Origin of the sequence: Streptomyces sp. NPDC093085 (genome assembly GCF_040683935.1) — a bacterium.
Classification (GTDB): Bacteria; Actinomycetota; Actinomycetes; order Streptomycetales; family Streptomycetaceae; genus Streptomyces.
This window is the reverse complement of record NZ_JBFBFB010000019.1, coordinates 1-115343: the sequence shown is the minus strand read 5'-3', so window position 1 is coordinate 115343 and position 115343 is coordinate 1. Positions and strand designations below refer to the sequence as shown.

Sequence of the window (115343 nt, the reverse complement as noted above, 5' to 3'; positions counted from 1 at the left end):
GAGGCCGCGGCGAAGGCCGCGGGGAGGGTGACCACCGGGAGGCAGGCCAGGGTGGTCACCACCGCCACCAGCAGCATGTCCGCGAAGAGCGAGAAGCCGGGGCCGAAGATCTCCCCCGGTTCGCGCCGGTCGCGGCGTGGTGCGCCGGTGCGGGGAGACGGTACGGGAGGGGGTGTGGGCGACGGCTGGGGAGGGGGCATGGCGGTCAGCCCTTCAGCCCGGAGGTGGCCATGCCCTGCACCAGATAGCGCTGGAACACGAGGAAGAACAGCACGATCGGCAGCACCGAGATCACCGACATCGCGAACATGGGGCCGAACGCCGAGGTGCTGGTCTGGTCGACGAAGCCGCTGAGCGCGAGGGTGATGGTGAACTTCTCCGGTGCGAACAGGTAGATCATCTGGGTGAAGAAGTCGTTCCAGGTCCAGATGAAGGTGAAGATCGCCGTGGTGATCAGCGCGGGCCGGCTCAGCGGCAGCGAGATCGACAGGTAGGTGCGGAAGGCTCCGGCTCCGTCGATCCGCGCGGACTCCTCCAGCTCGCGCGGGAGTCCGCGCATGAACTGCACGATGAGGAAGACGAAGAACGCCTCGGTGGCGAGGAACTTCGGCAGGATCAGCGGCCAGTAGGTGTCCACCATGCCGAGCCGGTTGAAGATGATGTACTGCGGGATCAGCACCGCGTGGTGCGGGAGCATCAGCGTCGCCACCATGAACCCGAACATCACCTTGCGCATCCGGAACCGCAGCCGCGCGAACGCGTACGCGGCGAGGGAGCAGGAGAGGACGTTGCCGAGGACCGCGCCACCCGCGATCAGCAGCGAGTTGCTCAGCAACTGGACGACGGAGACGCCGTTCACGCCCTCCAGCGCGGTCGTGTAGTTCGACCACTCGATATGGCCGGGCCAGAGCCGGAGGCTGGTCACCACCTCGTCGGCCGGCTTCAGCGAGGTGGCCAGCAGCCAGAGGAGCGGGTAGAGCAGGACGAGCAGACAGAGCAGGGCGGCGGTGTGCGGCAGCCACCGCTTCGTGGCGATGTTCATCGTCCCTCCTCGTCCGCGTAGAAGACCCAGGACCGCGCGGAGCGGAAGAGGACCAGGGTGATCGCGCCGATCGCCAGCAGCAGCATCCAGGCCATCGCCGTCGCGTAGCCCATGTGGGAGGCGGAGAAGCCTCGTTCGTAGAGGTAGAGCGTGTAGAACATGACGGAGTCGGCAGGGCGGCCGTCGCCGCCGCTGATCGCGTAGGCCGGGGTGAAGACCTGGAAGGAGTTGATGATCTCCAGAACCAGGTTGAAGAAGACCACCGGGGAGAGCATGGGGACGGTGATGGAGACGAACTGCCGCCAGCGGCCGGCGCCGTCGAGGGCGGCGGCCTCGTAGAGTTCGGGCGAGATCTGCTGGAGCCCCGCCAGGAAGATGACCATGGGGGCTCCGAACTGCCATACGGTGAGCAGGGCGACCGCGTAGAGCGCCAGGTCCGGGTTGCCGACCCAGCCGCCGACGTGGATGCCGACCGCGTCGAGGACGGCGGGGACCGAGCCGCCGTCGTTGAAGAGGGCGCGCCACACCAGGGCGATCGACATGGACGCCCCGAGCAGGGAGGGCGCGTAGAACGCGGAGCGGTAGAAGGCCCGGCCCCGTACCAGGCCCCTGAGCAGCATCGCGACGGCGAGCGCGAGGGCCAGTTTCAGGGGTACGGCCACCGTGACGTAGAGCAGGGTCCGGCCGACCGACCGCCAGTACCGGGGGTCCTCGAAGAGCATGTCGGTGTAGTTGCGGAGTCCGATCCAGCGCGGCGGGTCGAACAGGTTGTAGTCGGTGAAGGAGAGCCAGAGGGAGACGGCCATCGGCACCAGGGTCAGCAGGACCGCGCCGAGGATCCACGGGGAGAGGAACACGTAGGCGGGCCACTGCCGTTCGCGTACCCCCCGGTTCTTCCCGGCCGGGGGTGTGCGGCGGTCCGCGCGGGGGCCGCCGCGCGCGGGGGCCCGGGTCGACAGTGTGCTCATGACCTCAGCTCCCGGTTGGCGGCGGCGATGAGTTCACGGGCCGCCTGCCGGGGGCCGGTCAGCTCGTACATCACCCGTTGGTAGGTGCGGCTGAAGGCCGTCTGGACGGCGACGTCGCCGCGCGGGGGCGCGGTCGGCGGGGCGTCCAGGCCGTATCGCTCCATCACCTGGGCGTACTGGTAGGTCTCCAGCTCCGGTCCTTCGAGGTCCTTGGCGAGCCGGCCGGCGATGGCGTGGTTGGGCGGGGTGGAGCGGGTGAAGCCGAGGGCGTCGCCCGCCCGCTCGTCGTTGAGGAGGAAGTCGATCAGTGCCGCCGCCTCCTCGGGGTGGGCGGTGTGCGCTCCGATGCCCAGCAGCATCGAGGGCTTGAAGTAGGTGCCGGGGTGGCCGTCGGTGGTGGGGACGGGGGCGAAGCGGATGGCGTCGCCGAGCAGCGTCCTGAACGCGGGATAGGTGGCGTTCCAGTTGAAGTCGGCGCCCGAGATCCCGCGGCCCAGCGGGCTGTTCTCGGTGCTGTTGCTCTGCACGGTGTCCTTGGCCGCCGAGATGGCGCCGTCCCTGCGGAGCTGGTCGCAGAAGGTCCAGAACTCGGTGAGGTCGTCCTCGGAGAAGGCGATCGCGCCCTCCTCGGAGTAGAGGCGTCCGCCCCGGCTGCGCAGCCAGGTCTCGAAGACGTCCTCGTTGCCTCCGCCGTCGCCGGCGCCGGTGACGAGGCGGCCGTTCGGGCCTCTGAGCCGGAGGGCGGCAATCTCCCGGTTGGCGTCGGCCCACTCCCGCCAGGTCCAACTGGGCCGGGGGGTGCTGATGCCGGCCTTCCGGTAGAGCGCGGAGTCGTACGCGTATCCGGTGATGCCGCTCCCCATGGGGAGCGCGTACTGCTTGCCGTCGGACATCCCGGTGCGGAGGAAGTCCTGGTCCATCTCGTCGGTACGGATCGCCCCGCCCTCGATGGAGTCGCCGAGCGGGATGAGCGCGCCGCCCCGCGCGTACTGGGAGATCTGCCGGTAGTCGAGCTGCGCCACGTCCGGGATGCCGCCGCCCGCGGCCTGGGTGGCGAGCTTCTGGATGTACGGGGCGAACCCGGTGGTCGTGGTGGCGACGGTGACCCCGGGATGCTCCTGCTCGAAGAGGCGGACGGCCTTCACGGTGCGCTCGGCGCGGTCGTCGTTGCCCCACCAGGAGAAGGTGAGACGGATGCCCCGGGACGATGCGCCGCCGCCCGCCGTGGTGCCGGAGCACCCGGTCAGGGTGCCGGTCAGGGCGGTGGTGAGACCGGCGGCGGCCGTGGCCAGGACGGTCCGGCGGCGAGGTGGTCCGCCCCGGTCGCTACGGGACTCGGACATGGAGCCTCCCAGAGCTGGAGGAGAGGTGGGGACATCGGGTATCCGAACTGCCCGTAGTGCGGCGGCCTTTGCCCGGTTCCAACGTTGTAACCGTGGTGCGCGCCCGAGGTCAACCCTCTGTCAGCGAGGGATCGGGGCCATCTGACGCGCTGGTGCTCGCCGCCGGATCACCCTTAATCTGGTCGGAGGTGACGAGGGGGGAAGATCCGTGGCAGCAGTGACGCTCAAGGACGTGGCGGATCACGCGGGGGTTTCCATCAAGACGGTTTCCAACGTTGTACGCGGGGCGCCGCGGGTCTCCGAGGCGACCCGGGAGCGGGTTCTGCGCTCCGTGAGCGAACTGGGATACCGGCCGAATCCGTCGGCGCGGCGGCTCCGTACCGGGCGGAGCGGGCTGATCGCGCTCGCCATCCCGCAGCTCACCACGGCGTACTTCGCGGAGATCGCCCACCATGTGCGGACCGAGGCCTCGGCGCTGGGGCTGACCGTGCTGATCGAGGAGACGCTGGGCGAGGCGCGGGAGGAGCTGCGGATGGCCGGCGGGGTGGGGACCTCGCTGATCGACGGGGTGATCCTGTCGCCGCTCAGCGTTCCGCTGGACGAACTCGCGCGGGTGGCGGTCGAGTTCCCGCTGGTGCTGCTCGGCGAGCGGGGGTACGGGATCGAGCGGGCGGTGGCGGACCATGTCCTGATCGACAATGTCGCTGCGGCGCGCGAGGTGACGGCGCATCTCGCGGGGCTGGGGCGGAGCCGGATCGCGGCGATCGGCCAGCATGCCTCCGCGACCAGCCGGCAGCGTCTTGAGGGTTTCCAACTGGCTCTGCACGACGCCGGGTTGCGTTTCGATCCGCGGCTCGCGCCGTCCGTGACGGACTTCGACAGGACGAACGGGCTGGCGGCGATGCGGACGCTGATCGGCCTGCCGGAGGAGCTCCGGCCCGACGCGGTCTTCTGCTTCAGCGACATGCTGGCGATCGGGGCCCAGCGGGCGTTGTACGAGGCGGGATGGCGGATCCCCGGGGACATCGCGGTCGCGAGCATCGACGGCTCGGACGAGGGTCTCTACAGCACGCCGTCGCTGACGACGGTGGTCCCGGACAAGGCCGCGATCGCCTCCCTGGCGGTGACCTGTCTGGCGAACCGGATCAACGCGCGGACCCCGCTGCCGTTCGAGGTGCGGATCGCCCCGCACCGGCTGGAGGTGCGGGAGTCCACCGACGGGGTACGGCGGCGGCTCGCCCTCTGAGGGACGGGCGTACGGCCGCCCCCTCCGGAGGGAGGGGGCAGCCGTCAGGGGCGGGAGGTCAGCGGATTTCGGTGACCCGGTGCTCCTTGAGGGAGGCGCAGTTGGTGTTGTCGACCGACACGGAGATGTTGTCGATGTGGCCGCCCCAGCTCACGCAGAAGTTCTTGGCGTAGACGTAGCTCGGGCCCGCGTACGACGTGAACCTGCCGTAGTCGTCGGCCCACTCGCCGGTGTCGGCGACGTAGATGTACGTGGACATGTCCTTGGCCGTGCCCGGGTTGCTCCGGATGGTCGTGACGCAGTTCTTGCCGTTCGCCGAGTTGTACGTCAGGTAGATCGTGCCCAGCGAGCCCACGGCGGCCGAGTTCACGGTCTTGTAGGCGCTGCCGCAGACGCTCTGCGGAGTGACGTTGGGCGCGGCGGAGGCCACCGGGCTGAACACGGTGGCGGCTCCCACCGCGAGCACGGTCAACGCTCCGGCGGATGCGGCATGACGGATGTAACGCATATTTCCCCCTTGCGGCTCTGAGAGTGGATTGCTCACACTTCATGTGACCCGCGACGCACGCCGATGGTTGTACCGGGTTTCCCGCCCTTCGGCTCCGTCCGCCCGGCCCTCGACGCCCGTCCCTCAATGCCCCCTCGACGCCCCCTCAGCGGCCGGTCGACGGCGGCGGTGCCGTGCTCCCCCGTACCACCAGTTCGGGGGTGGGCGCCTGGGTGGCCCGGGGGGTCTCGCCGCCCGTCATGACGCGGAGGAGTTCGGTGGCGGTGAGGGTGCCCAGCGCGAAGGTGTCGCGGGTCAGGGCGGTGACCGGGGGGTGGGCCATGGTGGTGAGGACGGAGTCGTCGAAGGAGACGAGGGAGAGGTCGTCGGGGACCCGCAGGCCGAGTTCGCCCGCGACGCCGAGGCCGGCGATCGCCATGACGTCGCTGTCGTAGACGACCGCCGTGCACCGGGGGTCCGCCCGCAGCAGCCGGCGGGTGGCATCGGCGCCCTGGGCGTCGGAGAAGTCGGTGGGGACGGACTCCACTTCGACGCCGAGGGCGCCGCGGACCTCGCGCACCGCCTCGTATCTGCGCCGGGTGTGCGCGAAGGAGACGATGCCGCTGACATGTCCGATGCGCCGGTGCCCGAGGGAGGCGAGGTACCGCAGGATGCCGGCCATGGCGGCATGGTCGTCCACCCAGACGCTGGTCAGCTCCATCCGGTCACCCCGGCTGCCGAGGGTGACGGCGGGGATGCCGAGGTCGGCGACGAGTTGCGGCCGGGGGTCGTCCACCTCCAGATCGAGCAGGACCAGTCCGTCGACCCGGTTCTCCGCCGCCCAGCTCCGGTAGACGGCGGTCTGCGCGGCGGTGTCCTCGACGATGAGGATCTGGGTGGCGATGCCCTGTCCGGAGAGGCAGGACTGGAGTCCGGAGAGGAAGTGCGCGAAGAACGGTTCCACGCCGAGGGTGCGGGCGGGACGGGCGACGACGATGCCGACGACGTCGCTGGAGGCGCCCTTGAGCGCGCTGGCCGCCCGGTGCGGACGCCAGTTCAACTCGTCGACGACATCGAGGATCCGACGGCGCGTCGCGTCGCTGAGCCCGGGACGTCCGTTGACGGCGAGCGAGACCGCCGTGACGGAGACCCCGGCCAGCCGGGCGATATCGGTGCTGCGCAGCCGCGCGGGCGGCTGCCCCGCCCCTGGTCCGGGTCGCTTCTTCGGTGCCATCGGCCCTCCCCCACGCCGGCCGGTCCGCCGGCCGTCACCCAACTGTGATGATTCGGCGCGGTGACCGCACCACTGAAACGTATTAGTCTGCCGCCACTCGCACCAGGGCTAAAACGTATTAGTTCCGCGGGTGTTCCCGTACGGAGAGGATCCACCGTGCACAATCACTTAGCCGCGACGCTCGACCGGCTGGACCGGGTACGCCGCGACCGCATCCTCCCCCATGTCCGCACCCGCCTCGCGGAGGTACGGGTCGAGGCGTGGAGCGCCGGCGAGGGCGGCGAACCGGTGACTCCCCTTCATGCGCTCGGCCTGGCCACCGACGCGGGCCGTTCCCGCCCCGACTACCGGCCGTTCGCGGTCGGTTCGGCGTGGGGGCCCGCCTGGTCCACGACCTGGTTCCGGGTCCGGGGGCGGGTGGCCCCCGGGCAGCCGGGTCCGGTCGAACTCGTCCTGGACCTGGGGTGGTTCGACCACTCGGTGGGCGGGCACTGCGAGGGGCTGGTCTTCGCTCCGGACGGCCGGGTGGTCAAGGGGCTCCATCCCCGGCAGAGCAGCGTCCGGCTCCGGGAGGCCGGCCCGGACGACGGTGCGGACGGCGCGTCCGACGGCGGGTCCGAACTCCTCGACGCGGAGGGGAACTTCGAGCTGTATGTCGAGGCCGCCGCCAACCCGCTGCTGCTCGGGCTGCCGCCGTTCGTGGTCACCGGGCACGGCGAGAAGGGCGCGCGGGAGCCGTTCGAGGAGTTCCGGCTGCGGCGCGCCGAGACCGTCGTCTTCTCCCCCGAGGTGCACGGGCTCCTCTGCGATCTGGAGGTGCTGGGCGGGCTCGCCGCCGAACTCGGTACGGACGACCCCCGCCACTGGCGGCTGCTGCGCGCGGTCGAGGAGTCCCTGGACGTCTACGACGCGGCGGACCCGGTGGCCACCGCACGGCGGGCGCGCGCCGTGCTGGCGCCCGCGCTCGCCGCGCCCGCGCACCACAGCGCGCACCGGATGACCGCGGTGGGCCATGCCCATATGGACTCGGCGTGGCTCTGGCCGCTCCGCGAGACGGTGCGCAAGGTGGGCCGTACCGTCGCCAACGTCCTCGCGCTGCTGGACACCCGTCCGGAGCTGGTCTACACGATGTCGGCCGCGCAGCACTTCGCGTGGCTGGAGGAGCATCAGCCCGAACTCTTCGCCCGGGTACGGCGGTATGTCGCCGAGGGGCGGTTCGTGCCGGTGGGCGGGATGTGGGTGGAGCCGGACGGGGTGATCCCCACCGGTGAGTCGATGGTGCGCCAACTGGTCTACGGGAAGCGGTACTTCCTGGACCGGTTCGGGATCGAGACGCGCGAGGTGTGGCTGCCGGACTCCTTCGGCTACTCGGGGGCGCTGCCCCAGCTGGCGCGCCGGGCCGGGGCGCGCTGGTTCCTGACGCAGAAGATCTCGTGGAACGACACCACGGTCTTCCCGCACCACTCGTTCTGGTGGGAGGGCATCGACGGGACCCGGGTCTTCACCCATTTCCCGCCGGTGGAGACGTACGCGGCGGAGGTCACCGCGCGCGAACTGCGCCACGCGGTGGCCACGTTCAAGGACAAGGCGATCGCCTCGCACTCGCTGCTGCCGTACGGCTACGGGGACGGCGGCGGGGGGCCGACGGCGGAGATGGCGGAGCGGGTGCGCCGGTTCGCCGATCTGGAGGGGGCGCCCCGGGTGGTCTCCCGTCCTCCGGCGGAGTTCTTCCGGGACGCGGAGGGGGAGTTGGCGGAGGTCACGGCGGCGGCTCCGGCGCTGGCGCCGGTCCACCGGGGCGAGCTGTATCTGGAGCTGCACCGGGGCACGCTCACCTCGCAGGCGGAGATGAAGCGGTCCAACCGGCGGTGCGAATCGCTGCTGCGGGCCGCCGAGTATCTGGGCGCGGCGGCGGCGCTGCTGCGCGGGGCGCCGTATCCGCGGGAGGAGCTGGACGAGATCTGGCGCGGGGTGCTGCTCCACCAGTTCCACGACATCCTGCCCGGCACGTCGATCAGCTGGGTGCACCGGGAGGCCCGGGAGTTCTACCGGACGGCCGAGGCGCGGCTGGGCGAGGTGATCGAGCGGGCGGTGAAGGTGCTGGGCGGGCCGGCGGACGGCGCGGCCGCCTCGGTGCTGCCGCCGTTCCTGCCGTCGCCCGCCGGGGGCGGGGCCGGGGGCGTGCCCGTGGGGGTGCGGGTCTCGGACGGGGAGGCGGGGGCCACCGTACTGGACGACGGGGTGCTGCGGGCCGTGGTGGACGCGGACGGCCATGTCGTCTCGCTGGTCGATCTGGACGCGGGGCGGGAGACCGTGCCGCCCGGGGCGCTCCTCGGTGAGCTGCGGCTCTTCCGGGACGAGCCGGTGCGGTGGGACGCCTGGGACGTGGACCGGCATACGCTGCGCCACTCCCGGCCGGCCGGTGAGGTCACCGGGCGCCGGGTGGTCCGGGAGGGCGCCGACGCGGGGGTCGAGGTGGTCCGCCGGTTCGGTGCGTCGGAGGCCGTGGTGACGGTGTGGCTGCGCGCGGGCACCGGGCGGCTGGAGACGGAGTGCGTGGTCGACTGGCGGGAGCGCGAGCGGCTGCTCAAGGTGGCGCTGCCGGTCCAGGTGATGGCGCGGACCGCGCGGTTCGAGACGCAGTACGGCTTCGTGGAGCGGCCGCTGCTGGTGAACACGGCGGCCGAGGACGCGATGTTCGAGGCCGGCATGCACCGGTATGTACAGGTCTCCGACGGGGGTTACGGTCTCGCGATCGTCAACGACACGATGTACGGCGCGGACGCGCGGGCGGACGGCGGCTCCACCGTGGTGCGGCTGTCGCTGCTGCGGGGCAGCCGGTTCCCCGATCCGGACGCCGATGTGGGCCGTCATCTCTTCCGGTGGGCGGTGCTGCCGGGTGCGGATGTGCCGGGGGCGGTGGCGGCGGCGTACCGGTTCAACGCTCCTGACATCGTTGTCCCGGCGGGGCTGCGGCCCCTGGTGGAGCTGGAGGCGCTGAGCGGTCACGCGGTCGTCGACTGGGTGAAGCTCGCGGACGACGGTTCGGGGGATCTGGTCGTACGGGTCTACGAGACCCGGGGCGGCCGGGCGCGGGCCCTGCTCCGCCCGTCGGCGGCGCTCGGCGGGGACCCTGTCGTCCACGAGACGGATCTGCTGGAGCGCCCGTTCGTCCCGGAGGCCGGTCTGCCGCCGGGCCTCTCCCCCGGTGCCGGGGGTCCGGTGCGTGCCGACGGCGCGCTCGTGGACCTCGGCCCCTTCCAGGTGGCGACCCTGCGGATCGCCGTCTGATCTGCCACCTGCCACCTGCCACTGCCACCTGCCACCTGCCGACTTTCCGGACCTCTTTCCCGCTTCCCGCATCCCTGTGAGGAGACTTCCCATGGCATCGAAGGGCCGACTGACATCGAAGGGCCGGCGGCGCACGCTTGTCGCGGGCACCGTCCTCGGATCACTGCTGCTGTCCTCGTGCGTCATCGGCGGCGGTGGTGACACGCCGGAGTCGAAGGACTCGGACGGGAAGGTGGCCGGCACGATCACCTTCCAGACCTGGAATCTGAAGAACGACAAGTTCACCGCGTACTTCGACGACCTGATCGCCTCGTTCGAGAAGGAGCACCCGGGCACCGAGATCACCTGGGTGGACCAGCCGGCCGAGGGGTATCAGGACAAGCTCTCCGCCGACGCCGCGGCCGGCTCGCTCCCCGATGTGGTCGACATGGGGCCGGAGGCGGCGTACACGCTCGCGCAGGCCGGGGTGCTGCTGGACCTCGGCAAGGAGGATCCGAAGGCGAAGAGCGGCTATCTGGACAAGGCGTGGCAGGCGATGACCTTCGACGGCCTGGGCGGCGGCACGTACGGCTACCCGTGGTATCTCAACACCGGGCCCTCCTTCTTCAACAAGGCGCTGCTGAAGAAGTGCGCGCTCGATCCCGCCAAGCTGCCGGCCACGTACGACGAGTTGTTCGACCAGGCCGGGACGATGGCGGAGCACTGTCCCGAGGTGGCGATGATCGCCCGGATGCCCGCCATCGAGACCTTCGGCGAGTACGGGGTGGAGCTGATGGACGCGGGGGGCACGAAGTTCACGTACAACGACGCCAAGGGCGTGGAGCTGGTCGAGCGGTTCCGGAAGCTGTACGCGAAGAAGGGGCTCACGGAAGAGGCGCTGAACAACCTCCAGACGAAGGAGGTCGAGGAGTTCAAGGCGGGCCGGCTGGCGTATCTGCCGGGCAGTTCCTACACGTTGACGGATCTGAAGGACACCGCGCCGGATGTCTACAAGGACTTGGCGATCGGGCCGCGTATCAACAACGGCTCGCCGAACATGTACATCGAGTCGCTGGTGGTGAACGCGACGTCCAAGCATCCGGCGCTGGCGAAGGCGTTCGCGACGTATGTGACCAACTCCGCGAACCAGTTGGCGTTCGCGAAGAAGGCGTCGGTCTTCCCGTCGTCGGCCGGGACGCTGGACGACCCGTACTTCACGAAGGACGACGGCGATCCGGCGACGAAGGTACGGATCGAATCGACCGAGCAGGTGCGGAAGGCGGTCGTGTGGTGGCCGCCGGCGTTCTCCGGCTCCGCCGACAGTGAGACGCTGCGGGAGCAGATAGCGCAGGCCATGCTCGGCAAGAAGTCGGTGAAGTCGGCCCTGGACGCCTCCGTGAGGTACTCGAACGAGCGGCTGGAAGCCAACGGATGACACGGCCGGCGATCTCCGCGCCGGGCGGGGCGGTCCGGCGGCGGGGCGCGGGGGCGCTCCGCCGCCGGGACCCGCTGGCGACCCACGGCTGGGTCCTGACGCCCTGGCTCTTCCTGTTGCCGGCGCTCACCGTGATCGTGCTGATGGTGCTGGTGCCGTTCGTCAACACGCTCCAACTGGCCTTCACGGACTCGACGTTGCTGAGAACCGGCGAGTTCGTGGGGCTGGCGAACTTCCACCGGATGTTCGCCGACGAGCGGTTCACCACGGCGCTGCTCAACTCGACGCTCTACACGGTGTGTGTGGTGCCGGTCATGGTGGTGCTGCCGCTGCTGCTCGCCGTGCTGGTGGGTTCGGCGGAGCGGCTGGCGGGGTTCTTCCGGACCACCATGTATCTGCCGGTCATCATGTCGCCGGTGGTGGTCGGGCTGATCTGGACGAACCTGCTCGACAAGCGGGGGCTGGTGAACGAGCTCGCCGGGACCCTGCGGGTCGCGGCGGCGCCCTTTCCCTTCCTCAGCGACCGGTGGCTGCTCCTGTTCAGCGCCATGTTCGTCACCGTGTGGATGGGCATGGGCTACTACATGGTGATCTATCTGGCCGCGCTGGTGAACATCGACCGCACGCTGTACGACGCGGCGGCGGTGGACGGGGCCGGGGCGGTGCGCTCCTTCCTCAGTGTCACCGTGCCGGGGGTGCGGTCGACGATGGCGCTGATCACGGTCCTCTCGTCGGTGGCGGCGTTCCGGGTGTTCGGCGAGATCTATGTGCTCACCAACGGCACCGGCGGGGTGGGCGGCGGCGATCTCACCATGACGATGCTGATCCAGCGGGAGGGCACCGGGCTCCAGGCGCGTACCGGGTACGCCGGGGCGATCAGCCTGGTGATGTTCGTCGTCCTCGGCGGGCTCCTGCTGGCGCAGCTCGCCCTCCAGCGCAAGGAGAGGAACGGCTGATGTCCCGTCTCGTGTCCCCCGGGGCCGGCGGTGCGGCGCGCGGGAGGCGGCGGGTGGTGCCCGGTGCGGTGCTCCGGTACGGGCTGCTCGCACTGATGGCGCTGGTGCTGGCGGGCCCGCTGGTGTGGCAGCTCTCGCTCTCCCTGAAGGGCGCCGGTGAGCCGCTGTACGAGCGGCCGCCCGTCCTGATCCCCGCGCATCCGACGTTCGAACACTTCGGTACGGTGCTGGACCGGATCCCCGTGCCGCACTATCTGCTCAACTCGCTGCTGGTGGCGGCGATGGCGGTGACCGGCAATGTGATCGGCGCGACCTGTGCGGGATACGCGCTGGGCAAGCTGCGCTTCCGGGGCCGGGGGGTGGTGACGGCGCTGGTGGTGGCCGCGCTGCTGGTGCCGTCGGAGACCGTCCTGATCTCGCAGTTCCTCACCGTACGGGCGGCCGGTCTGGCGGACACGCTCGTCGGGGTGGCGCTGCCGACGCTGGTGGCGGCGCTCAACGTGCTGCTGATGCGGAACGCGTTCGCCAACCTGCCGAGGGAGTTCGAGGAGGCGGCCGTGGTGGACGGCGCCAACGCCTGGCAGCGGTTCATCCGGGTGTCGGTCCCGCAGGTCAAGGGGGTGATCACGGTGGTCGCGGTGTTCGCGTTCGTCGGTTCGTGGAACGACTTCCTGTGGCCGCTGATCGTCCTGTCGGACGAGCAGAACTACACCCTCACCCTCGGTCTCAACCGGCTGCGCGGCACCTTCTACGACGATCCGCGGCTCATCGCCGCGGGCACCATCATCGCCCTGGTCCCCATCATCGCGTTCTTCGCCGTGCTCCAGCGGTACTTCTTCCGCGGGCTGGAGTCCGGCGGGCTGAAAGGCTGACCATGCTGAGGTTCGGAGTCAATTACACGCCCGCCCAGGAGTGGTTCTACTCCTGGTTCGATCCGGAGTGGGCGGCCGTGCGCCGTGATCTGGAGGATGTGGCCGCGTTGGGTCTCGATCACATCCGGGTGCTGCCGCTCTGGCCGGTGGTGCAGCCGAACCGGACGCTGATCAGGCGGCGGGCGCTGCGGGATGTGCGCCGGGTGGTGGAGATCGCGGGTGAGGTGGGTCTCGACGCGAGCGTCGATGTGCTCCAGGGGCATCTGTCCGGGTTCGACTTCGTGCCGAGCTGGCTGACGGACTGGCACCGGCGCAGCATGTTCACCGACCCGGAGGCGGTGGCCGCGCAGGTCCGGCTGGTGGAGGCGTTCGAGGAGCACCTGTCCGACCTGCCGAACTTTCTCGGGCTGACGCTGGGGAACGAGGTCAACCAGTTCACCTCGGCGGTGCACCCGGCGCGGATGGCCGCCACACCGGAGCAGGTGACGTCCTGGCTCCGGGCGCTGCACGGGGCCGGGGGGCGTGGGGCGGGAGCGGATGGGGCCGGGGCGGGCGGGCGGCGGGGGTTCCGGCTCAACGCCGAGTACGACGCGGTGTGGTACGCCGACGGGCACCCGTTCGTGCCGGCCCACTCCAGCCGCTTCGGCGACCTGGGCGTGGTGCACTCGTGGATCTTCAACGGTACGGCGCAGGGGTACGGGCCGCTGTCGTACGAGAGCCTGCACCATGCCGCGTATCTCGTGGAACTGTCGCGGGCGTTCGCCCTGGACCCCGCCCGTCCGGTCTGGCTCCAGGAGGTCGGGGCGCCGCTCAACCACCTCACCGCGGAGCAGGCGCCCGGCTTCTGCGAGGGGACGGTGCGCGCGGCGGCCGACAGCGCGGCGCTGTGGGGGATCACCTGGTGGTGTTCGCACGATGTGGACCGGAGGCTGGGTGATTTTCCCGAACTGGAGCACAGTCTCGGCCTGTTCGGCACCGACCGGTCGGTGAAGCCGATCGGTCGGAGATTCGCCGAGCTCGCCGCCGAGTTGCGCGGGCGGCCGTCTCCGGCGCCCCTGCGGGAGGCCGTCGTGATCCCGGTGGACGGCGCGGACGTACCGCTGTCGCGTGCCGAACTCGGGCCCGGGGGCGGGGTGTTCGAGGCGTGGATGGAGCGGTCGCGGGCCGGGGCCAGGCCCGCTCTGGTGATGTCGAGCACCGCCGGGGACCGGGCCGCGCTCGCCGCGCGCTCCCTCGAACACACCGTTGCCGCCGCCCCGACCGGGCGCACCTTCTACACGTCCGTCAGCGATGCCGAGGTGCTGGAGCGGGCCACCGCCCCCGCCCTCGACTGACGGTGGCACCACCCTGCCCGGCCGGCCCCGCTTCGGGGCCGGCCCCGAAGAGAAGGCGAGGAATGGTCATGTCACGTCGTCGGAGAACCGGAAGGCGGTCCGTGCAACGGGCCGGTGCGGTCGCGCTGTCCGTGGCGCTCTCCCTGGCCCTCGGCGCCGGCGGGGCAGCGGCGAGCGACACCCTGCCCTGGACCGGTGAGAGCGCGGTGGGCGCCAACCAGCCGTACCAGCACGGCTACTCCCCCACCGACCTGCTGCGCTGGAACCCGGCGGAGGACACCGACGCCGGGTATCTGCGCGCCAGGGTGCCGCTCCAGTCCCGTACCGCACCGAACGCCGCCACCCAGCGGGACCGTTCACTGCCCGCCGAGACCCAACTGCTCACCCTCGCGGGCGACTACGGCAACGCGTTCTTCGAAAGCCACCCGTACACCAACGAGTTCAGCCAGTATCTCTTCAACTTCTGGCAGTACACGGATGCCTACGCCTCCTGGCACGGGATGCCCACCGAGGGCGTGCCGGTGGACTACTACGACCCGGAGAAGGACTGGCGGGAGAAGTGGTTCGAGTTCGGGATGCTCAACCTGCCCAACCCCGGCTACACCAACGCCGCCCACGCCAACGGGGTGAAGTCGCTGGGGTGTATCTTCTTCTCCCCCAACGACCGGGGTGACCAGGACTACGCGGAGCTGCTGGTCCGGGACGCGGACGGGTCCTTCCCCGCGGCTGCCAAGCTGATCGAGATCGCCGGGTACTACGGTTTCGACGGCTACTTCGTCAACCAGGAGTCCGCGGTCGCCCGGGCCGACATCCCCGCGTACAAGGAGTTCCTCAAGCAACTGCGCGACGGCGGCATGTATGTGCAGTGGTACGACTCGGTGAGCGACTCCACCGGCGGGATCTCGTACCAGAACGAGTTCAACGCGGTCAACGGCCCGTGGGTGCGGGACGCGCGGCTCGGTGATGTCTCCGACTCGATCTTCCTGAACTACTGGTGGAACAAGTCCAAGCTCACCAGCTCGAAGAATTACGCGGCGGGGCTCGGCCTCAATGCCCGTACGAGTGTCTTCGCCGGGGTCGAGGCCGGCATGTACCAGTTCAACCAGCCCTACAACCTGGACGACAACATCGGCGCCGACGGGGCCCCGATGAACGCCGTGGCGACGCTCGGGGCGGACTTCGTCTCCTCCGACTACGCCGCCAAGACCGACGACGCCGCGCAGGCGCAGGTCTTCGACCGGGAGCGCCGCTGGTGGACCGGCTCGTCCCAGGGGTCCACCACGCCCGAGGGCGGGTGGAAGGGCATAGCGAAGTACATCGCCGAGCGCTCGGTCATCCGGGGCACCACCTTCGCCACCTCGTTCAACACCGGCCACGGGCTGGCCACCTGGTCCCGGGGCAGGGTGTCGAACGACGCCGAGTGGGGGAACATCAACCTCCAGGACATCCCGGTCTCCTGGCAGTGGTGGATCGACGCGGAGCGCTCGCCGCTCGCCGCCGACTTCGACTACGGGCCGGAGTACACCCCGGCGAGCAGGTTCTCGTACCGGAAGGTCGGCGCGTACGACGGCGGCAGCTCGCTGGTGCTGAGCGGCACGCTGGCCGCCGACAACACGGTGCGCCTCTACAAGACCGACCTGTCGGTCACCCCTCGCTCGACGCTCGACCTCACCTACACCAAGACGTCCGCCGACGACGATTCGGAGCTGCGGCTGGCCCTGGTGCTCGCCTCCGACCCGGAGAAGGTGGTCCAGATACCGCTGGCCGGCACCGGCCGGCGGACGGACGGCTGGCGGACCGTCACGGCGGACCTCTCGCGGTACGCGGGCGAGCGGGTCGCCTCGCTGGGGCTGGTCGTCGGGGCCGGTGCGGGCACCGTCCAGAACTATCAGGTCAATGTGGGCGCCCTGGCGCTGCACGACGGTGTCGACCGGACGCCGGCCGCCCCGCAGGGTCTGGCCGTCAAGCAACTGCTGCCCGGCACGGACGAGTTGGTGCTCGGCTGGAAGCTGAGCGACTACGACTCGGTCCGCCGCTACGAGGTCTATCTGGACGACACCTACCTCGGCGGCGTCTATGACGAGGTCTTCTACGCCAAGCGGTTCACGGCGGTCTCGGGGACGCTGAAGGTGGTGGCGGTCGGCCCGGACGGCAGCCGGAGCGCGCCCGCGACCGTACCCTTCGACCTGTCGTCGGCGCCCGGCGGGGTGACCGCCGTGCCCGGCCGGGACGGCACCCTGGCGGTGGGGTGGACGCCGCCGGCCTCCGGGCAGCCGGTCACCGTGAAGGTGACGGGCCTCGACACGTCCGCGCCCTACACCCGCCGGGTCACCGTCCCGGGCAGCAGCGGCGGCACCACCCTGACCGGGGTGCCGGCCGACGGCTCGGCCTATCTGCTGACCGTGCGTTCCGGGTCCGGCACGACGACGGCGGTACGCGGCACCTTCGCCGACACCGAGATCACCCCGTACCCCGTCTCCGCCGTGCGGGTCAGCGGCAACACCTTCACCTTCTCCCGGCCCGCCCTGGCGGACTGGCACACGCTGACGATCCTGGAGAACGGCGTACCGAAGCAGTTCGCGACGACCTACGGTTCCGGGAACAAGCCGTACATCATCCGCGGCCGCACCACCCGGGCCGCGATGACGGTCACCATGTCCTCCGCTACCAGCAGGGTGGTCGCCGTGCTGGAGGACTACGCGGGCAACAGGGCCGAAACGGTCCTGAGGGGCTGAGCCTTCCCGGGGGTCAGGGGCGCCGTCGCGTCTTCACCGCGACGGCCGTCCCGATCCCCGCGAAGAGCAGCCCCATCCCGCCGAATATCAGCGGCAGCAGCCAGAGCGAGAGGAACCCGTCGATCCGCGCGTCGTCGGGGGAATCCGCGCGGTACACCACCTCGACCTCCTCGCCCACCTCGTACGAGGGCGGGTTGGAGCCCGAGTCGCTCCGGAAGTTCCGCCACGTGCCGTCCGCCGCCGTGAACTGGACCCGCGGGTAGGCCACATCCGAGCTGCTCCCGCGCGACCTGCGCGACGAGCTCCCGTAGTCGCGGTAGTCCGTGTGCCCCCACTCCAGGGCGACCACCGTGCCGCCGGCACGCTCGGCGTCCGCCAGGAAGGAGGCCGACACCCAGGCGAGGACCGCCCCGGCGACCAGGAACACCGATCCGAAGGCGATCGCCCCGTAGCTGACCCACCGGAGGGCCGCCGGCTTGTGCAACTGAACCTTCACGTCGTCCTCATCCTCGTTCCTGAGCTCTTTCCCGCGGCCGGGTTCTCGTCGTCCGCGGTCGCACCGTGGATCACGCGGGAGAGCGCTCGCCGGTTCCGCTCCGGGGCCGGGGATGCGCGGGTGTCAGTGGTGCGGGGTACGGTCGTGACCAGGTGGCGGGTCGGGTCACCGATGGGGAACGGAGAGAGCGGATGGCCTCGCAGGAGCCGGAGAAGCCGGGGATGCCGATGACGTTGAGCGGCGATGCCTCGTTGGCGCTGCCCGAGTTCGACGACCCGCCGCCGGATCCGTCCGGGCTCCTCTCGGCGTGGCTGGAGAGCGCGGTGCGCCGGGAGGTGCGGGAGCCGTTCGCGGCGGTGCTGGCCACCGTGGACGGGGCGGGGCGGGCGTCGACGCGCGTGGTGATGGCGAAGGAGTTCGACGGTGCGGGGCTGCTCTTCGGGTCGTCGCGGGAGAGCCGTAAGGGGCGTGAGCTGGCCGGGCGGCCTTGGGCGTCGATGACGTTCTTCTGGCGGGAGACCTTGCAGCAGCTCACCGCCGCCGGGCCGGTGGAGACCGTCTCGCCCGAGGTCTCGGACCGGCTCTTCGGCGACCGTATGCCCGTTGCCAGGGCGGCGACCGCCGCGTCGCGGCAGAGCCGGCCGCTGTCCGACGAGGCGGCGCTGCGGGAGCGGGCCGCCGCGCTGCTGGCGGAGGAGGAGACGGGCGGGATCGGGCGGCCGGCGGAGTGGACGGGGTACCGGCTGGTCCCGGAGAGCATGGAGTTCTGGTACGGGAGCCCGGACCGGCTGCACCGGCGGCTGCGGTACGACCGGGCGGGGATCGCCGGGGCGTGGTCCTGGCAGCGGCTCCAGCCATGAGGGCAGGTGGACGCCGGGGACAGGGAAGAAGAGGGGAAGGGGACGGTGTGATCAGCGAGCAGGTGCGGGCCGAGCGGTTGCTCGACGCCCAGTCCAAGGCGGCCGCGCTCTTCGCGGAGATCGAGGCCCGGGGGCTGGTCGCGGCGGGGGAGAGCGAGCGGGCCGTCAGCGACCGGGTGCGGGACCTGGCCGACGAGATGTTCGGTACGACGCGCCACTGGCACAAGCGGATCGTGCGCTCGGGGCCGAACACGCTCAAGCCGTACAAGGAGAACCCACCGGACCGGGTCATCGGCGAGGACGACATCGCCTTCGCGGACTTCGGGCCGATCTTCGAGGCGTGGGAGGCCGATTTCGGCCGTACGTTCGTCCTCGGTGACGACCCGGTGAAGCACCGGCTCCGGGACGACCTGCCGGAGGTGTTCGCGGCGGGCCGGCGGGCGTTCGAGGCCGATCCGGACATCACCGGCGCCGGGCTCCATGCCGAGGTGGCCCGGCTGGCGGCGGAGCGCGGCTGGGAGCTGGGCGGCTGGCACGCGGGGCATCCGGTGGGCGAGTTCCCGCACGAGCGGATCGACGGCGCCGACATCGAGTCGTACATCACCCCGGAGAACGGGACCCGGCTGCGCCGCTCCGACCGGGCGGGACGGGTGTGCCACTGGATCCTGGAGGTCCATCTGATCGACCGTGAGCGCGGTTTCGGGGGGTTCTACGAGGAGCTGCTCGACCTGGGGTGAGCGGGCCGGGTGCGCGGGCGGGGTGCGCGGGCGGGGTGTGCGCGGGCGGACGGCGGAAATCCTTCCGTCCCGTGGAAGGGCTGTTGTCGTCCCGGGGGCCGCCGCCCACCATGTGCGGAAACGTGTGCCGCCTCCGGGGCCGACGGCCCGTCACCCCCTGACCGTGGGAGGACCCATGACCGCTTTCGCCAGGAACCAGTGGTACGTCGCGGCGTACGGCCGGGAGGTCGGCCGTGAGCTGCTCGGGCGGACGATCCTCGACGAGGCGATCGTCTTCTACCGTACGGAGGGCGAGGGCGACGGCGCGGCGGGCACGGTGGTGGCGCTCGCCGACCGCTGTGTGCACCGGCGTTACCCGCTCTCGGCGAGCCGGCTCGACGGCGACCGGGTGGTCTGCGGCTACCACGGCTTCACGTACGACACGACGGGGACGTGTGTCTCCGTACCGGGGCAGAAACGCGTGCCGCGTACGGCGCGGGTGACCGCCTATCCGGTGGTGGAGCGGGACTCTCTGGTGTGGGTCTGGATCGGGGACCCCGCGCTCGCCGACGACACCGCCGTCCCCCGCGCCCCGCACCTCGCGGACACCGCGCGGTGGACCACCGTCGGCGGCATGGAGCCCATCGACTGCGACTACGGGCTGCTCGTGGACAACCTGCTGGACCTCTCGCACGAGACCTATCTGCACGGCGGGTACATCGGCACCCCCGAGGTCGCCGACACCCCGATGACCACCGAGGTCGACGAGGGCGCGGGGGTCGTCCGGGTCAGCCGGCACATGGACGACGCGGCGTGCCCGCCCTTCTACGCGCGCTCCACCGGGATCGAGGGCCGGATCACCCGCTGGCAGGACATCGAGTACCACGCGCCCTGTCTGTATCTGCTGCACAGCCGGATCGCGCCGCGCGGTGTGCTCCCGAACCCGGACGGCAGCGACCCGAACGCGTTCCATGTCGAGATCACCTACGCGATCACGCCGTCGACCGGCCGCCATGTCTACGACTTCTGGGCGGTCTCGCGGGACTTCGGGCTCGGGGACGAGGAGATGTCGGCGTTCCTCCACGACTTCAACCGGGAGGTCGTGATGCAGGACGTCGACGCGCTCAATCTGCTCCAGAAGACGCTGGAGAGCGAGCCGGCCGGCTATCAGGAGCTGAGCATCAACATCGACACGGGCGGGCTCGCCGCGCGGCGGATCCTCGCCCGCCTCGCGGAGCAGGGCGCGCGGCCCGCCGGCGCCACCGCCGCCGGGCTGCCGGCCGGGGCGCGATGAGCCGCCCGCCCACCGCGGAGGTCTACCGCATCGACTGGCTGCCGGGCAGCGACGAGTTGCACGGCACCTGCCACTGCGGGGCGGAGCGTACCGGTCAGGACCCGGTGGAGATGTGGGAGTGGATGCTCGGCCACCCCTCGGGACACCCCGCCCCGCGCCCGGCGGAGCACCGTTGAGCGGCACCGCCCCGGCGTACGAGGGCGATCTGGTGGTGGCGGGCCGGACCGACGAGGCCGCGGGGGTCGTCGCGCTGACGCTCCGTCATCCGCTCGGCGGGCCGCTGCCCGGCTGGGAGCCCGGCGCCCATGTCGACCTGCTGCTCGGCGCGGGGCTCACCCGTCAGTACTCGCTCTGCGGCGACCCCGCCGACCGTACGGCGTGGCGGGTGGCGGTGCTCGACGAGCCGGGCGGGCGGGGCGGCTCCGCGTACGTCCACGACAAGCTCACCCCGGGGACTTCGGTACGGGTACGGGGGCCGCGCAACCACTTCGCGCTGCGGCCCGCCGCCCGCTATCTCTTCGTCGCCGGCGGCATCGGGATCACCCCGATTCTGCCGATGGTGGCCGCCGCCGAGGCGGCGGGGGCGCGGTGGAGTCTGCTGTACGGCGGGCGGACCCGGGGTTCGATGGCGTTCCTGGGGCGGCTCGCCCGGTACGGGGAGAAGGTGCGGGCGGCGCCGGAGGACGAGACGGGGCGGCTCGATCTGGACGCGTATCTCGGCGTACCGGAGGCGGGGACCCTGGTCTACTGCTGCGGTCCCGGGCCGCTGCTCGACGCGGTGGCGGAGCGGTGCCGGGCGTGGCCTGCCGGGGCGCTGAGCGTGGAACGGTTCCGGCCCCGGGAGGAGGCCACCGTGGAGGGGATCTCGGGGGTGGCCGCCGGGGAGGCGGGCGGGGCCACGGAGTCGGGCGGCGCCTTCGAGGTGGAGCTGGCGCGCTCGGGGGTGACGGTGACGGTGGAGCCGGGGCGGAGCGTCCTGGAGACCGTGGAGGCGGCCGGGGTGCGGGTGCTGTCGTCCTGTCAGGAGGGCACCTGCGGGACGTGTGAGACGGATGTGCTGGAGGGTGAGCCCGACCACCGGGATGTGCTGCTGACGGAGGAGGAGCGGGCGGCCGGGGAGACCATGATGATCTGCGTCTCGCGCTGCCGGGGGCGGCGGCTGGTACTGGATCTGTGACCCCGGGAGAGCCGGAGCCGGGAGCCGGGTACCGGTCCTCGCGCTCCCGGGGCCGTCACAGGACTCCCTTGCGCCACTCCCGTATCAGCAGATAGCCGAGGTACGCGCCCCCGACGGCCAGGGTGTAGATGCCCACCGGAAGGTTCTCGAAGAGGGGCGACTGCTGGGCGCAGAGGTCGGCGAGGACCAGCAGCAGGGCGCCGGTCAGGGCGGAGAGCAGCAGGTGGGGGCCGGAGCCCCGGGTGAGGCGCTTGGCGATCTGGGGGGCCGTCAGGGCGATGAAGGCGATCGGCCCCGAGACGCTGACGGCGCCGGCGGAGAGGACGATCGAGAGGAGCACGGCGAGGCTCTTGGTGTTCCTGGGCTCGGAGCCCAGTCCTCCGGCGATCTCGTCGCCCATCTCGGCGATGCCCAGCCGGCGGGCGAGGAGCGCGGCGCAGGGTGCGGCGGCGAGCAGGACCAGCCAGATGGTGGCCGCGTGGTCCCAGGAGCGGGCGGCCAGGCTGCCGTTGACGTAGGCGGTGAGGACGGCCGCCTTGTCGCGCTCCACCGCGTAGACGACGTACTGGGTGATCGCGGTGGCGATGGCGGCGACGCCGATGCCGGCCACGACCAGGCGGGCCGGGTTGCGGAATCCGCTGCCGGTGGAGACGTACACCAGCCCCATGGCGAGCGCGGCGCCGGCGAGCGCGCCGAGCGGTACGGGGAGGGTGCCCGGCAGCAGGAGGGCGACGGTCGCGGCGCCCGCCCCGGCGCCCGCGCCCAGGCCGATCACATCGGGGCTGCCGAGCGGGTTGCGGGTGACGGACTGGAAGAGGGCGCCGGAGAGTCCGAGGGCCGCGCCGGTGCCGACCGCGACGGTGAGGCGGGGGCCGCGCAGCCGTTCCAGGACGAACGCGTCGGCGCCGTGCGCCCCGCCGGTGAGGGCGGTGGGGAGGTCGGGGAGGGCGATGCCGAGCCGGCCGAGGGTGAGGGTGGCGACGGCGGCGGCGAGGGTGAGGGCGACCGTGGCGAGCGCGATGACGACGGAGCGGCGCCGTACCGGCAGGGCGACGGCGCGGCCGAGGGTGAGATAGCCGCGCGGCGCGGGGGTACGGAGCGTGAGCTGGTTCCCGGTCATGTGGTGCCCTTCATCCTGCGGACGGCCAGCAGCAGCGCGGGGGCGCCGACGAACGCCGTCACCACGCCGACCATCAGTTCCTGCGGGCGCAGCACGGTCCGGCCGACCACGTCCGCGAGGAGGAGCAGGGCGGGGCCGGCGATGGCGGAGAAGACGATCTGGATCCGGAAGTCGACGCCGACGAGGGCGCGTACGAGGTGGGGTACGGCGAGGCCGACGAAGGCGATGGGGCCGGCGGCGGCGGTGGCGGCGGCGCTGAGCAGGGTGGCGGCGACGAGTCCGGTGCCGCGTACGAGGGCCGGGTTGGCGCCGAGGGAGGCGGCGGTGGCGTCGCCGAGGGCGAGGGCGTTGAGGCCGGGGCCGAGCAGGAGGGCGAGGAGGAGGCCGGTGGCGGCGAACGGGAGCACGGACCAGAGGACGTCGAAGTCCCGGCCGCCGAGGGCGCCGACCACCCAGTAGCGGTAGCTGTCGAAGACCTTGGGCCTGCTGAGGGTGACCGCCTGGATGAAGGCCATGAGGACGGCGGAGAGGACGGCGCCGGCGAGGACCAGCCGGACCAGGCCCGCGCCGCCGCCGGCCGAGCCGATGACATGGACGAGGAGACCGGCGAGGAGGGCGCCGGGGAGCGCCCACCACATGGTGTCGGTACGGCCCGACACGCCGAGGAAGGCGGTGGCGGCGACGATGCTCGCGGCGGCGCCGGCGTTGATGCCGAGGAGTCCGGGGTCGGCGAGGGGGTTGCGGGTGATGCCCTGCATGAGGGTGCCGGCAACGGCGAGGCAGACCCCGGCGAGCAGGCCGAGCGCGGTCCTCGGGTAGCGGCTCTCGACGACGGTGACGACATAGGGGTCGGCGGTGTGGTCGAGGACGGCGAGGACGTCGCCGAAGGAGGTGGTCCTGCTGCCGAACATGACGCTCGCCACGACCGCGAGTGCCAGGACGGCGACCCCGGCGAGCAGGGCGTACGCCCGACGGGCGGTGCCGGCACGCGGGGTGCCGGAACCGCCCGTGCGGGCCGGTGCGGTGGTGGTGGTCATCCGGGGTGCGGGCGCCTTACGTGTCGGGACGTGGAGCGGGGCCGGTGGTGGCGTGGGCCGTGCCGCGGGCCGGTGGTGCCGTGGGCCGCGGTGGGGCGTGGCCGGTGTTATTTGTCGAGCTTGGCGACGGCCTTGTCGATCAGCGGGAGGTAGCGGTCGACGACCCAGGGGACGGTGAGCGGGTTGATGATGGAGGACGCGGTGACGAAGGAGGTGTCCTCGCTGGCGACGAGGGAGCCGCGCTGGACGGCGGGGATCGCCGCGTACAGCTTCTGCGCCTCGATCTCCTGACGGGTCTTCGCGTCGGAGTAGAAGGTGAAGACGAGGTCGCTGTCGGCGAGCTTCTCCGCGTTCTCCAGGCCGATGAGGGCCGAGTCGGTGCCCTTGGTCTCCTTGAACGTCTTGACCACCGGGTCGACGGTGAGGCCGAGGGAGGAGACCATCTTCACCCGCTGCTCGTCGGGGAGGAAGACGCCGAGCGTGCCGGGGCCCGAGGTGTAGATGTAGGAGAAGGAGACGTCCTTGTAGGCGGGGCGGGTGGCGGCGGCGTCCGCGAGCTGCTTCTCGATGGTCGAGGTGAGCTTCTTCGCTTCGTCGGGCCGGCCCAGTGCCTTGGCGATGATCTCGATCTGCTCGTCCCAGCTCGTGGACCACGCCAGTTCCGGGTAGGCGACGGTGGGCGCGATGTCGGAGAGGATGTCGAACTGCTCCTGGGTGATGCCCGACCAGGGGGCGAGGATCACATCGGGTTCGAGGGCGGTGATGGCCTCGAAGTCGATGTCCTCGCCGCCCGTGAACTGGGTGGGCAGTTTGTCGCCCGCCTTCTTCACCGCCTCGTGGATCCACGGGAGGTAGCCGGTCTTGTCGCTGCCCCACTCGTAGCTCTCGATGCCGACGGGGGTGTGGCCGAGGGCGATGGCGGTCTCCGCGGAGCCCTGGCCGAGGGTGACGACCCGCTCGGGCTGTTCGGTGATCTCCGCGGAGCCGAGCGCGCTCTTGATGGTGACCGGGAAGGCTCCGTCGGCGGCGGCGTTCGGGGCGGCGGCACCGGAGTCCTTGGTGTCGGTCGAGGAGCAGCCGCCGAGCACGAGGGTGAGCGCGGCGGCGGTGGCCGTGACGGCGAGGGTGGTGCGTCGCGCGCGGGTGAGCCAGGAAGGCATGCGGGTTCCTCGGGTTTCGTGGGCAGCGTACAGCGTAAAATCTTAGGCAAGCCTAAGCTAAGTGATATTTCCCTTTCAACTGGCAGACGAACGGCCCCCGTCCGGGTGGGGACGGGGGCCGGGCGTACAGAACTGCGCGCGTACGGGTACGGACCGCGCAAGGGTACGGAGCGTACGGGCCTACGGGCGGCGGTGGGGCTCAGCGGACGCGGCCGACCCCCGCGTAGACGCCGCTCTCCTCCAGGACCGCGACATCGTCGGGGCGCCACTGGGTGACGGTCACAAGGCCGGGCTCGACCATCTCCAGTCCTTCGAAGAACCGGGCCACCTCGGCCCCGGTGCGCAGCCCGAGGGTGATGCCGCCCTTCGCGTACTCCGCGAGGACCTGCTCGGCCTGTTCGGGCTGGAGGTCGCGGGAGGCGTTGGAGAGGACGAGGTAGCTGCCCGGGGGCAGGGACTCCACCAGGGTGCGGGTGATCGCGTACGCCTCCTCGTCGTCCGGGACGAAGTGCATCAGCGCGATCAGGGAGAGGGCTATCGGGCGGTCGAAGTCCAGGATGGCGCGGGCGTGTTCGAGGATCTCCCCGGGGGCGCGCACATCGGCCTGGATGTAGTCGGTGGTGCCCTCCTCGGTGGAGACCAGCAGGGCCTCCGCGTGGCGCAGCACGATGGGGTCGTTGTCCGTGTAGACGATGCGGGCGGCCGGCACGGTGCGCTGGACGAGCTGGTGGAGGTTGGGCTCGGTGGGGATGCCCGTGCCGATGTCGAGGTACTGGTCGACACCCTGGCGGGCGAGCCAGACGGCGGCCCGCCGCATGAAGGCGCGGTTCTGCACGGCGCCGGTGGTGGCCTCGGCGGGCAGCCGCTCGGCGACCGCGCGGTCGACGTCGTAGTTGTCCTTGCCGCCCAGGAGGTAGTCGTAGACCCGGGCCGGATGGGGCCGGCTGGTGTCGATCTGGGGTTTGGGGGTGCCGACGGCCACTGGACGCTCCTCGGGCTGGCGATCGCGGGACGGGAGGGGAACCGGGGGGTGGGGCTGTTCGGGGGACAGCGTAGGTGATCTGCCCGGCGTCCGTGGCGAGTTGGGGCACGGTACGCGCAGGCGGGAGGGGTCGCGAGGGCCGTCACCGAGGATTCACAGAATTCCCTCGGAAACCATTGAACACATGGCAGAGTGCTTTCGTATTCAATGATGTCCGGCTCGATGAATAGGGATCACCGCTCGTGGGATCACCGACATCGTGATGCCCCGAAGGAGGTCACGGCCGGAGTGCGAAACGAACCGATGACGGTCACGACCGCTTACCACGTCGCCCCGGGGCGCGAAAGCGATTTCCGCTCCTGGGCGATGGCCGTACTGGGTGCGGCGGCCCGCGTTCCGGGTTATCTCGGGGGCGGCGTCCTGGCGCCCGGGGAGGGCGGCACGGAATGGCATGTCATTCACCGGTTCGACTCGGCATATGCCACGGAGGTCTGGGAGGAATCGGCCGCCAGGACCCAGTTGGTGTCGTACGGGGATCAGCTTGCCCGGGAGACCGGGCACCGGAGGATACGAGGTCTCAGAGCCTGGTTCGAGGGCGCACCCGAGGCGGCACCGGTGTCGCCGCCCCGGCCGCCGCCGAAATGGAAGTTGTGGTTCGTGAACATGGGAGCGGTTTTTCCGCCGGTGCTCGTCTTCAATCTGACGGTGATCCCCTATCTGGGCGGTCTCAACGCACTGGTACGGACGCTCATTCTCTGCCTGAGCGTGACGGCCATTGTCACCTGGGTGCTGATGCCCCGTCTTCAGCGCTTTCTCAAGAAATGGCTCTATCCGCCCCTTCAGGCGCTGCGCGGGCGCCACAAGCGCCGCCCGGCGTAGCCGGCGGGGGTACGGAGAGAACGCCCGGCGGGGACACGTGCCGCAAGGCCCCGGAAAGACGAAAGGGAGGTGGGCCGGGTGAGGACCCTGCTCATCGACAATTACGACTCGTACACGTACAACCTGTTCCAGCTCATCGCCGAGGTGAATGGCGAGGAGCCGGTCGTGGTGCTCAACGACGCGCCGTCCGGCTCCGGACCTGATCTGCGGGAGTTCGACAACATCGTGGTGTCCCCGGGGCCCGGACACCCCGGCACGGCCCGGGACTTCGGCATCAACACGGCGCTGCTGGCCCGCTCCGGGATCCCCGTGCTCGGGGTCTGCCTGGGCCATCAGGGCATCGCGGTGGGCGAGTCGGCGCAGGTGGTGACGGCGCCCCGGCCCCGGCACGGGCATCTCTCGGTCATCCGGCACGACGGCCGGGAGCTGTTCCGGGGGATACCGCAGAACTTCACGGCGGTGCGCTACCACTCGCTCGCCGTACGGGAGCCGCTGCCGCCCACCCTGGAGGCCACGGCGTGGGCCGAGGACGGGGTGCTGATGGGGCTGCGGCACCGGACCCGGCCGATGTGGGGGGTGCAGTTCCACCCCGAGTCGATCCTCACCGAGGGCGGCCACCGGATGCTCGGCAACTTCGCCGATCTCACCCGCGCCTGGCGGCACGGGGAGCGGACGCGCCCCGTCGGGCGCCGTTCCGTGCCCTCGCCCCGGGCCGCCGCCGGGCGGCGGAGGACACCGGCGGCGGCCTCGGAGGGCGAGCGGGAGCCCGCCCCGGCGGGTCCGGGCGCCCCGGCGGGCGCCCCGGCCACCATCTCCGCCGGCGTCACCGCCTCCGCCCCGGCCGACTCCTCGGCGCCGCCCGGCCGTTACCGGCTGCACAGCAGGATGATCGGCACGGCCGTCGACACGGAGGCGGCGTTCACCCGGATGTGTGCGGGCGCGCCCCGCGCGTTCTGGCTGGACAGCGCCTCCGTCGAGGAGGGGCGGGCCCGCTTCTCGTTCTTCGGTGACGGGGCGGGGCCGCTCGCCGAGTTGGTCCGTCACGACACCGAGGCGGGGCGGAGCGAGATCGAACGCCCCGGGCATCCGCCGCGTACCGTGCCGGGCAGTGTCTTCGACTATCTTCAGGGCGAGTTGGCGGCGCGTACGGTGGACGCCCCGGAGCTGCCCTTCGACTTCACGGGCGGTTATGTCGGGTACCTCGGGTACGAGGTGAAGGCGGAGTGCGGCTCACCCAACCGGCACCGCGCCGGCACCCCGGACGCCTGCTGGCTCTTCGCAGACCGGTTCGTGGTGGTGGACCACCAGGAGTCCACGACCTACGCGGTGGCCCTCGCCGAGCCGACCCCGGAAGGTGCGCGAGAGGCCGCCGAGTGGCTCGACTCGGCGGTGGCGCTGCTGAGTTGTGTGCCCGCCGCGCCCGTCCCCGGGGCCGCCCAGGACCTCGGCGGCCGGCCCCGCGCCGGCCGGCCGGCCGCCGGTCTGACCGTCACCGATCTCACCGCGGCCGAGCCCTGGCTGGAGCGCGACCGGGCGACCTATCTCGCGGACATCGAGGCGTGCCGGAAGGAGCTGGCCGCCGGGGTGAGTTACGAGATCTGCCTGACCAACGCCGCCGACCTGCCGGCGCCGTCCGACACCTTCGGCTTCTACCGGGCGCTGCGCCGCCACAACCCGGCCCCGTACGCGGCCTTCCTGAGCTTCGGGGAGGTGGAGGTGGCGTGCTCCTCGCCGGAGCGGTTCCTGCGGATCGGCCGGGACGGCACCGTGGAGGCCAAGCCGATCAAGGGCACGGCGCCGCGCGGCGCGCGCCCCGAGGAGGACGCCCTGCTGCGGGACGCGCTCGCCGCCGACGAGAAGACCCGGGCCGAGAACCTGATGATCGTCGACCTGCTCCGCAACGACCTGGGCCGGGTCTGCCGTACGGGCTCCGTGGAGGTGCCCCGGCTGATGGCGACCGAGACCTATGCGACCGTGCACCAGTTGGTCTCCACCGTGCGGGGGCGGCTCCGGGCCGGCCAGGACGCGGTGGCGTGTGTACGGGCCTGCTTCCCCGGCGGTTCGATGACGGGGGCGCCCAAGCTGCGCACCCTGGAGATCATCGACCGTCTGGAGACCTCGGCGCGCGGCGTGTACTCCGGTGCGATCGGCTATCTGAGCTGCAACGGGGCGGCCGACCTCAACATCGTGATCCGTACGGCCGTGTTCAGCGGCGGCCGGATGCGGCTGGGCGCGGGCGGCGCGATCGTGCTGGGCTCCGACCCGGTGGCCGAGTACGACGAGATGCTGCTGAAGACCGCCGCCCCGCTCCGCGCCTACCGGGACGTCACGGTACGGCCGGACGCCCCGCACCCCGTTCTCCCCGTAGAGGAGCCGGTCCGATGACCTCCCCCACCCTGACCTCCCCCACTCCGGCCTCCGCCACCTCCGCCACCGACACCTCCGCCACCGCCGTCCGCCCGGCCGCCGGGGCGGGCGCCGCCCGTGGCTGTCCCGGCAACCTCGCCTCCGATCTCGCCGATCTGGCGGAGCGGCACGGCTGGCGCGGCCGGCCCGCCTTCCATCAGGACCACCGGGTCTGGACCCATGGCGAGGTGCACGATCTCGCGGCGCGGTGCGCCACCGTGCTGGCCCACCGCGGGGTCGGCCCGGGCGACCGGGTGCTGCTCGCGCTGCCGGACTCCATCGCGTGGGTGGCCACGTTTCTCGCGGTGGCCCGCCTCGGGGCGACCGCGGTCCTGGTCAACCCCGAACTGCCGCGCGCCGACCACGCGTTCATGGCCGAGGACGCGGGGATCGGTCTCGCGGTGACCGGGCCGGGTCTGGAGAACCGGTTCGGGCCCGAACGGCGGCTCTCCAGCGACCAGTTGCTGGCGCTGGCCTGTACGGCGGCGCCCGCCGACGCGCGGCCCGCCGGGGCGGACACCCCGCTGTACGTGCAGTACACCTCGGGGACCACCGGCCGGCCGAAGGGCGTGGTGCACCACCACGGGGACCCGGAGGCGTACTACGAGTTCATCGGGCGGCGGCTGCTGCGGGTCGGCCCCGACGATGTCACCCTCTCGGTCTCCAAGCTGTACTTCGCGTACGGCTTCGGCAACGCCTTCGTCTTCCCGCTCTTCTCCGGCTCCTCCGCCGTCCTGGTGGACCGGCGCCCCACCCCGGCCGCCGTGGACGAACTGGTGGCCCGCCACCGGGTGACGCTGCTGTACTCGGTGCCGACGGCGTACGCCGCGCTGGTCGCCGACCGGGCGGACGGCCACGCGGCGTGCTTCGCCTCGGTACGGGCGGCGGTCTCGGCCGGTGAGCGGCTGCCCGCCGGGCTCGGGGAGCGGGTGACCGAGCTGCTGGGCGCGCCCGTGCTGGAGCAGATCGGCTCGACCGAGGTGGGGCACGCGTTCTGTGCCAACGGCCTCTCCCACAACACCCCGGGCACCGTGGGCCGTCCGGTCCCCGGGTACGAGGTGCAGGTGCGGGACGGCGCGGGGCGTCCGGTGCCGGACGGCGAGGAGGGCGAACTCTGGGTGAAGGGGCCCACGGTGGCCTGCGGCTATCTCAACCTCCCGGAGGACACGTCCCGTTCGTCGGGCGGCTGGCTGGCCACCCGGGACCGGGCGCGCCGCGAGCCGGACGGCACCTACCGCCATCTGGGCCGGGCGGACGACATGGAGATGGTGGGCGGGGTCACCGTCTCGCCGCTGGAGATCGAGGGGGTGCTGCGGACCCATCCGGCGGTCCGTGAGGTCGCGGTGGCCGCGGTCACCGACGAGGGGGGCGCGAGCAGGCTGCGGGCGTTCGTCGTCCTCGCCGCTCCGGTCCCGGACGACGACCCCCTGGAGGCGGCGCTCCTCGCGCTGGTACGGGAGCGGCTGGCCCCGTTCAAGGTGCCCCGCTCGGTCCAGGTGGTGCGCGCTCTGCCCCGTACCCCCACCGGCAAGCTGCGGCGCCATGTGGTGCGCCATGGCTCCTGGTGAACTCCCCCCTCATTCTGTGCTGTTCAGGAAGGAACGGTCATCATGTCGCAGCCTCTCCTCGCCGAGCGGGGCTTCTTCCTCGGGCTGATGTTCCACCGGGCGGCCCGCCGGTACGGCGCGGTCCCGGTCACCCTCGACCGGCCGCTGGATGTCTCCCCCGAGGCCGGACTCGACCTGAGTTACCGGGAGTTGGCGGATCTGGTGGACGATCTGTCGGCCCGGCTCTGGGCGGCGGGCGTCCGGCCGGCGGAACGGGTGGCCATCCACAAGGCGGACAACGTCGACATCGTGGTGCTGGCCTGCGCGGTGGCCCGGATCGGGGCGGTGCCCGCACTGCTCTCCCCCGGGCTATCCGGCCGGGTCGCCGGTGAGCTGCTGGCGCGGCTCGGCCGGCCCTGGCTGCTCACCGACCGGGCCACGCTGACGGGTTCGCTCCGCGCGGCGGGCGCCCCGGCGGACGGGGCGCCGGGGCCGGGGGCGCCCGCGCCGGGGGTGACCGGTCTGGTCCGGCGGGTCCTCACCGTCGACCGGGGCGCCGGCGGTGCCGGCGACGACGGCGGTACCGGCGGTGACGGTGTCGTGGCGCTGGACATGTACGCCGACGCGCCGCCGAAGGCGCCCGTACGGCTCCATCCGCGCGAGCCCGCGCTGATCACCCACAGTTCGGGCACGACCGGGGTGCCGAAGCTGGCGGTGCACTCCGCGTACACGATGTGGAACCGGCTGGTGCCGCAGAAGGCGCTGGGGTGGCCGACCCGGGGCGAGAGCGCCGCGCTCCATCTGTCGTTCGTGCACTCCCGCTTCTACCATCTCCTCGGTGTGCTGCTGCACTTCGGCAGCCCGCTGCTGCTGCTCGTCGACCCGGATCCGGCCTCGGCGGGGCCGCTGCTCGCCCGGCACCGGCCCGGGATCGTCGAGACCCACCCCAACACCTTCGTGCTCTGGGAGGAGTTGGCGGACGCGCCGGGTGCGCCGCTCTCCTGGGTGCGCTCGTACGGGTCGACGTTCGACGCGATCCATCCGCGTACCGTCCAGCGGCTGCTGGGCGCCTCCCGGCGGCGTGCGCCCTGGCTCGTGCAGCTCTACGGGCAGAGCGAGACGGGTCCGGTGGCGTTCCAGTGGTACTCGCGGCGGGGCGCGGCGAAGGCGGACGGCCGGCGGGTCGGGACGGCGATCCCCGGGTTCACCCGGATCCGGATCGCGGACGGGGACGGGCGGCGCGTCGCGCCGGGCACCCCGGGCCGGATCGAGGCCAGGACCCGGGGCCGGATCCTCACCTATCTGGGGGCCCCGGAGACCTATGCGCGCCAGCTGAACGGCGGCTGGTGGCAGATGGGCGACATGGGGTACCGGGGCCGGTGGGGCGGGCTCTATCTGATGGACCGCGAGATCGACATGATCGACTCGGTGACCAGCAATCTCGCGGTCGAGGACGTCCTGATGTCCCGGCTGGACGAGCTGCGCGAGGTGGTGATCGTGCCGGGGGTGGAGCGGGAGCCGGTGCCGGTGGTCTGTGTCCGGGACGACCGGCCGCTGGACACCCGGCGGTGGATCGAGGCGACCGAGGACCTGCCGGTGATGGCGGCGCCGTTGCAGTGGCGGTTCGACGATCTGCCCCGTACCTCGACATGGAAGATCAAGCGGGTGGAGATCACCTCGATGCTCGCCGAGGGCGCCCTGCCGGCGGTGCGGTTCGGTGGCTGAGATGAGAACACCGGTCCTGGTGGTGGGCGCGGGGCCGGTGGGGCTCACGGCGGCGCTGGCGCTGCGGGCCCGCGGGCTGCCGGTGACCGTGCTGGAGGCGGACCCGGAGGGGCGGGAGCGGCCGGGCAGCCGGGCGCTCTTCGTGCACCGGGAGACGCTGCGGCTGCTGGAGGGGATGCGGCCGGGGCTCGCCGCCGAGATCGTCGCGTACGGCAGCACCTGGCACACCAGACGGACCCTGTACCGGGGGCGCGAGGTGTACGCGCGGACCTTCCCGGCGCGGGCCCCCTCCCCCACCGGTGCGGAGGCCGTGCGGGCGACCCCGTTCACGAGTCTGCGGCAGGTGGACACGGAGCGGTTCCTGCTGGCGGCGTGCGAGGCGGCGCAGGTGCGGTTCGCGTGGGGGGCGCGGGTGGAGCGGGTCCGGGTCTCCGAGAAGGGGGTGGCGCTCTCGGCGGAGGACGGCCGCTCCTGGTCGGGCGGGTATGTGATCGCGGCCGACGGGGCGCGCTCGGCGGTCCGGGCCCAGCTCGGCATCCCGATGGAGGGGGTGCGCGCCGAGGGGTTCCATGTGGTGGTGGACGTGGCCGACATCCCGGGCGCTGAGCTGCCGCTGGAGCGGGTCTTCCACTACGAGCATCCGGGGGCGGGCGGGCGGAGTGTGATGCGGGTGCCGTTCACCGGTGGGTTCCAGATCGACCTCCAGTGCCGGGACGACGACGACCCGGAGGCGTTCGGCACCCGGGAGGCGGTGCGGCGGTGGCTGCCCCGGCTGGTGGGCGAGGGGTACGAGGAGCGGGTGCTGTGGGTGTCGACGTACCGCTTCCTGCGGAAGGTGGCCGCCTCGTTCACCGACCCGGAGCGCCGGGTGCTGCTGGTCGGCGAGGCGGCGCATCTCTTCCCGCCGTTCGGGGCGCGGGGCATGAACAGCGGGATCGCGGACGCGGCGGCCGCCGCCTCGGCGGTGGTGGCCGGGATCGCGACCGGCTCAGCGCGGCCCGTGGAGGAGTTCGCGGCGGAGCGGCACGCGGCGGCGGTCTTCAACAGCGCGGCGGCCGGCACGGCGTTGGACCATCTCCGGCCCCGGCGCTCCGTACGGGTGAAACAGCGCGCGGCGGCGGCGCTGGCGCCGGTGGTTCCGTGGTGCGGCGAGTGGCTGGAGCGGGCGCCGTACGGTCCCCGGCGCGGTGCGGTGGCCGGCGCGGGCCGCACATACTGAGAGTCAGGCTGGTGGGATGGACGACAGGGAGGATGACCGGATGGCGGCGACACCGACCGATCCCTCGGCGGCGGTCGGGGAACGGGTGCTGGGATGGGAGCCGGGCCGGGGCTTCGGCGACCTGGCGGCGGGCCCCGGCACGGGTACGGGGGGCGGCGGGCGCTCCGGCGGGTCGCTCCCCGCCGCGGACTCGTGGCTGGTCAGTGAGGGGCGGGTGCGGGCACTCGCCCGGCACCGGGAGCGGTTTCTGCGCGCGTGCGCCGAGACCGCCGAGTTCCCGCACGGGCAACTGGCGGCGTTCTGGCAGGACATGACGGTGGAGCTGCCGCGCCGGGGGGCGTGGTTCCCCCGGGTGGAGCTGGCGCCGCCGGGCGAGGATCCCCGGCTGCGGCTGCGGCTGCGGGTCGCTCCTTCGCTCACCTCGGAGGTACGGGTGTGGGCGGCGGGTGTGCCGGATCCCCGGACGGTGCCCCGCCGCAAGGGCCCCGACCTGGCGGTCCTCGCCGAGGTGCGGCGGGCGGCCGTGGAGCGGGGGGCGGACGAGGCGCTGCTGGTCTCGGCGTCGGGGGTGGTGCTGGAGGCGGCGTACTCCAGTCTGATGTGGTGGGAGGAGGACACCCTCTGTGTGCCCTCCCCGGCCCTTCCGGTGCTGGCGAGCGTGACCGCCGCGGTCATCCGGGAGCGGGCCCGGCGGACCCGGGTGCCGTTTGTGGCGCGGGAGTGCACGGTGGCGGAGCTGGCGGACCGGGAGGTGTGGCTGGTGAACGCCTTGCACGGGATCCGCCCGGTGACGGCATGGGTGGGCCGGCCGCTGCGGGCGGCTCCGGCGACCCGGGCGCCGGAATGGCGGCGCTGGCTGAACGGAATCACCGAACCGCTGCCGGCCGACTGGCCCTGACCGATATCCGGGCCCCCGATGCGCGGCGCGATGACGCGGCAGCGGGCACCGGAAAAGGCGGCGATATCGCGCCGGACCGTGGGGTACGGTCCGGCGCGATATCGCCGTGGTGAATATTCCGATGGTGCCGGAAATTATCAGGAATTCTTGGGGACCGGCTGATAGGCGCCGGGAATCATACGGGTCGCGATGGCGATCCGGTTGTACGCGTTGATGACGGTGGCCGCCCAGATCAACGCGGCGAGCTGCGGCTCCTCGAACACGGCGGCGGCCTCGGCGTAGACCGCGTCGGGCACCTGGCCGTCGTGGACCAGGGTGATCGCCTCGGTCAGGGCGAGGGCGGCGCGCTCGCGCTCGGTGAAGAAGGGCGTGTCGCGCCAGGCGCTCAGGGTGTGGATCCGGTGCTCGGCCTCGCCCTGGGCGCGGGCGTCCTTGGTGTGCATGTCGAGGCAGAAGGCGCAGCCGTTGATCTGCGAGGCGCGGATCTGGACCAGTTCCAGGATTTCCGGTTCGACCTTGGCGTCCTGCGCGGCGGTCACGGCGGCGGCGTGCAGCGCGCCCATCGAAGCGGAGACATCCGGGGTGATTTTCTTCAACGGCACACGGGGAGCGGATTGCTTTATCGTCATGCCCGGAACTCTATGACCTGGCGGGATGCCGGAGGTACGGAACGGAGAAATACCCGGGATATTTTCCGCGCGGCCGGAAGAGGGCGGAAGGGGAATCGGGCGAGCGGGCGGAAATGAAGGCCCCGGCTGGACGGGGGATTCCAGCCGGGGCCGTTCCTGGGTGGTCGCGGGGCCGGTCACCGCACGGCGCGCCCGGTCGCCCGGGGCGGGGCCCCGGGGACACGGTGTCTCCGCGTCCACATATGGATGAACGGTAAACCATCCAGGGACGTTCCCGTTCACCGGCCCCTCGTTCGAGTGATACGTACCACATTCGCCCCATCCGCCCCACCGGCCCGGTTCACCGGGGAGCGCGTACGGCCGCGTACCGGCGGAACCGGAGCGGGGCGCCCGGCGGAAGCTGTCCGGCGAGCGGGAGGTCGTCGGCGTGGACGACGCCGATCACCGGGTAGCCCCCGGTGACCGGGTGGTCGGCGAGGAAGAGGATCGGCTGTCCGTTCGGGGGGACCTGGAGGGCGCCGCGCACCATGCCCTCGGCGGGGAGTTCACCGCTCCCGCTCCGGACCAGGGCGGGGCCTTCGAGCCGTACACCCACCCGGTTGGAGCGGCTGGTGGCCGTCCAGGCCGCACGGTAGAGCGCCTGGCGGGACGCCGCGTCGAACCACTCTTCGCGCGGCCCCGGCACCACCCGGAGGGTGAAGGCGGCGGGCGGCGCGGCGCACGGCGCCAGGTCGACGCCGGGGAGGGCGCCGGTGGCCGGGGCGACGGGCAGCAGGTCGCCCGCCGTCAGCGGCGGCGGGCCGAGCCCGGAGAGCAGGTCGGTGGCGCGGGAGCCGAGCACGGGCGGTACGTCGAACCCGCCCCGTACGGCGAGATAGGTGCGCAGTCCGGAGGTGGGCGCCCCGATGTCGAGGAGCTGGCCGTCCCGCGCCGCGACCGGCGCGTTCATGCCGATGGCCCGGCCGTCGAGCCGTACGGGGCAGGACGCGCCGGTGAGCGCGAGGTGGAGGACGGCGGGGGCGGCGTCCGGGCGGCGGGAGTGGATCCGGGCGCGCACCCCGCCGAGGGTGAGCTCCAGGGCCGCGGTGTTCTCCGGGTTGCCGAGCAGCCGGTTGGCGAGGGTGAGCGAGCGGGTGTCGGCGGCGCCCGAGGCGGTGACACCGAGATGGGCCCAGCCGGGGCGGCCGAGGTCCTGGAGGGTGGTGAGCGGCCCCGGGGCGAGGATCTCCAGTTGGCGTCCGGCCGGCGGGACTTCCGGTGAGCCTTTGGTCGGCGGGACTTCCGGCGGGCGTGCGGTCATCGGGGGCTCCTGGGGTGTCCGGTGGGCGGACCTTTCTGCGGGCGTCCGGTCATCGGGGGCTCCTCGGGGGTCCGGTGGGCGGCCCCTCCGGCAGGCGTCCGGTCATCAGCCGACCGCCCGCAGCCGGACGGTCCTGCCCGGGATCAGCAGGGCGGGCGGGTCGCGGCGTTCGTCCCACAAGGTGAGGGTGGTGGTGCCCAGGAGGTGCCAGCCGCCGGGTGAGGAGCGGGGGTAGACGCCGGTGAAGCCGCCCGCCACGGCGACCGAGCCGGCCGGCACCTCGGTGCGCGGTTCGGCGCGGCGCTCCAGCGCGAGCAGCGGGTCGGTGCCGGTCAGATAGCCGAAGCCGGGGGCGAATCCGGCGAAGGCCACGGTGTAGCGGGGCGCGGTGTGCCGGGCGATCACCTCGTCCGGGGTGAGCCCGGTGCGCCGGGCGACCTCGGCGAGGTCGGCGCCGTCGTACCGTACGGGCACGGTGAGCGCCTCGGGTCCGCCGGCCGGTCGCGGCGGGAGGCTCCGGGGGGCGAGGGCGCGGCGGGTCACCTCGCGGGTGAGCGGGGCGGGTCCGGTGACGGCGGGGTCGTAGCCGATGAGCAGGGTGCGGGCGGCGGCGACCAGGTCCCGTACGCCGGGCGGGGGGTCGTCGGCGAGGTCGGCGCGGAGGGCGAGTACGGCGTCGAGTCCGGTCAGCTCCACGAGGAGCGCCTCGCTGCCCATCGGCCGGACGACCGGGGCGTCCCGGGGCGTGGGCGCCGGGGCGGCGGGCGGCGGGGTCATGGCGTGGTGAAGGGGCGGGGGCCGTGGCCCGTACGGGTGAGGGCGGCGCGGAGCCGGCGGGCGATCTCCACCGCGCCGGGGGTGTCGCCGTGGACGCAGAGGGAGTCGGCGCGGACCGGGAGGTCGGTGCCGTCGACCGCCTCGATCACCCCTTCGGTGACCAGCCGGAGCGAGCGGGCGAGGATCGCCTCGGGGTCGTGGAGGACGGCGCCGGGCTCGCGGCGGGGCACGAGGGTGCCCTCCGGGGTGTACGCGCGGTCCGCGAACGCCTCCTGGTAGCAGGGCAGTCCGGCCTCGGCGGCCCGCCGGAGCCAGGCGGACCCGGGCAGGCCGAGCACGGGGAGGGCGGGGTCGTGTCCGTGTACGGCTTCCACCACGGCGGCGGCCTGCGCCTCGTGGTGGACGATCGCGTTGTAGAGGGCGCCGTGCGGTTTGACGTAGCCGACGCGGGTGCCGGCGAGGCGGGCGAAGCCGTCGAGGGCGGCGATCTGGTAGAGGACGTCGTTGACGAGCTCGGCCGGGTCGACGTCGATGAAGCGGCGGCCGAAGCCGGGCAGGTCGCGGTAGCCGACCTGGGCGCCGACCGTGACCCCGCGCCGGGCCGCCGCCGCGCAGACCCGCCGCATCACGGTGGGGTCGCCGGCGTGGAAGCCGCAGGCGACGTTGGCGCTGGTGACGACGGAGAGGAGGGCGTCGTCGTCGCCGAGGCTCCAGGCGCCGAAGCCTTCGCCGAGGTCGCTGTTGAGGTCGACCGTCCGGACCGCCGGGGCGCCGGAGCCGCCTGCGTCCCGCCCTTCCCGGTCGCGCGGTTCCCGGTCACGCGGTTCCTGGGCACTCGGTGCGCGGTGTTCGCGCTGTTCGTCGGACACAGGGAGAACGTATCCCAGGACGGCCGGGCACCCTTCCGCGCCGCAGCCCTGCCGTACACATTGACCGCTTGACGTGTCCATGCGACGCTCCGTCAGATGGTGGGAGCGCTCCCACCATCCGCGCCGCCCGCATCCGTCCTGCCGTCGTCCGCGAAGGGTCCCCCACGATGCCCGTCCCGACGTACCCGTTCCGCCGTCCGCTCCGCCGTCCGTTCCGTTCCGCCCTCACCTGGGCGGCCGTCCCCGCGCTCGCCGCCGCGCTGCTGGCCGGCGCCCCCTCCGTCGCGGCTCCGACCGCCGCCCCGGCCGCCGTCCGGGCGGCCGATCCCGCCGTACGGACCAATCAGCTCGGCTATCTGCCGGACGGGCCCAAGCGGGCCACGGTGGTGACCGACTCTCAGACGCCGCTCGGCTGGCAGCTCAGGAACGCCTCCGGCACCGTCGTCGCCACCGGCACCACCACCCTCCATGGGGCCGACGCCGCCTCGGGCGAGCGGACCCAGATCGCCGACTTCTCCGCGTACTCCGGTACGGGCGGCGGCTTCACCCTCGCCGTCGACGGGCGGGCCGGGCACCCCTTCGCCATCGACGCCGGGATCTACGACGGGCTCCGCTCCGACGCGCTCTGGTTCTTCTACCAGCAGCGCAGCGGCATCGCGATCGAGGAGTCCCTCGCCGGACCGGGGTATGCGCGCCCGGCCGGGCATGTGGGGGTGGCGCCGAACCGGGGCGACACCGATGTGCCGTGCCAGAGCGGTGTCTGCGACTACCGCCGCGATGTACGGGGCGGCTGGTACGACGCGGGCGACCACGGCAAGTACGTCGTCAACGGGGGCCTCTCCACCTGGCTGCTGGTCAACGCGTACGAGCGCGCCGACCGGGCCGGGGCGGCCGGGGCGCTGGGCGACGCCACCCTCCGGATCCCCGAGCGCGGCAACGGGGTGCCCGATGTGCTGGACGAGGCGCGCTGGGAGCTGGAGTTCCTGATGCGGATGCAGGTGCCGGAGGGCCGGCCGCTCGCCGGGACGGCCTTCCACAAGATCCATGACGCGGAGTGGACGGCACTGCCGACCCGGCCGGAACAGGACGCCCAGCCAAGGGAGCTGCACCGTCCCTCGACCGCCGCGACCCTCAACCTGGCGGCCACCGCCGCCCAGTGCGCCCGGGTCTACGCCCCGTACGACGCGCCGTTCGCGGCCCGCTGCCTGGACGCGGCGCGGCGCGCCTGGACGGCGGCCCGCGCCCATCCGGACCTCTTCGCGCCGGACTCCGACGCGACGGGCGGCGGCGCCTACGGGGACACCTCGGTGAGCGACGAGTTCTACTGGGCCGCCGCCGAGTTGTACGCGACGACCGGCGAGTCCGGCTACCGGGACGCGGTCACCGGCTCGCCCTGGCACACCGCGCCGGGCGCCCTCTCCGCCACCGGGTTCAACTGGGCGGAGACGGCGGCGCTCGGCCGGCTCACCCTGGCCACCGTCCCCACCGGGCTGCCCGCCGCCGACACGGCCCGGATCCGCGCCTCGGTGACCGCCGCGGCCGACGGCCATCTCGCCACCATGGCCGGGCAGGGGTACGCGGTGCCGCTCCCGGCGACCGCGTATGTGTGGGGTTCGAACGGGCAGATCGCCAACAACGGGCTGGTGATGGCGGTCGCCTACGACCTGACGGGGCAGGAGCGCTACCGGGCCGGGGCCGTCGAGACCCTCGACCATCTGCTCGGCCGGAACCCGCTCGACCTCTCGTATGTCACCGGGTACGGGACGCGCTCCGCGCAGAACCAGCACCACCGGTTCTGGGCGCACCAGGCCGACCCGGCGCTCCCCCACCCGCCGGCCGGGTCGCTCGCGGGCGGGCCCAACCCGGGGCTCCAGGACCCGGTGGCGGAGGAGAAGCTCGCCGGGTGCGCGCCGGCGGCCTGCTATATCGACGACATCGGCTCGTACTCGACCAACGAGGTGGCGGTGAACTGGAACGCGCCGCTGGCCTGGCTGGCCGCCTTCGCCGCCGCGCCCGGCCGCTGAGCCCAGCCGCCGGTGCCCGGCCGACGCCCGGTCGGGCATCGGCCGGGCATCGGCGGCTCCGGTCGTCAGGCCGGGAAGGAGTGCTCGGTCGTGGAGCGGTAGGTCTCGCCGGGGCGGAGCACCGTGGAGGGGAACGCGGGCCGGTTCGGGGAGTCGGGGAAGTGCTGGGTCTCCAGGCAGAGGCCGTCGCTCTGCCGGTAGACCCGCCCCGAGGTGCCGGTGTGCGCGCCCGCGAGGAAGTTGCCGGAGTAGAACTGCACCCCGGGCTCGGTCGTCGCGATCCGTACGGTGCGCCCGGAGCCCGGGTCGCGGAGGGTGGCGGCGAGCCGGGGCACGGCGGTGAGCCCCTTGTCGAGCGCCCAGTTGTGGTCGAAGCCCTGGCCGCGCAGGAGTTGGGGGTGGCCGGTCCTGATGTCGCGGCCGACCGGCTTGGCGGTCCGGAAGTCGAAGGGGGTGCCCGCGACCCTGGCCAGTTCGCCGGTGGGGATGAGGGTGGCGTCGACGGGGGTGTAGCGGGCGGCTTCGAGGGTCAGTTCATGGCCGTGGATGTCGCCGCTCCCCTCCCCGGCGAGGTTGAAGTAGGTGTGGTTGGTGAGGTTGACGACGGTGGGCCGGTCGGTGGTGGCCGCGTACCCGATCCGCCAGGTGCCGCGCGGGGTGAGGGTGTACGTGACGGTGACGTCGAGGGTGCCGGGGTATCCCATCTCGCCGTCGGGGCTGACCCGGCGCAGGACGAGCCCGACGCCGGTGGAGTCGGTGAACGGTTCGATGTCCCAGACCCGCTTGTCGAAGCCCTGGGTGCCGCCGTGCAGGGTGTTCGGCCCGTCGTTCAGGGGGAGTTGGTACGTACGGCCGTCGAGGGTGAAGCGTCCGGCGGCGATCCGGTTGCCGTAGCGGCCGATGAGGGCGCCGTAGAAGGTGGTGGCGGTGAGGTAGCCGGCCAGGTTGTCGAAGCCCAGCGACACCTTGGCGTACCGGCCGCGCCGGTCGGGGATCTCCAGGGACTGGACGATGCCGCCGTAGCTGAGCACCTTGAGGCGGGTGCCGCCGTTCTCCAGGGACCAGCGGTGGACGGCGGTTCCGTCGGGGAGCCGGCCGAAGGGTTCCCGGGTGGGGGTACGGCCGCCACCGGCGCCCCGGGCTCCGGCCGGGGTGTCCGTCGGGGTCTCCGTGGGGGTCTGGGCGTGGGCGGGGGTGGTCAGGGCGGCGGTGAGGCCGGCGGCCGCCGCGCCGGCCAGGACGGTGCGGCGGGAGGCGGGGGTGGGCCGCTGCTCGGTGGTCACTGGGACGGCTCCTGTCGGATCCGGAGGAAGGTGATGGAGTTCGGCGGGAAGGTGTGGGTGAAGCGGTTGCCGATCCCGTCGACGGTGGAGTGCTCCGGGGCGATCGGCCGGTCGTCGGCGGTGTTGACGGCGTCCGGGTCCCCGCTGAGGGTGGTCAGCCGGGCGGTGGGCGCCACGCGGGCGTCCGGGCCGAGGCCGACCGTGGTGCGGGCGGCGGCGTCCTGGGCGTTGACGACCTTGACGACGAGGTCGTCGCCGTCGCGGGTGACGACCTGCCGGAAGGGTTCGGCGACCTTGGTGTCCTCGAAGCTCCCCCACTCCTTCCCGTCGAGGAAGAGGGTGACCTTCCGGTCCCGTACCGAGACGCGCAGGTCGTACGTGCGGCCGGTCTCGATGGTGGTGGTGCCGGAGACCATCGACTGCTTGGCGCCGCCCACCGCCTTTTCCACGGCGGAGCGGGTGTTGTTCCAGCCGCCGAGGTTCCACCAGTAGTAGTTGCCGGTGTCCTGGACGCCGAAGGCCAGCAGGAAGCCCTCCTTGCCGGCCCGCTTGGTGGCCTTCACGTGCAGGTCGTAGTCGCTCCAGGCCGGGTCGCCCGCGGTGACCAGGGTGTTCTCGGCGGCCGTGTCGGACTGGACGTACCGGCCGTCCTCGACGCTCCAGGAGCCGGTGCCGGCCGCCTTCGTCCACCGTCCGTCACCGGCGGAGAAGTCGTCCTCGAAGAGGGTGGTGCCGTCGGCGCCGGTGACCCGTACGTCGTCGTACGCGGCGCTGGTCGCCCAGGTGGAGAGGCCGACGGCGCCCGTGATCGGCCCGCTCTGGGCGGGTGTGGCGCTGGCGGTGCTGGGGACGACGTGGTCGCCGGTGTTGGTCATGAAGAGCTTCTGCGCCTCGTAACTGGCCGAGCCCCAGGAGCGGGTGGCGTCGAACCAGATCATGTCGGGGCGCCACTGCACGGCGTCGGTACGGGCCAGCAGCGGTGCGTACGAGGCGAGTTGGACGATGTCCGCGTTGCGTTCGAGGCCGGTCATAAAGGCGGCCTCGGCGAGCGCGTTGCGGAACCGGTTGTCCTGGGAGGCGTACTCGCCGAGGAAGACCTGGGGCCCGGAGCGGTCGTAGGAGTCGTACCGCTGGTTGTTCTCCAGGAACCACTGCGGGGACTTGTAGTAGTGCTCGTCGACCATCGCGACACCGGCGTCGCGGTTGAGCTGCCAGGCCCGGTCGAAGGTGGTGCCGTCGGAGTCGGGGCCGGAGTTGGAGACCACGGTGATCTCCGGGTGGCGGGCCTCGATCGCCTTGCGGAACTCGGTGAAGCGCTCGAAGAAGGCGTCGGGCAGGTTCTCCTCGTTGCCCACCTCGACATGGGTGAGGCCGAAGGGGGCCGGATGGCCCATGGCGGCGCGCCGGGCGCCCCAGGGGGAGGTGGCGGGGCCGTTGGCGAACTCGATCAGGTCCAGGGTGTCCTGGATATGGCGGCGGAGCAGGGCCGGGTCGTCGGTCACCTGGTTCTGGCCGCAGCCGGTGACGAGCGCGGGGACCACCGGCAGGGCCATCGCGCCGATGTCCTCGGCGAACTGGAAGTACTCGTAGTAGCCGAGCCCGTAACTCTGGTTGTAGCCCCAGAAGTTGGCGTTGGTGGCGCGCTCCTCGACCGGGCCGATGGTGTCCTTCCACTGGTAGGAGCGCTTGCGCTGCCAGCCGGAGGCGGCGTCGTACCCCTGGTGGCTGCCGGTGTTGACGAGGCAGCCGCCGGGGAAGCGGACGAAGCCGGGGCGGAGGGCGGCGATCTTCTCGGCGAGGTCCTTGCGGAGCCCGCCGGGGCGGCCCTTGTAGGTGTCCCGGGGGAAGAGCGAGACCATGTCGAGGCGTACGGTGCCGGTGCCGCCCGCGGTGACGGCGAGGCGCCCCGCGGTGGTCGTGGCGGTGGCGGTGAGGGTGCCGGTGTACTTCGCCCAGGTGTCGCCGCGTGCGGTGACGCGGAGCGCGGGCGCGAGGGCGGTGCCGTCGGCGGTGCGCAGGGCGAGGGTGAGCGGGGTGCCCTGCGGCCGGTCGGTGCGGGCCCATACGGAGACGTCGTACCGGGCGCCCGCGGTGACCGGGATCCCGCCGCCGTAGCCGGAGTTGACGACGCCGGTGCCCGCGGCGGAGCCGTCGGGGTCCAGCCGCAGATAGGTCCGGTTGCGCTCGTTGAGCCGGGCCCCGTCGTCGGCGGTGGCCACCGTGCCGGTGCCGGTGGGGGTCCACGCGGTGAGCGGCGAGTAGGAGGCGTTGTCGGCGGTGCTGTACTCGAAGGACCGGTTCTGGACGAGTTCGGCGTAGAGACCGCCGTCGGCGGCGCGGTTGATGTCCTCGTAGAAGACGCCGTACATGGTGTCCCCGATACGGGGTCCGGTGGCGCCGGTGTCGATGTCGAGTGTGTAGTCGGTGGTGCCGGCGTCCCGGGCGGTGTGCGCGACGGTGTGGACGGCGGTGTCCCGCGCCGTCTCCCGTGCGGTGTCCCGCGCCGCGCTCGTGGGTGCCTGGAGCGCGGTGGCCGTCACCAGGAGTGCCACAGCCGTGAGAGCCGGCCTCCAGCGTGTGCGTGGCATGAGTGTCTGCGGCTCCTCGTTCGAAATATCGGACGATGGTCAGAACTTCGAACGGCAAGATAGGGAGGAGGCGCGTGGACGTCAATGGTTCGCACAGCGGCGGAGCACCGGCCGGTGCCGATGTCCGCTCCCACAGCGCCCGCCAGGACCGCCGGGTGTGGGCGTGCGGACGTGCCGCTGTCCGGACCGGTGGGCGGCCCGGGCAGCGGCGGAAACGGCTCGGATATGTGCGACATCTCGTGACTTCCTCTGAGCCCGGCCGGGTGCTTGCCCCGGTGGCAGGGTGTTCTGTCTCCTTGGGGTGTTCTTGGACCTGGTGACGTAACTTCAGGATTCTTGAAGCGCTCTCACTTCGTCCGATCGATCTGTGATCGGGGTGAAGGCGAGGAGGCTCGGGTTGGCGCTGGCAGCCGTACGCGATCTGCGCGAGTTCCGCGATCCGGTCTCGGCGGAGGAACTGGAGCAGTTCGAGACCGACGTGCTCGCCGGGTTCGTCCTCGCGCGGGCTTCGGCAGGGCTTGCGGACGGCATCATCCGCGGGGACGTCGGGCACCTGGACGAGATGCGGGGCCTGGTTCGGCCAGCCGCTGTGGGATATGGAGCCGACCGATGCCGACGGGTACTTCGGGAAGGTGCTGCGGGGCTCGCCGAGCGGCATACGGCTGGCCCACGCTCAGGCACTGACCACGTACTTCCTGTTCCTGGAGCTGCGGTACAAGGTCGAGATCCACCGGATGACCGGCCGGGTCATCGAGTGCCCGATCGACGAGATGAACCGCCCGCGTGGATCCAAGGACGCCGCCCTGCGGATCCCGCCGACCGAGCCGGAGATCAAGACACTGTTCACCGGATGGGGCGGCGAGCTGGCAATCTGCTGAAAGTTCGCCCCCACCGCGCGGAACTGCACCGCGTTGACCGTCAGCTCGAAGAGGCCCTCACCCACGGCGCCGACCCCCTCCACCTCGCACTCGTCTTCGGCATCGACGAGAAGACAGCCATCCGCCACGCGGACTCAGCACGAGCGCTTCCACGCGAAGAAGCCGAGCACGCATCGCAGTGAAACCCGCTCGACCTGCTTACCCCCTTGACGACATCATGGCCCCATGCTGTCGATCGAATCAGCCGCCCGTGAGCTTCAGGACCGCGCCGTTCTCTGGAGCATGGGCGAGATCCGCGCAACCGACGTCGTCACTGCTGCCTGTGATGCACTCGTTGCGGGCCTCGACAGTCCTGCCCTACGGATCCTGGCCGCGTGCACGCGCGCCGAGGCGGACTACGATGTCCCCGACCGCCTTCCCCCGGCACTCGACGAACTGGGCCTCACCTTCCACCCAGCGGGCAGCGTTGCCGGACAGGAAGCCGCGGCGCAAGCACTTGCCGCCCGGATGCTGGCCGGCGAACTGACGCCACGCGAGCTGGCCTTCAGAATCCATCAGCGCTTCGGGCACGAGCTGCCTCTGGCCGAGCAACTCGCCAACCTGGACGACGACTACGACATCCTCGAATACGGCGACAGAACACAGGCGCAGGTCGACGCCGATGTCACTACCGAAGCTCTTCGACTCACGCAGCACCCTCGTGTTCCAACCGAACCCATGGGTGGACCGACCTGAAGCAGGCAGTGCACCCATGGGTTCAGGCTGAAGGACCTTCGGTTTCCTTGAACCCACGGGGATACAGGCCCTTGGGGAGTATCCGAACGGAAATTAGCGGTGGCGGAGCGATCTTGATTCCGGTTCGGTGACGTATCTGTTTTGACTGGTCAGCGGGCTCTACGGTCCTCGGCATGCCTGTTGAGTACCTGTCCGCTGAGCAAGAGGCCCGCTACGGCCGGTTCGCCACGGAACCGTCGCCCGGGGAGCTGGAACAGTTCTTCCGCTTGGACAAGAAGGCCCTGGGCCTGGCGCGGGCAAAGCGCCGTCCGGCGACGAGGTTGGGGTGGGCGGTGCAGTGGGGCACCGTGCGGATGCTCGGCGCCTTCATGACCGAGGGTCCCACGGCGGTCCCGGCCGCCGTGGTGCGGTTCGTTGCCGAGCAGCTCGGCAACGACGACGAGCACTTCGCCGGGTACGGGGCGCGCTCGCAGACGACCTACGAGCACGCGTGGGCGATCCGCGACGAGTACGGCTACCGGGACTTCGGCGCGGGTGAAGCGGAGCTGCGGGAGTTTCTGGCGGCACGGGGTTGATCGTCGCTGGAGGGGCCGCGCGCTCTGTTCGACCGGGCGGCCGTGTGGTTGGTGAACAACCGGGTGCTGCTGCCCGGCGTGACGACGTTGGCCCGGATGGTGGCCGCGATTCGCCAGGAGGAGAACGACCGGCTGCACGCCGCGCTGTACGAAGCAGTGCCATACGACCTGCGCACCGTGATGATCCGGTTGCTTGAAGCACCGCAGAAGAAGCGGGTGTCGGAGCTGGAGCGACTGCGGCTGGGCCCCGATACGGGTGTCGGGCAAGGCCATGGAGCTGGCTCTGGACCGTGCCCGCGAGGTTCGCGGCCTGGGCGCTGGAGCCGTCGACGTCGGGCGGGTCCCGGCAGCCCGGATGACCGGGCTGGCCCGGTACCGGCTGACCTCGAAGGCGCCGACGTCGAAGCGGCTGGAGGCCACGAGGCAGACCGCAACCCTCCTGGCGGCTGTGCGGCATCTGGAGACCGCGATGGTGGACGATGCACTCGATCTGCTGCACGCGCTGATGGCCACCAAGCTGTTGGGGAAGGCTGAACGGATGAGCGACGACGCCAAGCTCAAGGCCCAGCCTCAGCTGAGGAAGGCGGCGAAGAAGACGGTGACGACAACGCGGAGTGGCGGGCCGAACTCGTCGCCCGCTACAACACGGTCCGCGGCTTCATCCGCCTTCTGGTCGAGATCACCGACTTCGGCGCGGTCGAGGCCGGCGCCCCGGTGGTGAAGGCGCTCAAGCGGCTGCCTGACTTGATCGGCAGTAAGAAGGCCGGAGCCGGAGAAATCTCCATGGAGTTGGTGACCGGCTCGTGACGGCGGCTGGTGTTCGCCAATCCCAACGTGCGGCACGGCCTGGTGGACAAGTCGGCCTACTCATTCTGCGTCTTGGAGCACCTCCGCCGCTCGCTGCGTCGGCGAGACATGTTCGCCAGGGATGACAACCGCTGGGGCGACCCCCGGGCGAAGCTGCTGGCCGGGGAGAAGTGGACGGCCGCCGAGCCGAAGGTGCTCACCGCGCTCGGCCTGGAGAGCGAGCCGACCGGGCACCTCGCCGAACTTGCCTCCGCCCTGCACGCCGGAGTACGTCCAGGTCGCCGCCGGGCTGCCGGACAACAGCGCGCTGGAGGTGGTGGGCGGAAAGCTGAAGCTGGGCAAGCTCGGCAAGGCGGAGGAGCCCAGGCTCATGCCGCCGTTCCGCCGGCTGCTCAACGGCATGCTGCCGAAGGTCGACTTTCCGGAGCTGCTGATGAAGGTCGCCGAGCTGACCGTCATGCCGGAGTCGTTCACCCACATCTCCGGCACGAACTCCGGCATGGCGGACTTCACCACCAGCTTGTGCGCGGTGCTGCTGTCCGAGGCGTGCAACGTCGGCCTGACACCAGTCATCAAACCGAACGTCCCGGCGCTCACCCGGGGCCGTCTGGTCCAGGTCGATCAGGGCTACTTCCGTGCCGAGAACATCTTCTCTGAACTAAGAGACCCGACCCGCTGGGCTGTTGGATAGCCTACGGTCGTGGGAACGGGACTGAACACTGACGACTGGCTGGAAGACACGCGGAAGTCGTACGACACCGTGGCTGCCAGCTATGCGGACCTGACACGTCACCTCCTGGATGAAACGCCTGAGGAGCGTGCTGTCCTGGCGGTGTTTGCCGACCTTGTGCGCGCCCAGGGCGGGGGGCCAGTTGCTGACGTGGGATGCGGGACGGGGAGAGTCACGGCTCATTTGCATCAGCTGGGCTTGAACGCGTTCGGGATCGACCTGTCGCCCGGGATGATCGAGGTGGCCAGGCGTGATCACCCTGGTCTCCGATTCGATCTCGCCTCCATGACGGACCTCACCCTCGCCGACGCCTCGATGACTGGGCTGGTCGCCTGGTACTCGCTGATCCATGTTCCCGACGACGAGATCGGCGCGGTCTTCGCACACTTCCAGCGCGTGCTTCGGCCTGGTGGACCGCTGCTACTCAGCTTCCACGTCGGTGATGAGTCGAAGTTGAAGACCGAGGGCTATGGCGGGCACCCGATGAACGTTTACGTCCATCGGCGGCAGCCCAGCCAACTGATTGCATGGCTCAACAGTGCTGGCTTCGCCGTCGAGTCACACAAAACACTCACCTCGGCCGAGAGCAAGCTCGGGGGGATGATTCTCGCGCGCCGCCAGGCCGCTGTCCCAGAAGAGTGAGTTGGTCGCTGAGGAGAACTGCAGGTCGCTTGCGCCGCCTCAGGTAAGCGGCCCCGCCAGGGCACTGGCGGAGCCGGACATCAGTCTCTGGCTCCGTCGCGGCTGACCGTGAGGCCCGTGACGTCGCCGAGCCATTCTCTGAACTACGAGGGTTCGGTGGTTCGGGTAGCGATCTGGCCGAAGGTGGGCAGGCCGAGCTGGACCACCGTGGATCGGCGGGCGACTTCGACGTCGAGCTGAGCGAGCTTGTCCTCGGCGGCGGCGAGGCTGACGCTGAGCCCGTCAACTTCGCCGAGCCAGCCTTCGCGTTCGGCTTCAACGATCCGCGCGATGAGGTTGACCCGATCTCTTCGAGACGGGGCCGCTCGTGCGGGTCGACGCGGAGCATCGCACATCGGACACAGGCTTCTCTGAACTATCGCTTGGTTCCCGCCGAATGAGCTGTCGAACTCATCCATGCCGGTAGGCGCGGGCCGCACGACTTCAGCACATCTTCCCGATCTTCAAGGCTCGCGCCCGCTCGCCATTGTTCTCCGGGCGGATGCGCTCGGCCAGGCAGTGCCGGTGGGAGATGATGGTGTGGCTTCCTGGACCGATGCTGCTGCGCGAGTCCAGGACGAGGGCGTCTCCACCTGGGCCCAACGTGCTCGGTTCACCACAGAAGTCGCAGCTCCAGACCAGCGACTCCAGGTCGGCAGGTCGGATGCTGAGCCGCACTGATACCGGCGGATGCCAGCGGTGGATTTGCTCGATCACTGCATCGATCTGTGAACCGATGGGTGGAAAGAGCGCGAGTAGTTCGTCATAGCTGCTCGTCGTCTGGGAGAACTGCTGGATCATGTCGATTGAGGCCGACAGACCAGCGTTCTCGTAACCACCGATCTCGACGAGCACACCCCATGAGTGATGGCTGAGGACCCTGGCCAGTACCTTCTGGCCAGGCATGAGCGCCATACTCTCCGTCTCGAACCTTTCCATGAACCGTTTCCCCATACCTAAGTCGAGCAGGCCGCGCCTGGTGGCGCTCATGCGCACGTGTCGTCGACGTCGGAGCCGATCACCGCGCTCAGGGCTTGCAAAATGTCATCGTATTGGTGACGGTCGACTGGAACGGACCGAATGCGACGTAGTCGCGGGCCTTGAGGTGCGGTTACTCTAAGGCGTCCCAGGTCACGAAGTCGGCCGTCGCGGCGATGCGGGCCATGAAGGGCCAGCATACCCACTCGCCGCATTCACAACCGAGGACGGGTGTCTTCGGCCCCATCGCGTTGGTGGACCGTCCGAGGAAGTGATCCTGCATCGGGCCGAACCGGAAGAACTCCGGGATCAGACCGCCGTAGGCGTCGCCTGCGGGCTGCATCCCGGCGGCGATCTCGAACCCGTCGATCAGCTGGGTGAGTGGTGCTCCGTCGATACGGGGGACGATCACGAGCGGGCCGCCGTCGCCACGGTGCTGACAGTCGAACCGGATGTCATTGCTGGGCATCCAGCGATTGTGGCAGCGAAGCCGTTCCCTCCGCCTGGGCAGGTTGAGCTGCGACCATGCGCGGCATGCCGAGGTCGATCGCCGTACCGCCGCAAGCTCGTCGGTCCATCTGGGCAAGCTTGTCTTCGGCTCCAGCCAGGCTGCCCCGGAGCCCTTCGACCTCCCCGAGCCAGCCCTCGCGCTCGGCCTCGGCGATGCGGGCGACGAGGTTGTCGCGGATCTCCTCCAGCCGGCCGCGCTGGGTCGGGTCCGGCCGGAGAAGCGAGCAACGAACGCAAGCGTGTTCATGAACACAAGGACTTGAAAAGGCGCGACCGCAGGTGCCGATGGAGACTTTGCGCTTCTCGAAGTGCGCGAGGAAAGCGTCCCATTCCTCCTCGGTCGGCGTCCGATACTCTTCGCTGGGCCGACTGGCCCGGCGACGGGCGATGAAGGCGCGGTGGGCCTCGATGGTCTCGGCCGGGCGGATCGCCTTGTAGCCCATCGTCGTCTCAAGACTCCGATGCCCGCAGAGCACTTGCGCGATGTGCGGTGGCAGACCGTTCATGATGGCGTCGGTCACGAAGATCCTGCGGAAGTCGTGCGGGGAGAAGGCGAGCAGTTCTCCGCCGGCATCGCTCAGGCCCGTGGCGGCCTGCGCGTTGATCAGAAGCTTGCGGAGCGCGGTCGGAGTAAAAGCGCGGTGCTCGGTGCCGATATCTCGCTGGAACAGCAGCGGCATCGGCGGGTTCCAGACCCGCTCGTGGACATCGTAAGAAGTCACCAGCGGGATCGCACGGCTGCTTCCTCGCAGGCGGCGGACGATGGCGGAAAGGACGTCCGCCAGTTCCGGGCTGACCAGCAGGAGCCGTTCGCTGTCGGTCTTGGACGGGGCGACCTGCAGCAGGGGCACGACTTCGCCGGTGCTCGGGAGCCGGTATTCGGTGACGCTGTGGTGGGTCAGCTCCAGGAGCTCCTCGTTGCGGATGCCGGTCAGGCGTAGGACCTCGATCGCGGCGAAGGCCCAGAAGGCTTCAGTCTCCTCGTAGGTGAGATTCCGTCGCCGCCCGGTCTAGGTCTCTTCGGCCCAGGTCATGTGTCCAGCGGCCATGGGCGCGACGGCTCCGCACAGGGCTCCGGCGGTATCGGGGATAAGGTCCCCGGGCCGGGTGTGCTCGGCGGCGGCAAGTAGTCCGGCTACAGCGCGTCGCCTGCGGTCGACGGTGCCGGTCAGCACCGGCAGGAAGGGAATCCGTTCGCGGGTGCGCTGGTCCATCCGCGCCTTGCGGTGTTTGCGGTCTTTGGCCTTGCTGATCTCGTCGTCGCTCGGGCAGGGCACCACCCGTGGCGCCCAGCGGGTCGGCTCTTCCGCTGCCCATTGGGCGATGTCCAGATAGAAGGCGCGGACGCGGATGAGCTCGTCTTGTGCGTTCAGCCTGGGGCTGGCGACCTCGACGGCGGTGCCGTCCGGACCGATCGTGGTGCGTTTCCTGGTGGCGATGTCTGTCTTCCACGCGTGGGCCAGTGTCAGTGGCAGCCGCAGGGAGTCGCTGCCTGGTGAGAGCGCTTCGATCCGGGTCCAGAACACCCCGGCCAGGGTTCGCGAGACCGCGTCCAGGCTGGTGTAGTCCAACGACGGCTGCCGTTCGCGCAGGTAGCCCACGATCAGGTCGCGGACCGGGCGACACCGGATCGGATAGCGATCCACGAGTTCTTCGATGCTCGGCCGACCGGCGGCAAGCCCGAACGCCCGGATCGTGGCCGGAGCGTCCTCAGGAAAGACGCCCAAGGCCCTCAGGCGAAGGTAGGAGTCGACTTTGCGCCGCCCCCGCAGACATGGACCTGGCGCAAGGTGTCGACCAGCTCCACGCAGTCGCCGACGGTGATGCTCGAGATCGCCCCGCCGTTGGGTGAGCATCCAGGCCAGGTTGGGACGGATGACATAGCCACAGAGCAGCATCAGCAGCCCGGCGGTCAGGTCAACCCGCTCATACGACGGCGACGGCCCACTCTCGCGCAAGAAACGCAGCGGCAGATCCGTCCAGTCCGCGCCGGGGATCTCCTCGGCGCGGCCGGCCTTCCACCGCTGCTGCCAGGTATCCCCCGGGAAGCTGGGCAGCCAGCGCAGAAGTTCGGTGACCCCGCGAACGCCACCCGGCCCGGGTGGCGTTCGCGGCAGCTAAAAAAGGGGGCGCCGTCACCCGACGCAGCGCCTCATCTGCCGACTGCCCTGTCGTCGGCCACCACGCCTCCGCAGGGCGGGGCGGGAAGCGTTCCCGCAGCACGTTGATCCGCGCCCGGGCCTGTTCGACTGCCGCATTCGCGGTCTGCAGCTGGCGGCGCGTCGAGTGCTTCGTGGTGCTGGTCATGAGGACCGCCCGAACAGCACGTCCAAGGCTTCAGGGTCGTAGCCGGGCGCTGGAGGCGGAGACACCGGCTCGGTGAGCTGGTCTGCCCGCTGGGCGTGGTGGGCCAAGCACCTCGGCCACGACCTCGTCCTGGCGCGGCACGAGGTAGATCTCGGTCGTGGTCAGATGCGCGTGCCCGAGGACCCACTGCACGTCGGTCAGCTTCAGCGCCGGGCCGCGCACCATCCGGGCGGCGCTGTGCCGAAGGTCGTGAAGGGTCCAGTCCGCGCCGAAGGTGGCGTTCACCCGCTCGAACATGCGGTGGGCCCCGTGGTACGTCAGCGGTTGAAACAGACGCCGCAGTGTCCACCACACTGGCTGTTTTCGGCCCCGTGGCACCAGCCCATGCGGCTCCTGCTGGTAGAGCCGCAGCCACACGAACGCATCTGCCGAGGCCAGTACTTGCTGCCGGGCCCGGGAGCCCTTCCGCACAACGCTGATCAGCTGCTGCCCAGGGGCGACGTCGCACTGCCGAACGCCGATCAACTCTGAGACCCGGACTCTGCTGGAGATCCAAAACGCGATCACGGCCTGGTCCCGGTTCGACCGCAGCGCCGCGAACAGCGAGTTGAACCGCTCGTCCGGGATCGAGCACGGAATCCGGCGCGGAACCGTGGGCCGGTAGCGGCCGGTCCGCTCTGGCGTCCAGGCTTCCATCGGGATGTGGTGTGCGTGCGCGCGGCCGGAACGGCGAGCCAGGTTTGGCGGGAACGGGTTGAGCAACGGTCCGGATCCGGCGTCACGGTGCAGGTCGTGGAACTTGCGCAGCGCCGTCTCGCTGTGGGCGACGGTCGACGGGGCATAGCCAGGCCCAGGGCTCGTTTTCCCAGTCACCGGGTCCGGGGCGCCGACTTTGCGGCCCGACCGCCGCCTGGCTGCGGTCGCTCGCGGCTTGACCGTCCGTTGGATCCAACAGCTGAAATCCCGAGCGTCCACGCGTTTCGCTCGATCCCACCACACCTCGACCACATGCAGGATTCGCCACCACCGCAGCAAGTCCATGCCATAGGAACGGACTGTCGCCGCCGTCTTTCCGGCTGCGAGCAGCTCCTGGCAGAACACCGCGCCAGGCATCACGGCCGCGCTGTCGGCGTCGGCGAGCCGGTAGGGCTCGTACCTGTGGCCGGTCTCCACCAGCCGACTCCACCGAGAACGGTCAACCTCGACAGATTCCGCTCGGGCACACCATCGTTCACCACGACCGCGGACCGTACTGGGTGACAACCTCACCCGCGCCCTGAACTGCACAATCAAAGTGGTTCGTTCAGTCAACGGTGCATCCGCTGCCCCATCCTGCGGCCCGACCCCGCGCAGATGCCCCGGCTAAAGAAGATCCACGCGAACCTGGTCGACCGGCTCCAGGAGGCCAAGGAACAGGGCTGGCTCGGCGAGGCCGCCGCGATCGAGGCCAGCCTCGCCGCCGCCGAGCAGAAGCTCACCGTGATGCGCGACCTCGCCGCGCGACACACCACTGTCCATCTTGGCATGCCCGACTTCCGCGGCAGTGCCGGACGCCTTGATACCGAGTAGTGGCTGCGGTGCCGCCTCGAATCAGTACTGTCGGTCCAAAGCCTCTACGAGGCTGCGGAGTTCGCACGACCGGCGGCGGGACATCGCCGGCATCGCCGCTTCGAGGAACTCACGGGCCCTGCCATGGGTCACCGCAGCAGCCCCACTCCGTGCAGCCGCCCGTCTCGTATTCTCACAGCCGTCGATTCGGCTGGTAGACGAAGCCCCGCCAGCGCGCCATCGCCGACCCGGTCGAACCCGGCCACAGATACCCCTTCTGACGTTCGATCCGTCGGACTTCGGCGAGCGCCCCCGAGGAAAGGCCACGGATGCTCGTGAAGTCGTCATGCGCCCGGTGATGACGGTAGTTCGACCCGGACGCGGCCAGGACGCCGGTCATCCTCCCATCCGCAGGCGCTACGCGACCAGCCCGGATTGACCGTGCCCTGCGAGCACATCGGACAGCCTGCGGCTCGGCTCGCGCTACAGACGTGCCTCCTGCCCGGCCACCGAACGCGGTATGACCTCGATGATCGTGGCCATGCCGACGACCGGCCTGCCCTCGTGCATGGTGATCCCGTCGCCGGGCTCGACATGGCGCCACTGTTCGGGACTGAGCGGAGCCAAGCGGACCGTCGCGCTTTCTCCCGGCGCCAGCCCGGGCACACCCTCCACCCACAGCCGCGCAACGTTCACTGCCTGCCCGCCATCTGGTGCTCGGTTGCCGATGTCCCAGAGCGGCCGGAGCTGCCCCTGTCCCGGGAACGCGGTCTGACGTCCCCCCTCCTCCGTGCTCAGCAGGCTCAGCCTGGCCCGGAAGGTTCCGTGCTGCATCTCCCAGGCTCGCCACTCGCACCAGCCGGCGCTGTGCTCCAGCATCATCTGGCGGGCGGCGTCCGCGAGCAGTGACCAGAACTGCAAGGAAACAGCGTGCTCGTCCCCGATCTCCATCAGGAGGTCGAGGGCGAGCTCCCACTCGTGGTGCCGGTGATAGTCGCGCACGTCGTCGACCGTCACACCGTTTTCGGCGCGAGCACTCTTGGGGAGTAGATCAGTCGCTCGTCGAAGGAGCGTGAACGCATCGTCCATGGGGGACATTCTCCAGGCCCCGGAAACGACCTCGTCGGTCACCCTGACAAAATCAGACCCCGCGACACGCCCGAGAGAGCCCATTCAATCAACTTCTTCGCGACTGCTTTCCGCGGCGAACGTCGACCCGCAGTCAAACTCACCGCCGAGCTGGGCTAGTTCGGATAAGTCCAGCTCGGCGCCCTCGGCCTGGCACTCAACGCTGTAGTGCTGTGCACCAGCCTCTACATCGACGCCGCCGTCAAGCAGCTCGCCGACGGTTTCCTGTCACCGACGAGTTGCTCGCCCGGCTCTCCCCGCTTCAGTACGACCACATGAACTTCCTCGGCCGTTGCGCCTTCACCCGGCCCGCGGCGCCCGGTGGTGGCCGCGGCCGTCCGCATCGCCGCACGGTTCCTGGCCCGGCTTTCCTCGAAGGTGGACAGCGTCAGTAGATGGCGGACGAGGGCGAGTGCAGCGTGCCGAGTGTCAGGGAGGCCAGGCCCAGCGTGCCGCCCCGGGTACCTGTGGTGAGGATCGCGGCCGAGACGAGGACGCCAAGCATGGAGACCAGGTTCACTGGATCGGGGCCGTAGCGGTCCACCAGACGGCCGGCGAGCGGGGTGCAGACCATGGTCGCCGCCCCGACCATGGGGATCATTCCTACCGCCTGGGCACCCAGCCCGTAGGCCGGTCCGGCGAGCAGGAGCGCCAGGCAGGTCCAGACCGCGGAGAACCCGGCGAAGACGGTTGCCTGGTAGAAGCACGAGCGGCGCAGGTCTGGCTCGGTGCGCAGCAGGCGCAGCGGCTCTGCCAGGAGTGCTGTGTACGGCTGGCGGGAGGACGGGGTTGTGGTCGGCACCGCGAACGCCAAGACGGTGGCGAGGATCAGGGCCAGGACCGCGGCGACCAGGTAGGGGGCCCGCCGGCCCAGCCACGCACCGAGCGTGCCGCTGAAGGTCCGGGCCAGCAGCATGCCGCCGGTCGATCCGCTCAGCAGGGTGCCGATCACGGCCCCTTGGCGGTCGACGGCCACGAGACCAGCCGCCAGGGAACCGACGATCTGCGCGCCCACGGTGGTCAGGCCGACAAGCATGCTGGCGGCAATGAGGGCGGGCAGAGCCGGTGCGCAACCCGCTGCGAGCAGTGCCAGGCCGGTCAGCGCGAGGAGGGCGACGAGGAACGAGCGGTGCGGGTGCCGGTCGCCGAGCGGCACCAGCAAAACCATCCCGGCCGTGTAGCCGGCCTGTATGGCGGTCACCACCGCAGCGGCCGAATCGGGCGACACGTGCAGCCCGGCGGCGACCAGTGGACTGATGGCCTGCGGAAAGTAGATGTTGCCCACTGCCACGGCACATGTGACAGCCAGGATCAGGACCATCCGGCGGCTCATCCTTCAGTCCACCGGCCCGCCCGCGACGTAGACGACCTGGCCGGAGACGAACCCCGCCCCGGGACTTACGAGGAACGAGGCGGTATGCGCGATGTCATCCGGCAGGCCCACCCGGGCAACCGGGATGGACTGCTCCGCCCTGTGCCGGAACTCCTCGAAGCTCAGGCCGAGCCGCCGGGCCGAGGCCCTGGTCATGTCGCTCACAACGAATCCCGGCGCGATGGCGTTCACGGTCACGCCATATTGTCCGAGCTGGAGAGCGAGGGATTTGGTGAATCCGATCAAACCCGCCTTCGCGCTCCCGTAGTCGACGCGGCTGGCATCACCGACCGCGGAGACGCTCGACATGTTGACGATGCGTCCCCATCCGGCCGTCACCATGTGCGGGCAGACGGCCCGGGCGGCGAAGAAAGGCCCGCTGAGGTTGATCCCCAAGACCGTGTCCCACTGCTGCGTGGTCATGTCTACAAGGTCAGCACGGGGTCCGATCCCGGCGTTGTTGACCAGCACCGTAGGGGGCCCGAACGCGGCGGCGATCCGGGCGACGGCCGCAGTGACCGCGGCCTCGTCGGCAACATCAGCGGCGACGGCCAGCGCTGTCCCGCCGACACGTGTGATGGCCTCCACGGTATCGGCGCAGTCCGCCTCGTCCAGATCGATCACGCCGACCGCCAGGCCGTCGCCCGCCAGGCGCCTGGCCACAGCGGACCCGATACCGCGGGCAGCACCGGTGACAACCGCCGTCCGCTGCACATGAGTTGTGGATGTCATGGGAGAAAGTCCACGACATCGACGTTGCGTCGCCAATCGATGTAGCCTATTGCTTAATGATCAGCTTTGTGCTCGGCGTCGAGGACCTCGCGGACACCCGCTTCGCCCTCTCACCCCTGCACGAAACCCTGTTCAGCCTGCGGGTGCTCCAGGAACCCGGCCTTTCGACGCTGCATCTGCCCTGGCGCAGGTCCGTACTCGGCAGACTCGGCACGCTCGACACCGGTCTACTGATGTCCCTGGTCGCTCAGCGGCGTACTCTCCCCGACTTCCTCACCCCGAATCCCGCGAGCTTCGCGCCGGCCTTCGGAGAAGAACTCTCCGTCGTCCGCCAGGCATCCTGCGCCCGGGTCCGCCACGACCTGCTGCTCGCGCACGCACCCGACCCTGTTCCCGAAGCCCTCCGCGACGCCACCGCCGCCGAAGACGCACCTGTCGCCAGACTCCGCGACGCCATCTGCGACCTCCTGCGGCAGTACTGGGCGGTGGCCATCGAGCCGGTGTGGCCGCAGATGCGGCTGGTGCTGGAAGCCGACATGACCTATCGCGCCCGCCAGCTCGCCCTGGGGGGCGCCCGACTGCTGTTCGCCGACATGCACCCGAACCTGCGCTGGCAAGGCGGAGAGCTGTACATCCACAAGATGATCAGCAGGCATCGGGTTGCGGCATCTGGCCGGGGGTTGCTGCTCCTGCCGTCCGTGTTCGCACACAAGCCCGCGCCCCCCGTAAGCCCGGACGAGCCGCCGAGCCTCGTCTATCCCAGCCGGGGAGTAGCCACGCTGTGGGGCTCGGAGATGCCGATCGTCGACACAACCGCCCTGATATCTCTGCTCGGTTCGTCCCGAGCCAGACTACTCAGCCTCCTGGAAGAGCCGCTGCCCACCGTAGAGCTGGCCCGCCGTCTCAGGGTCACCCCAAGCGCTGTCTCCCAACACCTGCGTGTCCTGCACTCCACGGGACTCGTCACCCGGACACGTGACAGACGGCATGTGCTGTACCGGAGAAGCCCGCTCGGAGATCAGCTCACGACCACGGCTTCCAGACCGCGAAGTCACGACAGCTGAGGATCAGCAGTCCGCCTCCGCCCAACCCCGCCTGGTCCGGGCGCCTGTCCACTTCACCGAACCCCTCTACAGGTTCCCCACCCGTCCGCCGACCGGCTCACCCGGTCGGTAGACGATCGTTTGACGACAGGTGGACGACGGGTCCAATGAACCCGTTCAATCCGACCAGCAGTCGACCGCCCGGCAGAACCTCGTCCTGGCCGAGGCCGGGACGAGGACCCGGTCGTCTTTGAGGAGGCTCCGGGCGCCTCCAGCCGCCTCCACCCGCTCCAGCGCCCGAAGCTCCGCGAACTGCTCCCCTATGCGCGACCGGGCGACACCGTGCACATATCCGAGATGTTCCTCCTCGTACGCGGCACCCAGCACATCCTCGACGTGCTCGACGTCCTGCACCGTGACCGTCTCGCCCTGCGCAGCCACGACGGCGCGTTCTCCGCCATGGACCTCGCCGCCGTCGCCGACCTCCTGCCCGACCACACCGCCATTGAGGAGGATGCCCCCGCGCCGGCGCTGCCGGTCGCCCTCGATTTGCCCGGCAAGGTCGCCGATTTCCTTCGCACCACCCAGCTGGACCCCGCCGAGCAGGCCGCGCTCGACCAGGGGATGACCGTACGGCGCGGCCAGGCCTACACCCCTGCGCTTCAGCGCCACCCCCGCTGTGCACCGCCAGTTCCTCGACCGCTGCCAGCCGCTCGGCGGCGCCCAGGGCGTCCGTGCGGTCCCGGCCCAGCGCAGGGCCCGCCGCGAGTACAAGGACCGCGTCAGCGCCCTCGGCACAGCCGGACCTTGATCTGGGTCAACCACTACCGCTAATTCCCGTTCGGAAACTCCCCGAGGGCCACACAGCGGTGGGTACGGTCCCCGGACGCGACGGAGGCGGCGGCTCGGCCACGGCGGCCGGGACGGCCCGGAGGGTGTCCGGCTCAGATGTCGAGGAGCTCCCGCGTGGCCACCGGGGCGCCGGTAGCGAGGGAGGCGTTGGCGGCGAGCCCCGTGACGAGCGAGCGGGCGCCGTCGGCGGCGTCGGCTGCCCGGCCCAGGGTGTCGGTGGTGGCGCCGGGCGGGCCGAAGAGGTCGGCGAGCATCCGGGCGTCGCCCCCGCCGTGGCCGCCCTCGCCGGTGACCACCTTCACTTCGCGCGGCTCTTCCCAGAAGGGCCGCAGCAGCAGCTCCGTACGCCCGGCGGTGTCGCCGACGGCGGCGCCGTGCAGCACGGCGCCGCCGTCGGCGGTCGCGGCGGGGCGGGCCCAGGTGGACTCCTCGACCAGGAGTTCCAGCCGGCCCCGGCTGCCGTTGAAGGCGATCCGGTACCCCTCCCAGGGGGAGTACGCGGTCAGGTGGTACGACATGGTCGCCCCGGAGGCGTACCGCACCAGGACCGCCATGTCGTCCTCGATGGTGACCCCGAGCGCGAAGACGTTCTGGTCGCGGTGGTAGCCGTCCTCGCCCTCCGCGTCCAGGTAGAGGGCGGTGAGCACCTCGGAGTCGGCGAGCCGGACCGCGAAGGGGTCGCCCTCGGCTGCGGGCGAGCCGTGCGCCCGCGCGTACCCCCGGTCGAGGCCCCTGCGCCGGCCGTTCTCGTCGCCGTAGAAGAAGAGCCCGCCCTGCGCGAAGACGGTGCGCGGGGTGGTGTCCAGCCACCAGTTGACCAGGTCGAAGTGGTGGGTGGCCTTGTGCACCAGCAGGCCGCCGGAGTTGGCCTTCTCGCGGTGCCAGCGGCGGAAGTAGTCGGCGCCGTGGCGCAGGTCGAGCAGCCACTCGAAGTGGACGGAGCCGATCTCGCCGATGGCGCCGGCGGCGAGGGTCTCCCGTACCGCCGCGTGCACCGGGTTGTAGCGGTAGTTGAACGCCACCCGGACCTCGCGTCCGGTGCGCCGCTGGGCGTCCAGGATCCGCCGGGCCCGCTCCGCGTCCGTCGTCATCGGCTTCTCGGTGACGACATCGCAGCCGGCCTCCAGGGCCGCCACGATGTACCGGTCGTGCGTGCGGTCCACGGAGCAGACCACGACCAGGTCGACGCGTTCGCGGCGGAGCATCGTGCCGAACGCGTCGGCGCCGTAGGCGGGTACGGGCGGCAGCCCCGGGTGGTCGGCGGCGACCCACCGGTTGTGGACGGCCATCCGGTGGGTGTTCACGTCGCAGAACGCGACGAGTTCGGTCCGGTCGGCGTACGGGCCCGTCAGCGCCTCGGTGTAGAGCCGGGCCCGCGCCCCCAGCCCCACGACGGCGCAGCGGCGGCGGGGCGCGGTGGGGGCTTCGGGGGCGGCGGGGTCGTCGGGGGCCTCGGAGTGGTCGGGGTCCGGCACGGGGGTCTCCGCTCGGTCGGCTCGGGATGCCGACGGCAACGATTGCATGGTGGCCGGCTCACCGACAAGGGTGCGTCAGGTCCGTCGAGTCGCAGCCAATCTGGGAGATTTCATTGACGGGGCCGTTCCGGCGGGCGTAACTTCCCGGCCAGTTGGAAACCGATTGGCAACGTTTGCAGACAGGCGTCCCCCGTCGACCGAAGGGCTCGTACGTGCGCAGGTCAGCCCCGGTCGACGACCGCCGTCGAGCCCCGTACCACGAGATGGGTCGGCAGGACCCGCTGGAGCGGCGGCGCCCCCGCCACGGCCGGGGTGCCCAGGATCCGGAAGAGCAGGTCGACCGCGGCGCGCGAGCCGTGGGACTTGGGCACGGAGACGGTGGTGAGCGGCGGGGCGGCCATCCCGGAGAGGGCGATGTCGTCGCAGCCGACCACGCTCATCTCCTGCGGCACCCGGACGCCGCGCGCGGTGAAGCGGCTGATCAGGCCGAAGGCGACGATGTCGTTGAAGGCCACCACGGCGGTCGCGCCGCTGGCGAGCACCACATCGGCGGCGCCGGTGATACCGCCGTCGAAGTGCGGGGCGACGCTGCCGACCTGGACGATCTCGACCTTCCCGGTCTCGGCCATCGCCTCGATGCCGGCCGCCCGTTCGCGCGCCGCCCAGGTGGAGCGCGGCCCGCCGACGTAGGCGATCCTGCGGTGGCCGAGCGCGTGCAGATGGGTGAGCGCGTCGCCCATGCCCTCCACCAGGTCGGCGGTGACACTGGCGAAGCCGGGCTCCTTGCGGTGGAGCAGCACGATCGGCTTGGCGGTCAGCGCGGGCAGCGAGGCGAGTTCCTCGCCGCTGAGGTGCGGGGAGCAGAGCACGATGCCGTCGACCTCGGGGGCGAGGGTGCGGATGGCGTCCAGCTCCAGGCCCTCGTCGCGCTCCGCGTCGCTGACGAAGACGGCGTGGCCGAGGCCGCGCGCCCGGGCCTGCACGCCCTTGCAGATGTCCGCGAAGAACGGGTTGAGCAGATCCGGCACGATCAGCCCGAGGTGGCCGGTGCGCCCGGTGATCAGGCCGCGTGCCGAGGGGTTCGGCTGGTAGCCGAGCCGTTCCGCTGCGGCGCGCACCCGCTCGCGGGTCGCCTCGCTCACCGTTCCCCCGGGTGCCAGCGCCCGGGACACCGTGGACGGGGAGACCCCGGCCACCTTCGCGACCTCTCGAATCGTCACCTGCACGGACCGAGGTTGGCACCCCGCACCACCGGCGTCAATCAACATCGCTTCCCCCCGGAGGAGCACGCATGTCCCAGCCCCCCGCCCGTCTCCGCGCCGCCGTCGTCGGGACGGGCGCGATCGTCACCGGAAGCCATCTCTCCGCTCTGCGGGCCCATGCCGACCGGGTCGAGCTGGTCGCCGCGGTCGATGTGGACCCCGGCCGGCTGGACGCGTTCCGCGCGACGGCCGCCGACCAGGGGATGACCGTCCAGGGGTTCGGCTCGCTGGACACGATGCTCACCACCGTCCGCCCGGACCTGGTCCTCATCGGCACCCCGCCCTCCCTCCACCGCGAGCAGACCGTCGCGGCGCTCACGGCCGGTGCCTGGGTGCTCTGCGAGAAGCCGCTCTGTCTCTCCCTCGCCGAGTACGACGAGATCGCCGCGGCCGAGGAGAAGTCCGGCGCGTACGCCTCGGTGGTCTTCCAGCACCGGTACGGCTCCGGGGCGGCGCACGCCCGGGGACTGATCGCGGGCGGCGAGCTGGGCGCGCCGCTGGTGGCGCACTGCCAGACCACCTGGCACCGGGACCGCGCCTACTACGCGGTGCCGTGGCGCGGCCGGTGGTCCACCGAGGGCGGCGGGCCGACCATGGGGCACGGGATCCACCAGTACGACCTGCTGCTCCATCTGCTGGGCGGCTGGAGCGAGATCCGTGCGATGGCCTCCCGGCTGGTCCACGAGACGGAGAGCGAGGATGTCTCCACGGCGCTGGTGCGGTTCGAGAGCGGCGCCCTCGCCACCGTCGTCAACAGTGTGCTGTCGCCGGACGAGGTGAGCCGGATCCGGATCGACTGCGCCGACGCCACCGTCGAACTGACCCATCTGTACGGGCACTCGAACGCCGACTGGGTCTACACCCCGGCCCCGCATGTCCCGGCGGAGCGCGCCGAGGCGTGGCGTACCCCCGCCGCCGATGTGCCCAGTTCGCACGCGGCGCAGCTCGGCGCCCTCCTCGACGCCCGGGAGGCCGGGGTCCGGCCGCCGGGCAGCGGCCCCGACGCGCGGCGCACCGTCGAATTCGCGGCGGCGCTCTACAAAGCCGCGTTCAGTGGGCAGCCTGTGCTCGCGGGCGGGATCGCGCCCGGAGACCCCTACTACACGGCCATGCACGGAGACCACCCCGACTGGAGCCCCCAGCGATGACGATTCAGGTCACCCACACCCACGGCGAGCACTTCGCGGTCCACCACGGCGGCGTCGAGCTGCTGCGGTACGTCTACCGTCCGGACCCGGACCCCTTCGAGGCCCGCAAACCGTATATCCATCCGTTGCGCACCCTGGCGGGCCACCAGGTCAGCGGCTACCGCCCCAACGACCACCGGTGGCACAAGGGCCTCCAGATGACGGCGAGTCATCTCTCCGGGCAGAACTTCTGGGGCGGCAACTCCTATGTGCACGGCGAGGGGTATCTGCCGCTCCACGAGCGGGTCGGTTCGATGCGCCACGACGCGTTCCCCGAGGTCACCGTGGCGGAGGACCGGTTCCATCTCGCCGAGGAGCTGACCTGGGTGGAGAACGGCGGCGCCGAGTGGGCGAAGGAGGAGCGCTCCATCACCGTCCACGCGGTGGACGAGGAGGCCGGGGCGTGGGCGCTGGACTGGACGATCGGGCTGACCAACGTACGGGACGAGCCGCTGCTCTTCGGTTCGCCGACCACGGCGGGCCGGGAGATGGCCGGGTACACCGGGCTCCAGTGGCGCGGGCCCCGGGACTTCACCGGCGGCGCCGTCCTCGGCCCGCTGGAGCCGGGCGCGCCGGAGCCGGAGACCCTGATGGGGACCCAGGGGCCGTGGCTGGCGTTCACCGCCGAGCACGACGATGTGGACGCCCGGTCGACGCTGGTCTTCGCGCACGCGCCGGAGAACGAGAAGGCGCTCCACGCCTCGCACTGGTTCGTCCGCTCCGAGCCGATCCCGACGGTGGCGTTCTCCTGGGCGTTCTTCGAGGAGTTCGCGCTCGATCCGGGCGCGTCCTTCGCGTACCGCTACCGGGTGGTCGTCGCCGACGGCGCCTGGGACCGCGAGCGGGTCGGTACGCACCTGGGGAGCCTGGAGTGGTGAGCCTGCCGCATCCGCTGCCCGGCGCGGTCGGCCTCTCCCATCTGAGCGCCTACGAGTGGGAGGCGGCCGACGGGGTGTGCGGTGGCAGCCCGCATCTCCATCTGGTCTGCACGGAGGCGTATGTGGTGACCGGCGGCCGGGGCGCGGTGCAGACGCTGACCCCGGAGGGGTACCGGGAGACGCCGCTGGAGGCGGGGTCCGTGGCCTGGTTCTCGCCGGGCACGGTCCACCGGATGGTGCAGGGCGGCGGGCTGCGGATCACGGTGCTGATGCAGAACAGCGGGCTGCCGGAGGCCGGTGACGCGGTCTTCACCTTCCCGCCGGAGATCCTCGCCGACCCCGACCGGTACGCCGAGGCGGCGGCGCTGCCGGGCGTCTCGGGGCCGGCGGTGGAGAGCGCCGCGCGGCGGCGGAGGGATCTCGCGGTGGCGGGGTATCTGGTGCTGCGGGAGGCGCTGGAGGCGGGCGACAGCGGTCCTTACCGGGAGTTCCAGCGGGCCGCCGCCAAGCTGGTCCGCCCCAAGGTGGCCGACTGGCGGGAGCTGTGGCGGGCCGGGGCGCTGGCGACGGCCGAGCGGACCGGGGCGCAGCTCGACGCGCTGGAGGCCGGGGAGCCGGAGTATCTGGCCGGGTCCATGGCGTACGACAGCGCGCCGAGCCGGCTCGGCGGGTACGGGATGTGCGGGCGGCGCGACGAGTACGCGCTGCCCGGTACGACGCTCCACGCGCCGGAGGCGTGAGCCGCGCTCACCGGCGGGCGCGGGGACATGACGGAGAGGTGGGTTCCGCATGCGCGGAGACAGGACGACGGGGTCCTGGGCACCGGGGGCGCGTCCGAGGAGGGCGGGGGCGCTGCTGATGGTGCTCCTGCTCGGCGCGGTGCTCACCGCGTGCGGCGGGCCCGGGGGGACGAGCGGTGGCTCCCAGGTGACCCTGCGGTACTCGTGGTGGGGGAATCCGGACCGGGCGGCCAGGACGAACGAGGCCGTGGCGCTCTTCCAGCGGAAGCACCCGGGGATCGAGGTGCAGACCTCCTTCGCCGGGTACGACGCGTACAAGCAGAAGCTGGCCACGCAGGCGGCGGGCGGTGACGCGCCGGATGTGATGCAGCTCGACTACCGGATGATCGACCAGTACGCGACGGGCGGGGTCCTGCTGGACCTCTCCTCCCAGCCGGTGGTGCGCACCGAGGAGATCGACCCGGGGCTGCTCGCCACCGGGGCGGTGGGCGGGGTGCAGTACGCGCTGGTGCAGGCGCGCGGCACGGAGGCCGTGGTGTACGACGCGAAGGCGTGGCGGGCCGCGGGGGTGGCGCCGCCGCGTGCCGGCTGGTCGTGGGAGGAGTGGGCGCGGTCGATGCGGGAGCTGACGGCGCGGACCGGGAAGCCCGGTTCGGTCGACCCGGGGCAGAGCGAGGACTGCTTCGAGGTGTGGCTGCGCGGCCGGGGCAAGTCCCTGTACACGGAGGGCGGCGGGCTGGGGTTCACCGCCGCCGATCTGGAGCGGTGGTGGAGCTTCGCCGACGGGCTGCGCCGGGAGGGGGTGGTCTCCCCCGCCGAGCAGACCACCCAGCTCGACGGTTCGGTCGAGAACACCCCGCTGGGCCGGGGCACGGCGCTCTCCGACTTCAACTGGGACGCCCCGTCGAGCGGTTTCACGGCGCTGGTGGCGGACGGGGTGACGCTCGCGCCGATGCCGGGCGGCGAGGACGGGACGCCGGGGCAGTACTTCAAGCCGTCGATGTTCATGGGGGTTTCGGCCCACACCGAGCACCCGGAGGAGGCGGCCTCGCTCGTCGACTTCATGATCAACGACAAGGACGCCGCGAAGATCCTCGGGGCGAGCAGGGGCATCCCGGTCAACGAGTCGATCCGTACCGAACTCGTGCCCCAGCTCAAGGACTTCGACCGGACTGTCGCCGACTACCAGGCGTCGGTGGAGCAGGTGCTCAAGGCTCCCCCGCAGGCCCCGCCCTCGGGGGACAGCGCGCTCCAGACCACCTTCAGCCGCGACTACGACCAGGTGTCGTTCGGGCGGATGTCGCCCCGTGAGGCGGCCGAGAACTACGTCACCGAGGCGAAGGCGGAGCTGAGGTAAATGACCACCACCGATCTGCCCGCGCCCCGGGCCCGCGCCGCCGGCACCCCGGCGGCGGGCCCGCCGGCCCGGCGCCGGCGCGAGGGGGCCGCCTGGGTCTTCCTCTCCCCCTGGGTGCTGGGCGCGAGCGTGCTGACGCTGCTGCCGATGGCCGTCTCGCTCTATCTGTCGTTCACCGACTACGACCTGTTCAACCCGCCGCACTGGGTGGGGGTGCGCAACTACACGCAGATGTTCACCGAGGACCCCCGGTACTGGCGCTCGGTCGGCGCGACCCTCGGGTATGTCGTCCTCGCCGTACCGCTCCAACTGGCGGTCGCGCTCGCGGTGGCGGTGGCGCTCAAGTCCGTACGGCGCGGCAAGGGCTTCTACCGCTCGGCGTTCTACGCGCCGTCGCTGCTCGGCGCCTCCATGTCGATCGCCCTGGTGTGGCGGGCGATCTTCAACGACGGCGGTACGGTCGACGACCTGCTGGGGACCGGCGGCTGGGTGAACCGGCCGGGGTGGGCGCTGCTCGCGGTGGCGCTGCTGACGGTGTGGCAGTTCGGCTCCCCGATGGTGATCTTCCTCGCCGGGCTCCAGCAGATCCCCGCGGAGCTGTACGAGGCCGCGGCGGTGGACGGGGCGGGCCGGGTACGGCGGTTCCTCTCCGTCACGCTGCCGATGCTGTCGCCGGTCCTCTTCTTCAACCTGGTGCTCCAGACCATCCAGGCGTTCCAGGTCTTCACGCCCGCGTTCGCGGTGAGCGCCGGGAAGGGCGGCCCCGCGGACTCCACGCTCTTCTACACGCTGTACCTGTACGACCGGGGCTTCGTCGCCTCGCACATGGGGTACGCCTCCGCCATGGCGTGGGTGCTGCTGCTGGCGATCGGCGCCGTCACCCTGGTGCTCTTCCGCACCTCGCGTTCCTGGGTCTTCTACGCCGACGAGGAGGCCCGATGACCACCCTGTCCCCGCTCTCCCCCGCCCCCGTCTCCCCCGGCACCGCCCCGCCCGCCCGCTCCTCCCGTGCGCCCTTCGCCTGGCGGCGGGTGGCCCTGCATGCCGGGTGTCTCGCCGTGCTGCTGGTGATGCTCTATCCGGTGGCCTGGCTGCTGGCGACCTCGCTCAAGCCGGCCGACGAGGTGATCGCCAGCCTCCGGCTGCTGCCGGGCCGGCTGGAGTGGTCGAACTACACGACCGCGCTGGAGGGGGTGAACGGGGTCGGCGTGGGGCGGATGCTCACCAACTCGCTGCTGATAGCGGGCGGCGCGGTCCTCGGCAACGTCCTCTCCTGCTCCCTCGCCGCGTACGCGTTCGCACGGCTGCGGTTCCGGTTCCGGGGGCCGCTCTTCGCCTTCATGATCGCGACGATCATGCTGCCGCACCACGCGGTGCTGATCCCGCAGTACATCATCTTCAACCAGCTCGGGATGGTGAACACCTACTGGCCGCTGATCCTGCCGAAGTTCCTCGCCACCGAGGCGTTCTTCGTCTTCCTCATCGTCCAGTTCCTGCGCGGGCTGCCGCGCGAGCTGGAGGAGGCGGCCAGGATCGACGGCTGCGGCCCGTACCGGAGCTTCTTCTCGATCATCCTGCCGCTGATCAGGCCCGCGCTGATCACCACGGCGATCTTCACCTTCATCTGGACCTGGAACGACTTCTTCACCCAGCTCATCTATCTCTTCTCGCCGGAGAAGTTCACCCTGACGCTGGCGCTGCGCTCCTTCGTGGACGCGTCGAGCCAGTCGGCGTTCGGGCCGATGTTCGCCATGTCGGTGATCGCGCTGCTGCCGATCGTGCTCTTCTTCCTCGCCTTCCAGCGCTTCCTGGTGGAGGGCATGGCCAGCTCGGGGCTGAAGGGATGAGCGCGGCGCGGGCCCGGGAGCCGGGCGAGATCTTCGGGCCGCGCACCACGCTCTTCGCGGATGTGCTGAGCGTGGGGGTGATGACGGCGGTGGTCTCTCTGCCGCTGGTCACCGTGCCGGCCGCGCTCTCCACCGCCTGCGAGGTGGTGCGCGGCACCCAGCGGGACCAGCCGGCCACCGCCCGGCGGTACCTCACCGTGCTGCGCGGCCGGCTCCGCCCCGGCGATCTCGGCGCGGGCGCCCTGGCGCTGGCCGGGGCGGCGCTGCTGATCGCGGATCTCGCGCTGGCCGGGGCCGGGCTGCCGGGGGCGCGGTGGTTCGCGGTGGCGGCGGGCGTGATCGGAGGGTGCGCGGTGGTCACGGGGGTACGGGCGTGCGCGCGCCCCGAGTCGGGGACCGACTGGCGCGGGGCGGTGGCCCTGGCCGCCCGGGACGCGGTGGCGGACCCGGGCGGCAGCGCGCTGGTGGCCCTGGCGCTGGCGGCGGCGGTGCTCTGCGGGTACATGATGCTCCCGCTGGCGTTCCTGGCACCCGGTCCGCTGGCGCTGGCGCTCACGGCGGTGGATGTACGGCACCGGGGCGCGGCCCGCTGACGGGCGGGGCCCGCTGACGTACCGCCGTACCGGGCACCGCCGTCCGCCCCCGCCCTTCCCGTTCCGTACACCGTTCGTCCAGCTCGGCTTCACAACTCGTTTGCCTTGAAGGGTGGCTGACGGATAGACCTGCACGTACGACCTGGGGAGGGGCGTCCGTGCGCCGTCGTGGCTTCCCGGGTGCTCCCTGTGTTTCCTCACCCGATGGAGGCAGTATGTCCACTCCCGCGAGACCCCGGGCCCGGTGGCACCGCCGGATCGCCCTGCCCGCGCTGGCCTGCGCGCTGGCGTTCACCGGCGGCGCCCTGACGGCCGGTCCGGCCTCGGCGGCCGGGGGCGAGGGGCCCGACGGCGGGCCCTCGTCCCCCGTCACCCGGCCGGTGCCCGACCGTGCGGAGCGGCCCACGTTCGCCGTCCCGGACCGGGGGCCCGCCCCGGCCGAGGGCTCGGCCACGGCCCGGGGGTCCGGCCCGGCGCGGGCGGCGGTGCGCGCGGCGGTCAACCGCTCGGACTTCAACGGCAACGGGTACGGCGAGCTGGCCTACCGGACCGACTACGGCTCCGTGTGGGTGGACTGGGGCACCGGCGGCGCCGAGGTGATCCCGGAGGAGAGCGCCGAGGTCAAGGATCTCCTCCTGCCCGGGGACCTCACCGGCGACGGCAGGCCCGACATCCTCACCCTCTCCCCCACCGGCGCCCTGCGGCTGCACAGCGGGGCGGACGCCACCAGCGACGGCGGGATGGTCGCGTACACCACCCTCTCCACCGGGTGGCAGGCGTACAACAAGCTGGTCGTCCCCGGCGACCTGAACGGGGACGGCCACCCCGATCTGCTGGCGCGGAGTGCGGCGGGGCTCTTCCTCTTCCCCGGCACCGGCACGGGGTTCGGCCCCGGGATCCAGGTCGGCGGCGCCGGGTGGGGCCAGTTCGACCAGCTCGTCGGGGTGGACGACTTCGACGGGGACGGCCTGGCCGACCTCGTGGTGCGGAACGCGACGGGGCTCTACCTCTACCCGGGCAACGGGAGCGTCACCGGGTACCCGTTCAAGGAGCGCGTCCAGATCGGCGGGACCGGCTGGCTCCAGTACAACCAGATCGTGGGCGGCTCGGACCTGAGCGGCAACGGCACCACCGACCTGGTGGCCCGCTCGTACGACGGCACCCTCTACTTCTACGAGGGCACCGGCACCGGCACCTTCGGCGCCCGTGAGGCCATCGGCGACTACTGGGGCCCGGTGACCCAGCTCGCGGGCGCGGGCAACCCGCCGCACTTCGGCAAGGGCGGGGTCTTCGCCCGGACGCCCGGCGGGGACCTCTACTACTACGCGGCGACCGGCACGGGGCGGCTCACCGCCCGCTACCCGGTCGGCACCGGGTGGGACCCGGCCGACTCCCGGCTGACGCACGCCGTGTCGCTGCGCGCCAACGGCATCTCGGACCTCATCGAGCACAGCCTCTACGACGGGGCGCTCTACAACACCGGCGCCTATGCCGCCGAGAAGCCCCAACTGGCGGGCGGCTCCAAGGCGTACAACCTGGTCGTGGGCCCCGGGGACCTCGACGGCGACGGCAAGAGCGATCTGATCTCGCGGAGTTCGACCGCCCTGTTCTTCAACGCGGGCAGCGGGAACGGGCTTTCGGTGAAGGCGCGGGTGCAGGTCGGCGGCAGCGGCTGGATGCAGTTCGACACCCTGGTCGGCGCCGGTGACCTCACCGGGGACGGCCGCGCCGACCTGATCGCGCGCAGCTCCGAGGGGCTCTTCCTGTACGCGGGTACGGGCAGCGCGAGCGCCCCGTTCGGCCCCAAGACCCAGGTGGGCGGCGTCGGTTGGAGCCAGTACACCAAGCTGGTGGCGCCCGGGGACCTGAACGGGGACGGCCGTCCCGACCTGCTGGCGGCCAACGCGGCGGGCGAGCTGTACTTCTACGCCGGGACGGGGGTCGCCGCCACGCCCTTCCAGGCCCGGGTGAAGATCGGCTCGGGCGGCTGGAGCCAATACGCCGACCTGGTCTGATCCGGCTCCGGCCGGGATCTGATCCGGGTCCGGTCCGGGACCGGTACGGGACGGCCCCGGACCGGCCCCCGGACCGGCCCCGGGGGCGCGGTCAGTCGCCGAAGCCGAGCCTGGCCAGCCGTACCGGGCCCTCCAGGGTGACCCGGAGACCGGCGGTGCCGGAGAGCGGGAGGGGGGCGCGCAGCGTCGTATAGACGTACGGGCCGCCGGTCGGCCCGACCTCGACGCGGGCGCCGCCCTCCTCACCGGCGCGGGCGATCCGTACCGTGCCGCTGCCCGCCGCCTCGACCGAGACGGTGGCCACCCCGGCCCCGAAGTCGCAGTCGTGGAAGACGAGTTCGCCCCGGTCCCCGTCGGCCGGGGTCACCGCGTCGCCGGAGACCTTGGTGCGGTCGACGAGGACGGTGCCGCTCTGCTCGTCGTAGGCGGCGGCCTCCACCCCGCTCTTCAGGACCGGCCGGGGGCGGGCAGGACGCCCGGCGACGGCGAGCGGGACCGAGCAGCGCAGGTCGGCGCTGGAGGACCCGGCCTCGATCACCTGGATGCCGGCCGGGACGGTCCACTCGCCGTGGGCCACGTCGTAATGGCCCAGCGCGTCCACGGGCACGGTGAGTTCGACCGTGCGGGAGCCGCCGGCGGCCACCCGGGTCCGGGTGTGGGCGAGCAGCCGCCGGTGCGGGCTCCCCCGGCGGGGCGTAGCCTCGCGCCCGTAGAGCTGGACCACCTCGTCGGCGTCGTACGGGCCGGTGTTGGTGACGGTGAGGCGCGCCCGTACGACCCCGCCGGAGCCCTCGGAGCCCTCGGAGCCCCCGGCCTCGTCCCCCGTCCCCTCGTCCACCAGCTCCACCGTCAGGTCGTCGTAGTCGAAGGCCGTGTACGACAGGCCGTGGCCGAAGGGGTAGAGCGGGGTGCCGTCGAAGTAGAGGTAGGTGGCCCGGGAGCCGATGATGTCGTAGTCGAGCAGGTCCGGCAGGTCGGCGTCGGCCGCGTACCAGGTCTGGGGGAGCCGGCCGGCCGGTACGGTGTCGCCGGCGAGGGTCCGGGCGAGCGCGGTGCCCGCCGCCTGGCCGCCGTGGGCGCTCCACAGCAGGGCGGGCAGGAGGGCGTCCGCGTCCCCGACGGCGTAGGGGTAGGCGGAGGTCAGGGCGAGGACGGTGCGCGGGTTGGCGGCGTGGGCGGCGCGCCAGAGCCGGTCCTGGTGGGCGGGGAGGGCGAGGGTGTCACGGTCCTCGGTCTCGCGGCCGTTGATGTGCGGGTCGTTGCCCGCGACGACGATCACCGCGTCGGCGTCGGCCGCCGCGCGGGCCACCGCGTCCTCGCCGCGTTCGACGGTCACGATCTCGAAGGGCTCGCCCCGGTCGGCAACCTTCAGCCCGTCGGCGGCGACCGCCACATACCGGCCGGTTCCCAGGTGGAGCAGGAGGTGGTGTCCGTCCTGATGCGGTACGCGCCGGAAGGTCTCCTGGACGACCCAGCCGCCCGGCTGGTCGGCGGAGGCCCGTACATAGCCGTCCTCGGCGACGGAGAGATAGCGGCCGTCGGGGGCGCGCAGGGTGAGGACGCCACCGCCCCAGTCGACCAGGGCGAGTTCGGCCGCCTCCGGTTCGGCTCCGGTGGTGGTGAGCGGCGGCAGGTCGGTCCGTCCGGCGAGGAGCGCCGGGTCGAGCGCGCCCTCGGCGGCGCGGGTCTCGGTACGGGCTGTCTCGGTACGGGCGGTCCCGGTGCCGGCCGGCTCGGGGGCGGCGGGGCCCGGCGCGGTGACCCAGCCGCCGGTGGCGGTGGCCCGGAGCCGTACCCGGTCGACGCCCTCGGTGAAGGTGACCCGGTCGGCGCCGAACCGCTCGCGGAGGCCGTCGAGGGGGGTGGTGCGGTGGATCAGGGTGCCGCTGTACCAGTCGAGTTTGCACTCGTCGGCGAGGAGTCCGGCCACCGCGATCCGCTGTCCCGGCGCCAGTGGCAGCAGCCCGTCGTTCTTGAGCAGCACGACGGCCTGTTCGGCGGCTTCCAGGGCGAGCGCCCGGTGTCCGGGGGTGTCCCAGCCGTTCTCGGGGGTGATCTCCGCGTACGGGTCGCTGCCGGGGTCGAACTCGCCGAGCGAGAAGCGCACGGTGAGCTGGCGGCGTACCGCCGTGTCGAGGTCGTTCTCGTCGATCAGCCCGCGCGCCAGGGCCGCCCGGATCCGGGCGGTGATGAGGGTGGGGTCCTCGCCGTGGTCGGTGAAGCTGTCGACGCCCGCGCGCAGCGCCGCCGCCGTGGCCTCCTCGTGGGTGGCGAAGTACGCCTCGGAGTCGGCCAGGTTGCTGGGCGCGCCCGCGTCCGAGCAGACCAGCAGCTCCTGTTCGGTCCACCGCCGCAGATGGTCGCCGAGGTGCGGCGAGACATGGTTGGGGCGGCCGTTGACCAGGTTGTAGGCGGGCATGACCCCGGCGACGGCGCCCGCCTCGACGGCGGCGCGGAAGGCCCGCAGATCGTACTCGTGGAGCACCCGGGGGCGGACGGAGGAGGAGGTGAGGTCGCGGCGGGTCTCGTTGTTGTGGGCGAGCCAGTGTTTGAGGACGGGCGCGGTCCGCCAGAACTCCGGGTGGTCGCCGCGGAGTCCGCGCGTGTAGGCGACGGCGAGGGCGGCGGTGAGGGCCGGGTCCTCGGCGTACCCCTCCTCGTTCCTCCCCCACCAGGGGTGGCGCAGCAGGTTGACGGTGGGGGCCCACACGTTGAGGCCGACGCGGGGGTCGCGGGTGCGCAGGGCGCGTGCCTCGGTGGAGACGGCCTCGCCGATCCGGCGCAGCAGCTCCGGGTTCCAGGTGGCGCCGAGCCCGACGGCCTGCGGGAAGACGGTCGCGGGCCCCATCCAGGCGACGCCGTGCAGGGCTTCCTGGCCGGTGCGGAAGGCGGCGACGCCCAGCCGTTCGACGGCGGGGGCGTACTGGTGGAGCAGGGCGGTCTTCTCCTCGGTGGTGAGCCGGCCGAGGAGGTCGGCGACGCGGGCGGCGCGGGGCGACTCCGGGTCGCGGAACGGCGGCTGGTCGGGCGTCACGGGCGGTTCCCCTCGGCGGTGTGCGGGACGGTCTCGGGCGGGCGCTCCGGCCAACGGGTCCCCGAAAGGCCTTTCGAAGCGCTTCGATGCTCCGAGTCTCCCCGTCGCCTGTCAAGGCGTCCTCCGGCATCGCTCCTGGGCTCTCCCGGGGGCGTAACACCTTCCCGGGACGGTCCTGTTGCGGAGGCGGAACGGAGTGTCAAGGAATCTTGGGATCGACTCTTGTGGACCCCGGGGCGTTCATTTAACCTCGCAGCAACATCGAAGCGCTTCGACACTTTTCGGTCGACTCGCGGGACGGCCCTGTCGTGAGCCTCCTCCGCTTCCGATCGGCCGGCTCCCCCCGGATCCGCCGGTGTTCCGGCGCACCACGAAGGGTTGACGCAATGACGCCGACGTCGTCCTCCGCTCCCAGCCGGAGAAGCTTCCTCGCCTCCACGGCGGTGGCCGCCGCCGCGGTGGCGGGCGGGGCACCGCTGCTCGCCGCGTGCGGCGGCGGCGGGCAGAGCGGGAAGAAGGAGGGCGCGACCTCCGGCAAGGAGGCGCGGAAGCTGCTGCCGGCCTTCGTTGCGCAGAGCACCGTACCGCCGGACATCCCGTCGAAGAACGGTTCGGCGGCGGGGTACACCACCGCCATCGCCACCGCCGAACTGAAGGCCTCGGTCCCCTCGAAGCTCGGCAAGGGCAGCAGCATCAGGATCATGTCCCCGTTCTGGGGGACCCCGCCGGCCTCCTCGAACGCGTACTACCGGGCGATGAACGAGGCGATCGGGGTCCGTACCGTCTGGCAGAACCAGGACGGCAACACGTACGACGAGAAGCTCGGCGCGGTGCTCGCCTCCAGCGACATCCCCGATGTGGTGATCGTGCCCGGGTGGAATCTGACCGGCAAGATCCCCGGCGCCGTCAACGCCAAGTTCGAGGACCTGGGCCCCTATCTCTCCGGCGACAAGGTCAAGGACTTCCCGAACCTCGCGGCGATCCCCACCGACGCCTGGCAGCGCTCCCTCTTCGGCGGCGCGCTGCGCGGCATCCCGATGCCCGCCTCGCCCGTGGTGAACATCGCGCCCTTCTACCGCGCCGACATCTTCGAGCAGAAGGGGTACGAACTCCCCACCTCCGCCGACGAGTTCCTCGCCCTCGCCAAGGAGATCACCAGTGCCAGGGCGAAGGTCTGGGCCTGCGACGACATGAAGTGGACCGCGTTCAGTGTGTTCGGGGTGCTCTCCGGCAGCGACAAGGCGCTCTGGTGGGACCGGGTCGACGGCAAGCTCGTCAACCGGATCGAGACGCCCGAGTACCTGGAGGCGCTGGAGTGGACACGGAAGCTGTACGCGGCCGGGGTGGTCCACCCGGACGCCAGGGCCGCACAGGGCGACGCGGGCAACCGGTTCACGGCCGGGCAGGTGCTCATCTACAACCAGGACCTGTCGAGCTGGTACGCCAAGTCGGTGGAGCAGGCCGCCAAAAAGGACTTCCGGATGGGCGCGATGGACATCTTCGGCCATGACGGCGGGGATCCCCGGCTCTACGCGGTGCAGCCCGCCAACATCTGGGCGTTCGTCCGCAAGGGCTCCTCGGAGCAACTGGTCAGGGATGTGCTGGCGGTCTCCAACTTCACCGCGGCGCCGTACGGCACCAAGGAGCGGATGCTCACCGAGTACGGCGTCGAGGGCACCCACTACACGGTGAAGAACGGGCTGCCGGTCAAGACCGACCAGGGCAATACCGATGTGGTCGGCGCCTTCGACTACACCAGCCACCCGGCGCCGTACATCGCCCACCCGGACCGCGCCGACCTGACCCGGGCGATGGTGGAGTGGCAGCAGCGCATGGGCGCGTTCACCAAGAAGACCTCGTTCTCCGGGCTGACCATCACCGAGCCCAACCGGTGGACCAACCTGGCGGACAACTTCGAGCAGTTGGAGGACGACATCGTCCGGGGCCGGAAGAAGGTCGGCGCCGTCCAGCAGGCCGTCTCCGAGTGGCGGAGCCAGGGCGGCGACCAACTGCGCGACTGGTACACGAAGCTGCTCGACGACTCCGGTCCGGCCGCGAGCTGACCGTACGACGCGAGGAGTCCGAGGTGTCGCACAGCGCAGTGCCGGACGCGCCGCCCGCCGGGGACGACGGGGCGGACGGCGGCGAGGGGGCGGACGGAGCCGCCGGGACGGTGCCCGTGGCGAGGGCGCGGGCGGACGCCGGGGCCCGGACGCCGGGCCGGGGCGCCGGGAACCGGAAGGCGGGCAGCCGGAAGAGGCGGGGACCGGAGCGGCCCCCGCGGAGGTGGCGGATCAGGCTCCGCAGGGACCGTACGCTCCTGCTGATGACCCTGCCGGCGCTGCTGCTGGTCCTGGTCTTCAACTACATCCCGATCCTGGGCAATGTCGTCGCCTTCCAGGACTACGACCCGTACCTCGGCGAGAACGGCTTCGCCGCGATGCTCCAGAGCCCCTGGGTCGGCTTCGAGCAGTTCCAGCGGATCTTCGCGGACTCCGCGTTCTGGGCGGCGGCGCAGAACACGCTCGTTCTCTTCGTCCTCCAGCTCGTCCTCTACTTCCCGGTCCCCATCGCACTGGCCCTGCTCATCAACAGTGTGCTCAGACCCCGGGTGCGGGCGATCGCGCAGGCCGTGATGTATCTGCCGCACTTCTTCTCGTGGGTGCTGGTGGTCACCGTCTTCCAGCAGATCTTCGGCGGCGCGGGCATCATCGCGCAGACGCTGCGGCAGCACGGCGTCGAGGGCTTCGACCTGATGACAGACCCGGGGATCTTCAAGTTCCTGGTGACCGCCGAAGGCGTCTGGAAGGACGCCGGGTGGGGCATCATCGTCTTCCTCGCCGCGCTCTCCTCCGTCAATCACGAACTGTACGAGGCGGCGGCGATGGACGGGGCGGGGCGGTGGCGGCGGATGTGGCATGTCACGCTGCCCGCCCTGCGCCCGGTGATCGCGCTGCTGCTGGTGCTCCGGGTGGGCGACGCGCTGACCGTCGGGTTCGAGCAGATCCTCCTCCAGCGGGACGCCGTGGGGCGGGATGCGGCGGAAGTGCTGGACACCTTCGTGTGGTGGACGGGGATCAGGAACCAGGACTTCGGGTACGCGGCGGCGGCCGGTCTGGTCAAGGGGGTCATCGGGCTCGGGCTGGTCCTCACCGCCAACAAGGTCGCCCATCTCATGGGCGAGCAGGGGGTGTACAAGAAGTGAGCCTCACCGACACCGGCACCGGCACCGACGAGCGGCGTACGGCACGGCCGCCGGGCGCGGGCCGCTGGGCGGCGCCGCCGCGCCCCGTCTGGGAGGAGGAGCCGACCGGGGCGGGGCTCGCGGGCAAGGCCGCCGTGCTGACCGTGGCCTGTCTGGCGATCCTCTTCCCGCTCTGGATCGTGGTGGTCACCAGCCTCTCCTCCCGGGAGACGATCAGCGACGCGGGCGGCCTGGTGGTGATCCCCCGGGACATCACGTTCATCGCCTACCAGGAGCTGCTGAGCGGCGGCCAGGTGCAGCGCGCCGCCCTGGTCAGCCTCGGAGTGACGCTGGTGGGCACCGTGTTCAGCATGACGGTCTCCGTGCTCTGCGCGTACGGTCTGGTGCGGACCGACTCGCTCGGGCACCGCTGGATCCTGATGACGCTGCTCGCCACCCTGTTCTTCGGCGCCGGGCTGATCCCCACCTATCTGCTGGTGCAGGCGCTCGGGCTGACGGACAGCTATCTCGCGCTGATCCTGCCGAGCGCGGTGAGCGTCTTCAACATCCTCGTGCTCCGCTCGTTCTTCATGAACATCTCCCCGGAGCTGATGGACAGCGCGCGCATCGACGGCGCGGGCGACCTGCGGATCCTCTGGGGCATCGTCATCCCACTGTCGCGTGCCGTCATCGCGGTGATCGCGCTGTTCTACGCGGTCGGCTACTGGAGCGCCTGGTTCAACGCCTCCCTCTACCTCAGCGACCAGGACATGATGCCGCTCCAGAACGTGATGATCCAGCTCGTCCAGAAGCAGGAGCCGCCGACCGGGCTGGGCCAGCAGATCAAGACCGGGCAGCTCTCGCCGCTCGCCGTGCAGATGGCGGTGATGGTGCTGGCGCTGCTCCCGGTCGCCGTCGCCTCGCCGTTCGTCCAGAAGCACTTCAGGAAGGGCATGCTCACCGGCGCCGTCAAGGGGTGACCGGGCCCGCCCGTACCCGTACGACCGTACGCGTACCACCGCACGCCGCACCGCCGCACTCCCCCGCACCGCCGCACCGCCGCTCGCGCAACCCCCCACCGACGGAAGGTGATGTCATGTCCGAGCCGCAGCAGGGTCAGAGCAGACGTACCGTGCTCGCCACCGCGTCCGGCGCAGCGGCCGCGCTCGCCCTGGCAGCGACGGCCGGTACGGGCGCGGCGAGCGCCGCGCCCCGGCCCGCCCCCGGGGCCTCCCCGGCCGGGGCGGCGGCGCCGGCCGCCGCGCAGGCGTACCGGTGGCGTACGGCGGCCATCGGCGGGACCGGGTTCGTCACCGGGGTGCTCTTCCACCCGGCGGTCCGGGGGCTGGCGTACGCGCGGACCGACATCGGCGGCGCCTACCGCTGGGACGAGGCGACCGCAGCCTGGACCGCGCTCACCGACCACCTCGGCTGGGACGACTACAACCTGCTCGGCGTCGAGGCGCTCGCCGTCGACCCGTACCACCCCGACCGGGTCTATCTGGCGCTCGGCGCCTACACCCAGTCCTGGGCCTCCCACGGGGCCGTGCTCCGCTCCGCCGACCGGGGCGCCACCTGGAGCCGCACCGATCTCGGCGTCCGGCTCGGCGCCAACGAGGACGGGCGCGGCACCGGCGAGCGGCTGCTCGTCTCGCCGCTGAACAGCGACACCCTCTATCTGGGGACCCGGCACGACGGGCTGCTCACCTCCACCGACCGGGGCGCCACCTGGTCCGCCGCGCCCTTCCCGGCCGCCCCGAACCCCTCCGGGCAGGGCATCACGCTGCTGGTGGCGGCGGGGCGGACGGTGTACGCGGGGTGGGGCGACGGGGGCGGCGGCCTCTACCGTACGAGCGACGGGGTGAGCTGGGAGGCGGTGCCGGGACGGCCCTCGGGCCCGGCCGCCCAGGTGCCGGTGCGGGCGGCGTACGACGCCGGGGCCGACGCCCTGTACGTGACCTACGCCAACACCCCGGGGCCCAACAACCAGAGCGAGGGGTCGGTCCACCGGCTCACCACCGCCACCGGCGCCTGGACGGAGGTGACCCCGGTCCGGCCCGGCGGGGGCGATCCCTTCGGGTACGGCGGGGTCGCGGTCGACCCCCGGGTCCCCGGCACGGTCGTCGTCTCCACCAACAACCGCTGGGGCCCGGTCGACACCCTGTACCGCTCCACCGACTCCGGACGGAGCTGGACCTCGCTCAAGGAGACGGCGGTCCTGGACGTGACCGAGACGCCCTATCTGCGGTGGGGCGGCTCCGCGCCCAAGTTCGGCTGGTGGATCCAGGCGGTCGCGCTCGACCCGTACGACTCGCGGCATCTGGTGTACGGGACCGGGGCGACCCTGTACGGCACGCGCGACCTGGTCCGCTGGGCGCCGGAGATCCGGGGGCTGGAGGAGTCCGCCGTCCGCAAGGTGATCTCGCCGCCGGCCGGTTCGGCGCCGCTGCTCAGCGCGCTCGGCGACATCGGGGTGATGTACCACGACTCGCTGACCGCCTCGCCCTCCCGGGGCATGGCAGCGAACCCGGTCTTCGGCAGTGCCACCGGGCTCGCCCAGGCCGCGCTGAAGCCCTCGTACGTGGTGCGGACCGGCTGGGGCGACGCGGGCAACGGGGCGTTCTCGAACGACGGCGGGCAGAGCTGGGCCCCGTTCGCGGCCCAGCCGGCGATCGCGAAGGACGCGCCGGGGCCGGTCGCGGTGAGCGCCGACGGGGCGCTGCTGATCTGGTCGTTCGTCCACTGGGACGGGACCAGGCACCCCGGTTTCCGCTCCACCGACAACGGTGCGAGCTGGACCGAGATCGCCACCTTCCCCCGGGGCGCCGAGCCGGTCGCCGACCCGGTGAACCCCCGGATCTTCTACGCGTACGACACCGAAGGCGGCGCCGTCCTGCGCTCCACGGACGGCGGGGCGACCTTCGCGCGCGGGGCGTCCGGGCTGCCCGCCGGGGATGTCCAGTTCCGGATCGCGGCGGCGCCGGGACGCTCCGGCGACCTCTGGCTCTCGGCCAAGTGGAACGGCCTCTACCGGTCCACCGACGGGGGCACCTCCTTCACCAAGGTGCCGAGCTGCTGGGGCTCGTACGCCCTCGGCTTCGGCAAGGAGGCGCCGGGCGCCGCCTATCCGGCGGTCTTCCAGACCGGCGCCACCGAGGACTTCATCGGGGTGTACCGCTCCGACGACACCGGGGCGTCCTGGACCCGGATCAACGACGACGCGCACCAGTGGGGGTGGACCGGCGAGACCATCACCGGCGATCCCCGGCTCCACGGCCGCGTCTACCTCGGCACCAACGGCCGGGGCGTCCAGTACGGAGACCCCGCCTGATGCCCTCGCTCGACGACGCCACCCGGGGCCGGATCCTCTTCGGCGGCGACTACAACCCGGAGCAGTGGCCCGAGGAGACCTGGGCCGAGGACGTACGGCTGATGAAGCGGGCCGGGGTCTCCTCGGTGACCCTCGGGGTCTTCTCCTGGGCCACCATCGAACCCCGGCCCGGGGCAAGGGAGTTCGGCTGGCTGGACCGGCTGATGGAGCTGATGGACAGCAACGGGATCGGGGTGGTCCTGGCCACCCCGACCGCCTCCCCGCCGCCCTGGCTCGGCGCCCGCCACCCGGAGACCCTGCCGCGCGACGAGGACGGCCGGGTGGTGTGGTGGGGCTCGCGCCAGCACTTCTGCCCCAGCTCCCCGGTCTACCGGGGATACGCCGCCGCGCTCACCGAGGACCTGGCGGCGCGGTACGCGGACCATCCGGCGCTCCGCATGTGGCATATCAACAACGAGTACTGCACCCACTGCTGGTGCGACGCGACGGCCCGGCACTTCCGCGTCTGGCTGCGCGACCGGTACGGCGACCTGGCGACGCTCAACGAGGCGTGGGGCACGGCCTTCTGGAGCCAGCGCTACGACTCCTGGGAGGAGATCATCCCGCCCCGGCGCGCCCAGTACATGCGGAACCCCGGGCAGGCCCTGGACTTCCGGCGCTTCACCTCGGACGCGCTGCTGGAGTGCTATCTGGCCGAGCGGGACATCGTCCGGCGCCACTCCCCGCGGACCCCGGTCACCACCAACTTCATGCCGCTCTGGATCGGCCAGGACGCCTGGGCCTGGGCGGAGCACGAGGACGCCGTGTCGGTCGACGTCTACCCGGACCCCAGGGACCCGCAGGGGGGTCAGCTCAACGCGCTCGTCGGCGACATGACCCGGTCGCAGGCGAAGGGGCCCTGGATGGTGATGGAGCAGGCGGCGGGCGCGGTCAACTGGCGGGGCGTCAACCACCCCAAGCCGTACGGGCTCAACCGGCTCTGGTCGCTCCAGTCCGTGGCCCGGGGCGCCGACGCCATCTGCTACTTCCAGTGGCGGGCCTCCCGGCAGGGCGCCGAGAAGTTCCACTCGGGGATGGTCCCGCACGCGGGCGAGGAGGGCCGGGTCTTCCGCGAGACGGTACGGATCGGCGCCGAACTCGTCCTGCTGGGACCGGAGGTGGCGGGCACCCAGGTCCCGGCGGAGATCGCGGTGCTGCACGACTGGGACTCCTGGTGGGCCGACCAGCAGGACGGCCGGCTCTCCGCGCACCTGGACCACGCGGAGCTCGTACAGGCCTGGCACCGCGCCCTGTGGGAGTCGAACCTGCCCACCGCGTTCGCCCGGCCCGACCACGATCTGAGCGGCTACCGGCTGGTGGTCCTCCCCCATCTCTATCTGCTGGACGACGCCGCGATCGAGAACCTGACCGGCTATGTCGCGGGCGGCGGCACCCTGGTGTGCGGCTTCCTCACCGGGATCGCCGACCGGGACGACCGGGTGCGCGAGGGCGGGATGGACGCCCGGCTCCGTGCGCTGCTGGGCATCGGCACGCTCCACGAGTGGTGGCCGCTGGAGCCGGACGAGAGCGTGGCGTGCGACGGGTTCCGGGGCCGGCTCTGGTCGGAGGAGCTGGAGCTGTCGACCGGGGAGGCGGTCGCCTCGTACCGCGACGGCGAACTCGCCGGGCTGCCGGCCGTGGTCCGCAACGGCCGCGCCTGGTACGTCTCGACGCTTCCCGACCCCGCTGAGCTGCGCGCGCTGCTGGCCCGGATCGCCGGGGAGGCGGGGGCCGCGCCGACGGTGGCGGGGGCGCCCGAGGGGGTGGAGGCGGTCCGCCGGGGCGGGCTGCTCTTCCTCCTCAACCACGGGCGGGCGACGGTCACCGTCCCGCTCCCCGGACGCCACCACGAACTCCTCGAAGACCGGCCGGTGGCCGGCGCGGTCGAGCTGGCCCGCTTCGGGGTCGCCGTCCTGCGCCCGCTCCCGGAGTGACCTCCGGCAGGCGACTGCCGGCAGAGAAGGAGCACGGCCCGCGGCCCCGCCCCGGGGTCGCGGTACTCCCCCACCCATGGAGGGACGCCATGGCACCACGTACCTGGAAACGGCTGCTGCTCGCACCCGTGGTCGCGTTCTTCGCGCTCGTCGGCTTCGCCGCCGCCCCCGCGCAGGCGGCGATCTGGTCCTCGTCGGAACAGTGGGGCAACTACACCACCTCCGACAACTACACGCTGTACAACAACATCTGGGGCTCGGGCGCAGGCTCCCAGACCATCTGGGTCAACTCCTCGTCCAACTGGGGAGTCTGGGCCAACCACCCCAACACCGGCGGCATCAAGTCGTACCCCAACGCCAAGAAGGTGGTCGGCAGGTCGGTCGACTCGCTCTCCTCGCTGCGGAGTTCCTACAACGTCACGGTGCCGTCGTCGGGCGCGTACAACACGTCGTACGACATCTGGGACACCAACTACAACTACGAGGTCATGCTCTGGGTGAACTACACCGGACCGGTGGGCCCGTTGGGCACCTCGCAGGGCACGCTCACCCTCGGCGGGCACACCTGGAACGTCTACAAGGGGTCGAACGGCTCCAACCAGGTCTTCTCGTTCCTGCGCACCTCGAACTCCACCTCCGGGACGGTCGACATCCTGCCGATCCTCAAGTGGATCAAGGACACCAAGGGGTGGTGGGGGAATGTGACCGTCGGTGACGTCCAGTTCGGGTACGAGATCACCTCGTCCTCCGGCGGTCTGGACTTCGTCACGAACAGCTTCTCGGTCAGCAGTAGCTGACGGCCCGTCTGTTCCGTTGCTCAGAGCGGGTTCCCGGGCGGTGCCGCCCGGGGGCCCGCGCTCTCCCGTACGGTCAGCTCCGGCCGGATGAGCACCACTTCGTCGGTGCCGCGGCCGGCGAGCTTGGCGACGACCTGCTCGACCGCGCGCCGCCCCATCTCCTGCGCGGGCACGGCGACGGAGGTGAGCGGCACCGAGGCGTGCACGGCGACCTGGTCGGGGCAGATGGCGACCACCGAGACGTCCTCGGGGACCGCGCGGCGCTGCTGGCGCAGCAGGGCGAGGAGCGGATCGGTGGCCGCCTCGTTCTGCACGATGAAGGCGGTGGTGCCGGGGCGTTCGTCGAAGATCCGGCCGACGGTGGCGGAGACCGCCGCGTAACTCCCCTCGCAGGGCCGGTGGAGCACCCGCAGCCCCAGCTCCCGGCTGCGCTCCCGCACCCCGCTGAGGGTGCGCTCGGCGAAGCCGGTGAGCCGTTCGTAGACGCCGGGGCCCTCGCCGATGACGGCGATCTCCCGGTGGCCGAGCTCGGCCAGATGCTCGGCGCACCGGGCACCGGCGGCGGCGAAGTCGAGGTCCACGCAGCTCAGTCCGGCGGTGTCGGCGGGGAGTCCGATGAGGACGGCGGGGCGGTGGGTCGCGCGCAGCGGCGGCAGCCGGTCGTCGTGCAGCTCCACGTCCATCAGGATCATCGCGTCGGCGAGGGCGCTGCCCTCGACGCGGCGGACGGCGGCCGGGCCCTCCTCGCCGGTGAGCAGGAGGACGTCGTACCCGAAGGTGCGGGCCGTGGTGGCGACGGCGAGGGCGATCTCCATCATCACCGGCACATACATGTCGGTGCGGAGCGGCATCATCAGCGCGATGATGTTGGAGCGGCTGCTGGCGAGGGCGCGGGCGCCCGCGTTGGGGTGGTAGCCGAGCTGTTCGATGCTCCGCTCGACGCGCTCGCGGGTGGTGGCGGAGATGGACCGCTTGCCGCTGAGGACATAGCTCACCGTGCTGGCGGAGACTCCGGCATGATGAGCGACATCGGCGAGGGTGACCATTCAGCTCTCCAAGGCGGTCCTGCGTGATGGCGAGGCCGGGGCGAAGCGCTTCGACCATGCCGTCTTCGAGAGTAGTTCGCACGGCTATGACCTGTCCATAGTCGGATCGAAGCGCTTCGACAGAGCTGCGTCAGACCCTTGGCTCCGCCGCCCTCCCTACCGGCCCACGGAGTGCCAGACGGTCTTCGTCTCCAGGAACGGGGTGATCCTGGCGAGTCCCGGCGGCGGCGCATCCCAGTCGGGGGCCGGGTCGGGGCGTACCACCCGGGTGAGGGTGGCGGCGGCCGCGCTCTCCAGTTCGGCGGCGAGGGGGCCCGCCCCGGCGAGGTCGAGGGCGTTCACATCGCCGTGCGCGGCGAGCACCGGGGCGAGTTCGGCCGTACGTCCGGTGAGGATGTTGACGACTCCGGCGGGCAGATCGGCGGTGGCCAGTGCCTCGGCGAGGGTGACGGCGGGGAGCGGGGCGCGTTCGCTCGCGACGACGACCGCGGTGTTCCCGGCGGCGAGCACCGGGGCGAGGACGGAGACGAGGCCGAGCAGCGGTGCCTCCCGCGGGGCGAGGACGGCGACGACGCCGGTGGGTTCGGGGGACGAGTGGTTGTCGTACGGGCCGGCGACCGGGTTGCCGGCGGCGAGCACCTGGGCGATCTTGTCGGTCCACCCCGCGTAGTGGACCCAGCGGTCGACGGCCGCGTCGACGCTCCGTTCGGCCTCGGCGCGGCCGGTGCCCTCGGCGCCCCCGGCGTCGAGGAGGTCCTGGACGAAGTGGGCGCGGCGGCCCTCCATCATCTCGGCGACCCGGTAGAGGATCTGGCCCCGGAGGTACGCGGTACGGGCGGCCCAGGGCCGGAAGGCGGCGCGGGCGGCGACGACGGCGTCCCGGGCGTCCTTGCGGGAGGCCAGCGCGGCATGGGCGAGACGGCGTCCGTCGGCTGAGGTCACGGGGGTGCTCCTGCCGGACTCGGAGCGGGGGAAGGCGCCGCCCACGTAGAGCTTGTAGGTCTTGCGCACCGGCAGCCGCGCTGGCGGGTGCGCGGACGCGGTTTCTTTGTCGGGTGCGGCTTCCTTGTCGGGTGCGGTTTCTTTGTCGGGTGCGGTTTCCGGTGCGGGCGCGGTTTCCGGTACGGGTGCGGGTGCTGCGGGGTCAGGCATTGAGGTAGGCCTCCAGTCCGTGCCGTCCGCCCTCGCGTCCGTAGCCGGACTCGCGGTAGCCGCCGAAGGGGCTGGCGGGGTCGAATTTGTTGAAGGTGTTGGACCAGATCACCCCGGCGCGCAGCCGGGCCGTGGTCCAGAGCATCTTGCTGCCCTTCTCCGTCCACACCCCGGCGGAGAGTCCGTAGGGGGTGTTGTTCGCCTTCTCGACGGCCTCTTCGGGGGTGCGGAAGGTCAGGACGGAGAGGACCGGGCCGAAGATCTCCTCGCGGGCGATCCGGTGGGCCTGGGTGATCCCGGTGAAGACGGTCGGGGCGAACCAGTAGCCCCGGTCGGGCAGTCGGCAGGGCGGGGACCACTCCTCGCCGCCCTCCGCGCGGCCGGCCCGGGCGAGCTCCTGGATCCGGGCGAGCTGGGCGGCGGAGTTGACGGCGCCGATGTCGGTGTTCTTGTCCAGTGGATCGCCGAGCCTGAGCAGGGCGACCCGCTCCTTGAGCCGGTGCAGCACCTCCTCGGCGACGGACTCCTGGACCAGCAGCCGGGAGCCGGCGCAGCAGACATGCCCCTGGTTGAAGAAGATCCCGGTGACGATCCCCTCGACGGCCTGGTCGAGCGCGGCGTCCGCGTAGACGATGTTGGCGCCCTTGCCGCCGAGTTCGAGGGTGAGCCGCTTGGGGGTGCCGGCGACCGTACGGGCGATCTCGCGGCCGACGCCGGTGGAGCCGGTGAACGCGACCTTGTCCACGCCGGGGTGGGCGACGAGGGCGCGGCCGGTGGCGCCCGCGCCGGTGACGATGTTGACGACGCCGGGCGGGAGTTCGGCCTGTTGGCAGATCTCGGCGAAGACGAGGGCGGTCAGCGGGGTGGTCTCGGCGGGCTTGAGGACCACCGTGTTCCCGGCGGCGAGCGCGGGGGCGATCTTCCAGGCGAGCATGAGCAGGGGAAAGTTCCACGGGATGACCTGGGCGGCGACGCCCACCGGGCGGGGGCTGGGGACGCCCGGCAGGGCGAAGGGCAACTTGTCGGCCCACCCCGCGTAGTAGAAGAAGTGGGCGGCGGCGAGCGGGATGTCGACGTCCCGGGTCTCCTTGACGGGCTTGCCGTTGTCGAGGGATTCCAGGACGGCGAGTTCCCGGGCGCGGTCCTGGATGATCCGGCTGATCCGGTAGAGGTACTTGCCGCGTTCGGCGGGGGTGGTCCTGGACCAGACGCCGTCGAAGGCGCGGCGGGCGGCGGCGACGGCGCGGTCCAGGTCGGCCTCGGTGGCGGTGGTCACCTCGGCGAGGGGTTCCTCGTCGGCCGGGTTGACGGTGGTGAGCGTCTGTCCGCCGGGTTCGGTGAACTCCCCGTCGACGAAGAGTCCGTAGGCGCTCCGGAGGCGGACGACGGCCCGGGACTCGGGCGCGGGCGCGTACGGGAAGCCGCCGGGGGCGGTGGTGTCTGTGGTGCCGGTAGTGCTCGTGGTGCTTGTGGTGTCGTCGGTTCCAGTGGTGTCGGTCATGGGTGGCGGGTGCCTTTCGGTCCGCGTCAGTCGGCGGAGTAGTGGTCGGGGCCGGGGTAGGTGCCCGTCGTCAGCTTCGCCCGCTGCATCAGCAGGTCGTTGAGGAGGCTGGAGGCGCCGATACGGAACCGGGCCGGGTCGAGCCACTCGGGGCCCGCGGTCTCCTGGACCATCACGAGGTTGCGCAGGGCGTCCTTGGTGGTGCGGATGCCGCCGGCCGGTTTCACGCCGGCCGCCCGCCCGGTCGCGGCGCGGAAGTCGCGGACCGCCTGGAGCATGACGAGGGTGACGGCGGGGGTGGCGGCCGGGGTGATCTTGCCGGTGGAGGTCTTGATGAAGTCGGCCCCGGCGTGCAGCGCGAGCCAGGAGGCACGGCGTACATCGTCGTAGGAGGCGAGTTCGCCGGTCTCCAGGATCACCTTGAGATGGGCGGGGACGGCGCCCGCCGTGGCACAGACCTCCTTGACGGCGGCGATCTCCTCGTACACCTTGCGGAAGTCCCCGGCGAGGAAGGCGCCCCGGTCGATGACCATGTCGATCTCGTCCGCCCCGGCGGCGACGGCATGCCGGGTGTCGAGGAGCCGGGCCTCCAGCGGGGCGCGGCCGGCCGGGAAGGAGGTGGCGACGGAGGCGACGGCGACCGGGGTGCCGGCCAGGGCGGCGACGGCGGCGGGGACGAGGTCGGGGTGGACACAGACGGCGGCCACCGGGGGCACGGTGCGGTCGGCGGCGTCGGGCAGCCGGGCCTTGGCGGCCAGGGCCCGTACCTTGCCGGGGGTGTCGGCGCCCTCCAGGGTGGTCAGGTCGACCATCCGGATGGCGAGGTCGATGGCGTGCGCCTTGGCGGTGGTCTTGACGGAACGGGTGGCCAGGTCGGCGACGCGGGCGTGCACCCCGGCCTCGTCGACACCGGGCAGCCCATACAGCAGGGAGCGCAGCGCGGCGTTGCCGGGGGTGGTGCCGGTGGTGGCGGGCACGGTCGTGGCGGGCGCGGTGGTGGCGGGCGCGGTGGCGGTGTCAGGCACGGGAGCCCCGCTTCTCGATGAGCATGTTGAGGACGAGCGCCACCACGAGGATCAGCCCGGTGACGACCATCTGGAAGAACGAGCCGAGGCCCATCAGATTGCAGAGGTTGCGCAGGACGGAGAGGAGGAGCACGGCGACGAAGGTGCCCAGTACGCCGCCGCGCCCGCCGAAGAGGTTGGTGCCGCCGAGGACGACGGCGGCGATGGCGTCGAGTTCGAGGCCGTTGAAGGCGGTGGGCTGGCCGATGGTGAGCCGGGAGGTGAGCAGCACCCCGGCGAGGGCGGCGAGTCCGCCGGAGATGGCGAAGACGGCGGTGATCACGCCGCGTACCGGGAGTCCGGAGAGGCGGGCCGCCTCCTTGTTGCTGCCGACGGCGTAGATGTACTCACCGAAGGTGGTGCCGCGCAGCACCAGTCCGGCGGCGACGGTGACGGCCACGAAGATCAGGCCGACGATCGGCACATAGCCGATGAAGCCGCCGCCGAGGAGCTGGAAGGAGTGCGGGAGGTCGCCGCCGGCCGGTTCGCCGTCGGTGAGCAGATAGGTGAGGCCCCGGATGGCGGTGAGCCCGGCGAGGGTGGTCATGAAGGCGGGCAGCGAGAGATAGGCGGAGAGTCCGCCCATGACCGCGCCGAAGAGGGCGCCCGCGGCGAGGCTGAGGGCGATCGCGAGCAGGACGTTGATGTCCTGGTCGATCAGGAGGGCGACGGTCATCCCGCCGAAGGCGGCGACGCTCCCCACCGAGAGGTCGATCCCGGCGGTGAGGACGACCAGGGTCATGCCGACGGCGACGATTCCGGTGAGCGCGGACTGCTGGAGGAGGTTGGAGAGGTTACGGGTGGTCAGGAACTCGGGGGCGAGGAGGCTCGCCACCGCGCAGAGCGCCAGGAAGACCAGGACCAGGTTGAAGCGGACGACGAGGTCGGCGCCCCTGCGCCGGGGGGAGGCGGTGCGCGGGCTCCGGTCGCCGGGGGCCGGGGACGGCTCGACCGCCGTGGTGGGTGTGGTCATGAGGGTGCTCCAGGGGGTGTCGCTCCGGTGCCGGGTGCTCCGGTGCCGGCGGCGTCCGGGGTCGGGGTGGGCGGTGTGCCGGTGATGACGGTGTGCGCGATGGTGGCCTCTTCGGTGGTGCGGGGGTCGAAGCAGGCCACGTTGCGGCCTTCGTGCAGCACCCACACCCGGTCGGCGTGGGCGGTGAGTTCGCCCAGTTCGCTGCTGGCCAGCAGGACGGCCACGCCCTCGTCGGCGAGGTGGCGGACCTGGCGGTAGAGGTCGGCCTTGGCACCGACGTCCAGGCCCCGGGTGGGCTCGTCGAGGAGGAGGACCCGTACCCCGCCCTTGGTGATCCACTTGGCGAGGACGACCTTCTGCTGGTTGCCGCCGGAGAGCTTGCCGACGGGCTGGTCCGGCGAGGCGTGCCGGACGCCGAGTCCTTCGAGTACGGGGGCGGAGAGGCGCCGGCCGAGGCGGCGCGGGGCGAGCCAGGGCGGCCGGCCGAGCGCGGTGACGGCGGCGTTGCGGGCGACGGAGAGCCCCGGCATCAGCCCCTGTTCCTTGCGGCTCTCGGGGACGAGGGCGAGTCCGGCCCGTACCGCGGCGGCCGGGCTGTTCAGCCGTACCTCGGTGCCGTCCAGGGTGACCCGGGCGGTGGCGGCACCGTCGCCGAAGAGGGTCTTGAGGAGGGTGGTGCGGCCGGCGCCGCCGAGCCCGGCGAGTCCGACGATCTCCCCGGCCCGTACGTCGATCCCGGTGATGTCGATGAGTCCGGGGCGGTGGACGGAGCCGATCTCCAGCAGGGGCGGGCCGGTGGGCCGGGGCCGTGTGGTGTCCGGGGCGAGCGCGCGGCTCTCCCCGATCATGTCCGCGACGAGTTGGCCGGGCGTGGTGGTGGCGAGGTCGCGGACGGCGACCGTACGGCCGTCGCGGAGGACGGTGGCCCGGTCGCCGATCTCCATCACCTCGTCGAGGCGGTGCGAGATGTAGATGACGGAGCGGCCCTGGGCGGTGAGCGAGCGGATGACCTCGAAGACGGTGCTCAGGTCGTGTTCGCCGAGGGTGGCGGAGGGCTCGTCCATGACGATGAGGCGGGCGTCCGCGGTGAGGGCGCGGGCGATCGCGGTGAGCTGCTGGTCGGCGATGGGCAGCTCGCGTACGGGGGTGTGGACGCTGAACTTCCCGCCGACCCGGGCCACGGCGGCGCGGGCGAGTTCGGCGCGCTCCGCGCGGCGGACAAAGGGGCCGCGCGCCGGGGCGCGGCCGAGCAGCAGGTTCTGGGCGACCGTCAGATCGGGGACGAGGTCGAGTTCCTGGTAGATCACGGCGATCCCGGCGGCGAGTCCGGCGCCGGGGCCCGCGAGGGTGACGGGCCGGCCGTCGAGGAGGATCTCGCCCTCGTCGGGCGGGAAGGAGCCGGCGAGGATCTTCATCAGGGTGGACTTGCCGGCGCCGTTCTCGCCGAGCAGGCAGTGGGTCTCCCCGGCGCGTACGACGAGTTCGGCGCCGTCGTTGGCGAGGGTGCCGGGGAAGCGTTTGACGATGCCGCGCATGGCGAGACGCGGGGTGCCGGGGGCGGGACCGGGGCCGACGGCGGAGTCGGGGCCGGAGGCAGGGTCGACGGCGGGGTCCGGTGGTGCGGGGTGGTGCGGGCCCATGGCCCCTCCTCTGCTGCTCCGGCCGCTCCTGCTCCGGGTGGTCACAGGTCCTCGCACTGGTGCGGGTTGAGCAGGTGGGAGGCGGTGTGATGGTCGGTGACGAGGGTGTTGCAGAGGCCGCTGGTGACGACGGCCGAGCACACCGCGTGTTTGGCGCCGCCGGAGACGACGGCCACCGAGACGGAGGCGTGGCGCAGGTGCTCCAGGGGCAGTCCGAGGGTGCGGTCGTCGAGCGGCCGGTCGACGATGGCGCCGTCCGCGTCGATGAAGCGGCCGGCGACATCGCCGACGGCCCCGGCCGCGGCGAGGGCGGTGAGGTCGTCCGCGGTGAGGTAGCCGGAGTCGACCAGGACGGAGTCGGCGCCGAGGGAGCCCGGGCTGAAGAGGACGGTGTCGGCGGCGGCGGCCTGGGCGAGGACGTCGGCGACCGCGCTGTCCTCCTCCAGGAGCCGCCGGGTGGCCTCCTGTTCCACGATGGACGGGACGGGCAGCACGCTGAGGGTGCCGCCGGCGAGGTGGGCGATCCGGCCCGCCATGTCCTGGGCGGAGGTGGGGGTGCGGGAGCGGCTGACCCCGCCGTTGATCTGGACGACGTGGACGCCGTCGGCCCAGCCGGGGTGGAGTCCGGCGGCGAGCAGATCGAGGGTGCGGCCCCAGGAGACGCCGAGCTGGCGCGGGGCCGGGTGGAGCCGGGCGAGGTAGTCGGCGCCGGCCTCGGCGACCCGGGCGCGCAGCCGTTCGTCGTCGTCCGTACGGTCGGCGGCGACCACGACGGCGTCGCGGAGCCCGAAGACCTCCCGCAGCCGCTCCTCCAGGCCGCGCATCCGGGCCTTGGGGTGGACCACCTCGATCCGTACGATGCCGGCCTCGCGCGCCTCGGCGAGCAGCCGGCCGACCTTCCAGCGGGTGAAGTGCAGTTCGTCGCCGATCTGGCCCTGGGTGCGGTTCTGTTCGTAGTACAGGGAGGCGACCTGGTAGAGCAGGGCCTCGTCCTCGGGGTTGGTCATCCGGACCTCCTTGTCCGATGCCGGGCGGGTGCGGCGGGTGCGACCGGTGCCGCCGGTGCCGCCGGCCTGGTCAGTGCGGCAGGCCGGCCCGCGCGGTGAGCCGGTGGGCGATGGCACGGGTGGCCTCGGTGGCGGCGCGGTACTCCGCGTACCCCTGGTCGAGGGCGTCCCGGTGGGTGGGGTCGGGTTCGACCACGCGGACCGTGGGGGCGAACCCGGCGGCGGCCTCGGTGAGCGAGGCGGCCTGTCCCGAGCCGGTGGCGGCGGTGACGGCGCAGGCCCGCAGGGTCAGGTTGTCCTCGGCGACCAGCCGGAGCGGGCGGCCGAGGACGTCGGCGGTGGTGCGCAGCCAGAGCGGGTTGTGGCGGATGCCGCCGGAGACGAAGACCTCGTCGACCGGGACCGCGCCCTCGACGAAGGATTCGAGGACCTGCCGGGTGCCGTAGGCGACGCCCTCGACGGCGGCCCGGTAGACCTCGGCGGGGCGGCTGCCGAGGGTGAGTCCGAGGACGGCGCCGCGGAGCCGGGGGTCGCGGAGCGGGGTGCGGTTGCCCATGAAGTAGTCGAGGACCAGGAGGCCGTGGGCGCCGGGGGTGAGCGCGGCGGCCTCGTCGATCAGGGCGGGCAGCTCCGCCCGGGGCCGGCCGAGGAGCTGTTCGCCCGCCCAGGTGAGGACGGAGCCCGAGGTGACCTGGCCGCCCTCGATGAGCCAGCGGCCCGCGTTGAGGGCGTCCGGGTAGGGGCCCCAGACGGTGGGCGGGTACACGGGTTCGTCGATCTCGGTGACGAAGGCGGTGGAGGTTCCGGAGACGACCGAGACCCGGCCGGGGCGGGAGCCGCCGACGGCGAGCAGGGAGAGATGGGCGTCGATGCCGCCGGCGCAGACCACGGCGGGCCCGGTGAGGCCGAGGGCGTCGCGGGCGGAGCGCTGGACCGGGGCGACGGCCTCGCCGACCGGGACGATCCGGCCGGGGAGTTTGTCGCGCAGGTCGGGGACGCCGAGTTCGGCGTAGAGGTCGTCGGGGAGTCCCCCGCCGCGCGGGTCGTAGTTCCACTTGCAGACGGCGTTCATCCGGGAGCCGGTCCACTCGCCGGTCAGCCGCCAGACGAGGTAGTCCACGGCCTCGGTGATGTGGTGGGCGGCGCGGTAGACCCCGGGTTCGTGCCGGGCGAGCCACATGGCTTTGGGGACGAGCCATTCGACGGCGTCGGAGCCGCCCGCGTACCGCAGGACGGGGTGGCCGGAGCGGGCGGTGCGGTCCGATTCGGCGCTGGCCCTGCTGTCCATCCAGAGCAGCGCGGGGCGGAGCGGCCGGCCCGCCGCGTCGAGTACGGCGACGGTGGAGGCGGTGGTGGCGACGGCGACCCCGGCGACCGGCGGCGTGCCGGCCTCGGCGAGGGCGGCGCGGGTCGCGGTGACGACGGCGCTCCACCACTGCTCGGGGTCCTGCTCGGCCCGGCCTGGGTGGGGGAAGGCGGTGGGGTAGCCGCTCCGGCTGAGGCCGAGCTGGGTGCCGTCGGCGGCGTACACGGCGACACGGGCGCTCTCGGTGCCCAGGTCGATGGCGAGGAGCGCGGTCACGGCCGGTCTCCGTTCGGCAGGAAGAGGACCTTGGAGCTGAAGACGGTGCGGTCGCCGAGCTGGTGGAGGGTGGCGGAGACGTCGTCGAGCCCCAGCTCGTGGGTGATCATGAACTTCCAGCGGAGGCTGCCGTCGCCGAGGGCGCGGGCGGCGGTGCGCCATTCGTCGCCGGGGAAGGGGGCGGAGAAGGAGTTCCAGGCGCCGTGCAGGGTGACCTCGCGGCGCAGGAAGGCGCTGAAGGTGGCCTTGGGGAGGACGACCGGGTCGTGCGGGATGCCGATGAAGACGGCCTGGCCGTGCCGGGCGGCGAGGGAGACGGCCTGGTCGGCGGTGGCCGGGACGCCCGCCGACTCGATGATGACGTCGTAGCCGGTGCCGGCGAGTTCGGTGGCGCGCTCGGGGGTGGTGGCGGTGTGGGTGGCGCCCGCCTCGCGGGCCATGGCGGCCTTCTCCTCGCTGACGTCGATGGAGAGGACCTCGCTCGCCCCGGCGAGGCGGGCCCACTGGACGGCGAAGAGGCCGATGGGGCCGGCGCCGACGACGGCGACGCGGTGGCCGGTACGGAGTTTGGTGCGCCAGATGGCGTGCAGGGCGATGGCGGCCGGGTCGAGCATGGCGGCGGCGCGCGGGTCGAGGCCGTCGGGGAGGACCATCAGATTGCCCTCGGGGACGGTGACGTACTGGGCGTAGGCGCCGGCGCGGCGGCTGCCGAAGTAGTCGTAGTCCTCGCAGAGGCTGAAGTGCCCCTGGGCGCAGGGGGCGCAGCGGCGGCACGGGATGAGCGGGGGTACGGCGACGAGGTCGCCCTCCTGGACGGTGCCCGCGGCGGCGAGTTCGGCGCCGAGCGCGACGACATGGCCGGAGAACTCGTGGCCGCAGATCAGCGGGAGGTGGTAGGAGCCGCCGGGGCGGAGCATCCGGGCGATGTCGGAGCCGCAGACGCCGCAGGCGGCGACCTGGACGAGGGCTTCCCGGGGCCCGGGGAGCGGTACGGGCACCTCCTCGACGCGGATGTCGCCCGGGGCGTGGAGCAGGGCGGCTCGCATGGTCTGCGGCATGGTCGTATCGCTTTCTCGGGTGCGGGCGGTTGAGGGTGCCGGGACGGGCCCGGGGGCGGGCCCGGCCGGGGGCGTGGTGGGGCCGGCGGTCATTCCTTGCCCGCGCGGGCGAAGGTGGTGGAGCCGGTGTACCGGGCGGCGTCGGCGCGGTCGATCAGGCCGGTGCCGGCGTCGACGGTGGCGGGGGTCTTCTTGCCGGCCTGGACGTCGAGGGCGGTGGTCACGGCGGTGGCGCCGAGGGAGATCGGGTCGTTGAGGGCGGTGGCGACGTAGGGGCTGTCGGAGGCGATGGACTTGACGGCTTCCATGAGGCCGTCGACCCCGGCGACCTTGACGTCGGTGCGCTTGTTCTCCTTGAGGACCTGGAGCGCGCCGAGGGCCATGTCGTCGTTGTGCGCGTAGACGGCCTTGACGTCGGGGTTGGTCTGGATGAGGTCCTGCATGGCGGTGACGGCCTTGGCGCGTATGTAGTCGCAGTAGGGGCCCTCGACGATCTTGATCTTGCTGTTGGCGGCGACGGCCTCGTGGAAACCGGCGCTCCGGTCCCGGGCGACCGCGCCGCCCGCGTCCCCCTTGATCTCGATGACCTTGCCGCCCTGGGGGCCGAGGGCCTTGGCGAGCTGGGCGCCGACGAGCCGGCCCATCTCCTTGTTGTCGCGGCCGACCTGGGCGACGGCGCCGGAGGGCACCGGGCGGTCGACGGTGACGACGGGGATGCCGGCCGCCTTGGCGGCGGCGAGTCCCGCCGTGACGCCCTTGGGGTCGACGGGGTTGACGAGGAGGACGTCGACGCCTCGGGTGATCAGGTCCTGGATGTCGTTGTTCTGCTTGGTCACGTCGTCGCCCGCGTCGGCGAAGTCGAGCCGGGCGCCGGCCTTCTCGGCGGCCTGCTCGGCGCCGGTGCGGAGCTGGACGTAGAACGGGGACTGCTGGGTCGCCTGGCTGAAGCCGATGGAGAGCGTCCCGCCGGACTTCTTGCCGTCGCCGTCGCCGCCACCGGGGGTGGTGGAGACGGAGCACGCGGCGAGCGACAGAAGGGTGGATGTGGTGACAAAGATCGCGAAGACGTGTTTCCTGCGCATGTGGGCCTCCAGATGTGGTCCTGGCGACGGACAGTAGGTCTGGAATTAACCCCACGGCAACACATGCGGATTTTTTTGCTCTCCTGAGCAGACCGCCGATGACGAGGGGCGATGCCCTGGTCGCGGGGGGTGAGGCCCGGGGAGCGCGGCCGGCCCCGGGGCCCGGAGGCGGGCGTGCGGGGGAATGCGGGCATACGGGCATACGGCGGCGGGCCCGGCCGGAGGGGGGCCGGGCCCGCTGACACGGGTGCGGTACGGAGACGGGCGGGCCCGCGCGGCACGGCGGGCGGCGGGGCGGGCCCGCGGCCCCGGCCGGTTCAGGCGCGGCCGGGCGGGTCAGACCGCGGGGCCGTCCTTGGTGGGCTCGGCGGCGGCGGACGCGGCGGAGTCGGGCGCCGGGGGCCCGGACGCGGGGGCCTCGGGCGCGGCGGCCTTGCGGCGGCGGCGTGCGCGGCGGGGTTCCTGGTCGGGGAGCCAGCCGAAGGCGAGGGTGGAGCCGGCGAGGCCGAGGAGGAGGCCGAGGAAGAAGCCGCCGAGGTTCGAGGTGACCCAGGTGCCGAGGGTGACCAGCACCCCGATGACGGAGTAGAAGAGCCGCTGGGCGGGGTTGAGGAGCAGCAGCACCCCGCAGACCACCATGACCAGCGGGAGGACGTACGCGGCGATGCCGGCCGCGCCGGCCTGGAGGACGACGGAGACGGACGCCTGTTCCGTCAGCAGGATCTCGCCGCCGCCGAGGAGGAGCAGGAGTCCGCCCCAGAAGGGCCGGCGGCCACGCCAGCGGGCGAAGGCGCCCCGGCGGCGGTGGCCCCCGGCCGGGAGGGTGGTTCCGGCCGGGGGGCCCGCCGGCGGCGGGACCACGTTCAGCAGCCCTTCGAGCTGAAGCGGAGGTTGAGGTTGGGCAGGGTGAACCGGGCCGCCGTGGTGGCGTAGTTGGTCTGCCGCAGGTCGGTGATGACGAGGTTGTCGGCCTGCTGGCCGAAGACGCCGAGCGGTCCCTTGACGCCCGCCTTGGTGAAGGTGCTGGCGTCGCCGCCGATCTCGATGTTGTCGAAGTCGGCCTGCTTGCCGCCGAGTTCGGTGGAGTCGGTGGTCAGGTTGGTGGCCGAGACCGGGGTGCCCTTGTCGCCCGCGGTGATGTGCAGATACGTACCGCCCAGCGAGACGCTCTGGCACAGCGCGGTGAGTTTGGCCTTCTTGATGGCGGAGACCACCACGAGCACCTGGCCGCCGGTGTCCCCGGCGTTGGGGCTGTTCGGCGCCATGTTGTCGAGCGCGCCGAACTGCTCGAAGCCCTGGGCGTCCAGGCGGTCGGCGGCGACCACGAAGGGCATGCCGGAGATGGCGAACTGGGCGGCGATGGCGCCCTGTGCGGTGAGGACGACGAGCGCGGCGGCGACCGCCGAGGCCGGGACCCCCATGAGGGCCGCCCGGCGCAGCCGTACCCGGCCCCGCCGTTCGGCTCTCTCGGGCGTTTCACCGCCGGTGACTTCGGACGTGGCCATGAGCTGCTCCTGGGGTGTGATGAACCGTGGCGAGCGTGCGCGGCGGAGTCCTGGCGCGGACGGCTCCCGGCGCCGACGGGGCTTCCGTACGGGGGGTGGCGGCGGCGCGGCCGTGGGAGTCGAGGTGAAGTTACTCTCAGGTATCGGCGGGGTCAACACCCTTGTGAATATTGGGTGTTGAATGTGCAGGTGGTGCGGCGCGGGAGGGGTGCGCGGCCCGGCCGCGGGGGCGCGCGGGGGTTCGGACCGTATCCCCGGGAACGCCGCTGACGTCAGGATACCGTGGGTAACTTTCCTCGCCCTGTTGGCTCTTGAGGCCTTGACTCGCTCCCTCGGAGAGGTCTACAAACCCTCTTGGGTTTTCCTTCGGTGCCGCGTACGCCCGGCACGGGGACGGGTCCATGGCGCTGGGCCCCTCCCCTTCTCACCCCCCTGCGGCCCGCCGCACCTCCCGACGCACCCCCGACGCACCCCGACGCACCCCCGAGCCGCATTCCCCCGTATCCCCCGCTCGCGAAAGGGACTTCGCATGCGCGCACGACGTACCCCGCTCTCCCTGGCCGCCGCTCTGGCCACCGCCGCCGGTCTGCTGCTGGCGGCCCCCGCCTCCGCCGCCGGGTCCTCCGGGGCCGGCCCGGCCGCCGCCCAGGCGGACACCGTCCTCACCTACGGCGGCGCGGCGGGCTCCGCCGTCGCCGTCGGTGATGTGCTCACGTCCTCGCTCAAGTCCGGCACGACCGTCGCGATCCGCACCACCTCGGGCGGGACCACCGGCATCACCTGCACGGCCTCGCAGTTCACCGCCGCCGTCACCGCCAACCCGACGGCGCCGGGCACCGCCACGGAGTCGGTGACCGCGCACACCTTCGGCGGGTGCACCAGCAATATCGTGGGCACCACCGGGGTGCAGTCGATCACCGTGAACAACCTGCCGTTCGTCGCCTCGGTCGCCTCGGCGGGGACGCTCACGGTGGCGGCGGGGAGCGCGGGGACGATCCGGACGACGGTGGTGATCAACACCATCCTGGGCGCGACGACCTGCGTCTACAACTCGGCGGGGCTGTCCGCCACGACCTCCAACACCGACAACTCCATCACGTTCGCGAACCAGCTCTTCAGCCTGTCGTCCGGGCCGATCACCTGCCCGTCCGCCAGCTACTTCTCCGCCACGTACGGCCCGGTCACGGACGTCAGCCAGGCCGGGAGCCCGAGCGTGTTCGTCAACTGACCCCGGCGCGGGCCCCGTCCGTCCCGCCGGCCGCCCAGGGCCGTGCGGGACGGACGCGGGCGGCCGTCAGGGACGCACACGGCCGTCGGGACGCACACGGTCGTCAGGACGCGGGCACCCAGGTGTAGCGGTGCTCCGGGCGGCCGGTGTCGCCGTACTTCAGACTCAGGCTGATATGGCCGGTGCGCTCCAGGTACTTCAGATAGCGCTGGGCCGTCGAGCGGCTGACCCCGGTCCGCTCGGCGACCTCGTGCGCGGAGAGCGGCTGTCCGGCCTCGCCGAGCACCCGCCGGATCAGGCCGACCGTCGCCGCCGAGTGCCCCTTGGGCAGCTCCGAGCGGGGGGCGTCGGCCGTCTTGAAGGCCGAGAAGATCCGGTCCACCTGCTCCTGGCCCGCCTCGCCCCGGCCGCCGACCCCGTCCAGGGTGCGGCGGAGCGCGGCGTATCCGTCGAGCTTGGCGCTGAGCCCGGAGAAGCTGAACGGTTTGACGACGTACTGGAGCGCGCCGTACCGCATGGCGGCCCGGACCGTGGCGACATCGCGCGCGGCGGTCACCATGATCACGTCGGCGTGGTGGCCGAGCTGGCGCATCCGGCGCACGAGGGTCAGCCCGGTCTCGTCCGGCAGATAGTGGTCGAGCAGCACCAGGTCGATTTGGTCGCGCTCCAGGGTGGCGAGCGCCTGGGCGGCGGTGTGGGCACGGGCCTTGACCCGGAAGCCGGGCACCTGGGCCACATACGCGGCGTTGATCTCGGCGACGCGGAAGTCGTCGTCCACCACGAGGACATCGATCACGGGTACTCCCCTGCGGCCATGAGCTGACGCTCGGGGAATCCGTCCCCGGCGGTGTCGTCCCCCGGGAGGGGGTCCCAGACGAGGGCTTCGGGCAGGACGACGGTGAAGACCGCTCCCCCGCCCGCGCGCGCGGTGACCCGGGCCATCCCGCCGTACCGCTCGGCGAGCCGGCGCACCAGCGCCAGACCGAGCCCCCGGCCCCGGTGGTACGAGACGGGGCCGGCCTCCCGGGTCTCCCAGGACGGCGGCGCGTCCTCCGGGGGCGCCGGAGGCGGTGCCGGGTGTTTGGTGGACCAGCCCTCGGCGAAGATCCGGTCGCGCAGCTCGGGCGGCACCCCGGGTCCGGTGTCGGAGACCCGGAGCACGGCGGTGGCGTGTTCGGCGCGCAGCTCGACCTCGACGAAGGGTTCGGTACGGGGCGCGCCCCGGCGGCTGTCGTCGGGTCCCGCCCCGTCGCGGTGTCCCGCGACGGCGTCGAGCGCGTTGTCGATGAGGTTGCCGAGCACGGTCACCAGGTCGCGGGGGTCGACGACCCGGTCGTGGAGCAGGGTGGCGCCGGAGACCCGCAGGGCGACCCCGCGTTCGGCGGCGACGGCGGCCTTGCCGACGAGGAGCGCCGAGAGCAGCGGGTCGTGGACGCGCTCCGCGATCTGCTCGGAGGAGGCGCGGCGGGTGTCGGCGATCTCGGCGACGAACGCGGCGGCCTTCTCGTGCCGGCCGAGCTGGAGGAAGCCGAGGACGGTGTGGAGCCGGTTGGCGTGTTCGTGGTCCTGGGCGCGGAGCGCGTCCAGGAGCCCCTGGGTGGAGTCAAGTTCCCGGCCGAGCTGCTCCAGTTCGGTGCGGTCGCGGAGGGTGACGACGGCGCCGCCGTCCTTGGTCGGCATCCGGTTGGCGACCAGGACCCGGCTGCCACTGACGGTGAGCAGGTCGGTCCCGGTCACCCGGCCCGCCAGGACATCGGTGGTGCGGCCCGGCGGCAGCACCTCGTCGAGGGGGCGTCCGGTGGCGTCCGGGCCGAGCCCGAGGAGCCGGGCCGCCTCGTCGTTGGCGAGCCGGATCCGGCCCTGCCGGTCGCAGGCGACGACCCCTTCCCGTACCCCGTGGAGCATCGCCTCCCGCTCGTCCAGCAGGGCGGAGATGTCGGCGAAGGCGACCCCGTGGGTGCGGCGGCGGAGTCGGCGGGAGACGCCGTACGCGGCGAGCGCGCCGACGGCGAGGGCCGCGCCCGCGCAGAGCAGCAGGGCGGGCACCGCGTCGAGGAGCCGCTCGCGCACGCTGGCGTAGGCGATGCCGACGGAGACCGCGCCGACGATCCGGCCCGAGCGGTCGAGGAGCGGCACCTTGGCGCGGGCCGAGCGGCCCAGGGTGCCGTCGTCGATCTGCCGGATCTCCCGGCCGCCGAGGGCTGCGCTGGGGTCGGTGGAGACATGGTGGCCGATCTCGGCGGTGTTCGTGTGCGACCAGCGCACGCCCCGGATGTCCATCACCACCACGTACAGCGCCTCGGTGGAGCGCCGGATCCGCTCGGCCTCGGCCTGCACCGGGCCGTCCGCGGTGGGTTCGGTGGTGAGCACCTCGCGGGCGATGTCCGGGTCGGCGGCGGTGGTCTGGGCGATGGCGAGGGCGCGGTGGGTGGCCTCGGAGTCCAGTTCATGGCCGAGGGGGGCCAGGAACAGGCCGGTGGCCAGGGCCATCACCCCAGTGGTGAGGACGATTTGCGCCGCGAGTACCTGGGCGAAGACGCGGCGGGGCCAGTGCACCCGCATAGCTCCTCCTCCGTGCCGGGCCCGCCGGCCGCGCTCTCTGGTCGTTCGTGCTGTGCGGGGCGGCCGGTCCAGGGGAACTGACATCTCCGTTTAACACCGTTGTGAACGCAACGTAAGCCGCCGAGGGTCCGCTGCCCAGCCCTGTGCGGCTCTTTTGTCGTGCCACGGTGAGCAAAACAGGCAGAACGCGGTTTGCGCGCACAACGACGGGTTGCGCCCACAAGACTCCCGCTGTGGCTCGCGTCACTCCTAGCCTCCCGGCTCATGAGCAGTCACACGAGCCCAGCCATCGAGCTGCGGGGAGCGAGCAAGGCGTTCCGGACACCGTCCGGAGCGCTGCACACCGCCGTCCGCGATCTGGATCTGACGGTCGAGCGCGGTGAGTTCGTCGCCGTCGTCGGACCCACCGGATGCGGTAAGTCGACCACGCTGACCCTGGTCAGCGGTTTGGAGGAGCCCACCGAGGGCGAGGTCCTGGTGGCCGGGGAGCCGGTCGACGGCATCGGCGACAAGATCGGATTCGTCTTCCAGCAGGACGCGGTGTTCCCCTGGCGCACGGTGCTGTCCAATGTGATGGCGGGACCCCGCTTCCGGGGCGTGCCCAAGGCCGAGGCGAAGGAGCGGGCCCGCGAGTGGCTGGCCCGGGTGGGCCTGGCCGCCTTCGAGGACCGCTACCCGCACCAGCTCTCGGGGGGCCAGCGCAAGCGCGTGGCGCTCGCGGCGACCTTCGTCAACGACCCCGAGCTGCTCCTCATGGACGAGCCGTTCTCCGCGCTGGACGTGCAGACCCGCGCGCTCATGTCCGACGAGCTGCTGGACCTGTGGGCCGGTACGGGCGCCTCCGTCGTCTTCGTCACCCACGACCTGGAGGAGTCCATCGCGCTCGCCGACAAGGTGGTGGTGATGACGGCCGGTCCCGCGACCGTCAAGGAGGTCTTCACGATCGACCTGCCGCGCCCCCGCAAGGTGGAGTCCGTCCGGCTGGAGCCCCGGTTCATCGAGATCTACCGCGAGATCTGGTCGTCGCTCGGCGAAGAGGTCCGCATCACCCGCGAGAGGGGTGCCAACCATGCCGCCTGAGACCGTGACCGCCGAGGTGCCGGCCGTGAAGAGCGCCGAGGGCGCGGGCCAGGGCGGCGACCGCAGCCTCGCCCGCGCGCGGGCCGCCCGCAACCGTCAGTACGTGGTGTACGGGACCCGGGTCCTGCTGCTCTTCGCGCTGCTCGGGATGTGGGAGTGGCTGGCCAGGTCGGCCGTGATCGACCCGTTCAACTTCTCCATGCCGTCCAAGATCTGGGACCAGATCGTCCAGTGGGCGGTCAACGGCACTCCGCAGGGCCCCCTGTGGGAGCAGATCTGGTACACGCTGTACGAGGCCCTGCTCGGCTGGGTGATCGGTGTCATCGGCGGTGTCGTGCTGGGCATCGCGCTCGGCCGGGTCCGCTTCCTGGCGGATGTGCTCGGCCCGTACATCAAGGTGCTCAACGCGCTGCCGCGGATCGTGCTCGCGCCGATCTTCCTCATCTGGTTCGGCCTCGGCCCGGCCTCGAAGGTCGCCTCGGCGGTGGTCCTGGTCTTCTTCCCGGTCTTCTTCAACGCCTTCCAGGGCGCCCGCGAGGTGGACCGGAACCTGGTCTCCAACGCGCGGATCCTCGGCGCCAGCAACCGTCAGGTCACCCTCCAGGTCGTGATCCCCTCGGCCACCTCGTGGATCTTCACCAGCCTCCATGTGAGCTTCGGCTTCGCGCTGATCGGCGCCATCGTCGGTGAGTACATCGGCGCGACCAAGGGCATCGGGCTGCTGGTCTCGGCCTCGCAGGGCACCTTCAACGCGGCCGGTGTGTACGCGGCGATGGTCATCCTGGCGGTCGTGGCGCTGCTCGCCGAGGCATTCCTGACCTTCCTGGAGAAACGCCTCTTCCGGTGGAAGCCCGCCGAGGCGGGCACCGAGCGCTGACCCCGGGCTCCGCCCTCTCCTTTCCTCCCTCCGAGCCACCCCCCGCTTCTTCTCACAAGGACGTGACGACCATGCGCAGCAAGTTCAGAATTCCGGCGGCGGTCCTCTCCGGGGTGCTCGCCCTGGCCACCCTCACCGGCTGTGGCGGCGACTCCGGCTCCGGGGCCTCCGGCGGCCAGGTGAAGATCATGGTGGGCGGCCTGGACAAGGTCATCTATCTGCCCGCGATGCTCACCCAGAAGCTCGGGTACTTCAAGGAGGAGGGTCTCGACGTCCAGCTCCTCACCGAGCCCGCGGGGGTGCAGGCCACCACGTCGCTGGTCTCCGGCGATGTCCAGGGCGTGGTGGGGTTCTACGACCACACGCTCGACCTCCAGGTCAAGGGCAAGCAGGTGGAGTCGGTGGTCCAGTTCTCGCACGCCCCCGGTGAGGTGGAGGTCGTCTCCAACAAGGCGGCGGCCGAGCTGACCTCGCCCAAGAACTTCAAGGGCAAGAAGCTCGGGGTGACCGGGCTGGGCTCGTCCACGGACTTCCTGACGAAGTACCTCGGCGTCAACGCGGGCGTCTCCACCAAGGAGTTCTCGACGGTGGCGGTCGGTGCCGGGCAGACCTTCATCTCGGCGCTGGAGCAGGGCTCCATCGAGGGCGGGATGACGACCGACCCGACGGTGGCGCAGATCCTCGACAAGAAGATCGGCAAGGTCCTCATCGACATGCGGACCCCCGAGGGCTCCCAGCAGGCGCTCGGCGGACCGTACCCCTCCTCCAGCCTGTACATGAACACCGAGTGGGTGAACGGGCACAAGGAGACGGTGCAGAAGCTGGCCAACGCCTTTGTGAAGACGCTGCGCTGGATGGACTCCCACACCCCCGAGGAGATCGCGGCGAAGATGCCCGCGGACTACGCGCAGGGCGGCAAGGAGCTCTACGCGGAGTCGATCAAGAGCACGCTGCCGATGTTCACGACGGACGGGGTGATGCCGGCCGGCGGGCCCGAGACGGTCGAGCGGGTGCTGAAGGCGTTCAACCCGAATCTGAAGAACGCCGATGTCGACCTGGAGAAGACCTACACCTCGGAGTTCGTCAAGAAAGTGAAGTGACCGCACCGCCCGCGCACGGGCCCGGCTCCCTCGGAGCCGGGCCCGGCCGTGTGCCGGGAGCCGAAACTCGCTTTCGCCCGGGCGTGCGGGCGCGGTGTACTCGTTCCCGGCAGCGCTTCGGGCCGTCCCGGATCGGGGGGCGGGATGGCCGTCCGCTGCCCGCGCGGCCGGTGGACCGTCACGGGTCCGCCGCCGCGCCCCTCGGGCCTGTTGTTTGGATCCTGCCGGGCTCGCGGGGTCCTGCGGCGTTCTCCGGAGGCGTCAGATCCGCCAGCCGCGGATCCGGTCCGCTGCCTGGTAGACGTCGGTCTTGCCGGACTGGATGGCGCGGACCAGGTCGACGAGCGCCCCGTACGGCGGGTCGATGCCCTCCCCCGAGGCGTGCATGTACGCGGCGGCCACCTGGCAGGCGAAGAGGCTGTTGCGGTACGGCAGCGGCTCCAGCCTGATCAGGGTGTGGATGAGCGAAGCGGCGCGCCAGGAGACGTCGGGTTCGCTGGTGGCGGGGCGCGGGATGCGCGTCTTGTGCCGGGCGACGGCGGCGACCAGCGCCGAGTAGTCCGCCACCGACACGTCCTCGGGGACGGCCTGTTCCTGGACGTCCAGGAGCCAGGCGACGTCGACGTAGAGGACCGGCATCAGGCCGCTTCCGCCGGGCGCCGGCCGGGCGCGGGCGGCACCTCGCCGGCGAACGCCTCGTCGAACTCGCCCCGGTGCTGCTCGCCCCAGGTGACGGCGTAGCGGAGGAACTGGAGCCGCTGCTGCTCGCGCAGCGGCAGGTCGTGGACGTACTGCTTGAGCGACTTGCCCTCGGCCGCCGCGGCGGCCCGGACGGCTTCGAGTTCGTCGTCGGTGAAGCTGATGTTGAGTGACGGCATGGGCCTACGGTACCTAACAGGTACCAGCCGGGGAAAGCGGGCCCCCGCCCGGCGGACCGGGGCACGGTCCGCCGGGGCCCGGCCGGGTCACTTGAGGCTGCCGAGGGTGACGCCGGAGCGCCAGTAGCGCTGCATCGAGATCATCAGGACGACCATGGGGACCAGCGAGACGATGGAGCCGACCACGACGAGCCCGGTGAGGTCCACGGAGCTGTCGACCTTCACCTTCAGCCAGGAGTAGAGGCCCAGCATGACGGTCCACTTCTCGCTGCTGCGCAGGAAGACAAGGGGGCCGAAGAAGCTGTTCCAGGAGCCCACGAAGCCGAGCAGGAAGATGGTGGCGGCCCCGGTGGACATCAGCCGGGCGCCGATCCGGAAGAAGATCCGGTACTCGCCGGCGCCGTCGAGCCGGGCCGCCTCCAGGAGTTCGGGCGGGACCGCGCCCTCCGCGTACACCTTGGCGAGATAGACGGAGAAGGCGTTGAAGAAGCCGGGCACGATGATGGCCCACGGGGTGTCGATCATCCGCAGGTCCGTGTAGAGCAGGAAGGACGGGATGGTCAGCAGGGCGCCGGGGACGAGGAAGGAGCCGATGATGCACCCCATCAGCACGGAGCGGCCCCGGAACTCGTAGAGGGCGAGGCCGTAGCCGCAGGCGACGCAGATGACGGTCATGCCGGTGGTGCCCGCGAAGCCGTAGAAGAGGGTGTTCCCCATCCACCTGAGGAAGATGCCGTCCTGGTAGGTGAAGAGGGTGCGGACGTTCTCCCAGAGGTGGAACTCCGAGAACCAGAGTCCGTTGGTGGTGTAGAGGTCGCGCTGGCTCTTGGTGGCGGCGACGAGCAGCCACCACACCGGGGCGAGCGAGTAGAGGGTGAAGAGCGCGAGCCCGGTGAGGACGAGCGCCTTGGTCCTGGCGGTGTGCCGGACGACTCCGCCGCGCCCGCGTGGCCGCACCGGTCCCGTGGGGCCGGGGGTCTCCGGGTCCGCCGGCCCCGCCGGGGGCCGCTGAGCTGTGGTGGTCATGAGGTGGGCGCCTTGTTCGTGAGCCGGTAGAAGACCGCGGAGGCGGCGCCGACGACCAGCGCGAGGAGGAGGGAGAGCGCCGCCGCGTAGTTGAAGTCGCCCTGGGCGAAGGCCCAGTCGTAGATCGCCATGATCGGGGTGAAGTCCCGGGTCACGGTCTCGGGGGTCATGGAGCGGAAGAGCATCGGGTCGCTGAAGATCTGGAGGGTGCCGATGATGCTCAGGACGGTGGTCAGCACCAGGGAGCGGCGGACCAGCGGCACTTTGATGGACCAGGCCGTGCGCCATTCGGAGGCTCCGTCGACCCGGGCGCTGTCGAAGAGTTCGCGCGGTACGGACTGGAGGGAGGCGTAGAGGATCAGCATGTTGAAGCCGATCGCGCTCCAGGCGATGAGGTTGCCGATGGAGACCCAGATCATCGATCCGCTGTAGAAGTCCGCGTCGATGCCGAGCAGGGCGAAGAACGGGGTGAGCGGGCCGACGACCGGGCTGTAGAGGTAGACCCAGATCAGGGTGGCGACGATGCCCGGGATCATGTACGGGATGAGGAGCAGGACCCGGAAGCGTCCCGCGACCCGGGTGGCGGCGGCGTCGAGGAGGAGGGCGAGCCCGAGGCTGGTGAGCTGGATCAGCGGGATGCTGATGGCGGCGAAGAGCGCCACCCGCCCCATGGCGCCCCAGAACTTGGCGTCCGCCAGGCCGCGCAGGAAGTTGTCGGCGCCGGAGAACTCGATGGTCTTGGGGCCGAAGCCGAGCCCCGACCCCTGCTCGGTGTAGAGGCTCTCCTTGAGGGCGATCACCACGGGGACCACGGTGAAGAGCAGGAACCCGAGGAAGAAGGGGAAGCTGAAGGAGGCGCCCTTGAGGGCCATGGCGCGCCGCCAGGTGAGGCGGGCGGCGCGCGGTGCCGGTGGGTGCGGCGAGGCCGGTGTGGCGGCTCCTGGCGGGGCGGGTGTCTCGACAGCCATGGGTCACCCCTCGACGTTGATGTTCTTCGACTTCAGGTCGTCGACGGTGAACTTCTGCAGATGGGTGAGGGCCTGGCGGACGGTGATCTTCTTGGTGACGATCTTCGCCCACTGGTCCTGGAGTTCGCTGAAGACCCCGCTGTAGTTGGGGCCGACGGTCCAGGTGTCCTTGGCGCCCTTGACGGCCTTCAGGATGACGGGGCGGGCCTCGGACTTGCGGGGGCCGAAGAGCTTCTCGGGGACGACGGAGTCGACCCACGGGGAGGGGTCCTGGACGGCGCCGGGCCAGACGTACTGCTTGGTGTCGCTCTGGTAGCCGGCGTCGATGCCCTCCTTGGTGGTGGCCATCCACACGCCGGCCTCCACCGCCTCCTTCGGGTGTGCGCACCCCTTGGGGACGAGCAGGGCGGTGCCGTGGGCGGGGGCGGTGAACTCGGCGGCGTCCGGGAACTGCGGGAGGTCGACGGGTTCCCAGTCGCCCAGTGACTTCTTGTAGTTCAGTTCGTAATTGCCGAGCTGCCAGGCCTGGGTGGGCAGGGAGACCATCTTCCCCGAGTCGAAGTAGTTGATCAGCGCGGGGCGGTCCATATAGGTCTGGTTGGCGACCAGGCCGTTGTCGACCAACTGCTGGACGACCTCGCCCGCCTTGAGGGACTCGGGCGAGAGGAAGTCGACCTTCCAGGTGTCCCCGTCGGCCCGGTACCAGCTCCCGCCCGCCTGCTGGACGAGGTTGACCAGGGTGGACGGGTCCTCCCCGGCCAGGTTCATCACATACACGCCGTGCTTCTTCAGCTCCTTGCCGGCGGTGATCACCTCGTCCCAGGTCTTCGGCACGGCGACGCCGTAGGTGTCGTAGACCTTCCGGTTGACGACCATGAACGACGGCTGGTAGCCGATCGGGACGCTGTAGTAGCGCCCGCCGGCCTGCGCGGAGGGCAGCGAGGCCTCGTTGTAGACGCCCTTGCCGCCCTTGCCGCCCTCGCCGACGTACGGCTTCATCTCGTCGGTGACGTCCTGGAGCAGCCCCTCCCCCGCCAGGCCCGGGACCTCGCCGAAGTTCTTCACCAGGCAGGGGACGCCCTTGCCGGAGGCCACCACGTTGCGGAGGTTGGCGGCGGTGCCGGGGTTGTCGGCCTGCTTGACGACCTTGATCCTGATGTCGTCGTGGGTCGCGTTGAACTTGTCCGCGACGGGCTGGACGAGCTTGGCCTCGTCCCAGCTCCAGTACTCGACGGTGACCGGCCCCTTGGCGGCGGCGTCGTCCCCGCCGCCACCGCCCCCGCAGCCGGCGAGTACGACGGAGAGCACCACGGCGGTCGCGGCGGTCACAGTGACGTTGGTGCGAGGCATGACGCCCCTCCTCGGGAGGTTCGGGCAGGGCAGGAGGAAGCCGACTTCCTGAGTGGCTGCGCGGCGCGATAGAAATCGGTCTCTACGGAAGCTAGGCGCAGGGCCCACGTTGGGCAAGATGTCGGGCACGAAAAACTTTCGTCACCCGCCGATTACCCCGGTTCACGGGCTCCATCGGGGCTGGACAGAGCTCCGCCCACGGTTAGAGATCGGTTTCTAACCGTGGGCGGTTGACGGGGTGTCGGCGGGCGCTCGGCCGGTAGGTGCCGAGGGGGCTCAGGGCGTGCGGCGCGCCGTGGATCCGCGGACGACGATATGGGTGCCGAGCATCTGGTGCTGGGCGTCGGGGAGTTCGTTCCGGTGCAGGGCGAGCCGTACGGCGGTGCGGCCCAGCTCCTCGTGCGGAATGCTGACGGTGGTCAGCGCGGGGTGCAGGTCGATGGCGACCGGGATGTCGTCGTACCCCGTCACGGAGACGTCCTCCGGGACCCGTACGCCGCCCTCGCGCAGCGCCTGGAGCACCCCGGCGGCCACCATGTCGGTGGCGGCGAAGACGGCGTCGAACGCGGCGCCGGAGGCGAGGAGTTCCCGGGTGGCGCGGTAGCCGAAGGAGCGGGTGAACTCCCCGTCCGCGATCAGCGCCGGATCGGCCTCGTACCCCAGGCTCTCGTGGGCACGGAGGAACCCGTCGACCCGCTGGCCGCTGGTGGAGAGCCCGGGGACCCGGCCGAGGAAGGCGATCCTGCGGTGTCCCAGGGTGAGCAGATGGGTGGTCATGGCGAAGGCGCCGTTCTCGTTGTCGTACTCGACGACGGTGGCGGGCACCCCCTCGCCGAGCGGTGGCCGGCCGACCAGCACCAGCCGGGAGCCCGCCCGGTCGAGGGCGCCCGCGAAGTGCGCCATGCGCTCCTGGTACTCGCGGTCCTCCCAGGCGCCGCCGACCACGATGACCGCGTCGGCGCGCTGCTCCCGCATCATCTCCACGACGGCGAGCACCCGCTGCGGGTCGCCGTGGGTGGTGCAGAGCATGCACAACCGCCCCTCGGCGGAGGCCTGTTCCTCGACCCCCCGGGCGACATGGGCGTAGAAGGGCCCGGTGACGTCGTCCACCACGAACGCCACCGTCTTGTTGGTGGAGCCGCCGAGCGCCCGCGCGTGCGCGTTGACGACATAGTCCAGCTCGCGCATGGCGCGGAGCACCCGGCTCCGGGTGGCGGCGGCCACCGGGTAGGTGCCGCCGAGCACCCGGGAGACCGTCGAGGCGGAGACACCGGCGCGCTTGGCGACATCCCTGACCGTCGAGGCCTCTTTACCGGTCGAACCCGGCGTGTTCTTCTCCACGTGTACTGTCCCCTCGGCCCGCCGCCTGCGTTGCGCTCACGATAGTGGAGCGGTGGTACGGCGGAGTCTCAGCAGCCGGGCGGAGGGCGCCCCGGGCAGCTCGACCCTGAGCCGTCCGCGCGCCCGGTCGAGGCGGGCGGCGCCGGGCACGGTGCGCGGGTGGAGCGGGGAGACGGAGCTGGTGCCTGGCGGTACGGGCAGCTCGCACACCGGGTCGCCGCCCCGGCGCCAGACGGCGAGCAGGGTCTCCGTACCCGTGTCGAGGGCGAGGGCGAGCCAGTCGTCGCGCCAGCCGGGGAGCCCGAGCGGCCAGGAGGGCACGGCGTCCGCCAGGGTGTGGCGGTACGTGCGGTAGGCGGCCAGCGCGTCGGTGACCAGGGCGAGTTGGTCCGGGGCCAGCAGGTCGAGCCGACCGCTGAGATGGACCCGGCCCAGCAGTGCGGAGACCAGGGTGAAGACGATCTCCTCGTCGCTCTGCCCGGGGTGCGGGCAGGCCCAGACGGCGCCCTGTTCCGGGGGTACGGCGGCGGGCGCTGCGGCGGCGATCGGCGGGATGAGCAGGGCGTCCTGCTGGTCGGTGAGCGACTGGACGGGGACATGGGCGAGGGTGGCGTGGTCGGTGCGCATCCCGCCGGCCGCGCACCCCTCCAGGACGAGCCCGGGGTGGCGGTCGTGGACGGTGTCGAGCCAGCGGAGGTAGGCGCGGTTGTGGGCGAGCAGGCCGTGTCCCGGGCCGCCGTCGGGGTGGTCGGTGCCGGCTCCGATGTCGATGTTGTGGTCGAGCTTCAGATAGCCGAGGCCGAACTCGGCGACCAGCCGGTCCACGGTGGTGTCGAGGTGGGCGAGGGCGGCGGGGTGGGTCAGGTCGAGGTGGTGCCGGCCCCACTCGGTGAGCCGCACCCCGTCGCGGCGGAAGAACGCCTCGTCGGGCAGCGAGGACGCCAACGGGGAGCGGGCGCCGACGACTTCGGGCTCCAGCCAGAGCCCGGGGACCATCCCGGCCGCCCGGATGGCGTCGGTGACCTCGGCGAGGCCACCGGGGAAGCGGGAGGGGGCGGGCCGCCAGGCGCCCACCGTGTCCCACCACCCCGGCACTCCCCCGGGGCCGTCGCCGGCGCGTTCGTCGTCGTACCACCCGGCGTCGACACAGAAGTACTCGCAGCCGGCGGTGGCGGCGGCCCGGATCAGGGGGAGCAGCCGCTCGGTGGTGGGGTCGCCCATCAGGCAGTTCATGAAGTCGTTGAAGACGACCGGGAGCGCGGCGTGGTCGGGGTGCGGGCGCCGGGTGGCGCGGCGGTGGCGGGTGAGATGGCCGAGCGCGGTGTCCCGGTCGGGCGCGAGGGCCACGGTGACCGGCACGGTGGTGAAGCTCTCGCCGGGGGCGAGCCTGCGCGACCAGGTGTGTTCCCGGCGGGCGGGTCCGGAGAGCAGCAGATAGATCTCGTCGAACCGGTCGGCGATCTCGGTGTGCCAGGAGCCGTTGTGTTCGGTCTGCCAGGCCAGCACGGCGGAGGGGCCCGCGAGCCACCCCATGGGGAGGTGTTCGGAGGAGGGCCACGCGCCGGTGGAGGTGCGGGTGATCCGGTTCTTGGTGCCGGTCTGGCCGTACCGGGTCATCCCGGTGTCGACCAGCCCGGCGGCGCCGAGCGGGGTGCCGCTCCAGCGGTGTTCGGCGCTCCACGGGTTGGCGGCGGTCCAGAGGGACACATCACGCTCCCACTGCCCGGGGCCGGGGGCGCCGAGCAGTGCGGAGACCCCGGAGAGCACGAAGGAGGAGACACTTTCCAGCTCCAACGGAGCGTGTCCCGCGGTCACTTCGGTCCAGGCGGTGAGGACGGGGGCGCCGTCGGCGAGCCGGAGATACGTGGCGGCGCGGAGGTCGGTGACCGGGTCGTGGGTCCGTACGGTGAGCAGGCCGCCGTCGGTGGTGTGGCCGGTGTGGCGCAGCCGCCGGGAGACGGAGCCGTCGACATGGCGCTTCCCGGAGGTGCCGGTGCGGCCCTCCCCGGCCACCTCGATCTCGACCAGGGGCAGGGCGGCGGGGCCGGGGGCGGCGGGGCCGGGCGTGGTGGAGAGGGCGAGGCGTGGGGGGCCGTCCGCTGAGGCGGTCAGGCGCAGGGTGAGGGGGCCGCTGGAGCGGACGAGGTCGAGCGGCTCGTACGGTGTCGGTGTGTCCGGCGGTGTGCCTGTCGGTGTGTTCGCCGGCGTGTCCGCTGTTGCGTTCTCCGCCGCGACATCCGCTCGTCCGGTCATGCGGCACGCTCCAGCTCCGCGCGGTGCACCTGGTGAGAGAGGGGGACGCCGCTCAGCAGCCGCTCCACTTCGTCGATGACACAGAGGCCCAGGCGGTGGAGTTCGTTCCCCTGCGAGCCGGCGATATGCGGGGTGACGAAGGCGTTGGGCAGGTCGAGGAGGGGGGAGTCGGGTGGCAGGGGTTCGGGGTCCGTGACGTCGAGGACCGCGCTGAGCCGGCCGGCGCGCAGCTCCTGGACGAGCGCCGGGGTGTCGACCAGGCTGCCGCGCGCGGTGTTGATGAGGACGGAGCCGGTCGCCATCAGGGCGAGTTCGCGGCGGCCGAGGAGATGCCAGGTCTCGGCGGTGGCGGGCGCGTGGACGCTGACGATGTCGCTGGTACGGAGCAGTTCGTCCAGGGGCAGCAGGGCGACCCCGAGCCGCGCGGCCTCGGCGCTGTCGACATACGGGTCGGCGAGCGCCACCCGGAAGTCGAAGGGGCGCAGCAGTTCGATGACCCGGCGGCCGATCCGGGAGGCGCCCACGATGCCGATCCGGCGGCCGAAGTTCCCGATGCCGGGGATGACCTCGGCGAGGGTGAAGGTACGGTCCGCCCGGTACCGCTCGCGGGCGGCGAGGAGCCCCTTGCCCGCGAGCATGATCATGCCGAGGGTGTACTCGGCGACGGGCAGGGCGTTGGCGTCGGCGGCCGAGGAGACGACCAGCCCCCGCTCCCAGCAGCCGGGGGTGATCAGACTCTTCACCGAGCCCGCCGAGTGCAGCACGGCGCGGAGCCCGGGAGCGGCGGCCAGCACACCGGTGTCGACGGCGGGGCTGCCCCAGCCGGTGATCAGGATCTCGGCGCGGGCGAGGGTGGGGGCCACCCTCGGATCCCGGAAGTCCTCGGCCACCAGGGCGGGGTCGATCTCCACCGAGGTACGGAGCCGGGCCAGGGCGTCGGGCGGGAAGAGCTTCGGCAGGTTCTCTGCACTCATGGCGAACAACGCCAGGGGACGCTCGGGCAAGGGAGGTGGCCTTCCGGCTGGGATCTGCGGATTCGGTATAGCAACCGATCTCTACGCTAAGCACCCGGGGTCGAGAGGGTCAATGGTGCGGTGGAGTGCGTACGCCGTACAGATGGGGGGTTACCGGTCAATCCACGACACCCCGAGGGTGACAGTCATAGAGACCGGTTTCGGAAACAGGGTGCCGGATCCGCTCCGTACCGGATCCCCGGGCATCCCCGAGGGGGGTTGCGCGGCGGCGGGGCGGGGACTGAGACTGATCACCGACGCCGCATAGAAAGCGCCTTCTGTCCGGACCGCGCATCACCTCGACCGCGCACCGCGTCGAACCGCGCACCACCCCGAAGGGACCACTCTCCGTGCCCAGCGACCGACTTGACCACGACTCCCTCGACTATGTCGAAAGCCGCGATCCGGGGCAGGGGCGGCTCGCCCCCCGGGCCCGCTACCGGTCGGATGCCCCCGCCCTCGACCTCGACGGCGACTGGCGCTTCCGCCTGGCGGCCGGTGCGCACGACCTGACCCCGGGGTTCGAGGCGCCCGACTTCGACGACGCGGGCGACGCGCGCGACACGGCCGAGGCGCCCGACGGCTCCGGCTCCGGCTCCGGCTGGGAGACCCTCGCCGTGCCGTCGAACTGGCAGATGCAGGGGGTCGCCGACGCGCCCCGCTTCGGCACCCCCGCGTACACCAACATCGTCTACCCCTTCCCCGTCGACCCGCCGCGCGTCCCGGACGCCAACCCGACCGGCGAGTACCGGCGGGAGTTCGCCCTCCCCGGGGAGTGGCCGGGCACCGGGCGCACGGTGGTGCGCTTCGAGGGGGTCGACTCGGCGTTCGCCGTCTTCCTCAACGGGGTCCGGCTCGGCGACGGCAAGGGCAGCCGGCTGCCCACCGAGTTCGACGCGACCGACGCCCTCCGTCCGGGCCGTAACGTGCTGGCCGTACGGGTCCACCAGTGGTCGGCGGGGAGCTACCTGGAGGACCAGGACATGTGGTGGCTCTCCGGGATCTTCCGCTCGGTGGCGCTGCTGCACCGCCCCGAGGACGGGGTCGGGGACCTCTTCGTCCATGCCGGGTACGACCAGGTGACCGGCGAGGGCACGCTGCGGGTGGAGGCCGACGCCCCCGGCCGGGTCACCGTGCCCGAACTCGGCCTGGACATCGCGGTCGGCGAGCGGGCGAGGGTCCCGGTCGAGCCGTGGACCGCCGAGACGCCCCGGCTCTACGACGCCGAGCTGACGACGGCGGGCGAGCGGGTCCGGCTCCGGATCGGCTTCCGTACGGTGACCGTCTCCGGCGGGCTGCTGCGGGTCAACGGCACGCCGCTGCTGCTGCGCGGGGTCAACCGGCACGAGTGGGATCCGGACACCGGCCGCACCCTCACCCCGGAGACGATGCGCGCGGACATCGAGCTGATGAAGCGCCACAACATCAACGCGGTGCGCACCAGCCACTATCCGCCCGACGGCCGCTTCCTCGACCTCTGCGACGAGCTGGGGATGTGGGTCGTCGACGAGTGCGACCTGGAGACCCACGGCTTCCATCTCAACGACTGGCGGAACAACCCGAGCGCCGATCCGGCGTGGCGCGAGGCGCTGCTCGACCGGATGCGGCGGATGGTCGAGCGGGACAAGAACCACGCCAGCGTCATCATGTGGTCGCTGGGGAACGAGTCGGGCACCGGGGAGAATCTGCGGGCCATGGCCGACTGGACGCACGAGCGCGACCCGGGCCGCCCGGTGCACTACGAGGGCGACTGGGACAGCGGGTACGTGGACGTCTACAGCCGGATGTACGCGGACCACGCGGAGACCGACCGGATCGGCCGGGGCGTGGAGGACCCGACGACAGACCCGGAGCTGGACGCGCACCGCCGTTCGCTCCCCTTCGTCCTCTGCGAGTACGGCCACGCGATGGGCAACGGGCCCGGCGGGCTCAGCGAGTACCAGCGCCTCTTCGAGCAGCACCCGCGGCTCCAGGGCGGGTTCATCTGGGAGTGGATCGACCACGGGGTGCGGCGGCGCACCCCGGACGGGCGGGAGTTCTTCGCGTACGGCGGGGACTTCGGCGAGGTGGTCCACGACGGCAACTTCGTGGCGGACGGGCTGGTCTTCCCGGACCGCACCCCCTCCCCCGGGCTGATCGAGTACAAGAAGGTCATCGAGCCGCTGGCGATCCGGGTGGACGCCGCCGCGCGCACCGTGTCGGTCCGCAACGGCCTGGACTTCGCCGACACCGGCCGGCTCCGCTTCCACTGGCGCCTCGCGGACGAGGGCGTCCCGGGCGCGGAGGGCGAGCTGGTGGTACCGGTGGTCGAGGCGGGCGGTTCGGCCGTGGTGAGCTGGCCGCGAGAGCTGGCCGAGGCGGCGGCGGGCGCGCCGGGCGGCGGGGAGCGGTGGCTGACCGTCAGCGCACGGCTGGCGAAGGACGAGCCGTGGGCCCCGGCGGGCCACGAGGTGGCGTGGGCGCAGGAGCCGCTGGCCCAGGCCCCGGCCCAGGCCCCGGCCGCGCCCGGCACCGTACGGACCGCCGGGGTACGGGTGGCGGACGGCCGGATCACTCTCGGGGACGGGGTGTTCGCGGCGCACACCGGGCGGCTGGTGCGGCTCGGCGCGGTGGAGGTGGCGGGGCCGAGGCTCGATGTGTGGCGCGCGCCCACCGACAACGACCTGCGGGGATGGCGCGGCAGCGACGCGGCGAAGTGGCGGGCGGCCGGTCTCGACCGGATGGAGCACAAGGTACTCGCCGTGGAGCCCGGGGACGGGACGCTGACGGTGACCACCCGGGTGGCGGCGGCGGGCGGCGACGCCGCGCTGTCGGCGGTCTACCGGTGGTCGGCCGCGCCGGGCGACGGCTCCGGGAGCGGCGCGGGCGGGCTGCGGCTGACGGTGGAGGTACGGCCGCTCGGCGCCTGGGACCTGACGCTGCCCCGGCTGGGGCTACGGGCCGGGCTGCCGGGCGCGCTCTCCTCCGTACGGTGGTTCGGCGCGGGTCCGCACGAGGCGTACCCGGACAGCAGGGCCGCCGCCCGGGTGGGCCGGTACGCCTCCGGTCTGGCCGGGCTCCAGACGCCGTATCTCTTCCCGCAGGAGAACGGCGGCCGGGCCGATGTGCGCTGGGTGACGCTGGCGCCGGAGGGCGGCGGGACCGGGGTGCGGGTGAGCGGGCCCGCCCCGTTCTCCTTCGCCGCCCGGCCCTGGTCGAGCGAGGCGCTGGACGCGGCGGCGCATCCGACCGACCTGGTGCCGGACGGTTCGGTCCATCTGACGGTTGACGCGGCGCGGCAGGGGGTCGGCAGCGCCTCGTGCGGCCCCGGTGTGCTCCCCGCGTACCGGCTCTTCGCGGAGCCGGCGGTCTTCACCCTCGACTGGGCGGCGGTCGAGGAGGCCCCGTAACGCCTCTGGCACTCGTGACGCCCGTAGCACCTGCGGATATACGGATACGGCGGTGGCCGGCGCCCTGGGAAGGGGCCGGCCACCGCCGTGGGGGGCGCGGGGGGGGGGGGGGGGGGGGGGGCGGGGGGGGTTACACGTTATAAACATTATGGGGAGCCAACCAGGGAAGAACATGTGCAGCACGAGCTCCGAGGAGAACGAAGTAAAGACG

General features: G+C 72.0%; 97 protein-coding genes and 4 pseudogenes (1 of these 101 running past the window's edge). 48 read left to right on the top strand and 53 right to left on the bottom strand.

Going from position 1 to position 115343, the window contains the following annotated elements; all coding sequences use genetic code 11:
* The 4 genes in view from AB0O07_RS33870 to AB0O07_RS33855 are tightly spaced (at most 5 nt apart) and all read right to left on the bottom strand, a layout consistent with a single transcriptional unit that may run on beyond the window.
* On the bottom strand, positions 1–200 hold the start of the coding sequence (locus AB0O07_RS33870) for a hypothetical protein (RefSeq protein ID WP_365640752.1). It extends 460 nt beyond the left edge of the window; the window shows 200 of its 660 coding nt (coding positions 1–200); its start codon is at positions 198–200; its stop codon lies off the left edge, out of view.
* 5 nt (positions 201–205) lie between these two features.
* The gene (locus AB0O07_RS33865; protein ID WP_365640750.1) at positions 206–1042 is read right to left on the bottom strand and encodes a carbohydrate ABC transporter permease; all 837 of its coding nucleotides are present in this window, start codon (positions 1040–1042) and stop codon (positions 206–208) included.
* Positions 1039–2010 carry a sugar ABC transporter permease gene (locus AB0O07_RS33860; RefSeq protein WP_365640747.1) on the bottom strand — a complete coding sequence of 324 codons (972 nt, stop codon included), beginning with the start codon at positions 2008–2010 and terminating at the stop codon, positions 1039–1041. Before AB0O07_RS33860 ends, AB0O07_RS33865 begins: the two co-directional genes overlap by 4 nt.
* Entirely contained in the window at positions 2007–3353 is a 1347-nt protein-coding gene (locus AB0O07_RS33855; RefSeq protein ID WP_365640745.1) for an ABC transporter substrate-binding protein, read from the bottom strand. Before AB0O07_RS33855 ends, AB0O07_RS33860 begins: the two co-directional genes overlap by 4 nt.
* Before the next feature lie 208 nt (positions 3354–3561).
* Here AB0O07_RS33855 and AB0O07_RS33850 point away from each other — a divergent pair, with 208 nt between their 5' ends.
* On the top strand, positions 3562–4599 hold the full coding sequence (locus tag AB0O07_RS33850) for a LacI family DNA-binding transcriptional regulator (RefSeq protein ID WP_365640742.1): 1038 nt from the start codon (positions 3562–3564) through the stop codon (positions 4597–4599).
* A 58-nt stretch (positions 4600–4657) separates the two neighbouring features.
* Here the strand turns inward: AB0O07_RS33850 and AB0O07_RS33845 are convergent, their stop codons facing one another.
* The gene (locus tag AB0O07_RS33845) at positions 4658–5107 is read right to left on the bottom strand and encodes a spore-associated protein (RefSeq protein WP_365640740.1); all 450 of its coding nucleotides are present in this window, start codon (positions 5105–5107) and stop codon (positions 4658–4660) included.
* 145 nt (positions 5108–5252) lie between these two features.
* Entirely contained in the window at positions 5253–6320 is a 1068-nt protein-coding gene (locus AB0O07_RS33840; RefSeq protein WP_365640738.1) for a LacI family DNA-binding transcriptional regulator, read from the bottom strand.
* 156 nt (positions 6321–6476) lie between these two features.
* On the opposite strand from AB0O07_RS33840, the gene AB0O07_RS33835 reads away from it, so the two are divergent.
* From AB0O07_RS33835 to AB0O07_RS33810, 6 genes are all read left to right on the top strand, one after another.
* Positions 6477–9611, top strand: coding sequence for a glycoside hydrolase family 38 C-terminal domain-containing protein (locus AB0O07_RS33835; protein WP_365640735.1), 3135 nt, complete (start codon positions 6477–6479; stop codon positions 9609–9611).
* A 91-nt stretch (positions 9612–9702) separates the two neighbouring features.
* Entirely contained in the window at positions 9703–11025 is a 1323-nt protein-coding gene (locus tag AB0O07_RS33830; RefSeq protein ID WP_365640733.1) for a sugar ABC transporter substrate-binding protein, read from the top strand.
* A complete protein-coding gene (locus tag AB0O07_RS33825; protein ID WP_365640730.1) occupies positions 11022–11981 on the top strand; it encodes a sugar ABC transporter permease in 960 nt (319 codons plus the stop codon). The genes AB0O07_RS33830 and AB0O07_RS33825 overlap by 4 nt, the downstream gene beginning before the upstream one ends.
* Positions 11981–12853 carry a carbohydrate ABC transporter permease gene (locus AB0O07_RS33820; protein ID WP_365640727.1) on the top strand — a complete coding sequence of 291 codons (873 nt, stop codon included), beginning with the start codon at positions 11981–11983 and terminating at the stop codon, positions 12851–12853. The genes AB0O07_RS33825 and AB0O07_RS33820 overlap by 1 nt, the downstream gene beginning before the upstream one ends.
* A 2-nt stretch (positions 12854–12855) precedes the next feature.
* Complete coding sequence (locus AB0O07_RS33815; RefSeq protein ID WP_365640725.1) at positions 12856–14187, top strand: glycosyl hydrolase; 1332 nt, start codon at positions 12856–12858, stop codon at positions 14185–14187.
* A gap of 101 nt (positions 14188–14288) precedes the next feature.
* Positions 14289–16922, top strand: a complete 2634-nt coding sequence (locus AB0O07_RS33810; RefSeq protein WP_365640723.1) for an endo-beta-N-acetylglucosaminidase — start codon at positions 14289–14291, stop codon at positions 16920–16922.
* Between the two features lie 13 nt (positions 16923–16935).
* Here the strand turns inward: AB0O07_RS33810 and AB0O07_RS33805 are convergent, their stop codons facing one another.
* Positions 16936–17418 (bottom strand): DUF3592 domain-containing protein, encoded by a 483-nt coding sequence (locus tag AB0O07_RS33805; protein WP_365640722.1) that lies wholly within the window; start codon positions 17416–17418, stop codon positions 16936–16938.
* A gap of 191 nt (positions 17419–17609) precedes the next feature.
* Here AB0O07_RS33805 and AB0O07_RS33800 point away from each other — a divergent pair, with 191 nt between their 5' ends.
* The 5 genes from AB0O07_RS33800 to AB0O07_RS33780 all read left to right on the top strand — a co-directional run bounded on the left by AB0O07_RS33800 (position 17610) and on the right by AB0O07_RS33780 (position 21465).
* Positions 17610–18278: a pyridoxal 5'-phosphate synthase gene (locus AB0O07_RS33800; protein ID WP_365640719.1), complete on the top strand. Its 669-nt coding sequence runs from the start codon at positions 17610–17612 to the stop codon at positions 18276–18278.
* A gap of 47 nt (positions 18279–18325) precedes the next feature.
* Positions 18326–19015 (top strand): M24 family metallopeptidase, encoded by a 690-nt coding sequence (locus tag AB0O07_RS33795; protein WP_365640717.1) that lies wholly within the window; start codon positions 18326–18328, stop codon positions 19013–19015.
* Positions 19016–19190: 175 nt separating this feature from the next.
* Positions 19191–20288 (top strand): aromatic ring-hydroxylating dioxygenase subunit alpha, encoded by a 1098-nt coding sequence (locus tag AB0O07_RS33790; RefSeq protein WP_365640714.1) that lies wholly within the window; start codon positions 19191–19193, stop codon positions 20286–20288.
* Positions 20285–20464, top strand: a complete 180-nt coding sequence (locus tag AB0O07_RS33785) for a hypothetical protein (protein WP_365640712.1) — start codon at positions 20285–20287, stop codon at positions 20462–20464. Before AB0O07_RS33790 ends, AB0O07_RS33785 begins: the two co-directional genes overlap by 4 nt.
* Positions 20461–21465, top strand: a complete 1005-nt coding sequence (locus AB0O07_RS33780; protein WP_365640710.1) for a PDR/VanB family oxidoreductase — start codon at positions 20461–20463, stop codon at positions 21463–21465. Before AB0O07_RS33785 ends, AB0O07_RS33780 begins: the two co-directional genes overlap by 4 nt.
* Positions 21466–21520: 55 nt before the next feature.
* Here the strand turns inward: AB0O07_RS33780 and AB0O07_RS33775 are convergent, their stop codons facing one another.
* The 4 genes from AB0O07_RS33775 to AB0O07_RS33760 form a co-directional block, all read right to left on the bottom strand.
* Positions 21521–22585: an iron chelate uptake ABC transporter family permease subunit gene (locus AB0O07_RS33775; RefSeq protein WP_365640708.1), complete on the bottom strand. Its 1065-nt coding sequence runs from the start codon at positions 22583–22585 to the stop codon at positions 21521–21523.
* Positions 22582–23622: an iron ABC transporter permease gene (locus tag AB0O07_RS33770; RefSeq protein ID WP_365640706.1), complete on the bottom strand. Its 1041-nt coding sequence runs from the start codon at positions 23620–23622 to the stop codon at positions 22582–22584. Before AB0O07_RS33770 ends, AB0O07_RS33775 begins: the two co-directional genes overlap by 4 nt.
* A 107-nt stretch (positions 23623–23729) precedes the next feature.
* On the bottom strand, positions 23730–24782 hold the full coding sequence (locus AB0O07_RS33765) for an iron-siderophore ABC transporter substrate-binding protein (RefSeq protein ID WP_365640703.1): 1053 nt from the start codon (positions 24780–24782) through the stop codon (positions 23730–23732).
* Positions 24783–24981: 199 nt separating this feature from the next.
* Entirely contained in the window at positions 24982–25764 is a 783-nt protein-coding gene (locus AB0O07_RS33760; RefSeq protein ID WP_365640701.1) for an SAM-dependent methyltransferase, read from the bottom strand.
* 288 nt (positions 25765–26052) lie between these two features.
* Between AB0O07_RS33760 and AB0O07_RS33755 the strand changes: the two genes are divergently transcribed.
* The 6 genes from AB0O07_RS33755 to AB0O07_RS33730 all read left to right on the top strand — a co-directional run bounded on the left by AB0O07_RS33755 (position 26053) and on the right by AB0O07_RS33730 (position 34438).
* On the top strand, positions 26053–26643 hold the full coding sequence (locus AB0O07_RS33755; protein ID WP_365640698.1) for an antibiotic biosynthesis monooxygenase: 591 nt from the start codon (positions 26053–26055) through the stop codon (positions 26641–26643).
* A 78-nt stretch (positions 26644–26721) separates the two neighbouring features.
* The gene (gene pabB, locus AB0O07_RS33750; protein WP_365640695.1) at positions 26722–29028 is read left to right on the top strand and encodes an aminodeoxychorismate synthase component I; all 2307 of its coding nucleotides are present in this window, start codon (positions 26722–26724) and stop codon (positions 29026–29028) included.
* Positions 29025–30617 (top strand): AMP-binding protein, encoded by a 1593-nt coding sequence (locus AB0O07_RS33745; protein WP_365640692.1) that lies wholly within the window; start codon positions 29025–29027, stop codon positions 30615–30617. Before pabB ends, AB0O07_RS33745 begins: the two co-directional genes overlap by 4 nt.
* A gap of 42 nt (positions 30618–30659) precedes the next feature.
* Positions 30660–32321: an AMP-binding protein gene (locus tag AB0O07_RS33740; RefSeq protein ID WP_365640689.1), complete on the top strand. Its 1662-nt coding sequence runs from the start codon at positions 30660–30662 to the stop codon at positions 32319–32321.
* A gap of 1 nt (position 32322) precedes the next feature.
* Entirely contained in the window at positions 32323–33540 is a 1218-nt protein-coding gene (locus tag AB0O07_RS33735) for an FAD-dependent oxidoreductase (protein ID WP_365640687.1), read from the top strand.
* Between the two features lie 16 nt (positions 33541–33556).
* On the top strand, positions 33557–34438 hold the full coding sequence (locus AB0O07_RS33730) for an aminotransferase class IV (protein ID WP_365640685.1): 882 nt from the start codon (positions 33557–33559) through the stop codon (positions 34436–34438).
* Positions 34439–34575: 137 nt separating this feature from the next.
* Here the strand turns inward: AB0O07_RS33730 and AB0O07_RS33725 are convergent, their stop codons facing one another.
* From AB0O07_RS33725 to AB0O07_RS33710, 4 genes are all read right to left on the bottom strand, one after another.
* A complete protein-coding gene (locus AB0O07_RS33725; RefSeq protein WP_365640682.1) occupies positions 34576–35067 on the bottom strand; it encodes a carboxymuconolactone decarboxylase family protein in 492 nt (163 codons plus the stop codon).
* Positions 35068–35407: 340 nt separating this feature from the next.
* Positions 35408–36367 carry a biotin-dependent carboxyltransferase family protein gene (locus AB0O07_RS33720; RefSeq protein ID WP_365640679.1) on the bottom strand — a complete coding sequence of 320 codons (960 nt, stop codon included), beginning with the start codon at positions 36365–36367 and terminating at the stop codon, positions 35408–35410.
* Positions 36368–36472: 105 nt separating this feature from the next.
* Positions 36473–37084, bottom strand: coding sequence for an allophanate hydrolase subunit 1 (locus tag AB0O07_RS33715; protein ID WP_365640779.1), 612 nt, complete (start codon positions 37082–37084; stop codon positions 36473–36475).
* Positions 37085–37140: 56 nt separating this feature from the next.
* On the bottom strand, positions 37141–38013 hold the full coding sequence (locus tag AB0O07_RS33710; RefSeq protein ID WP_365640676.1) for a 5-oxoprolinase subunit PxpA: 873 nt from the start codon (positions 38011–38013) through the stop codon (positions 37141–37143).
* A gap of 167 nt (positions 38014–38180) precedes the next feature.
* On the opposite strand from AB0O07_RS33710, the gene AB0O07_RS33705 reads away from it, so the two are divergent.
* Positions 38181–40037 (top strand): glycoside hydrolase family 9 protein, encoded by a 1857-nt coding sequence (locus AB0O07_RS33705; protein ID WP_365640675.1) that lies wholly within the window; start codon positions 38181–38183, stop codon positions 40035–40037.
* A gap of 65 nt (positions 40038–40102) precedes the next feature.
* On the opposite strand, the gene AB0O07_RS33700 is transcribed toward AB0O07_RS33705, so the two are convergent.
* Together AB0O07_RS33700 and AB0O07_RS33695 are read right to left on the bottom strand one after the other, a co-directional pair.
* A complete protein-coding gene (locus tag AB0O07_RS33700) occupies positions 40103–41320 on the bottom strand; it encodes an aldose epimerase family protein (protein ID WP_365640673.1) in 1218 nt (405 codons plus the stop codon).
* Positions 41317–43908, bottom strand: a complete 2592-nt coding sequence (locus AB0O07_RS33695) for an alpha-L-arabinofuranosidase C-terminal domain-containing protein (RefSeq protein WP_365640670.1) — start codon at positions 43906–43908, stop codon at positions 41317–41319. The genes AB0O07_RS33700 and AB0O07_RS33695 overlap by 4 nt, the downstream gene beginning before the upstream one ends.
* 596 nt (positions 43909–44504) lie before the next feature.
* Between AB0O07_RS33695 and AB0O07_RS33690 the strand changes: the two genes are divergently transcribed.
* From AB0O07_RS33690 to AB0O07_RS33665, 6 genes and pseudogenes are all read left to right on the top strand, one after another.
* Positions 44505–44786 (top strand): hypothetical protein, encoded by a 282-nt coding sequence (locus AB0O07_RS33690; RefSeq protein WP_365640667.1) that lies wholly within the window; start codon positions 44505–44507, stop codon positions 44784–44786.
* A 225-nt stretch (positions 44787–45011) separates the two neighbouring features.
* Positions 45012–45521: a hypothetical protein gene (locus AB0O07_RS33685; protein ID WP_365640665.1), complete on the top strand. Its 510-nt coding sequence runs from the start codon at positions 45012–45014 to the stop codon at positions 45519–45521.
* Between the two features lie 173 nt (positions 45522–45694).
* Positions 45695–46192: pseudogene (locus tag AB0O07_RS33680) on the top strand (DUF4158 domain-containing protein); the annotation flags it as partial.
* Between the two features lie 175 nt (positions 46193–46367).
* On the top strand, positions 46368–46817 hold the full coding sequence (locus tag AB0O07_RS33675) for a hypothetical protein (protein WP_365640780.1): 450 nt from the start codon (positions 46368–46370) through the stop codon (positions 46815–46817).
* A 330-nt stretch (positions 46818–47147) separates the two neighbouring features.
* On the top strand, positions 47148–47594 hold the full coding sequence (locus AB0O07_RS33670) for a Tn3 family transposase (RefSeq protein WP_365640662.1): 447 nt from the start codon (positions 47148–47150) through the stop codon (positions 47592–47594).
* 21 nt (positions 47595–47615) lie between these two features.
* Entirely contained in the window at positions 47616–48275 is a 660-nt protein-coding gene (locus AB0O07_RS33665; protein WP_365640777.1) for a methyltransferase domain-containing protein, read from the top strand.
* A 143-nt stretch (positions 48276–48418) separates the two neighbouring features.
* Here AB0O07_RS33665 and AB0O07_RS33660 read toward each other — a convergent pair whose 3' ends face one another.
* The 6 genes and pseudogenes from AB0O07_RS33660 to AB0O07_RS33635 all read right to left on the bottom strand — a co-directional run bounded on the left by AB0O07_RS33660 (position 48419) and on the right by AB0O07_RS33635 (position 53282).
* Positions 48419–48733 (bottom strand): hypothetical protein, encoded by a 315-nt coding sequence (locus AB0O07_RS33660; RefSeq protein WP_365640659.1) that lies wholly within the window; start codon positions 48731–48733, stop codon positions 48419–48421.
* Between the two features lie 25 nt (positions 48734–48758).
* Positions 48759–49304 (bottom strand): hypothetical protein, encoded by a 546-nt coding sequence (locus tag AB0O07_RS33655; RefSeq protein ID WP_365640657.1) that lies wholly within the window; start codon positions 49302–49304, stop codon positions 48759–48761.
* A gap of 121 nt (positions 49305–49425) precedes the next feature.
* Positions 49426–49761, bottom strand: coding sequence for a hypothetical protein (locus AB0O07_RS33650; RefSeq protein ID WP_365640655.1), 336 nt, complete (start codon positions 49759–49761; stop codon positions 49426–49428).
* Positions 49748–50767, bottom strand: a pseudogene (locus AB0O07_RS33645) (site-specific integrase); the annotation flags it as partial. The pseudogene AB0O07_RS33645 and the gene AB0O07_RS33650, both read right to left, overlap by 14 nt.
* 45 nt (positions 50768–50812) lie before the next feature.
* Positions 50813–51529: a hypothetical protein gene (locus AB0O07_RS33640; protein ID WP_365640653.1), complete on the bottom strand. Its 717-nt coding sequence runs from the start codon at positions 51527–51529 to the stop codon at positions 50813–50815.
* Between the two features lie 610 nt (positions 51530–52139).
* The gene (locus AB0O07_RS33635; protein WP_365640650.1) at positions 52140–53282 is read right to left on the bottom strand and encodes a tyrosine-type recombinase/integrase; all 1143 of its coding nucleotides are present in this window, start codon (positions 53280–53282) and stop codon (positions 52140–52142) included.
* Positions 53283–53462: 180 nt separating this feature from the next.
* Here AB0O07_RS33635 and AB0O07_RS33630 point away from each other — a divergent pair, with 180 nt between their 5' ends.
* Positions 53463–53678, top strand: a complete 216-nt coding sequence (locus tag AB0O07_RS33630; protein WP_365640648.1) for a hypothetical protein — start codon at positions 53463–53465, stop codon at positions 53676–53678.
* 172 nt (positions 53679–53850) lie between these two features.
* Here the strand turns inward: AB0O07_RS33630 and AB0O07_RS33625 are convergent, their stop codons facing one another.
* Both AB0O07_RS33625 and AB0O07_RS33620 read right to left on the bottom strand, forming a co-directional pair.
* Positions 53851–54057 carry a hypothetical protein gene (locus AB0O07_RS33625; protein WP_365640646.1) on the bottom strand — a complete coding sequence of 69 codons (207 nt, stop codon included), beginning with the start codon at positions 54055–54057 and terminating at the stop codon, positions 53851–53853.
* 83 nt (positions 54058–54140) lie between these two features.
* Positions 54141–54659, bottom strand: coding sequence for a hypothetical protein (locus AB0O07_RS33620; protein ID WP_365640644.1), 519 nt, complete (start codon positions 54657–54659; stop codon positions 54141–54143).
* 258 nt (positions 54660–54917) lie between these two features.
* On the opposite strand from AB0O07_RS33620, the pseudogene AB0O07_RS33615 reads away from it, so the two are divergent.
* Positions 54918–55180, top strand: a pseudogene (locus tag AB0O07_RS33615) (Tn3 family transposase); the annotation flags it as partial.
* Here AB0O07_RS33615 and AB0O07_RS33610 read toward each other — a convergent pair.
* Together AB0O07_RS33610 and AB0O07_RS33605 are read right to left on the bottom strand one after the other, a co-directional pair.
* Positions 55174–56106 (bottom strand): MFS transporter, encoded by a 933-nt coding sequence (locus tag AB0O07_RS33610; RefSeq protein ID WP_365640642.1) that lies wholly within the window; start codon positions 56104–56106, stop codon positions 55174–55176. The pseudogene AB0O07_RS33615 and the gene AB0O07_RS33610 sit on opposite strands and share 7 nt — an antisense overlap.
* 15 nt (positions 56107–56121) lie before the next feature.
* Positions 56122–56889: an SDR family NAD(P)-dependent oxidoreductase gene (locus tag AB0O07_RS33605; RefSeq protein ID WP_365640639.1), complete on the bottom strand. Its 768-nt coding sequence runs from the start codon at positions 56887–56889 to the stop codon at positions 56122–56124.
* A gap of 56 nt (positions 56890–56945) precedes the next feature.
* On the opposite strand from AB0O07_RS33605, the gene AB0O07_RS33600 reads away from it, so the two are divergent.
* The gene (locus AB0O07_RS33600) at positions 56946–57953 is read left to right on the top strand and encodes an ArsR family transcriptional regulator (protein WP_365640637.1); all 1008 of its coding nucleotides are present in this window, start codon (positions 56946–56948) and stop codon (positions 57951–57953) included.
* 156 nt (positions 57954–58109) lie between these two features.
* On the opposite strand, the gene AB0O07_RS33595 is transcribed toward AB0O07_RS33600, so the two are convergent.
* Positions 58110–58604, bottom strand: coding sequence for a hypothetical protein (locus tag AB0O07_RS33595; protein ID WP_365640635.1), 495 nt, complete (start codon positions 58602–58604; stop codon positions 58110–58112).
* A 7-nt stretch (positions 58605–58611) separates the two neighbouring features.
* On the opposite strand from AB0O07_RS33595, the gene AB0O07_RS33590 reads away from it, so the two are divergent.
* The gene (locus AB0O07_RS33590) at positions 58612–58743 is read left to right on the top strand and encodes a hypothetical protein (protein WP_365640633.1); all 132 of its coding nucleotides are present in this window, start codon (positions 58612–58614) and stop codon (positions 58741–58743) included.
* Positions 58744–58876: 133 nt separating this feature from the next.
* On the opposite strand, the gene AB0O07_RS33585 is transcribed toward AB0O07_RS33590, so the two are convergent.
* On the bottom strand, positions 58877–60259 hold the full coding sequence (locus AB0O07_RS33585; protein WP_365640631.1) for a Gfo/Idh/MocA family oxidoreductase: 1383 nt from the start codon (positions 60257–60259) through the stop codon (positions 58877–58879).
* A 221-nt stretch (positions 60260–60480) separates the two neighbouring features.
* Positions 60481–61479: a LacI family DNA-binding transcriptional regulator gene (locus AB0O07_RS33580; protein ID WP_365640629.1), complete on the bottom strand. Its 999-nt coding sequence runs from the start codon at positions 61477–61479 to the stop codon at positions 60481–60483.
* 71 nt (positions 61480–61550) lie between these two features.
* Between AB0O07_RS33580 and AB0O07_RS33575 the strand changes: the two genes are divergently transcribed.
* The 8 genes from AB0O07_RS33575 to AB0O07_RS33540 all read left to right on the top strand — a co-directional run bounded on the left by AB0O07_RS33575 (position 61551) and on the right by AB0O07_RS33540 (position 70138).
* Positions 61551–62669, top strand: a complete 1119-nt coding sequence (locus tag AB0O07_RS33575) for a Gfo/Idh/MocA family oxidoreductase (protein ID WP_365640628.1) — start codon at positions 61551–61553, stop codon at positions 62667–62669.
* Positions 62666–63586, top strand: a complete 921-nt coding sequence (locus AB0O07_RS33570; protein WP_365640625.1) for a PmoA family protein — start codon at positions 62666–62668, stop codon at positions 63584–63586. Before AB0O07_RS33575 ends, AB0O07_RS33570 begins: the two co-directional genes overlap by 4 nt.
* Entirely contained in the window at positions 63580–64326 is a 747-nt protein-coding gene (locus tag AB0O07_RS33565; RefSeq protein ID WP_365640623.1) for a cupin, read from the top strand. Before AB0O07_RS33570 ends, AB0O07_RS33565 begins: the two co-directional genes overlap by 7 nt.
* Before the next feature lie 49 nt (positions 64327–64375).
* Positions 64376–65683, top strand: a complete 1308-nt coding sequence (locus tag AB0O07_RS33560) for an ABC transporter substrate-binding protein (RefSeq protein WP_365640620.1) — start codon at positions 64376–64378, stop codon at positions 65681–65683.
* Positions 65684–66625, top strand: coding sequence for a sugar ABC transporter permease (locus AB0O07_RS33555; protein ID WP_365640617.1), 942 nt, complete (start codon positions 65684–65686; stop codon positions 66623–66625).
* Positions 66626–66753: 128 nt separating this feature from the next.
* Positions 66754–67530: a carbohydrate ABC transporter permease gene (locus AB0O07_RS33550; protein WP_365640775.1), complete on the top strand. Its 777-nt coding sequence runs from the start codon at positions 66754–66756 to the stop codon at positions 67528–67530.
* Entirely contained in the window at positions 67527–68123 is a 597-nt protein-coding gene (locus AB0O07_RS33545) for a hypothetical protein (protein WP_365640614.1), read from the top strand. The genes AB0O07_RS33550 and AB0O07_RS33545 overlap by 4 nt, the downstream gene beginning before the upstream one ends.
* 215 nt (positions 68124–68338) lie before the next feature.
* Entirely contained in the window at positions 68339–70138 is a 1800-nt protein-coding gene (locus AB0O07_RS33540) for a VCBS repeat-containing protein (protein WP_365640611.1), read from the top strand.
* Between the two features lie 91 nt (positions 70139–70229).
* Here AB0O07_RS33540 and AB0O07_RS33535 read toward each other — a convergent pair whose 3' ends face one another.
* Entirely contained in the window at positions 70230–73172 is a 2943-nt protein-coding gene (locus AB0O07_RS33535) for a glycoside hydrolase family 3 C-terminal domain-containing protein (protein WP_365640609.1), read from the bottom strand.
* A 386-nt stretch (positions 73173–73558) separates the two neighbouring features.
* Between AB0O07_RS33535 and AB0O07_RS33530 the strand changes: the two genes are divergently transcribed.
* From AB0O07_RS33530 to AB0O07_RS33505, 6 genes are all read left to right on the top strand, one after another.
* On the top strand, positions 73559–75235 hold the full coding sequence (locus AB0O07_RS33530; RefSeq protein WP_365640606.1) for an extracellular solute-binding protein: 1677 nt from the start codon (positions 73559–73561) through the stop codon (positions 75233–75235).
* Between the two features lie 110 nt (positions 75236–75345).
* Positions 75346–76377: an ABC transporter permease subunit gene (locus AB0O07_RS33525; RefSeq protein WP_365640773.1), complete on the top strand. Its 1032-nt coding sequence runs from the start codon at positions 75346–75348 to the stop codon at positions 76375–76377.
* On the top strand, positions 76374–77336 hold the full coding sequence (locus tag AB0O07_RS33520) for a carbohydrate ABC transporter permease (protein WP_365640604.1): 963 nt from the start codon (positions 76374–76376) through the stop codon (positions 77334–77336). Before AB0O07_RS33525 ends, AB0O07_RS33520 begins: the two co-directional genes overlap by 4 nt.
* 116 nt (positions 77337–77452) lie before the next feature.
* The gene (locus tag AB0O07_RS33515) at positions 77453–79687 is read left to right on the top strand and encodes a 1,4-beta-glucanase (protein WP_365640601.1); all 2235 of its coding nucleotides are present in this window, start codon (positions 77453–77455) and stop codon (positions 79685–79687) included.
* Positions 79687–81660: a beta-galactosidase gene (locus tag AB0O07_RS33510; protein ID WP_365640598.1), complete on the top strand. Its 1974-nt coding sequence runs from the start codon at positions 79687–79689 to the stop codon at positions 81658–81660. Before AB0O07_RS33515 ends, AB0O07_RS33510 begins: the two co-directional genes overlap by 1 nt.
* 89 nt (positions 81661–81749) lie before the next feature.
* Positions 81750–82457, top strand: coding sequence for a hypothetical protein (locus AB0O07_RS33505; protein WP_365640595.1), 708 nt, complete (start codon positions 81750–81752; stop codon positions 82455–82457).
* 20 nt (positions 82458–82477) lie between these two features.
* Here the strand turns inward: AB0O07_RS33505 and AB0O07_RS33500 are convergent, their stop codons facing one another.
* From AB0O07_RS33500 to AB0O07_RS33445, 12 genes are all read right to left on the bottom strand, one after another.
* Complete coding sequence (locus AB0O07_RS33500) at positions 82478–83503, bottom strand: LacI family DNA-binding transcriptional regulator (protein ID WP_365640592.1); 1026 nt, start codon at positions 83501–83503, stop codon at positions 82478–82480.
* A gap of 156 nt (positions 83504–83659) precedes the next feature.
* Positions 83660–84520 carry an aldehyde dehydrogenase family protein gene (locus tag AB0O07_RS33495; RefSeq protein ID WP_365640771.1) on the bottom strand — a complete coding sequence of 287 codons (861 nt, stop codon included), beginning with the start codon at positions 84518–84520 and terminating at the stop codon, positions 83660–83662.
* A gap of 127 nt (positions 84521–84647) precedes the next feature.
* A complete protein-coding gene (locus AB0O07_RS33490) occupies positions 84648–86156 on the bottom strand; it encodes an aldehyde dehydrogenase family protein (RefSeq protein ID WP_365640589.1) in 1509 nt (502 codons plus the stop codon).
* A gap of 26 nt (positions 86157–86182) precedes the next feature.
* Entirely contained in the window at positions 86183–87133 is a 951-nt protein-coding gene (gene deoC, locus AB0O07_RS33485; protein ID WP_365640769.1) for a deoxyribose-phosphate aldolase, read from the bottom strand.
* A 40-nt stretch (positions 87134–87173) separates the two neighbouring features.
* Positions 87174–88193: an ABC transporter permease gene (locus AB0O07_RS33480; RefSeq protein WP_365640587.1), complete on the bottom strand. Its 1020-nt coding sequence runs from the start codon at positions 88191–88193 to the stop codon at positions 87174–87176.
* Positions 88190–89833 carry a sugar ABC transporter ATP-binding protein gene (locus tag AB0O07_RS33475; protein ID WP_365640585.1) on the bottom strand — a complete coding sequence of 548 codons (1644 nt, stop codon included), beginning with the start codon at positions 89831–89833 and terminating at the stop codon, positions 88190–88192. The genes AB0O07_RS33480 and AB0O07_RS33475 overlap by 4 nt, the downstream gene beginning before the upstream one ends.
* A gap of 41 nt (positions 89834–89874) precedes the next feature.
* Complete coding sequence (locus AB0O07_RS33470) at positions 89875–90840, bottom strand: sugar-binding domain-containing protein (RefSeq protein ID WP_365640583.1); 966 nt, start codon at positions 90838–90840, stop codon at positions 89875–89877.
* 70 nt (positions 90841–90910) lie between these two features.
* On the bottom strand, positions 90911–92422 hold the full coding sequence (locus tag AB0O07_RS33465) for an FGGY-family carbohydrate kinase (protein ID WP_365640581.1): 1512 nt from the start codon (positions 92420–92422) through the stop codon (positions 90911–90913).
* Complete coding sequence (locus AB0O07_RS33460) at positions 92419–93480, bottom strand: galactitol-1-phosphate 5-dehydrogenase (protein WP_365640579.1); 1062 nt, start codon at positions 93478–93480, stop codon at positions 92419–92421. The genes AB0O07_RS33465 and AB0O07_RS33460 overlap by 4 nt, the downstream gene beginning before the upstream one ends.
* Before the next feature lie 89 nt (positions 93481–93569).
* Positions 93570–94562, bottom strand: a complete 993-nt coding sequence (locus AB0O07_RS33455) for a substrate-binding domain-containing protein (RefSeq protein ID WP_365640577.1) — start codon at positions 94560–94562, stop codon at positions 93570–93572.
* A gap of 336 nt (positions 94563–94898) precedes the next feature.
* Entirely contained in the window at positions 94899–95423 is a 525-nt protein-coding gene (locus tag AB0O07_RS33450; RefSeq protein ID WP_365640575.1) for a DUF6114 domain-containing protein, read from the bottom strand.
* A gap of 2 nt (positions 95424–95425) precedes the next feature.
* Positions 95426–96067 carry a DUF6230 family protein gene (locus AB0O07_RS33445; RefSeq protein WP_365640572.1) on the bottom strand — a complete coding sequence of 214 codons (642 nt, stop codon included), beginning with the start codon at positions 96065–96067 and terminating at the stop codon, positions 95426–95428.
* Positions 96068–96596: 529 nt separating this feature from the next.
* Between AB0O07_RS33445 and AB0O07_RS33440 the strand changes: the two genes are divergently transcribed.
* Positions 96597–97295, top strand: a complete 699-nt coding sequence (locus tag AB0O07_RS33440) for a Tat pathway signal sequence domain protein (protein WP_365640570.1) — start codon at positions 96597–96599, stop codon at positions 97293–97295.
* Positions 97296–97398: 103 nt separating this feature from the next.
* Here AB0O07_RS33440 and AB0O07_RS33435 read toward each other — a convergent pair whose 3' ends face one another.
* Complete coding sequence (locus AB0O07_RS33435) at positions 97399–98091, bottom strand: response regulator (protein ID WP_365640568.1); 693 nt, start codon at positions 98089–98091, stop codon at positions 97399–97401.
* Complete coding sequence (locus tag AB0O07_RS33430; protein ID WP_365640566.1) at positions 98088–99857, bottom strand: sensor histidine kinase; 1770 nt, start codon at positions 99855–99857, stop codon at positions 98088–98090. Before AB0O07_RS33430 ends, AB0O07_RS33435 begins: the two co-directional genes overlap by 4 nt.
* Before the next feature lie 264 nt (positions 99858–100121).
* On the opposite strand from AB0O07_RS33430, the gene AB0O07_RS33425 reads away from it, so the two are divergent.
* The 3 genes from AB0O07_RS33425 to AB0O07_RS33415 all read left to right on the top strand — a co-directional run bounded on the left by AB0O07_RS33425 (position 100122) and on the right by AB0O07_RS33415 (position 102914).
* Positions 100122–100937: an ABC transporter ATP-binding protein gene (locus tag AB0O07_RS33425; protein ID WP_365640564.1), complete on the top strand. Its 816-nt coding sequence runs from the start codon at positions 100122–100124 to the stop codon at positions 100935–100937.
* Positions 100927–101814, top strand: a complete 888-nt coding sequence (locus tag AB0O07_RS33420) for an ABC transporter permease (RefSeq protein ID WP_365640562.1) — start codon at positions 100927–100929, stop codon at positions 101812–101814. The genes AB0O07_RS33425 and AB0O07_RS33420 overlap by 11 nt, the downstream gene beginning before the upstream one ends.
* 71 nt (positions 101815–101885) lie before the next feature.
* Complete coding sequence (locus tag AB0O07_RS33415) at positions 101886–102914, top strand: ABC transporter substrate-binding protein (protein ID WP_365640560.1); 1029 nt, start codon at positions 101886–101888, stop codon at positions 102912–102914.
* Positions 102915–103175: 261 nt separating this feature from the next.
* Here AB0O07_RS33415 and AB0O07_RS33410 read toward each other — a convergent pair whose 3' ends face one another.
* From AB0O07_RS33410 to AB0O07_RS33375, 8 genes are all read right to left on the bottom strand, one after another.
* Positions 103176–103553, bottom strand: coding sequence for a toxin Doc (locus tag AB0O07_RS33410; RefSeq protein ID WP_365640559.1), 378 nt, complete (start codon positions 103551–103553; stop codon positions 103176–103178).
* Positions 103553–103792, bottom strand: coding sequence for a hypothetical protein (locus tag AB0O07_RS33405; RefSeq protein WP_365640557.1), 240 nt, complete (start codon positions 103790–103792; stop codon positions 103553–103555). Before AB0O07_RS33405 ends, AB0O07_RS33410 begins: the two co-directional genes overlap by 1 nt.
* A gap of 87 nt (positions 103793–103879) precedes the next feature.
* Entirely contained in the window at positions 103880–104818 is a 939-nt protein-coding gene (locus tag AB0O07_RS33400) for a carbohydrate ABC transporter permease (protein ID WP_365640555.1), read from the bottom strand.
* The gene (locus AB0O07_RS33395) at positions 104815–105786 is read right to left on the bottom strand and encodes a sugar ABC transporter permease (protein ID WP_365640552.1); all 972 of its coding nucleotides are present in this window, start codon (positions 105784–105786) and stop codon (positions 104815–104817) included. The genes AB0O07_RS33400 and AB0O07_RS33395 overlap by 4 nt, the downstream gene beginning before the upstream one ends.
* 3 nt (positions 105787–105789) lie before the next feature.
* Positions 105790–107136 (bottom strand): extracellular solute-binding protein, encoded by a 1347-nt coding sequence (locus AB0O07_RS33390; RefSeq protein WP_365640551.1) that lies wholly within the window; start codon positions 107134–107136, stop codon positions 105790–105792.
* Between the two features lie 276 nt (positions 107137–107412).
* Positions 107413–108477 carry a LacI family DNA-binding transcriptional regulator gene (locus AB0O07_RS33385; RefSeq protein ID WP_365640550.1) on the bottom strand — a complete coding sequence of 355 codons (1065 nt, stop codon included), beginning with the start codon at positions 108475–108477 and terminating at the stop codon, positions 107413–107415.
* 36 nt (positions 108478–108513) lie between these two features.
* Positions 108514–110730, bottom strand: coding sequence for a glycoside hydrolase family 36 protein (locus AB0O07_RS33380; protein WP_365640548.1), 2217 nt, complete (start codon positions 110728–110730; stop codon positions 108514–108516).
* On the bottom strand, positions 110727–111734 hold the full coding sequence (locus AB0O07_RS33375; protein WP_365640546.1) for a hydroxyacid dehydrogenase: 1008 nt from the start codon (positions 111732–111734) through the stop codon (positions 110727–110729). Before AB0O07_RS33375 ends, AB0O07_RS33380 begins: the two co-directional genes overlap by 4 nt.
* 273 nt (positions 111735–112007) lie before the next feature.
* On the opposite strand from AB0O07_RS33375, the pseudogene AB0O07_RS33370 reads away from it, so the two are divergent.
* A pseudogene (locus tag AB0O07_RS33370) lies at positions 112008–115132 on the top strand (glycoside hydrolase family 2 TIM barrel-domain containing protein).
* The last annotated feature ends 211 nt before the right edge of the window (positions 115133–115343 follow it).

Coding starts and splice junctions, on each gene's coding strand:
- AB0O07_RS33745 (WP_365640692.1), top strand. CDS start 29,025: ATGACCTCCCCCACCCTGACCTCCCCCACTCCGGCCTCCGCCACCTCC.
- AB0O07_RS33610 (WP_365640642.1), bottom strand. CDS start 56,106: ATGGTCCTGATCCTGGCTGTCACATGTGCCGTGGCAGTGGGCAACATC.
- AB0O07_RS33860 (WP_365640747.1), bottom strand. CDS start 2,010: ATGAGCACACTGTCGACCCGGGCCCCCGCGCGCGGCGGCCCCCGCGCG.
- AB0O07_RS33720 (WP_365640679.1), bottom strand. CDS start 36,367: ATGACCGCACGCCCGCCGGAAGTCCCGCCGACCAAAGGCTCACCGGAA.
- AB0O07_RS33675 (WP_365640780.1), top strand. CDS start 46,368: ATGGAGCTGGCTCTGGACCGTGCCCGCGAGGTTCGCGGCCTGGGCGCT.
- AB0O07_RS33390 (WP_365640551.1), bottom strand. CDS start 107,136: ATGCCTCGCACCAACGTCACTGTGACCGCCGCGACCGCCGTGGTGCTC.
- AB0O07_RS33855 (WP_365640745.1), bottom strand. CDS start 3,353: ATGTCCGAGTCCCGTAGCGACCGGGGCGGACCACCTCGCCGCCGGACC.
- AB0O07_RS33555 (WP_365640617.1), top strand. CDS start 65,684: ATGACCACCACCGATCTGCCCGCGCCCCGGGCCCGCGCCGCCGGCACC.
- AB0O07_RS33740 (WP_365640689.1), top strand. CDS start 30,660: ATGTCGCAGCCTCTCCTCGCCGAGCGGGGCTTCTTCCTCGGGCTGATG.
- AB0O07_RS33420 (WP_365640562.1), top strand. CDS start 100,927: ATGCCGCCTGAGACCGTGACCGCCGAGGTGCCGGCCGTGAAGAGCGCC.
- AB0O07_RS33410 (WP_365640559.1), bottom strand. CDS start 103,553: ATGCCGGTCCTCTACGTCGACGTCGCCTGGCTCCTGGACGTCCAGGAA.
- AB0O07_RS33455 (WP_365640577.1), bottom strand. CDS start 94,562: ATGCGCAGGAAACACGTCTTCGCGATCTTTGTCACCACATCCACCCTT.
- AB0O07_RS33840 (WP_365640738.1), bottom strand. CDS start 6,320: ATGGCACCGAAGAAGCGACCCGGACCAGGGGCGGGGCAGCCGCCCGCG.
- AB0O07_RS33510 (WP_365640598.1), top strand. CDS start 79,687: ATGCCCTCGCTCGACGACGCCACCCGGGGCCGGATCCTCTTCGGCGGC.
- AB0O07_RS33530 (WP_365640606.1), top strand. CDS start 73,559: ATGACGCCGACGTCGTCCTCCGCTCCCAGCCGGAGAAGCTTCCTCGCC.
- AB0O07_RS33765 (WP_365640703.1), bottom strand. CDS start 24,782: ATGCCTTCCTGGCTCACCCGCGCGCGACGCACCACCCTCGCCGTCACG.
- AB0O07_RS33845 (WP_365640740.1), bottom strand. CDS start 5,107: ATGCGTTACATCCGTCATGCCGCATCCGCCGGAGCGTTGACCGTGCTC.
- AB0O07_RS33815 (WP_365640725.1), top strand. CDS start 12,856: ATGCTGAGGTTCGGAGTCAATTACACGCCCGCCCAGGAGTGGTTCTAC.
- AB0O07_RS33705 (WP_365640675.1), top strand. CDS start 38,181: ATGCCCGTCCCGACGTACCCGTTCCGCCGTCCGCTCCGCCGTCCGTTC.
- AB0O07_RS33775 (WP_365640708.1), bottom strand. CDS start 22,585: ATGACCGGGAACCAGCTCACGCTCCGTACCCCCGCGCCGCGCGGCTAT.
- AB0O07_RS33430 (WP_365640566.1), bottom strand. CDS start 99,857: ATGCGGGTGCACTGGCCCCGCCGCGTCTTCGCCCAGGTACTCGCGGCG.
- AB0O07_RS33380 (WP_365640548.1), bottom strand. CDS start 110,730: ATGACCGGACGAGCGGATGTCGCGGCGGAGAACGCAACAGCGGACACG.
- AB0O07_RS33820 (WP_365640727.1), top strand. CDS start 11,981: ATGTCCCGTCTCGTGTCCCCCGGGGCCGGCGGTGCGGCGCGCGGGAGG.
- AB0O07_RS33475 (WP_365640585.1), bottom strand. CDS start 89,833: ATGGGCCCGCACCACCCCGCACCACCGGACCCCGCCGTCGACCCTGCC.
- AB0O07_RS33800 (WP_365640719.1), top strand. CDS start 17,610: ATGGCCTCGCAGGAGCCGGAGAAGCCGGGGATGCCGATGACGTTGAGC.
- AB0O07_RS33415 (WP_365640560.1), top strand. CDS start 101,886: ATGCGCAGCAAGTTCAGAATTCCGGCGGCGGTCCTCTCCGGGGTGCTC.
- AB0O07_RS33545 (WP_365640614.1), top strand. CDS start 67,527: ATGAGCGCGGCGCGGGCCCGGGAGCCGGGCGAGATCTTCGGGCCGCGC.
- AB0O07_RS33470 (WP_365640583.1), bottom strand. CDS start 90,840: ATGACCAACCCCGAGGACGAGGCCCTGCTCTACCAGGTCGCCTCCCTG.
- AB0O07_RS33830 (WP_365640733.1), top strand. CDS start 9,703: ATGGCATCGAAGGGCCGACTGACATCGAAGGGCCGGCGGCGCACGCTT.
- AB0O07_RS33400 (WP_365640555.1), bottom strand. CDS start 104,818: ATGACCACCACAGCTCAGCGGCCCCCGGCGGGGCCGGCGGACCCGGAG.
- AB0O07_RS33865 (WP_365640750.1), bottom strand. CDS start 1,042: ATGAACATCGCCACGAAGCGGTGGCTGCCGCACACCGCCGCCCTGCTC.
- AB0O07_RS33480 (WP_365640587.1), bottom strand. CDS start 88,193: ATGACCACACCCACCACGGCGGTCGAGCCGTCCCCGGCCCCCGGCGAC.
- AB0O07_RS33730 (WP_365640685.1), top strand. CDS start 33,557: ATGGACGACAGGGAGGATGACCGGATGGCGGCGACACCGACCGATCCC.
- AB0O07_RS33560 (WP_365640620.1), top strand. CDS start 64,376: ATGCGCGGAGACAGGACGACGGGGTCCTGGGCACCGGGGGCGCGTCCG.
- AB0O07_RS33655 (WP_365640657.1), bottom strand. CDS start 49,304: ATGAGCGCCACCAGGCGCGGCCTGCTCGACTTAGGTATGGGGAAACGG.
- AB0O07_RS33825 (WP_365640730.1), top strand. CDS start 11,022: ATGACACGGCCGGCGATCTCCGCGCCGGGCGGGGCGGTCCGGCGGCGG.
- AB0O07_RS33715 (WP_365640779.1), bottom strand. CDS start 37,084: ATGGGCAGCGAGGCGCTCCTCGTGGAGCTGACCGGACTCGACGCCGTA.
- AB0O07_RS33725 (WP_365640682.1), bottom strand. CDS start 35,067: ATGACGATAAAGCAATCCGCTCCCCGTGTGCCGTTGAAGAAAATCACC.
- AB0O07_RS33605 (WP_365640639.1), bottom strand. CDS start 56,889: ATGACATCCACAACTCATGTGCAGCGGACGGCGGTTGTCACCGGTGCT.
- AB0O07_RS33515 (WP_365640601.1), top strand. CDS start 77,453: ATGTCCGAGCCGCAGCAGGGTCAGAGCAGACGTACCGTGCTCGCCACC.
- AB0O07_RS33790 (WP_365640714.1), top strand. CDS start 19,191: ATGACCGCTTTCGCCAGGAACCAGTGGTACGTCGCGGCGTACGGCCGG.
- AB0O07_RS33490 (WP_365640589.1), bottom strand. CDS start 86,156: ATGACCGACACCACTGGAACCGACGACACCACAAGCACCACGAGCACT.
- AB0O07_RS33625 (WP_365640646.1), bottom strand. CDS start 54,057: ATGACCGGCGTCCTGGCCGCGTCCGGGTCGAACTACCGTCATCACCGG.
- AB0O07_RS33505 (WP_365640595.1), top strand. CDS start 81,750: ATGGCACCACGTACCTGGAAACGGCTGCTGCTCGCACCCGTGGTCGCG.
- AB0O07_RS33440 (WP_365640570.1), top strand. CDS start 96,597: ATGCGCGCACGACGTACCCCGCTCTCCCTGGCCGCCGCTCTGGCCACC.
- AB0O07_RS33630 (WP_365640648.1), top strand. CDS start 53,463: ATGCCCCGGCTAAAGAAGATCCACGCGAACCTGGTCGACCGGCTCCAG.
- AB0O07_RS33690 (WP_365640667.1), top strand. CDS start 44,505: ATGGAGCCGACCGATGCCGACGGGTACTTCGGGAAGGTGCTGCGGGGC.
- AB0O07_RS33650 (WP_365640655.1), bottom strand. CDS start 49,761: ATGCCCAGCAATGACATCCGGTTCGACTGTCAGCACCGTGGCGACGGC.
- AB0O07_RS33600 (WP_365640637.1), top strand. CDS start 56,946: ATGATCAGCTTTGTGCTCGGCGTCGAGGACCTCGCGGACACCCGCTTC.
- AB0O07_RS33405 (WP_365640557.1), bottom strand. CDS start 103,792: ATGCCGTCACTCAACATCAGCTTCACCGACGACGAACTCGAAGCCGTC.
- AB0O07_RS33575 (WP_365640628.1), top strand. CDS start 61,551: ATGTCCCAGCCCCCCGCCCGTCTCCGCGCCGCCGTCGTCGGGACGGGC.
- AB0O07_RS33770 (WP_365640706.1), bottom strand. CDS start 23,622: ATGACCACCACCACCGCACCGGCCCGCACGGGCGGTTCCGGCACCCCG.
- AB0O07_RS33550 (WP_365640775.1), top strand. CDS start 66,754: ATGCTCTATCCGGTGGCCTGGCTGCTGGCGACCTCGCTCAAGCCGGCC.
- AB0O07_RS33685 (WP_365640665.1), top strand. CDS start 45,012: ATGCTGTCGATCGAATCAGCCGCCCGTGAGCTTCAGGACCGCGCCGTT.
- AB0O07_RS33460 (WP_365640579.1), bottom strand. CDS start 93,480: ATGCCGCAGACCATGCGAGCCGCCCTGCTCCACGCCCCGGGCGACATC.
- AB0O07_RS33785 (WP_365640712.1), top strand. CDS start 20,285: ATGAGCCGCCCGCCCACCGCGGAGGTCTACCGCATCGACTGGCTGCCG.
- AB0O07_RS33425 (WP_365640564.1), top strand. CDS start 100,122: ATGAGCAGTCACACGAGCCCAGCCATCGAGCTGCGGGGAGCGAGCAAG.
- AB0O07_RS33540 (WP_365640611.1), top strand. CDS start 68,339: ATGTCCACTCCCGCGAGACCCCGGGCCCGGTGGCACCGCCGGATCGCC.
- AB0O07_RS33735 (WP_365640687.1), top strand. CDS start 32,323: ATGAGAACACCGGTCCTGGTGGTGGGCGCGGGGCCGGTGGGGCTCACG.
- AB0O07_RS33695 (WP_365640670.1), bottom strand. CDS start 43,908: ATGCCACGCACACGCTGGAGGCCGGCTCTCACGGCTGTGGCACTCCTG.
- AB0O07_RS33660 (WP_365640659.1), bottom strand. CDS start 48,733: ATGGATGAGTTCGACAGCTCATTCGGCGGGAACCAAGCGATAGTTCAG.
- AB0O07_RS33570 (WP_365640625.1), top strand. CDS start 62,666: ATGACGATTCAGGTCACCCACACCCACGGCGAGCACTTCGCGGTCCAC.
- AB0O07_RS33395 (WP_365640552.1), bottom strand. CDS start 105,786: ATGGCTGTCGAGACACCCGCCCCGCCAGGAGCCGCCACACCGGCCTCG.
- AB0O07_RS33445 (WP_365640572.1), bottom strand. CDS start 96,067: ATGGCCACGTCCGAAGTCACCGGCGGTGAAACGCCCGAGAGAGCCGAA.
- AB0O07_RS33500 (WP_365640592.1), bottom strand. CDS start 83,503: ATGGTCACCCTCGCCGATGTCGCTCATCATGCCGGAGTCTCCGCCAGC.